At 65.0% G+C, this 115343-nt stretch carries 110 protein-coding genes and 1 pseudogene (1 of these 111 running past the window's edge); 60 read left to right on the top strand and 51 right to left on the bottom strand.

Features of this window, described 5'->3' with window-relative positions; genetic code table 11:
• A protein-coding gene (locus tag IEX78_RS08730; RefSeq protein WP_188828418.1) for a nitroreductase family protein crosses the window boundary here: on the top strand, positions 1–260 show its end. It extends 391 nt beyond the left edge of the window; only the last 260 of its 651 coding nucleotides appear in the window; its start codon lies off the left edge, out of view; the stop codon is at positions 258–260.
• Between the two features lie 58 nt (positions 261–318).
• Here IEX78_RS08730 and manB read toward each other — a convergent pair whose 3' ends face one another.
• The 3 genes from manB to rfbD are packed head-to-tail and all read right to left on the bottom strand — an operon-like array spanning position 319 to position 3199.
• The gene (manB, locus tag IEX78_RS08725; protein WP_188828417.1) at positions 319–1398 is read right to left on the bottom strand and encodes a mannose-1-phosphate guanylyltransferase; all 1080 of its coding nucleotides are present in this window, start codon (positions 1396–1398) and stop codon (positions 319–321) included.
• Between the two features lie 35 nt (positions 1399–1433).
• A complete protein-coding gene (locus IEX78_RS08720; RefSeq protein WP_188828416.1) occupies positions 1434–2330 on the bottom strand; it encodes a glycosyltransferase family 2 protein in 897 nt (298 codons plus the stop codon).
• A gap of 11 nt (positions 2331–2341) precedes the next feature.
• A complete protein-coding gene (gene rfbD, locus IEX78_RS08715) occupies positions 2342–3199 on the bottom strand; it encodes a dTDP-4-dehydrorhamnose reductase (protein ID WP_268240889.1) in 858 nt (285 codons plus the stop codon).
• Positions 3200–3326: 127 nt separating this feature from the next.
• Here rfbD and IEX78_RS08710 point away from each other — a divergent pair, with 127 nt between their 5' ends.
• From IEX78_RS08710 to IEX78_RS08700, 3 genes are all read left to right on the top strand, one after another.
• Positions 3327–4811: an LCP family protein gene (locus IEX78_RS08710; protein ID WP_188828415.1), complete on the top strand. Its 1485-nt coding sequence runs from the start codon at positions 3327–3329 to the stop codon at positions 4809–4811.
• Positions 4812–4814: 3 nt separating this feature from the next.
• On the top strand, positions 4815–5528 hold the full coding sequence (locus IEX78_RS08705) for a TIGR03089 family protein (RefSeq protein WP_188828414.1): 714 nt from the start codon (positions 4815–4817) through the stop codon (positions 5526–5528).
• 124 nt (positions 5529–5652) lie between these two features.
• The gene (locus tag IEX78_RS08700) at positions 5653–6954 is read left to right on the top strand and encodes a cytochrome P450 (RefSeq protein ID WP_188828413.1); all 1302 of its coding nucleotides are present in this window, start codon (positions 5653–5655) and stop codon (positions 6952–6954) included.
• Between the two features lie 143 nt (positions 6955–7097).
• On the opposite strand, the gene IEX78_RS08695 is transcribed toward IEX78_RS08700, so the two are convergent.
• On the bottom strand, positions 7098–7796 hold the full coding sequence (locus tag IEX78_RS08695) for a response regulator (protein WP_188828412.1): 699 nt from the start codon (positions 7794–7796) through the stop codon (positions 7098–7100).
• On the bottom strand, positions 7793–9346 hold the full coding sequence (locus IEX78_RS08690; protein ID WP_188828411.1) for a sensor histidine kinase: 1554 nt from the start codon (positions 9344–9346) through the stop codon (positions 7793–7795). Before IEX78_RS08690 ends, IEX78_RS08695 begins: the two co-directional genes overlap by 4 nt.
• Before the next feature lie 87 nt (positions 9347–9433).
• Here IEX78_RS08690 and IEX78_RS08685 point away from each other — a divergent pair, with 87 nt between their 5' ends.
• Together IEX78_RS08685 and IEX78_RS08680 are read left to right on the top strand one after the other, a co-directional pair.
• A complete protein-coding gene (locus IEX78_RS08685; RefSeq protein WP_188828410.1) occupies positions 9434–10780 on the top strand; it encodes a cation:dicarboxylate symporter family transporter in 1347 nt (448 codons plus the stop codon).
• Positions 10781–10943: 163 nt separating this feature from the next.
• Positions 10944–12419, top strand: a complete 1476-nt coding sequence (locus tag IEX78_RS08680; RefSeq protein WP_188828409.1) for a phytoene desaturase family protein — start codon at positions 10944–10946, stop codon at positions 12417–12419.
• Between the two features lie 6 nt (positions 12420–12425).
• Here IEX78_RS08680 and IEX78_RS08675 read toward each other — a convergent pair whose 3' ends face one another.
• The 8 genes from IEX78_RS08675 to IEX78_RS08640 form a co-directional block, all read right to left on the bottom strand.
• A complete protein-coding gene (locus tag IEX78_RS08675; RefSeq protein WP_188828408.1) occupies positions 12426–13361 on the bottom strand; it encodes a cation diffusion facilitator family transporter in 936 nt (311 codons plus the stop codon).
• 53 nt (positions 13362–13414) lie between these two features.
• Entirely contained in the window at positions 13415–14341 is a 927-nt protein-coding gene (locus IEX78_RS08670; protein ID WP_188828407.1) for a cation diffusion facilitator family transporter, read from the bottom strand.
• 79 nt (positions 14342–14420) lie between these two features.
• On the bottom strand, positions 14421–15644 hold the full coding sequence (gene manA, locus IEX78_RS08665) for a mannose-6-phosphate isomerase, class I (RefSeq protein ID WP_188828406.1): 1224 nt from the start codon (positions 15642–15644) through the stop codon (positions 14421–14423).
• Positions 15644–16861 (bottom strand): tobH protein, encoded by a 1218-nt coding sequence (locus IEX78_RS08660; protein ID WP_188828405.1) that lies wholly within the window; start codon positions 16859–16861, stop codon positions 15644–15646. Before IEX78_RS08660 ends, manA begins: the two co-directional genes overlap by 1 nt.
• 82 nt (positions 16862–16943) lie before the next feature.
• A complete protein-coding gene (locus tag IEX78_RS08655; RefSeq protein ID WP_188828404.1) occupies positions 16944–18323 on the bottom strand; it encodes a phosphomannomutase/phosphoglucomutase in 1380 nt (459 codons plus the stop codon).
• A gap of 31 nt (positions 18324–18354) precedes the next feature.
• Positions 18355–18729 (bottom strand): DUF3499 domain-containing protein, encoded by a 375-nt coding sequence (locus IEX78_RS08650; protein ID WP_188829467.1) that lies wholly within the window; start codon positions 18727–18729, stop codon positions 18355–18357.
• An 86-nt stretch (positions 18730–18815) separates the two neighbouring features.
• On the bottom strand, positions 18816–19304 hold the full coding sequence (locus IEX78_RS08645) for a metallopeptidase family protein (RefSeq protein ID WP_194518598.1): 489 nt from the start codon (positions 19302–19304) through the stop codon (positions 18816–18818).
• A 102-nt stretch (positions 19305–19406) separates the two neighbouring features.
• Positions 19407–19640 (bottom strand): WhiB family transcriptional regulator, encoded by a 234-nt coding sequence (locus tag IEX78_RS08640; RefSeq protein ID WP_188829465.1) that lies wholly within the window; start codon positions 19638–19640, stop codon positions 19407–19409.
• Between the two features lie 461 nt (positions 19641–20101).
• Between IEX78_RS08640 and cofD the strand changes: the two genes are divergently transcribed.
• From cofD to ahcY, 9 genes are all read left to right on the top strand, one after another.
• Positions 20102–21100, top strand: a complete 999-nt coding sequence (gene cofD / locus IEX78_RS08635) for a 2-phospho-L-lactate transferase (protein ID WP_229683818.1) — start codon at positions 20102–20104, stop codon at positions 21098–21100.
• Entirely contained in the window at positions 21097–22443 is a 1347-nt protein-coding gene (locus IEX78_RS08630) for a coenzyme F420-0:L-glutamate ligase (protein WP_188828403.1), read from the top strand. Before cofD ends, IEX78_RS08630 begins: the two co-directional genes overlap by 4 nt.
• On the top strand, positions 22440–22961 hold the full coding sequence (locus tag IEX78_RS08625; RefSeq protein ID WP_188828402.1) for an NUDIX hydrolase: 522 nt from the start codon (positions 22440–22442) through the stop codon (positions 22959–22961). The genes IEX78_RS08630 and IEX78_RS08625 overlap by 4 nt, the downstream gene beginning before the upstream one ends.
• Positions 22962–23184: 223 nt before the next feature.
• Positions 23185–24435, top strand: a complete 1251-nt coding sequence (locus IEX78_RS08620) for an alkane 1-monooxygenase (protein ID WP_229683975.1) — start codon at positions 23185–23187, stop codon at positions 24433–24435.
• Positions 24432–24605, top strand: coding sequence for a rubredoxin (locus IEX78_RS08615; RefSeq protein WP_188828400.1), 174 nt, complete (start codon positions 24432–24434; stop codon positions 24603–24605). Before IEX78_RS08620 ends, IEX78_RS08615 begins: the two co-directional genes overlap by 4 nt.
• Entirely contained in the window at positions 24602–24784 is a 183-nt protein-coding gene (locus tag IEX78_RS08610; protein WP_188828399.1) for a rubredoxin, read from the top strand. The genes IEX78_RS08615 and IEX78_RS08610 overlap by 4 nt, the downstream gene beginning before the upstream one ends.
• A complete protein-coding gene (locus IEX78_RS08605; protein WP_229683817.1) occupies positions 24781–25428 on the top strand; it encodes a TetR/AcrR family transcriptional regulator in 648 nt (215 codons plus the stop codon). Before IEX78_RS08610 ends, IEX78_RS08605 begins: the two co-directional genes overlap by 4 nt.
• 122 nt (positions 25429–25550) lie before the next feature.
• Positions 25551–26708, top strand: coding sequence for an alkane 1-monooxygenase (locus tag IEX78_RS08600; protein WP_188828398.1), 1158 nt, complete (start codon positions 25551–25553; stop codon positions 26706–26708).
• A gap of 24 nt (positions 26709–26732) precedes the next feature.
• Positions 26733–28217, top strand: coding sequence for an adenosylhomocysteinase (gene ahcY, locus IEX78_RS08595; protein WP_188828397.1), 1485 nt, complete (start codon positions 26733–26735; stop codon positions 28215–28217).
• Between the two features lie 58 nt (positions 28218–28275).
• On the opposite strand, the gene IEX78_RS08590 is transcribed toward ahcY, so the two are convergent.
• Positions 28276–28530 carry a hypothetical protein gene (locus tag IEX78_RS08590; RefSeq protein WP_188828396.1) on the bottom strand — a complete coding sequence of 85 codons (255 nt, stop codon included), beginning with the start codon at positions 28528–28530 and terminating at the stop codon, positions 28276–28278.
• A gap of 410 nt (positions 28531–28940) precedes the next feature.
• Here IEX78_RS08590 and IEX78_RS08585 point away from each other — a divergent pair, with 410 nt between their 5' ends.
• The 6 genes from IEX78_RS08585 to hpf all read left to right on the top strand — a co-directional run bounded on the left by IEX78_RS08585 (position 28941) and on the right by hpf (position 35531).
• Positions 28941–29588 (top strand): dTMP kinase, encoded by a 648-nt coding sequence (locus IEX78_RS08585; protein ID WP_188828395.1) that lies wholly within the window; start codon positions 28941–28943, stop codon positions 29586–29588.
• 78 nt (positions 29589–29666) lie between these two features.
• Positions 29667–30344 carry an MtrAB system response regulator MtrA gene (mtrA, locus tag IEX78_RS08580; protein ID WP_188828394.1) on the top strand — a complete coding sequence of 226 codons (678 nt, stop codon included), beginning with the start codon at positions 29667–29669 and terminating at the stop codon, positions 30342–30344.
• A gap of 88 nt (positions 30345–30432) precedes the next feature.
• On the top strand, positions 30433–32064 hold the full coding sequence (mtrB, locus tag IEX78_RS08575) for an MtrAB system histidine kinase MtrB (RefSeq protein ID WP_308426541.1): 1632 nt from the start codon (positions 30433–30435) through the stop codon (positions 32062–32064).
• The gene (gene lpqB, locus IEX78_RS08570; protein ID WP_188828393.1) at positions 32061–33860 is read left to right on the top strand and encodes an MtrAB system accessory lipoprotein LpqB; all 1800 of its coding nucleotides are present in this window, start codon (positions 32061–32063) and stop codon (positions 33858–33860) included. Before mtrB ends, lpqB begins: the two co-directional genes overlap by 4 nt.
• 42 nt (positions 33861–33902) lie before the next feature.
• Positions 33903–34547, top strand: a complete 645-nt coding sequence (locus tag IEX78_RS08565; protein ID WP_188828392.1) for a ComF family protein — start codon at positions 33903–33905, stop codon at positions 34545–34547.
• Between the two features lie 273 nt (positions 34548–34820).
• Entirely contained in the window at positions 34821–35531 is a 711-nt protein-coding gene (hpf, locus tag IEX78_RS08560; protein WP_188828391.1) for a ribosome hibernation-promoting factor, HPF/YfiA family, read from the top strand.
• Here the strand turns inward: hpf and bluB are convergent.
• The 6 genes from bluB to IEX78_RS08530 all read right to left on the bottom strand — a co-directional run bounded on the left by bluB (position 35514) and on the right by IEX78_RS08530 (position 42108).
• Positions 35514–36173 (bottom strand): 5,6-dimethylbenzimidazole synthase, encoded by a 660-nt coding sequence (gene bluB / locus IEX78_RS08555; protein WP_188828390.1) that lies wholly within the window; start codon positions 36171–36173, stop codon positions 35514–35516. The genes hpf and bluB overlap by 18 nt on opposite strands.
• 23 nt (positions 36174–36196) lie before the next feature.
• The gene (locus IEX78_RS08550) at positions 36197–37438 is read right to left on the bottom strand and encodes a fatty acid desaturase family protein (RefSeq protein ID WP_188828389.1); all 1242 of its coding nucleotides are present in this window, start codon (positions 37436–37438) and stop codon (positions 36197–36199) included.
• Between the two features lie 97 nt (positions 37439–37535).
• On the bottom strand, positions 37536–38840 hold the full coding sequence (locus IEX78_RS08545; RefSeq protein ID WP_188828388.1) for a fatty acid desaturase family protein: 1305 nt from the start codon (positions 38838–38840) through the stop codon (positions 37536–37538).
• Between the two features lie 86 nt (positions 38841–38926).
• Positions 38927–40057: a ferredoxin reductase gene (locus IEX78_RS08540; protein WP_188828387.1), complete on the bottom strand. Its 1131-nt coding sequence runs from the start codon at positions 40055–40057 to the stop codon at positions 38927–38929.
• An 82-nt stretch (positions 40058–40139) separates the two neighbouring features.
• Positions 40140–40691: a DUF6912 family protein gene (locus IEX78_RS08535; RefSeq protein ID WP_188829461.1), complete on the bottom strand. Its 552-nt coding sequence runs from the start codon at positions 40689–40691 to the stop codon at positions 40140–40142.
• A 31-nt stretch (positions 40692–40722) separates the two neighbouring features.
• A complete protein-coding gene (locus IEX78_RS08530; RefSeq protein ID WP_188828386.1) occupies positions 40723–42108 on the bottom strand; it encodes a WS/DGAT/MGAT family O-acyltransferase in 1386 nt (461 codons plus the stop codon).
• Between the two features lie 241 nt (positions 42109–42349).
• On the opposite strand from IEX78_RS08530, the gene secA reads away from it, so the two are divergent.
• The 3 genes from secA to IEX78_RS08515 all read left to right on the top strand — a co-directional run bounded on the left by secA (position 42350) and on the right by IEX78_RS08515 (position 45907).
• Positions 42350–45142 (top strand): preprotein translocase subunit SecA, encoded by a 2793-nt coding sequence (secA, locus tag IEX78_RS08525; protein WP_188828385.1) that lies wholly within the window; start codon positions 42350–42352, stop codon positions 45140–45142.
• 94 nt (positions 45143–45236) lie between these two features.
• Positions 45237–45515 (top strand): hypothetical protein, encoded by a 279-nt coding sequence (locus tag IEX78_RS08520; RefSeq protein ID WP_188828384.1) that lies wholly within the window; start codon positions 45237–45239, stop codon positions 45513–45515.
• Positions 45512–45907 (top strand): type II toxin-antitoxin system VapC family toxin, encoded by a 396-nt coding sequence (locus tag IEX78_RS08515; protein ID WP_188828383.1) that lies wholly within the window; start codon positions 45512–45514, stop codon positions 45905–45907. Before IEX78_RS08520 ends, IEX78_RS08515 begins: the two co-directional genes overlap by 4 nt.
• 3 nt (positions 45908–45910) lie before the next feature.
• On the opposite strand, the gene IEX78_RS08510 is transcribed toward IEX78_RS08515, so the two are convergent.
• The 3 genes from IEX78_RS08510 to IEX78_RS08500 are packed head-to-tail and all read right to left on the bottom strand — an operon-like array spanning position 45911 to position 47074.
• On the bottom strand, positions 45911–46450 hold the full coding sequence (locus IEX78_RS08510; RefSeq protein ID WP_188828382.1) for a pentapeptide repeat-containing protein: 540 nt from the start codon (positions 46448–46450) through the stop codon (positions 45911–45913).
• Positions 46451–46475: 25 nt separating this feature from the next.
• Positions 46476–46799: a YlcI/YnfO family protein gene (locus IEX78_RS08505; RefSeq protein ID WP_188828381.1), complete on the bottom strand. Its 324-nt coding sequence runs from the start codon at positions 46797–46799 to the stop codon at positions 46476–46478.
• Positions 46796–47074, bottom strand: coding sequence for a hypothetical protein (locus tag IEX78_RS08500; protein WP_188828380.1), 279 nt, complete (start codon positions 47072–47074; stop codon positions 46796–46798). The genes IEX78_RS08505 and IEX78_RS08500 overlap by 4 nt, the downstream gene beginning before the upstream one ends.
• A 70-nt stretch (positions 47075–47144) precedes the next feature.
• Between IEX78_RS08500 and IEX78_RS08495 the strand changes: the two genes are divergently transcribed.
• Entirely contained in the window at positions 47145–48512 is a 1368-nt protein-coding gene (locus IEX78_RS08495) for a phthiocerol/phthiodiolone dimycocerosyl transferase family protein (protein ID WP_373291590.1), read from the top strand.
• A 34-nt stretch (positions 48513–48546) separates the two neighbouring features.
• Here IEX78_RS08495 and IEX78_RS08490 read toward each other — a convergent pair whose 3' ends face one another.
• The 3 genes from IEX78_RS08490 to IEX78_RS08480 are packed head-to-tail and all read right to left on the bottom strand — an operon-like array spanning position 48547 to position 51094.
• A complete protein-coding gene (locus IEX78_RS08490; RefSeq protein WP_188828378.1) occupies positions 48547–50103 on the bottom strand; it encodes a class I adenylate-forming enzyme family protein in 1557 nt (518 codons plus the stop codon).
• Positions 50100–50861, bottom strand: a complete 762-nt coding sequence (locus tag IEX78_RS08485; protein ID WP_229683815.1) for a glycosyltransferase — start codon at positions 50859–50861, stop codon at positions 50100–50102. Before IEX78_RS08485 ends, IEX78_RS08490 begins: the two co-directional genes overlap by 4 nt.
• Complete coding sequence (locus IEX78_RS08480) at positions 50846–51094, bottom strand: hypothetical protein (protein WP_188828377.1); 249 nt, start codon at positions 51092–51094, stop codon at positions 50846–50848. Before IEX78_RS08480 ends, IEX78_RS08485 begins: the two co-directional genes overlap by 16 nt.
• A 1-nt stretch (position 51095) precedes the next feature.
• Here IEX78_RS08480 and IEX78_RS08475 point away from each other — a divergent pair, with 1 nt between their 5' ends.
• Positions 51096–52385: a cytochrome P450 gene (locus IEX78_RS08475; RefSeq protein ID WP_229683814.1), complete on the top strand. Its 1290-nt coding sequence runs from the start codon at positions 51096–51098 to the stop codon at positions 52383–52385.
• Between the two features lie 20 nt (positions 52386–52405).
• On the opposite strand, the gene IEX78_RS08470 is transcribed toward IEX78_RS08475, so the two are convergent.
• Positions 52406–53107: a DUF8020 domain-containing protein gene (locus IEX78_RS08470; RefSeq protein WP_188828376.1), complete on the bottom strand. Its 702-nt coding sequence runs from the start codon at positions 53105–53107 to the stop codon at positions 52406–52408.
• A 295-nt stretch (positions 53108–53402) separates the two neighbouring features.
• Between IEX78_RS08470 and IEX78_RS08465 the strand changes: the two genes are divergently transcribed.
• Positions 53403–54107 (top strand): type 1 glutamine amidotransferase domain-containing protein, encoded by a 705-nt coding sequence (locus tag IEX78_RS08465; RefSeq protein WP_188828375.1) that lies wholly within the window; start codon positions 53403–53405, stop codon positions 54105–54107.
• Between the two features lie 57 nt (positions 54108–54164).
• Here IEX78_RS08465 and IEX78_RS08460 read toward each other — a convergent pair whose 3' ends face one another.
• Genes IEX78_RS08460 through IEX78_RS08445 form a run of 4 tightly spaced genes read right to left on the bottom strand, consistent with a single transcriptional unit; the run spans position 54165 to position 56214 of the window.
• Positions 54165–54749 (bottom strand): DUF4352 domain-containing protein, encoded by a 585-nt coding sequence (locus tag IEX78_RS08460; RefSeq protein ID WP_229683813.1) that lies wholly within the window; start codon positions 54747–54749, stop codon positions 54165–54167.
• A 35-nt stretch (positions 54750–54784) separates the two neighbouring features.
• On the bottom strand, positions 54785–55156 hold the full coding sequence (locus IEX78_RS08455) for a DUF732 domain-containing protein (RefSeq protein ID WP_188828374.1): 372 nt from the start codon (positions 55154–55156) through the stop codon (positions 54785–54787).
• A 30-nt stretch (positions 55157–55186) separates the two neighbouring features.
• Positions 55187–55639: a hypothetical protein gene (locus IEX78_RS08450; RefSeq protein ID WP_188829617.1), complete on the bottom strand. Its 453-nt coding sequence runs from the start codon at positions 55637–55639 to the stop codon at positions 55187–55189.
• Positions 55636–56214 carry an exonuclease domain-containing protein gene (locus IEX78_RS08445; RefSeq protein ID WP_188828373.1) on the bottom strand — a complete coding sequence of 193 codons (579 nt, stop codon included), beginning with the start codon at positions 56212–56214 and terminating at the stop codon, positions 55636–55638. Before IEX78_RS08445 ends, IEX78_RS08450 begins: the two co-directional genes overlap by 4 nt.
• 354 nt (positions 56215–56568) lie before the next feature.
• On the opposite strand from IEX78_RS08445, the gene IEX78_RS08440 reads away from it, so the two are divergent.
• The 3 genes from IEX78_RS08440 to IEX78_RS08430 all read left to right on the top strand — a co-directional run bounded on the left by IEX78_RS08440 (position 56569) and on the right by IEX78_RS08430 (position 61540).
• The gene (locus tag IEX78_RS08440; protein WP_188828372.1) at positions 56569–58512 is read left to right on the top strand and encodes an N-6 DNA methylase; all 1944 of its coding nucleotides are present in this window, start codon (positions 56569–56571) and stop codon (positions 58510–58512) included.
• 243 nt (positions 58513–58755) lie between these two features.
• Positions 58756–60282 carry a serine/threonine-protein kinase gene (locus IEX78_RS08435; RefSeq protein WP_188828371.1) on the top strand — a complete coding sequence of 509 codons (1527 nt, stop codon included), beginning with the start codon at positions 58756–58758 and terminating at the stop codon, positions 60280–60282.
• 238 nt (positions 60283–60520) lie between these two features.
• The gene (locus tag IEX78_RS08430; RefSeq protein WP_188828370.1) at positions 60521–61540 is read left to right on the top strand and encodes a TIGR04086 family membrane protein; all 1020 of its coding nucleotides are present in this window, start codon (positions 60521–60523) and stop codon (positions 61538–61540) included.
• A gap of 6 nt (positions 61541–61546) precedes the next feature.
• Here the strand turns inward: IEX78_RS08430 and IEX78_RS08425 are convergent, their stop codons facing one another.
• Complete coding sequence (locus tag IEX78_RS08425) at positions 61547–61864, bottom strand: hypothetical protein (protein WP_229683812.1); 318 nt, start codon at positions 61862–61864, stop codon at positions 61547–61549.
• A gap of 212 nt (positions 61865–62076) precedes the next feature.
• On the opposite strand from IEX78_RS08425, the gene IEX78_RS08420 reads away from it, so the two are divergent.
• The gene (locus tag IEX78_RS08420) at positions 62077–62982 is read left to right on the top strand and encodes an Ig-like domain-containing protein (RefSeq protein ID WP_188828368.1); all 906 of its coding nucleotides are present in this window, start codon (positions 62077–62079) and stop codon (positions 62980–62982) included.
• Positions 62983–62985: 3 nt separating this feature from the next.
• Here the strand turns inward: IEX78_RS08420 and rsgA are convergent, their stop codons facing one another.
• Both rsgA and aroA read right to left on the bottom strand, forming a co-directional pair.
• The gene (gene rsgA, locus IEX78_RS08415) at positions 62986–64005 is read right to left on the bottom strand and encodes a ribosome small subunit-dependent GTPase A (RefSeq protein ID WP_229683973.1); all 1020 of its coding nucleotides are present in this window, start codon (positions 64003–64005) and stop codon (positions 62986–62988) included.
• Entirely contained in the window at positions 64002–65306 is a 1305-nt protein-coding gene (aroA, locus tag IEX78_RS08410) for a 3-phosphoshikimate 1-carboxyvinyltransferase (protein WP_188828367.1), read from the bottom strand. The genes rsgA and aroA overlap by 4 nt, the downstream gene beginning before the upstream one ends.
• Before the next feature lie 95 nt (positions 65307–65401).
• On the opposite strand from aroA, the gene IEX78_RS08405 reads away from it, so the two are divergent.
• The gene (locus IEX78_RS08405) at positions 65402–66160 is read left to right on the top strand and encodes an SOS response-associated peptidase (RefSeq protein ID WP_188828366.1); all 759 of its coding nucleotides are present in this window, start codon (positions 65402–65404) and stop codon (positions 66158–66160) included.
• A 38-nt stretch (positions 66161–66198) separates the two neighbouring features.
• Here IEX78_RS08405 and IEX78_RS08400 read toward each other — a convergent pair whose 3' ends face one another.
• Together IEX78_RS08400 and ybaK are read right to left on the bottom strand one after the other, a co-directional pair.
• Positions 66199–66522 carry a hypothetical protein gene (locus tag IEX78_RS08400; protein ID WP_188828365.1) on the bottom strand — a complete coding sequence of 108 codons (324 nt, stop codon included), beginning with the start codon at positions 66520–66522 and terminating at the stop codon, positions 66199–66201.
• Between the two features lie 89 nt (positions 66523–66611).
• Positions 66612–67103 (bottom strand): Cys-tRNA(Pro) deacylase, encoded by a 492-nt coding sequence (gene ybaK, locus IEX78_RS08395; protein WP_188828364.1) that lies wholly within the window; start codon positions 67101–67103, stop codon positions 66612–66614.
• 127 nt (positions 67104–67230) lie between these two features.
• On the opposite strand from ybaK, the gene IEX78_RS08390 reads away from it, so the two are divergent.
• Both IEX78_RS08390 and rsrA read left to right on the top strand, forming a co-directional pair.
• A complete protein-coding gene (locus tag IEX78_RS08390; protein ID WP_444543788.1) occupies positions 67231–67941 on the top strand; it encodes a sigma-70 family RNA polymerase sigma factor in 711 nt (236 codons plus the stop codon).
• A complete protein-coding gene (gene rsrA, locus IEX78_RS08385; RefSeq protein WP_188828362.1) occupies positions 67938–68228 on the top strand; it encodes a mycothiol system anti-sigma-R factor in 291 nt (96 codons plus the stop codon). Before IEX78_RS08390 ends, rsrA begins: the two co-directional genes overlap by 4 nt.
• Before the next feature lie 66 nt (positions 68229–68294).
• Here the strand turns inward: rsrA and IEX78_RS24720 are convergent, their stop codons facing one another.
• A complete protein-coding gene (locus tag IEX78_RS24720) occupies positions 68295–68369 on the bottom strand; it encodes a 50S ribosomal protein bL37 (RefSeq protein ID WP_022597109.1) in 75 nt (24 codons plus the stop codon).
• Positions 68370–68517: 148 nt separating this feature from the next.
• Here IEX78_RS24720 and IEX78_RS08380 point away from each other — a divergent pair, with 148 nt between their 5' ends.
• Positions 68518–68733, top strand: a complete 216-nt coding sequence (locus tag IEX78_RS08380) for a biotin/lipoyl-binding carrier protein (protein WP_188828361.1) — start codon at positions 68518–68520, stop codon at positions 68731–68733.
• 37 nt (positions 68734–68770) lie between these two features.
• Complete coding sequence (locus IEX78_RS08375) at positions 68771–70285, top strand: sensor histidine kinase (RefSeq protein WP_188828360.1); 1515 nt, start codon at positions 68771–68773, stop codon at positions 70283–70285.
• A gap of 121 nt (positions 70286–70406) precedes the next feature.
• Here IEX78_RS08375 and IEX78_RS08370 read toward each other — a convergent pair whose 3' ends face one another.
• On the bottom strand, positions 70407–70661 hold the full coding sequence (locus tag IEX78_RS08370; protein WP_188828359.1) for a WhiB family transcriptional regulator: 255 nt from the start codon (positions 70659–70661) through the stop codon (positions 70407–70409).
• 252 nt (positions 70662–70913) lie between these two features.
• A complete protein-coding gene (locus tag IEX78_RS08365) occupies positions 70914–71858 on the bottom strand; it encodes a diacylglycerol/lipid kinase family protein (RefSeq protein WP_188828358.1) in 945 nt (314 codons plus the stop codon).
• 123 nt (positions 71859–71981) lie between these two features.
• On the opposite strand from IEX78_RS08365, the gene IEX78_RS08360 reads away from it, so the two are divergent.
• Positions 71982–72371 (top strand): hypothetical protein, encoded by a 390-nt coding sequence (locus tag IEX78_RS08360; RefSeq protein ID WP_188829456.1) that lies wholly within the window; start codon positions 71982–71984, stop codon positions 72369–72371.
• Positions 72372–72377: 6 nt separating this feature from the next.
• Here the strand turns inward: IEX78_RS08360 and IEX78_RS08355 are convergent, their stop codons facing one another.
• From IEX78_RS08355 to IEX78_RS08335, 5 genes are read right to left on the bottom strand one after another with little or no spacing between them, the layout of a single operon-like run.
• Positions 72378–73076, bottom strand: coding sequence for an endonuclease V (locus tag IEX78_RS08355; protein WP_188828357.1), 699 nt, complete (start codon positions 73074–73076; stop codon positions 72378–72380).
• Positions 73077–73079: 3 nt separating this feature from the next.
• Positions 73080–73565: a GNAT family N-acetyltransferase gene (locus tag IEX78_RS08350; RefSeq protein WP_188828356.1), complete on the bottom strand. Its 486-nt coding sequence runs from the start codon at positions 73563–73565 to the stop codon at positions 73080–73082.
• Entirely contained in the window at positions 73562–74179 is a 618-nt protein-coding gene (locus IEX78_RS08345) for an acid phosphatase (RefSeq protein WP_188828355.1), read from the bottom strand. Before IEX78_RS08345 ends, IEX78_RS08350 begins: the two co-directional genes overlap by 4 nt.
• Positions 74180–74201: 22 nt before the next feature.
• The gene (locus IEX78_RS08340) at positions 74202–74894 is read right to left on the bottom strand and encodes a ferritin-like fold-containing protein (protein WP_188828354.1); all 693 of its coding nucleotides are present in this window, start codon (positions 74892–74894) and stop codon (positions 74202–74204) included.
• A 53-nt stretch (positions 74895–74947) separates the two neighbouring features.
• Positions 74948–75997 (bottom strand): alpha/beta fold hydrolase, encoded by a 1050-nt coding sequence (locus tag IEX78_RS08335; protein WP_188828353.1) that lies wholly within the window; start codon positions 75995–75997, stop codon positions 74948–74950.
• A 433-nt stretch (positions 75998–76430) separates the two neighbouring features.
• On the opposite strand from IEX78_RS08335, the gene IEX78_RS08330 reads away from it, so the two are divergent.
• The 3 genes from IEX78_RS08330 (at position 76431) to IEX78_RS08320 (ending at position 80013) form a co-directional block, all read left to right on the top strand.
• Positions 76431–78341, top strand: coding sequence for a DEAD/DEAH box helicase (locus tag IEX78_RS08330; protein ID WP_188828352.1), 1911 nt, complete (start codon positions 76431–76433; stop codon positions 78339–78341).
• A gap of 23 nt (positions 78342–78364) precedes the next feature.
• Positions 78365–79600: an Rv3212 family protein gene (locus tag IEX78_RS08325; protein ID WP_188828351.1), complete on the top strand. Its 1236-nt coding sequence runs from the start codon at positions 78365–78367 to the stop codon at positions 79598–79600.
• Between the two features lie 185 nt (positions 79601–79785).
• Complete coding sequence (locus tag IEX78_RS08320) at positions 79786–80013, top strand: DUF3107 domain-containing protein (RefSeq protein ID WP_188828350.1); 228 nt, start codon at positions 79786–79788, stop codon at positions 80011–80013.
• 75 nt (positions 80014–80088) lie between these two features.
• On the opposite strand, the gene fasR is transcribed toward IEX78_RS08320, so the two are convergent.
• The gene (gene fasR, locus IEX78_RS08315; RefSeq protein ID WP_188828349.1) at positions 80089–80751 is read right to left on the bottom strand and encodes an HTH-type transcriptional activator FasR; all 663 of its coding nucleotides are present in this window, start codon (positions 80749–80751) and stop codon (positions 80089–80091) included.
• Positions 80752–80928: 177 nt separating this feature from the next.
• Between fasR and IEX78_RS08310 the strand changes: the two genes are divergently transcribed.
• From IEX78_RS08310 to IEX78_RS08300, 3 genes are all read left to right on the top strand, one after another.
• Positions 80929–81984 (top strand): DUF3152 domain-containing protein, encoded by a 1056-nt coding sequence (locus IEX78_RS08310; protein ID WP_373291547.1) that lies wholly within the window; start codon positions 80929–80931, stop codon positions 81982–81984.
• A gap of 75 nt (positions 81985–82059) precedes the next feature.
• Entirely contained in the window at positions 82060–83235 is a 1176-nt protein-coding gene (gene moeZ, locus IEX78_RS08305) for an adenylyltransferase/sulfurtransferase MoeZ (protein ID WP_373291589.1), read from the top strand.
• Positions 83236–83314: 79 nt separating this feature from the next.
• Positions 83315–84169, top strand: coding sequence for a TIGR02569 family protein (locus tag IEX78_RS08300; RefSeq protein ID WP_229683811.1), 855 nt, complete (start codon positions 83315–83317; stop codon positions 84167–84169).
• A gap of 61 nt (positions 84170–84230) precedes the next feature.
• Here IEX78_RS08300 and IEX78_RS08295 read toward each other — a convergent pair whose 3' ends face one another.
• On the bottom strand, positions 84231–85706 hold the full coding sequence (locus IEX78_RS08295; protein WP_188828346.1) for an MFS transporter: 1476 nt from the start codon (positions 85704–85706) through the stop codon (positions 84231–84233).
• Positions 85707–85841: 135 nt separating this feature from the next.
• Positions 85842–86522, bottom strand: coding sequence for a FadR/GntR family transcriptional regulator (locus tag IEX78_RS08290; protein WP_188828345.1), 681 nt, complete (start codon positions 86520–86522; stop codon positions 85842–85844).
• A 64-nt stretch (positions 86523–86586) separates the two neighbouring features.
• On the opposite strand from IEX78_RS08290, the gene IEX78_RS08285 reads away from it, so the two are divergent.
• The 12 genes from IEX78_RS08285 to IEX78_RS08230 all read left to right on the top strand — a co-directional run bounded on the left by IEX78_RS08285 (position 86587) and on the right by IEX78_RS08230 (position 102818).
• Positions 86587–87843 carry a CynX/NimT family MFS transporter gene (locus IEX78_RS08285; protein ID WP_229683810.1) on the top strand — a complete coding sequence of 419 codons (1257 nt, stop codon included), beginning with the start codon at positions 86587–86589 and terminating at the stop codon, positions 87841–87843.
• Between the two features lie 237 nt (positions 87844–88080).
• On the top strand, positions 88081–89514 hold the full coding sequence (locus tag IEX78_RS08280; RefSeq protein WP_188828343.1) for a nitrate/nitrite transporter: 1434 nt from the start codon (positions 88081–88083) through the stop codon (positions 89512–89514).
• Positions 89515–89545: 31 nt separating this feature from the next.
• On the top strand, positions 89546–92083 hold the full coding sequence (gene nirB, locus IEX78_RS08275; RefSeq protein ID WP_188828342.1) for a nitrite reductase large subunit NirB: 2538 nt from the start codon (positions 89546–89548) through the stop codon (positions 92081–92083).
• Positions 92084–92146: 63 nt separating this feature from the next.
• Positions 92147–92521 (top strand): nitrite reductase small subunit NirD, encoded by a 375-nt coding sequence (gene nirD, locus IEX78_RS08270; protein ID WP_188828341.1) that lies wholly within the window; start codon positions 92147–92149, stop codon positions 92519–92521.
• Positions 92518–93753: a uroporphyrinogen-III synthase gene (locus IEX78_RS08265; RefSeq protein ID WP_188828340.1), complete on the top strand. Its 1236-nt coding sequence runs from the start codon at positions 92518–92520 to the stop codon at positions 93751–93753. Before nirD ends, IEX78_RS08265 begins: the two co-directional genes overlap by 4 nt.
• A gap of 218 nt (positions 93754–93971) precedes the next feature.
• Positions 93972–94694, top strand: a complete 723-nt coding sequence (locus tag IEX78_RS08260; protein WP_188828339.1) for a sirohydrochlorin chelatase — start codon at positions 93972–93974, stop codon at positions 94692–94694.
• 30 nt (positions 94695–94724) lie between these two features.
• Positions 94725–95057: a TfoX/Sxy family protein gene (locus IEX78_RS08255; protein ID WP_188828338.1), complete on the top strand. Its 333-nt coding sequence runs from the start codon at positions 94725–94727 to the stop codon at positions 95055–95057.
• A 191-nt stretch (positions 95058–95248) separates the two neighbouring features.
• On the top strand, positions 95249–96151 hold the full coding sequence (locus IEX78_RS08250; protein WP_188828337.1) for an MHYT domain-containing protein: 903 nt from the start codon (positions 95249–95251) through the stop codon (positions 96149–96151).
• Between the two features lie 97 nt (positions 96152–96248).
• Positions 96249–100574, top strand: a complete 4326-nt coding sequence (locus IEX78_RS08245) for an AMP-binding protein (protein ID WP_188828336.1) — start codon at positions 96249–96251, stop codon at positions 100572–100574.
• A 3-nt stretch (positions 100575–100577) separates the two neighbouring features.
• Positions 100578–101255, top strand: a complete 678-nt coding sequence (locus IEX78_RS08240; protein WP_188828335.1) for a DUF6875 domain-containing protein — start codon at positions 100578–100580, stop codon at positions 101253–101255.
• A gap of 56 nt (positions 101256–101311) precedes the next feature.
• A complete protein-coding gene (locus IEX78_RS08235; RefSeq protein ID WP_188828334.1) occupies positions 101312–102277 on the top strand; it encodes an alpha/beta hydrolase in 966 nt (321 codons plus the stop codon).
• Positions 102278–102359: 82 nt separating this feature from the next.
• A complete protein-coding gene (locus IEX78_RS08230) occupies positions 102360–102818 on the top strand; it encodes a VOC family protein (protein WP_188828333.1) in 459 nt (152 codons plus the stop codon).
• A 58-nt stretch (positions 102819–102876) separates the two neighbouring features.
• On the opposite strand, the gene IEX78_RS08225 is transcribed toward IEX78_RS08230, so the two are convergent.
• Positions 102877–103308, bottom strand: coding sequence for an Ig-like domain-containing protein (locus IEX78_RS08225; RefSeq protein WP_188828332.1), 432 nt, complete (start codon positions 103306–103308; stop codon positions 102877–102879).
• A 182-nt stretch (positions 103309–103490) separates the two neighbouring features.
• Here IEX78_RS08225 and IEX78_RS08220 point away from each other — a divergent pair, with 182 nt between their 5' ends.
• From IEX78_RS08220 to IEX78_RS08205, 4 genes are all read left to right on the top strand, one after another.
• On the top strand, positions 103491–103706 hold the full coding sequence (locus IEX78_RS08220; protein WP_188828331.1) for a DUF8691 family protein: 216 nt from the start codon (positions 103491–103493) through the stop codon (positions 103704–103706).
• Positions 103707–103838: 132 nt separating this feature from the next.
• Complete coding sequence (locus IEX78_RS08215; protein WP_188828330.1) at positions 103839–106358, top strand: winged helix-turn-helix domain-containing protein; 2520 nt, start codon at positions 103839–103841, stop codon at positions 106356–106358.
• Between the two features lie 89 nt (positions 106359–106447).
• Positions 106448–108094, top strand: a complete 1647-nt coding sequence (casG, locus tag IEX78_RS08210; RefSeq protein WP_188828329.1) for a steroid-24-oyl-CoA synthetase — start codon at positions 106448–106450, stop codon at positions 108092–108094.
• A 14-nt stretch (positions 108095–108108) separates the two neighbouring features.
• Positions 108109–109848: an N-acyl-D-amino-acid deacylase family protein gene (locus IEX78_RS08205; protein ID WP_188828328.1), complete on the top strand. Its 1740-nt coding sequence runs from the start codon at positions 108109–108111 to the stop codon at positions 109846–109848.
• 12 nt (positions 109849–109860) lie between these two features.
• On the opposite strand, the gene IEX78_RS08200 is transcribed toward IEX78_RS08205, so the two are convergent.
• From IEX78_RS08200 to IEX78_RS24840, 3 genes and pseudogenes are all read right to left on the bottom strand, one after another.
• Positions 109861–110310: a hypothetical protein gene (locus IEX78_RS08200; RefSeq protein ID WP_188828327.1), complete on the bottom strand. Its 450-nt coding sequence runs from the start codon at positions 110308–110310 to the stop codon at positions 109861–109863.
• Positions 110311–110327: 17 nt separating this feature from the next.
• The gene (locus IEX78_RS08195; protein WP_444543787.1) at positions 110328–110936 is read right to left on the bottom strand and encodes an MmyB family transcriptional regulator; all 609 of its coding nucleotides are present in this window, start codon (positions 110934–110936) and stop codon (positions 110328–110330) included.
• A gap of 21 nt (positions 110937–110957) precedes the next feature.
• A pseudogene (locus IEX78_RS24840) lies at positions 110958–111107 on the bottom strand (helix-turn-helix domain-containing protein); the annotation flags it as partial.
• Between the two features lie 500 nt (positions 111108–111607).
• On the opposite strand from IEX78_RS24840, the gene IEX78_RS08190 reads away from it, so the two are divergent.
• Positions 111608–115300, top strand: coding sequence for a nitrate reductase subunit alpha (locus tag IEX78_RS08190; protein WP_188828326.1), 3693 nt, complete (start codon positions 111608–111610; stop codon positions 115298–115300).
• The last annotated feature ends 43 nt before the right edge of the window (positions 115301–115343 follow it).

Here is a 115343-nt window from a genome sequence, read left to right as displayed (position 1 = left end):
TGCTGCGTGAATACGCCGTGAAGGACGCCATGATCGCCGCGACCTATGTGATGCTGGCGGCCACCGAACTGGGGCTGGCCACCTCGCCGATGAACGGCTGGGACGAGGAGAAGGTGAAGAAGACGATCGGGATCGGCGATCGTGCCGATCTCGCGATCGCGCTGCTCGTGGCGGTCGGTTATCCGGCCGAGCGGCGCGAACATCCGGGTCGCCGGGCCAGGGAGCGCAATGTCTTCCATGAGGTGTACGGGCTGCGGTGAACAGCACAACGCCGGGTCGCCTGCCGAGGGAATCGGCGGGGACCCGGCGTTGTGGGGGTCAGACGTCGGTGGAGAAGCGGATGCCGCCGTCGGGGATTTCCACGCCCGGCCACACCCGCGCACCACGCAGGAGTTCACAGCGAGCGCCGACAACGGCGCCGTCACCGATCACCCCATCGCGAACCAGTGCGCGCGGGCCGATCCGAGCACCGAAGCCGATGATGGAGCGTTCGACCGTCGCGCCCGCTTCGACAACAGCGCCGTCGAAGATCACCGCCCCGTCCAGTCGCGCACCCGCGCCGATCTCGGCACCGCGGCCGACCACCGTGCCGCCGATCAGCAGCGCACCCGGTGCCACCCCGGCACCGGGATGGACCAGCGATTCGCCGCGCTGGCCGGGCAGCGCGGGCGAGGGAGCGATGCCACGGACCAGGTCCGCCGACCCACGCACGAAGTCCTCGGGGGTGCCCATATCGCGCCAGTAGGAGGCGTCGACGTGGCCCTGCACGCGCGCGCCCTCGGCCAGCAGCGCGGGGAACACCTCGCGTTCCACCGACACCGGGCGACCCGTCGGGATCTTTTCGATGTATTCGCGACGGAACACGTAGCAACCGGCGTTGATCTGGTCGGTCGGCGGGTCCTGCGTCTTCTCAAGGAACGCGGTGACGCGACCGTCTTCGTCGGTCGGCACGCAACCGAAGGCGCGCGGGTCGCTGACGCGCACCAGATGCAGCGTGACGTCGGCGAGGGTCTTCTCATGCGTGTCGAGGATCGCGCCGAGGTCGGTGCCGCCGAGCACGTCGCCGTTGAAGACCATCACGTTGTCGGCGCGCAGCTTGGGCAGCACGTTGCGGATGCCGCCGCCGGTGCCGAGCGGTTCGGTCTCGGTGACGTACTCAAGCTCAAGCCCGAGCTCCGAGCCGTCGCCGAAGTGCTCTTCGAAGACCTCGGCCTTAAACGACGTCCCGAGCACAACGTGAGTGATTCCGGCCTCGGCGATGCGGGCCAGCAGGTGCGTCAGGAACGGCAGTCCGGCCGTCGGCAGCATCGGCTTGGGCGCCGAGAGGGTGAGCGGACGCAGCCGCGTGCCCTGTCCGCCGACGAGGATGACCGCGTCGGTGCCTGTATTGCCTGCCATCGAGTTTCCCCTGTTCACATTCGACCGATGTCGGGTTAGACGCCGGCTCGCGCTTGCTCGCGCAGCGCTGATCGAACCGCAATCCGGGAGCGGACCGCAAGTCCGGCCCGCAGCGCGCCCCGCAGCGGGGCCTGCCACCAGTGCGGATGCCGGTCGGCTTGGAAGCGGTAGGCGCTGGCGTGGTGGGCGTTGATCATCCGTTCCGGGTAGCGCGAAACGGAGTGGCTTGTCGCGTGGATCACGGCGGCATCCGGGACGAACACGTTATGCCAGCCAGCCTTGCCGAGGCGGTCGCCAAGGTCGACGTCCTCGAAGAACATGAAATAGCGCGAATCGAAACCGTCGATCGAATCGAACGCTGACCTGCGCACCAGCAGGCAGGACCCGGAAAGCCAGCCGACGACGCGTTCGGTGACAGCCTCGTTTTCCTGCCGATAGCCGCGCGTCCACGGGTTGCTCGGCCAAATTTTGCCGAGGATCGCGTGTCCTGCGCCGTCGGTGATGCCCGGCACGCGTCGCGCTGACGGGTAGAGCTTGCCGTCGGGTTCGCGGACGGCCGGGCCGAGTGCACCCGCGCGCGGCCACCGGCGGGCAGCGTCGATGAGGATGTCGATGGAATCGGTGCCCCACGTGATGTCGGGGTTGGCGATGAGAATGAACTCAATGTCGGGGTCGATCTCGGCGACCGCGCGATTCACCGCGCCGCCGTAACCGAGGTTGCCGCCGGTGTTGAGCAGTCGAACGTGCGCGTTGGCCTCGGCAACCAGCTCGGGAACCCCGTCGGTCGAGCCGTTGTCGGCCAGGATGACTAGCGGCTTCTCGCTGGTCGCTGCCGCGAGGGAGCTGATGAAGTGCTCAAGGTGTTCGCCCGGCGAGTAGGTCACCGTGACGACGGCAAGCCCGGCGCGAGCCTGCGGATTAGCTGCGTTCACGACTGCCGAGACTAGCGTGTCGCAGCCGACAGTGCGTCGGTGAGCGCGGACCGCCAGTGCCGCAACGGGGTCAGGCCAGCGGCGTTCCAGACTGTCGGGGCCAGTACCGAATACGCGGGCCGCGGGGCGGGGCGAGGGAAAGCGCTTGAGTCGCACGGCTGGACGCGGGTGGGGTCGGCACCGAGTTCTTCGAAGACGGCAACGGCGAGGTCGTACCAGGTCGCGGTACCCGCGTTGGTCGTGTGCAAGGTTGACGGGGCGTCCGGGCGGGTAGTCAGTTCGATGAGTGCGGCGGCCAAATCGGCGGCGCTCGTCGGGCTGCCGTGCTGGTCGGCGACGACGGAAATGGTGTCGCGTTCACGTTCAAGTTTGCGCATTGTCGCGACGAAATCGCCGTTAACTCCCGAATACACCCAGGCAGTACGAACAATCTGGGCATTGGGTGCGGCCGCGCGGACCGCCTCTTCGCCCGCGAGCTTGGAACGGCCGTAGACGGTGGCAGGGGCGACGGGGTCAGCCGGTTCATAGGGAGTGTCAGCATCGCCAGCGAAGACGTAGTCGGTGGAGACGTGAATAAGGCGAGCGCCGACGTGGGCTGTCGCGGCGGCCAACACCGCTGGTCCGGTCGTGTTGCCCGCGAAAGCGTTGTCGACGTCGGATTCGGCAGCGTCAACGGCGGTGTAGGCCGCACAATTGAGCACGACGTCGCCAGGCCGCACGAGCGCATCGACGGCGCCGCGGTCGGTGATATCGAGGTCAGCGCGGGTCAACGCGACCGCGTGCGGTGCCAATCGCATGATCTCGCGGCCGAGGAGTCCGCCCGCGCCGGTCACGAGCAGGCGGGTTTTCGGGGCGAAATCGGTGTTCACGCGGCCAGTCTGGCACGCCGGGGCCGTCACAGTTGTCGCCTACTGTGGTAACTGTTGATTAGCCTGATTTCTGAGGCGCATGGGGTGGGGATCTTTTGTCGGTTGCTGAGTCGAGAGGATGCGCGAGATGCGGGAGTCAACCCGGGTGCGAGCCACCACCGCGCCTGCTCAACCGCTGAGCACCGCGAAAATCATCGCCGCGATTTCGGCCGTTCTCGTTTTCACTCTCACCGGGTTCGCGTGGCGCAGCGTCGACAATCTAATCGCGAGTATCGACCGCATCGGCGGCCTTGGCCTCGGCGGCGGTAAGGACGGCGCGGTCGACATTCTGCTTGTCGGCATCGATTCGCGCACCGACGCGCACGGCAACCCACTCACCTCGGCCGAACGGTCGCTGCTGCACGCGGGCGACGAGGTTGGCACCAACACCGACACGATCGTGCTGGTCCGTGTGCCCAACGACGGGCGCTCGGCGACGGCCATCTCCATTCCGCGCGACTCCTACGTCGACGTGGCGGGCGCTGGCAAAGCCAAGATCAACTCGGCCTACGGGTCAACGAAGGAAACGCAGCGGGCGAAGTTGCTCGCGAAAGGTGAATCCGAAGCTGACGCCGAACGCGAATCGACGTTGGCGGGCAGGCAGGCGCTGATTAAGTCGGTCGCGTCGCTCACCGGCATCACCGTCGACCACTACGCCGAGGTCAGTTTGCTTGGGTTTGTGCTGCTCACCGATGCCGTTGGTGGGGTGAACGTGTGTCTGAACCAGCCGGTCGACGAGTGGATGTCGGGCGCGAAGTTCTCGGCGGGCGAGCAGCGTCTCGACGGCCCGAAAGCATTGAGTTTCGTTCGGCAGCGCCATGATTTGCTGCGTGGGGACATCGACCGCATCGTGCGCCAGCAGGTGTTCATGGCGCAGTTGGTCAACCAGATGCTGAACGCGAAAATCCTCGCCAACCCAGCCAAATTGAGTCAGCTCAGCGAAGCGGTTGGGCGCACCGTTGTGCTTGACGAAAACTGGGACGTGCTCGCGTTTTTGCAGCAGCTCAAAGACATGTCGGGCGGCAAGGTGAGCTTCGAGACGATCCCGGTCGAAGACGTGAGCGCGATGACGTCGGCGGGGGAGTCGGTCGTCAAGGTTGATCCAAAGAAGGTGCAGCGCTTCGTAAGTGGGCTTGTTGGAGATGAGCCCGAGGAAGCGCCCGAGCCCGCGAAGGTTGATCCGGCGACGGTCACCGTGAGCGTGTTCAATGCGAGCGGTATCGCGGGACTTGCTGGCAACGTCGCGGATGCGTTGAGCACCAAAGGTTTTCGACAGGGAACGGTTGGGAACTATTCCGGGGGCTCGGTGAGTTCGTCGCGCGTGCTTGCCAGCGACAGCGACAGTCCACGCGCGACTACCGTTGCTAGTGCGCTCGGCATTCCGGTCATTACCGATACGTCGCTGTCGAGCGATACCGTGAATGTGGTTTTGGCGAGCGACTATTCTGGTCCGGGCTCATCTGCTGCCGGTAGCGCCGGCGCTTCCGTTGAACAGGGCACGCTCGCGGCCACGCCCATCCCGCCTTCCCCGCCGATCGACGCAGGACAGAACGGACCGAAATGCGTGAATTAGCCCATGCTTGAATCGAATTTGACGCTCACCGAAGCGCTCATCGACCCCATCCTCGACCGCGACCCCGCCGGTCCGCGCGTCACCTGGTACGACGACGCGACCGGTGCGCGCATCGAACTGTCGGGCCTCACGCTCGCCAACTGGGCGGCCAAGACTGCCAACCTGATTCGCGACGAATTCGCCCTCACTCCCGGCGCGCGGGTCGCGGTGTTGCTGCCCGCGCACTGGCAAACCGCTGCCGTGCTGCTTGGGGCTTGGTGGGCGGGCACCGAGGTCGTTCTGCAACCCGATCCCGATGCTGAGCTGGCGTTTGTGACCCCTGACCGGCTCGATGACGTCGACGGTGTCGCTGAAGTCGCGGTGCTGTCGCTCGATGCGATGGGTACGCCGGTGCGCGACGTGCCGCCTGGCGTCACCGATTTCGCGAGCGCGGTGCGGGTGCACGGCGACCAGTTCCGACCGGGCGGCGTTGGTGCGGCGCTCGATGGGATTGGGGTCGCCGACGTGCTCGCCGCCGCGCGCAAATCGGCGTCGACACAGGGTATTTCGGCTGGCGACCGGGTGATGTCGAGTGGGGAGTGGGGGTCGGTCGACGAACTGGTCGGCGGCCTTATCTCGGTGCTCGCCGTTGGTGGTTCGCTTGTACAGGTGGCAAACCCGGACCCGGCCGCGGCGGATAGGCGTGTTGAGGCGGAGCGCGTCACGGTGCGTCGCTAGCCGATACCTGGGTATAGGTCGCGTATCCGTCCTGAGTACGTGTTTTCTGTCGGTGGGTGCCCGTACCGTTAATCGCGACAACGGAACCCGCGGGCGTTGGCTCGCGATAACCCAGGGTGGGGCGATGAAGCCGAGTTATGTGGTTCGCTGGTTGATCGAGCGTGGCCTGCCGCGTTTCGTGCTCGCGTGGCACGCGCGTAAGCGAGATCCGTTCGCCGAGTTGATCAATGGTGAGGCTGGCCTCGCCGACCCATATCCGATCATCGAAGCGCTGCGCGGCGACGGCGGATTGGTGCGCACGCCACTCACCTACACCACCTTCAGTCATCGCAATGTGCGAGCTATCTTGCGCGACAACAGGTTTGGTGTGCAGCCGCCGATGCCGCAAGACGTGCCGAAGCCGCTGCGCGTGCTGCACGACCGAATTGCCGTGCCGGTCAATCCGGCTGAGCGTCCGTCGATGTTGGTTGTCGACCCACCGCTGCACACCAAGCTGCGGCGGCCCGTCGCGTCGGCGTTCACCCCACGCGCGATTGAGCGGTTGCGTGAACGTGTCGAGGTGGTCACCGAAGAATTGCTGGACGCGATGCCCGCCGAAGGTTCGATCGAACTTGTCAGTACCTTCGCCACGCGCCTGCCGATGATCATCATTTCCGACATGCTCGGCTTTCCGCACGCCGACCGCGAGCGCTTCCTCGCCTGGGGCGATCGCGTCACCCCGCTGCTCGACATCGCCGTGCCCCTGCGGATCTACCTCTCGGCGATGGCCGCGTCCGAAGACCTCAACGCCTATCTCGCCGACCACATCGCGAAGCTGCGCGAAGAGCCCGGCGAAGACATTCTGTCGAGCCTTGTCGTCGCTGGTGAACTCGACATGCATGAGCTGCAAGCAAGCGCGAGCCTGCTGATGGGCGCGGGGTTTGAGACAACGGTCAACCTGATTGGCAACGCGGTCGTCGCGCTGTCGGCGAACCCCGACCAACGCGACCTCGCCATCGCCGAACCCGATCGTTGGGCCGATGTTGTCGAGGAGACATTGCGCTTCGACCCGCCCGTGCAGACAACGGCCCGTCGCGTGTTGACCGACCTCGAAATCGACGGCACGCACCTAGCGGCCGATAAGACCGTCGTGCTGTCACTGGCCGGCGCCAACCGCGACCCGCTCGTTTTCGACGACCCGCACCGCTTCGACATCACCCGCCCGAACGCCAAAGACCACGTGTCGTTCAGCAGCGGAATCCACGCGTGCCTAGGCGCGACACTGGCCCGCATGGAAGCCGAACACGCGCTGCGTGCGCTCTACGGCCGCTACCCAAACCTACGACTAGCGAGCGAACCGAAGCGAAGGCAGCTGTTCACGCTGCGTGGATACGAGCACGTGCCGGTCGAACTGGGCCCAGCGCGCAGGACCGCACCCGCGGTCTGAGGCTGGCGGGCAGACGACTGCGGGCCGTCGCACCGCTTGTGTGACCGGACTCGCAGCGCGGTCGGACTCGGGCGCGCAGCTCGGACCGGCTGCGTGACCAGGCCGGTTGCGCTTTCGGGGTGCGGCGGTCGGGACGGCCCCGACTACGCCGATGCCCGCCAGCGGTATCGCGTCTTCGGGCGACCTGCACGCCCGTAATCGGCGCGGCGTTCCGCCAACCCGTCGTCGGCGAGCTTCTCCAAATACCGCCACGCGGTGATGCGGGAGACGCCAACTACGGCGGCGGCGTCGGTCGCGGTGATGCCACCTTCGGCCGAACGCACCGCGCGCGACACTTCTTCGAGGGTGTGCTGGACGACGCCCTTGGGTGCGCCAGCGCGCTGGTCAGCGGTGCGAAGGGCGCCCAGCGCACGGTCGATGTCGTACTGCGACAGCGCGGCTTCGCCAGCGGGTAGCGCGGTGTCGAAGTCGCGGTAGCGCTCCAACTTTTCGCGGAAAGCGGCGAAGGTGAACGGCTTAAGGAGGTACAGCACAACACCGTGCGCAACCGCGTTGCGGACCATATTCAGCTCGCGCGCCGACGTAATGGCGATCACGTCGGGGCGCGGGGTGAGGCTGTTCAGCGCGGCGGCAACGTCGAGTCCGCTGGTGTCGGGCAGGCCGATGTCCATCAGCACCAGGTGGAACGGTGTTCCGTCGGCGATCGCGTTCGCCGCCATGCGCAGCGCGTCGTTGCCGGTATGGGCGACGCCGCCGGTGACGAAGCCGTCAAGCCGGTCGAGATAGGCACGATGAGCTTGGGCGATCAGCGGTTCGTCCTCGACAATCAGGACGCGGATCATGGGTTCTCCCTCAACGGAATTTCGACGACGACCGCGCTATCAGGGGCCGGCGTTGTGGTGATGATGCCGCAATGTCGGCCGACAAGGCGGTGAACGAGCGCGAGGCCGAGGCCCGCGTGATCGGTTTTGGTGGTGTAGCCGCGTTCGGCGGCGCGCGCGAACAGGTCGGCTGACATGCCTGGCCCACTGTCGGCGACACGCACGCGCAGGTGGTCGTCGCAGTGGTTCACCGACACTTCGACGCGTTTTTCGCGGGTGTTCGCCGCGGCGTCGATGGCGTTGTCGACAAGGTTGCCGACGAGCGTCACGGTTTCCTGCGCGGTCAGCGGCGCGGTTGAGTCCAAGACGGTGTCGTCGGAAATCGACAGGCTCACGCCGCGTTCGGCGGCCTGGTCGACCTTGCCGAGCAGCAACGCGGCGAGCGCGGCGTCGCCGACAGTGGCGAGCAGCCTGTCGATGAGCACCTGCGACAGCTGCAGTTCCGCGGTGGCGAACGCGACCGCCTCCTCAGGTTTGCCCAGCTCAACCATGGTGACGACGGTGTGTAGCTTGTTCGCCGACTCGTGTGCTTGCGCCCGCAGCGACTCGGCGAATTTGCGTACCGAATCGAGTTCGCCGAGCACGTCGCGCAGTTCGGTTTGGTCGCGCACAGTGAGCACAGTGCCGATCGGCTTCCCTTCGAATCGCACGAGGTCCTGGTTCACGAGCAGCACCCGGTCGGTGGTCACATGGGTCTCGTCGCGCACGACACCGGGTGCCATCCTGCGCATTGACGGCGGCAGATCAGCGCGGGTGATCGGCCCATCGGGCAGGTCGAGCAGGGCGCGAGCCTGGTCATTGACCACTTCCGCGGGTCCGGGATTCGGGCCGAATACGACGAGCCCCTCATGCACGGAATGCAAGACCGCATCGTGGTGCTCGTAGAGCGCGCGCAGTTCGTCGGGAGCCAAGCCGTGGGTTTGCCGACGAAGTCGCCGACTGATCACGAACGACGACAGCGCCGCTAAGACCAACCCGGCCGAGGACACCGCGAGAATGAGCGGCACCTGCGACGCGACCTGGCTACCAATGCGTGCCCGCGTGACGCCCGCCGAGACGAGCGCGACAACGCGACCGCTGTCGAAGACCGGCGTGACCGCGCGGATCGATGGCCCGAGCGTGCCGGTGAAGGTTTCGGTGAACGTCTCGCCCGCGAGCGCGCGGTCGATATTGCCGCCGAACGCCTTGCCGATCATGTCGGGGTTGGTGTGGGTGTAGCGGGTCCGGTTGGGGGCCATGACCACAATGAAGTCCATTGAGGTTTCGGTCCGAATGCGTTCGGTCGTTGGCTGCAAAAGCGCGGTTGGGTACTGCGAATGCACCGCGGCGAGCGTGGACGGCGCGTTGGCAACCGTGATCGCGACATCGCGAACCTGCAGCTCAGTGGCCACATCATTGTCGTGTCGGGCGTCGAGCACGGCGAGCGCGGTGCCCATCCCGATCATCATCGCCAGCACGACCAATTGCAGGACAAAAGCCTGTCCAGCAAGCGACAGTCGTCCTCGTCGCATTCTCTGGTCTCCTGAACGTAATTCTTCTTTTCGAACGAAATGCACCAAATGTGATAGCGGTCACAGGTCGACCGCATGCTGTGCAGCATGAGCACAACCACCACAGCGCGGAAACGCGACCATACCCACTGGCTCTACCTGGCGGTGATCGTCGCGGTTTTTGCTGGCATTCTGGTCGGTCGACTCGCTCCGGAGTTCGCCCAGTCTCTCGCGCCGCTTGGCACACTGTTTGTGAACCTTATTAAAATGATGATCGCACCGGTCATCTTTTGCACAATCGTGCTGGGTATTGGTTCAGTGCGCGCCGCCGCCACAGTGGGCAAGGTCGGCGGGCTTGCTATCGGCTACTTCCTCGTCATGTCGACGATCGCGCTCGGGATCGGCCTGGTTGTCGGCAACCTGATCGAGCCCGGTTCGGGGCTTGGTCTCGCCAAGGCGGGCAGCGGCGCGAAATACGCCGATCAGGCGCACAGCGCGGGCGGTACCTGGGACTTTATCCAAAACATCGTACCCACCACTCTGGTTTCGTCGCTGACCGCGGGCAGCGTTCTGCAGGCACTGTTCGTCGCGTTGCTCGTCGGGTTCGCCGTGCAGGCGATGGGATCGGCGGGCGAACCGATCCTGCGCGGAGTCGGTCTGCTGCAGAAGCTCGTGTTCCGCATTCTGTCGATGATCCTGTGGTTGGCGCCCATTGGCGCGTTCGGTGCCATCGCCAACGTTGTCGGGCGCACCGGGTGGAACGCCGTTGTACAGCTGGCGACGCTGATGATCGCGTTCTACCTCACCTGCCTGGTTTTCGTCTTCGGCATTCTCGGTGTTGTGCTGCGACTGGTCTCTGGCCTGTCGATCATGAAGCTGTGCCGCTACCTGGCACGCGAGTACCTGCTGATCGTCGCGACATCGTCGTCGGAGTCAGCGCTGCCACGCCTGATCGCGAAAATGGAACACGCGGGCGTGGAGAAGACGACCGTCGGTGTTGTGGTGCCAACCGGCTACTCGTTCAACCTTGATGGCACCGCGATTTACCTGACGATGGCCTCGATCTTCATCGCCGACGCGATGGGCAAGCCGCTCAGCCTGAGCGAACAGGTTGGCCTGCTGCTGTTCATGATCGTCGCATCGAAGGGCGCCGCGGGCGTGACCGGAGCCGGACTGGCCACGCTCGCGGGCGGGCTCCAAAGCCACCGCCCCGAACTGCTCGACGGTGTTGGCCTGATCGTCGGCATTGACCGCTTCATGTCCGAGGCCCGCGCGCTCACCAACTTCTCGGGCAACGCCGTCGCGACGCTGCTGATCGGCACGTGGACCAAGACCGTCGACGCCGACCGCACCCGCGAGGTGCTCGACGGCAAGGTGCCGTTCGACGAGACGACGATGGTGGACGACGACCACGGTTCGCCGAGCGAGCCGGACCCGAAGCCCGTCGTCGCGTAGTCACGCCTCAGTCGCAGGCCCTGCCGTAGCGCGGGGCCTGCGCTGTGCGTTGGTGAGCCGCCGTCACCGTGTGACAGCGCACATCGAGCGTCAGCGGCGGCAGCACTGTCACACCTACCGCGTAGGTTGGGAACCACAGCGTGGGTGTGAACGGAGGACGACGGTGGCCGATGTCGTAGTGGTCGGGTCCGGGCCGAATGGCCTGGCCGCGGCGGTGATCGCGGCCAGTGCCGGCCTGTCGGTTCGGGTGCTGGAAGCGCAAGATCAACCGGGTGGCGGCTCGCGCACCGCCGAGCTCACCCTTCCCGGCTTTCACCACGACATCTGTGCTGGCGCGCATCCAATGGCGTTGGCGTCGCCCTTCTTTCGCGCGTTCGACCTCGCCGCGCACGGTGTCGACGTACTCGCCCCGACCATCTCCTACGCACACCCACTCGACGGCGGCATCGCGGGCTTAGCCTGGCGCGACCTTGAAGCAACCGTCGCTGACCTCGGTGTCGACGGGCAAGCGTGGCGGTCGATGTTCGCGCCGCTGATCGACCGTTGGCCCAAGGTGGTCGACCTCGCCATGTCGGATCTGCGCACCCCGCCGACCAGTCTGTCGACCGCTTTCGCCTTCGGCATGCGTCTGCTTGAGCAGGGTTCGCCGCTGTGGAATCGCCCATTCCACGGCGAGGTCGCGCCCGCGATGCTCACGGGCGTCGCCGCGCACGCGATCACGCAACCGCGTGCGCTGCCCGCCGTCGGCGCCGCCCTGTTGCTCGGCACGCTCGCGCACGTCGGCGGCTGGGTAATCCCTCGTGGCGGCAGCCAAGCGATTCCCAACGCGCTCATGGCCGAGATCGGCCGACTCGGCGGCGAGATCGTCACCGGACATCGCGTCGACGACTTCGCCGAACTCGCCGACGCCCGCGCGGTCCTCTTCGACACCTCACCCGCCGAATTCCTCCGTATCGCTGGCGACCGACTACCTGAGCGATATCGCAACGCGCTCAAGGACTTTCGCTATGGGGGAGCGGCATGCAAGGTCGACTTCGCGCTCGGCGGCCCCGTTCCGTGGACCGCGCCGGGCGCTGAACTTGCTGGCACCCTGCACCTGGTCGGCACTCGCGCCGAAGCAATGGCAGTCGAAAAGCGCATTGCCGCAGGCAAATTCGCCGATCGACCGTATGTGATCGCGATTCAGCCCGGCGTTGTCGACGACACCCGCGCGCCAGCTGGCAAGCAGACGTTCTACACCTATGCTCACGTCCCGAACGGCTCAACCGTCGACGTCAGTGCCGCGATCGAAGCCCAGGTCGAACGGTTCGCGCCGGGGTTCAAAGACCTGATCCTCGCCAAACACGTGACGCCCGCCGCGTTCATGCCCGACCACAACGCGAACTACGTGGGCGGCGACATCTCGGCGGGCGCAATGACGTTGCGCCAAACGGCTTTTCGACCACTCCCGCGCTGGAACCCGTACTCAACCCCGCTGCCGAGCGCTTACCTATGTTCGTCGTCGACCCCACCTGGCCCAGGCGTCCACGGAATGCCGGGCTTGCACGCGGCACGGCACATGCTGCGCACCCGCTTCGATATCAAAACCGACCCGCTAAAGCTACTCAGCCGAGCAAACGCGACCCGAGTTAAGCAGTAAGACGCGTTAAGCAATAGCCCGAATCATGTCGGGCGAGAACGCGACCGGCTGCAAATAAATCGTGCACGCGTTCTTATTGCCAGCACGAATCCGCGCCTCGGCTTCGTCAAGCGCGGTCCCAATGGCCGCAGCTTCAAGCCCGGGCTCAACCGCTACCCGCGCGGTCACCAAAAGGGTTTCGGGGCCAAGGTATTCAGTCTGAATGCGAACAACAAGGCGAATGCGTTCGTCGTAGGTAATCGCTTCTTTAATGGCAAGCAATTCCGCCGGTGTCGCCCCTTCGCCAATGAGCAGACTCTTGGTTTCAATGATCAGCACAATCGCGTTGAAGCCAAGCAGGAGACCAATCAACAGGGTGCCGACACCGTCCCAGCGTCCGTCGCCGGTGGTGACCGACAGTCCAACGCCGAAGAACGCGAAGACCAGACCAACAAGCGCGCCAGCGTCTTCCAACAGGACCACCGGCAGTTCGGGGTTGCGGGTGTGGCGAATGAAGTACCACCACGACCGATGCCCTTTGAGCGGCTTCGACTGCTTGCGCGCGGTGAGGAAGCTCGATCCTTCAAGCAAAAACGAAACCCCAAGAATCACGAACGCCACCGCTGGCGACTCGATTTCCTCAGGATTGATGATCTTATGAATAGCCTCATTGATCGCGAAAAGGCTGCCGATGGTGAACAGCACGAGCGCGACAACGAAGGAAAAGAAATACCGATTGCGCGCGTATCCGAACGGGTGGGATGGGTCAGCTGGTTGCTCGGCACGATTCTGGCCGACGAGCAACAGCGCCTCGTTGCCGGTGTCGGCGACCGAGTGCACCGCTTCGGCGAGCATCGACGATGAACCGGTAATGAACGCGCCAATGAATTTGGCGATCATGATCCCGGTGTTCGCCGCGAGGGCGGCGAGAATCGCTATCTTGCTTTCTCCACCTTTGGCCATTGCCGAGACGCTACCCGCGCTGGCCTGCGCGGATAGCGCTACACGCCGACGCCTTAGGAGGTGTGCTGCTGCTTGCGGTACAGATCGGGCTCAAGGTAGATCAGGCGCGCCTCGGGCACCGCGTGGCGGACACGGACTTCGGCCGCGTCGATTGCTTCGGCGAGCGTTGCGATGTCGAGTCCGGGCGCGATGGCGATCTTCGCGGCAACCAGCATTTGGTCGGGACCGAGGTATTCGGTCTTGAGATGGATCACCGAGACGATCTTGCTGCTGTCGACGAGTGCGTTGCGAATCGCGGCGTCTTCCTGCGGCGTCGCGCCTTCACCGAGGAGCAGGCTCTTCATTTCGACGATCAACACAATCGCGATCACGCCGAGCAGCAGGCCGATGCAGAGCGTGCCGATGCCGTCGTAGATCGGGTCGTCGGTGACCATCGTGAGCCCGACAGCGCCGAGTGCGAACACGAGGCCGATCAGCGCGCCGGTGTCTTCAAGTAGCACGACTGGCAGTTCGGGGCTGCGCGACGTGCGGATGAACTGCCACCAGGACGCGTTGCCCTTCAACGGCCGCGATTCGCGAACGGCGGTGAGCCAACTGAAGCCTTCTAGCCCGATCGCGACAACCAAAATCACCACGGCGACCATCGGCGACGACAGTTCCTCGGGATGTTGAATCTTGTGAATGCCCTCGTAGATGGCATAAACCGAGCCGAGCGTGAACAACACGAGCGCGACGATAAACGAATAGAAATACCGGTTACGCGCGTACCCGAAGGGGTGCAGCGCGTCGGCTTCTTTGTTTGCCGCGCGCTGTCCGAGCAACAGCAGCGCTTGGTTGGATGTGTCGGCGACCGAGTGCACTCCCTCGGCAAGCATCGACGCCGATCCGGTGATAAACGCACCGATGAACTTCGCCACCGCGATGCCCGCGTTGGCTCCCAACGCCGCGACAATCGCCTTCTTGCTGCCACTAGCCGACATCTGCCCGCCTTTCCGCTTCACTGAATGTGCTTCGACCGCAAAGCCTATGCGGCGAATCGGAAAAAGCTCGCGTCGACGGTCAGTGTTGATGACCGACGCACGCGCAAAACAGTTGTGCGGGCGCGTGGGTGGCGCGCGCTTTGATGCCGTCGTCGGCGGCGGAGATCCAGGCGGCGGCGCCGCGACCGAGCACGAGCTGTTCGCCGTCGCGGGTGAGTTCGATTTCGCCTTCGGTGCACAAGATGATGCCCGGGCCGGAGTTCGGCAGCGAAACCGGAGCCGAGTCGGCGGCGAGATCGAAACGGCGAAGGGCGAATTCGGGTGCGGGTGCGGGATAGACGACCGACCCGTCGCCTTCGGGAATGGGTTCGACAATGGGGAGCGAGATCGGTTCGAAGTCGAGCACGCGCAGCAACTCCGGCACGTCGACATGCTTGGGCGTGAGTCCGCCGCGCAGCACGTTGTCGGAATTGGCCATGATCTCAACGCCAAGCCCGCGCAAATAGGCGTGCAGATTGCCCGCCGCGAGAAATAGTGCTTGACCGGGTTCGAGGGTGAGTCGGTTGAGCAGTAGCGCGGCGAGCACGCCAGCGTCGCCGGGGTAAACCTCGGCCAGTTCGAGCGCGGTACGCACCTCAGGCCCGAACTCGCGCGGCGCGCGCACCGACAAATATCGAACGCAGCCTTCCAACACCGCGGGCAGCAGCGCGGCGAGCGAAGCGGGCGGCAGCGTAATCCAGGTCGTGAACAGCGTGCGCAGACCGCCCGAATCCGGTTGTGCCGCAAGCAGTTCGATGTAACTCGTGAGCGCGGGCACCTCAAGCGCACGCAGCAGTTCGACGGTGCGGTGCGGTTCACGGAAACCGGCGAGCGCTTCGAAGCGATCAAGCGCCACGACCAGCTCCGGCTTGTGGCTGTCGTCGCGGTAATTGCGCATCGGCGATTCGAACGGAACGCCGGTGCGATTCTCGCGTTCGAAGCCCGACCGTGCCTGGGCGCTACTCGGATGCGCTTGCAACGACAGCGGTTCTTCGGCGGCGAGCAGCTTGAGCAGGAACGGGAGTCGTGAACCGAACGTTTCGGTGACAACGTGGCCGAGTTCGCGTTCGGGGTCGGCGGCGACCACCTCGATTAGTGAACGCTTACCGTCAGCCCCCTTGACGAAGGCGGGGTCGGCCGGGTGCGCGCCGAACCACAACTCGGCTTCCGGGTGCGCTGACGGCACGGGGCGACCGCATAACTGAGCGAGCGCGGTGCGCGACCCCCATGCGTATGAACGCAGCGCACCAACGAGTTCCTGCACTAGTAGCGTCCCCCGTCGTCATATCGATCCGGCGTCGCGGCCGGGCTTGCCCCCCGCGACCCTGTGATGGCCAGGTAGGCGGCCGCCATTTCCAGCCGCACCGTGAGCACCGCCAGCTGCTCGATCTCACTTACCGCCCCGCCCCCCGCGGTCGCTTCCGGTGCAGCGGTTGGCACCGCGCCCGGCTCGATGAGGTCGGTTTGCAGCACGTCGACGTCGGCATGCACGAGATCGGCGTCGACAACGCCAGCGTCGGCCCCGCCGAAAACGGCCAACCTGCGCCGCGCGAGCGCGCGATCCCGCGCGACGCTGAACGTGAAGATGCGTACCCGCTCGACCGGGATCGGACCGTCAAGTTCCTCGTCGTGGAACAGCGGATCGAAATCGGGACTTGGGGTGCCAGCGGCAGCGACGAGTCGGCCACGCGAAGCGATGACATCGGAAAGGTCGGCCGCTGTCGCGATCGTGCCCGCTGCCTGCAACAGCACCTCCGCGGCATGTTCGGCCAGCTCAACGGCGGCGAGCGAGTCGCCGGCCAGCACGATCCCGCGACCCTGCATGCGCGTCGCCAGGGTTTTCGCCGGGTTGTGGAAGACCTCGTTCTGCGGACCGTCACGCAGCGCTTCGGCATCGAGGACGTCGGCGAGTTCGGTCAGATCTGGCACATGCGGACCGCTGCGGCCCGCGTCGACAGCAGCGAGCACCGCGACGCCAACGGCCACAAACCGCAGCAGTCGATTGTGTTCGCGCACCGGAACGCGCGGTTCAAGCACAATCGCGCGACCGGCGGCGACCGCGCGCATCGGCCCCTCGTTCGGGACAGCGACAACCACTTCAGCGCCGCGCCGCAACCCGCGATCAACGGCGTCGACGAGGCGCTGATCGCCCGCGTCGTCGCCAGCGACAAGCACGACATCGAGCGGACCAACCCACGGCGGCAGCCCGGTGACGGCGACTACCGGCAGCCCGGCACGCTCGCCAAGGGCGGCGATGAGCAGTTCAGCGGCACGCGGCGCGCGCCCCGAACCGGTGACAACGACGAGGCTGCGTGGCCGCAAATCGCCAAGGCGTTCGGCAAGTCTGGCCTCGGCGACGGCCGCGGCGGTTGCCCGCACCTGCGCCCCCGCCGACGCGGCGCTCCGCAGCAGCGCACCGGTGTCGGCCGCTTCGAGCGAGGCGGCGTCATCGAGGTCGAAGACCGGTGTTCCAGCGATCATCGGCGCGTCCACCTCCCCTCATCGCGATCCGTCGTCTGTGGGTGTCCACTATTCCAGTCGGCACAGACCCCCATCTTCCCAGTCAGGCTCGGACGATGCTCAGGATCTCGGTCACGAGTCCATTTACATCGTCGACGGTGGCCGCTTCGACGTTGAGGCGAAGCAGCGGTTCGGTATTGGACGCGCGCAGGTTGAACCAGCCGCCCCCGATCAGGTCGACGGTGACGCCGTCGAGGCGATCAACCGAGGCTGTGCGGTCGGCGAAGGCGGCGAGCACGGCTTCGGTGCGCTCGGCCGCGTCGGCGACGGTGGAGTTGATTTCGCCGGAGGCGGCGTACACGTCGTAGGCGGCCATCAGTTCCGACACCGTCTGCGTACCTTCGCCCAACGCGGCGAGCACATGCAGCGCGGCGAGCATGCCCGAGTCGGCACCCCAGAAATCGCGGAAGTAGTAGTGCGCGGAGTGCTCGCCACCGAAGACGGCACCGGTCGCTGCCATCTGCTGCTTGATGAACGAGTGACCGACGCGCGTGCGGACGGGCTTGCCGCCCAGCTTCTCGACCAGCTCGGGCACCGCGCGCGAGGTGATGAGGTTGTGGATCACGGTCGCGCCCGGCTCTTTGCCGAGTTCGCGTTCGGCGACAAGCGCCGTGATCGCCGACGGGGAAACCGGCTCGCCGCGCTCGTCGACGACGAAGCAGCGGTCGGCGTCGCCGTCGAAGGCGAGGCCGATGTCGGCACCGCTTTCGCGCACGAGCGCCTGCAAGTCGACCAGGTTCTTCGGGTCGAGCGGGTTGGCCTCGTGGTTGGGGAAGCTGCCGTCGAGTTCGAAGTACAGCGGGACGATCGTCGCCGCGCCCAGCGCGCCCAACACGGCGGGAACGGTGTGGCCGCCCATGCCGTTGCCAGCGTCGACCGCGATTTTGAGCGGGCGGATCTGGTCGAGGTTCACCAGTTCGCGCAGGAAGACCGCGTAATCGTCGAGCAGGTCGGTCGCCGACTCGGTACCGGCGGCACCTTCGTAAGCGGGCACACCGGTGGTGACTTCAGCGGCGATGCGGGCAAGGCCGGTGTCCTGGCCGACCGGAAGCGCGTTCGCGCGACAGAGCTTGATGCCGTTGTATCGGGCGGGATTGTGGCTCGCGGTGAACATCGCGCCGGGGCAGCCGAGCTTGCCGGAGGCGAAATAGAGCTGATCGGTTGAGGCAAGGCCGATGTGCACGACGTCAAGGCCCTGGGCTTGCACACCAGCGGCGAACGCACGCGACAGTTCGGGGGAGGATTCACGCATGTCGTGTCCGATGACCACGCGAGTGGCACCTTCTTCCCGCATCAACCGGGCGAAGGCGGCACCGACGTCGGTGACAAAGGCAGCGTCGATCTGTTCGCCCACCACCCCGCGGACGTCATAAGCCTTGATCACGGCATTCACGAGTTCGCCTGCGCGCGCGAGGGTCGTCATGAGATTCACCCTAGTAGGCCCGTGGCGAAAGTTACGGGTCGGGCAGTACACGCAGATGGCCGCGACGACCGGTCCGTGGGGCGCGCGCGGTGGCGGGACGCTCTTCACGCGGGCCGAGGCGTTCCGATTCCGCGGGCCGCCGACGCAGGCCAGCCTCACGGACCGCTTCCGCGAGCGCGGTGAGATCGTCTTCATCGGGATTGCCGGACGCGAACCCACCTTCGTGGCGAACGAGTTCCCAGCCTTTGGGGGCGGTGATGCGGCAGGCGTGGGTTTCGCACAGGTCCCAGGAATGCGGTTCGGCGACGGTGGCCAACGGGCCGACAACGGCGGTTGAATCGGAGTACACATACGTCAGCGTCGCTACGGCCGGGTTCTTGCAGCCGGGTCGACAGCAACGACGCATGGGGATCACGACGTCGAGATTAGCCCGCTCGCCGGTAAAAGTGGATACGGACACGCTGCGATAACCGCCGGTTATCGACCGAGAAGCTATTCGGGCTCGGGATCAATCAAGTCAGGATCGACGCCAAGATAGGTCGCGATCTGCTGCACAAGCACCTCACGAAGTAATTCGACCAGGTCGTCGGGATCGGCGGCGCGCAGTTCAAGTGGCTTGCGGAACAACACAACTCGCGCGCGCGTCGAAACACCGTGGCGGTCAACGCCAGCGGGGATGAGTCGCGAGAGGGGAACGGGACCGTCGGCGACGACCTCATCGGGCCAGGTGACTGAATCTGGGTGCAGCGGACGGATTTTCGGCACATCATCAACCGCGATGTCGAGTTTGGTGAGCCGATCGTGCCAGCGGGTGTCTAACGGGGCGAACGCCTCAAGCACCAACCGATCGAATTTTTGACCCCTGGTCCGCCAAGCGGGCACCGTTGGGGGAAGCATTGGTCCGCGGACGCCGCGGCCGCGACGGGTGACCGAACGAGCGGTCGGGGCGTGCGGTGAGCGCTGTCGCCGGGAACGTGCCATGGAATTGTCCTCGAGTTCTCGGGCGTTTGCCCGGAGACACCGACGTACTGCGCCTGCGTGGCTCCGGGCCTGGCCCCGAGAGTCTAACGATCGAGCATTCGCTTAACTGATACCGCGCTTGAGCCTGCGACGCTCTCGCTCGGAGAGTCCGCCCCAGATTCCGAACCTTTCATCATGTGCCAGTGCGTATTCCAAGCACTGGTCACGTACCTCGCACCCCAAGCAAATGCGCTTGGCTTCACGCGTGGAGCCGCCCTTCTCCGGGAAGAACGCCTCAGGGTCTGTTTGAGCGCAAAGCGCGCGCTCTTGCCACTGCTCTTCGATGGTTTCAAACATCTCATCGAAGCCGGTTACGACCAGACTCAGTCGAGGTTGGGTGACTTCGCTGACCACGTCCGGTTCCGACCAGCTCGTTTCAGCGCAGACAGCGTGAGCTGCGCCTGCTGTGGAATCGGTGGGCGCGACCATCGAGATTGCTTCGGTCATCGTTCCGCCTCCTCACTGTGTGTTAGCGCAGAATGATTTCTTCACAACACCGCGACGTGGTCCCGCGGACTCGAGTGAGCATGTCTTCCCCGCAAACACCCCCGCGCATTGCCTGACCGCGGTGGCCGGAACGACATGCCTGTGATTAGACACGCCGCACTTGCGCGTGGTCAACCCGCCGTCACCCTTCCGTTACACTCCCGCCCAGCCATTCGTTTTGATCTTGTTATCTCTTGTGGCTAATGATCAGCAACTTCTTTCGGGTTCGGTGCTTTAAAGGGCTTTTACCGACACCGCATAGGGTGAGTGTCGTGACAGCACAAAACGCGGCAACGGCTTCGGCGGGGCCTAAAATCGCCGTCCTCGTCGGCGGCGTCGGCGGTGCCCGATTCCTGCAAGGACTCAAGGCGCTCCTGCCCGACGATGCCGAGATCAGCGCCATCGTCAACGTGGGCGACGACGTGTGGATGCACGGCCTTCGCATCTGTCCCGACCTCGATACCTGCATGTACACCCTCGGCGGCGGCATCGACCCCGAACGCGGATGGGGGCACGCGAACGAGACGTGGAACGCCAAGGAAGAGCTCGCAGCCTACGGCGCCAAGCCCGATTGGTTCGGTTTGGGCGACCGCGACATCGCAACGCACCTGATTCGCTCGGAAATGCTGCGCGCTGGCTACCCGCTTTCGGCGGTCACTGAGGCGCTGAGCAACCGGTGGCAGCCGGGCGTGCGCCTGATCCCCGCCACCGACGATCGGTGCGAAACCCACGTGGTGATCAGCGATCCCGACAATCCTGGCGAACGTCGCGCGATCCACTTCCAAGAGTGGTGGGTGCGCTACCGCGCGGCCGTCGAAACCCACTCATTCGCGTCAATTGGGGCCGAAACCGCCACTCCCGCACCAAATGTGACCGAAATCATAGCCGAGGCTGACGCGGTGCTTCTTGCCCCGTCGAACCCCGTCGTGAGCATTGGCGCGATCCTGTCGGTCCCTGGCATACGCGGCGCGTTGCGCACAACGAAAGCCAAGGTCATCGGGCTGTCGCCGGTGATTGACGGAAAACCGTTGCGCGGCATGGCCGATGAGTGCCTTTCGGTGATTGGCGTCGAGACCAGCGCCGAAGCGGTCGGGCGACATTACGGCGCGCGTTCGGCGACCGGCATTCTCGACGGCTGGCTCGTGCACTCAACCGACACCGCCGACGTGCCCGGCGTCGAGGTGCGCGGCGTTCCGCTATTGATGACCGATCCCGACGCGACAGCCGAAATGGCGCGTGCCGCACTGGAATTGGCGGGGGTCAAGCCGTGACGGACTTAGGCGACCACGCCGCCGCCGAACTGCGCATCCTCCCGATTCAGGGGCTGCCGGAGTTTCGTCCCGGCGACGACATCGCGAAAGCAATTGCCGCACAAGCACCTTGGCTCGTCGACGGCGACGTACTCGTCGTCACGAGCAAGATCGTGTCGAAGGCCGAAGGGCGCATCGTCGCCGCGCCGACCGACCCCGAGGAACGCGACGCCGCGCGCCGCGAGCTCGTCACTGCCGAAGCCGTCCGCGTGCTCGCGCGCAAGGGCCGCACGCTCATCACCGAGAATCGCCTTGGCATCGTGCAGGCCGCATCCGGTGTCGACGGGTCCAATGTCGCCGAAGGTGAACTCGTGCTGCTGCCGGTCGACCCCGATGCGAGCGCCAAAGCGCTGCGCGCCGCGATTGCTGAACGACTCGGCGTCGACGTGGCTGTCGTCATCACCGACACGATGGGTCGCGCATGGCGCAACGGGCAGATCGACGCCGCGATCGGCTCGGCTGGCCTTCGCGTGCTGCATGACTACGCGGGCGAGGTCGACGGGCAGGGCAACGAGCTTCAGGTCACCCAGGTAGCGATTGCCGACGAACTCGCCGCCGCCGCCGACCTCGTGAAGGGCAAGCTCGGCGGACTGCCCGTCGCGGTGGTGCGCGGGCTGCAAACTGACGACGACGGCTCGACCGCAAAAGCGTTGCTGCGCGGCGGAATTGACGATCTGTTCTGGCTCGGCACCGCCGAAGCGCTTGAGCAGGGCCGCAAAGAGGCTGTGCCGCTTCGTCGTTCGGTGCGCGCGTTCCGCGACGAACCCGTCGACCCTGAGCGCATCCGCGCCGCCGTCGCGTCAGCGCTCACCGCGCCCGCGCCGCACCACACTCGACCGGTGCGTTTCGTGTGGGTGCGCAAGCCCAAGCTGCGCGCGCAGTTGCTCGCGCAGATGGCCGACGCGTGGCGTGCCGACCTGCGCGCCGACGGACTCAGCGACGAACGCATCGAAGCGCGAATCGCGCGCGGCGACATTCTCGTCAACGCGCCTGAGGTGATCATCCCGTTCTGCGTGCCCGACGGCGCGCACGATTACCCCGATGCCCGTAGGCAGGCGGCCGAGCAGACCATGTTCACGGTCGCGGTTGGTGCTGCCGTGCAAGGGCTGCTCGTTTCGCTCGCCGTCGACGGGATCGGCAGTTGCTGGATCGGGTCGACGATCTTCGCGCCCGAGGTGGCACGGGAAGTGCTGGGGCTTGACGACGAATGGATGCCGTTGGGCGCCATCGCGATTGGCTACCCCGCCGACGAACTTGCCCCGCGCACAGTGGGTTCGCCCGGTGCCGGACTGGTTGAGCTGTGAGCGCGGAATCGCTGCACGCGTCGGCGACGGATCTGCTGACCGCATGGCAGCCGACCGAAGCTGGCGATCGTGCGCTGCGCGAAGCGATGCTCGCGTTCCTCGGTTCCGCGCCGAAGGGCTGTCTGCGTGAACACGCGCCCGGCCACATCACCGCGTCGTCGATCGTGTTTTCCCACGACCGGTCCGAAGTGCTGCTGACGCTTCATCCCCGCGTTGGTCGGTGGATCCAGCTCGGCGGGCACTGCGAGGCAACCGACGCGACCGTCGCCGACGCCGCGTTGCGCGAGGCGCGCGAAGAGTCGGGCATCGCTGACCTGGTGCTCACGCCAGGGTTGTACGGCGCGCAAGCACACCCGATCACCTGCTCGCTTGGTGTGCCGACACGGCATCTCGACCTGCTGTTCGAAGTGGTCGCACCCGAGGGCGCGGTACCGGTGCGCAGTGCCGAGTCGACGGATTTGCGCTGGTGGCCAGTCGATGCGCTACCGGTCGACGCGGATGTCGCGCTCGTGCGGTAAGGCCCCTATACGGCGGTATGGACACCGCCGGAAAAGTATCTGCGACGGCCGTTCCCAGGTAGGGGCGGCCGTCGCTGTTTGTTACCGGTCGTTCCACCTAGGTCGCGACTTTACAAATCTCGAAATTTGTCTAGACGAGGGGCAGAAAACAGGCATATCGTCTGAAACAGCGAGTAACGCACATCACAAGTGTGAGATGTGCCTCACCACCTGGGAGACGATGATGTCGGCCGAAACCAACCCAGCCAAGCCACCGGATAGCGCGGCGGCAGCGATCGAGCCCGTGTGGCGCGATTCCAAGCGTTACCTCTGGTTGTGGGGCCTGTTCGCCCCAACCGGGGTCTTCACGATCGCGATCCCGTTGATGATCGGCCTCAACGCGCTCGGCTGGCATCGCCTCGCCGAAGTGCCGTTCTGGCTCGGGCCTGTTCTTGTCTACATCGTCATCCCGCTCGCCGACCTGTTCTTCGGTCCCGACGGCAACAATCCGCCCGACGAAGTGATGGAGTACCTGGAAAACGACAAGTACTACCGGTACCTCACGTATCTGTATCTGCCGTTCCAGTACGCGTCGCTGATTTTCGCGTGCTACATCATCGCCGCGCCGAACCTGCACTGGCTCGGCTTCGAAGGTGGCGCGAATGTCATTGACAAGATTGGTATTTCGATCAGCGTCGGCATGATCGGCGGCATCGGCATCAACACCGCGCACGAGCTCGGGCACAAGAAGGTCAGCCTTGAGCGGTGGCTCGCCCGCATCGCGCTCGCGCAGACCTTCTACGGGCACTTCTACATCGAGCACAATCGCGGTCACCACGTTCGCGTCGCGACGCCAGAAGACCCGGCATCAGCTCGACTCGGGGAAAGTTTCTGGGCATTCCTGCCGCGCACGGTGTGGGGGAGCCTGCGCTCGGCATGGCATTTGGAGGCCGAGCGGTTGCGTCGCCTCGATCGCGGACCGTGGACGCTGAACAACGACGTGCTCAACGCATGGGCGATGACGGTGGTGCTGTGGCTTGGCCTCATCGCGTTCTTCGGTCCACAGGTGTTGCCGTACTTGATCTTGCAAGCGGTCGTCGGCGCGAGCCTGCTCGAATCGGTGAATTACCTTGAGCACTACGGACTCGTGCGTAACAAGACCGCGAGCGGGCGCTACGAGCGGCCAGCGCCGGAACACAGCTGGAACAGCGACCACATCGTCACCAACATCTTCCTCTACCACCTGCAGCGCCACAGCGACCATCACGCGTACCCAACGCGGCGCTATCAAACGCTGCGCAGTTGGGACGGTGCGCCCAACCTGCCAAGCGGCTACGCCTCGATGATCTTGATTGGCTACTTCCCGCCGATCTGGCGTCGCATCATGGACAAGCGCGTCCTCGCCCACTACGGCGGCGACGTGACCAAAGCCAACATCCAGCCAGCGAAACGGGCAAAAGTGTTGGCGCAGTACGGATCGGAGGCCGACCAGTGAGTGCGTACAAATGTCCCGTCTGTGATTATGTCTACGACGAAGCACGCGGCGCGCCCCGGGAAGGATTTCCCCCTGGGACGGCCTGGGCGGCGGTCCCTGACGATTGGTGCTGTCCGGATTGCGGCGTGCGGGAAAAGGTCGATTTTGAAGGGCTAGGAGTCTCGCAGTGAACGATTACCGGCTGTACCAGTGCATTCAGTGTGGCTTCGAATATGACGAAGCCAAGGGCTGGCCCGAAGACAACATCGCGCCTGGTACGCGCTGGGACGACATTCCCGATCACTGGACGTGCCCCGACTGTGGCGCGGCCAAAGCCGATTTCTTCATGGTCGAAATCGAACGTTCGTGAGTGTGGCGGGTAATCCCCGCACCACGGGTCGCCTCCCGTATCAGGAGGCGGCTCGCGAACTGCTGCGCAGCACTGTCTTAGATGCGATGCGCGATCTGCTCACCGAGCGTGACTGGTCCAAGATCACGCTCGGCGACGTTGCGACTCAGGCCGGGGTGAGTCGCCAAACCCTTTACAACGAGTTCGGTTCGCGCGCTGGGCTTTCGCAGGCGTACGCGTTGCGCCTTGCCGATCAGCTCGTTGACCACGTCGCTGACGCGGTCGCCAGCAATGTTGGCGACGCCGCGACGGCCGTTCGCGTCGGCATGACCGACTTCTTCGTTTCGGCGTCACTCGACCCGCTTGTCCAGTCCTTGCTCGCTGGTGAGATGAAGCCGGACCTGCTTCGCCTGATTACCCTCGACGCCGGGCCTTTGCTTGTACATGCAACTACCCGGCTGGCGCAGGTTTTCGTCGACAGTTGGGTCGACGCGACTCCCGCCGAAGCTGACATCCTCGCGCACGCGCTAGTGCGCATCGCGCTGAGTTACATCCCGAATCCGCCGGTTGCCGAACGGGACGCGCCAGCCGAGATGAGCGCGTTGCTGAGCCCGTATATCGACCTGATTGTCAGTCGCGGTGACGGAGTTCACGCAGGCGGTTAGGCGGCTCTAATTCGCCACAGTGTAACCATGGCCACGTTTACGGACGTAACCCTGTGTAACGTGCGCGCGGTCTGCCAGTATTCACACCAGTCGGTGGTTGGTCTTTTTATAGCGGAGTTGGTGTGCAAACGGTTGGCAAACCGGGGGGGTTTCGTGATCCCAAACGGTATCTCTGGGCTCTTGGCCTGATCGCTCCAGCCTGCGCGCTGTTGCCCTCCCAACTCGTTTATCGCACGGGCGCACCGGTGTTTTGGTGGATCGGCCCGGTCATTGTGTTGATCGCGATCCCAGTGCTCGACTGGATTGTTGGTGATGATGGCAACAATCCGCGCGAAGAGGACTACGCCGCCCTGTCGGCCGACCGGTACTACCGCTGGTGCACCTACCTGTTTCTGCCCATCCAATTCCTGAGTTTGGGCATCGCCTGCTTCATGTGGGCGGGCAGTGAACTGACCTTCATCGACAAGCTTGGGCTGGCGACCACGGTTGGTTTCGTCAGCGGCATTGGCATCAACGCCGCGCATGAACTCGGGCATCGCGTCGAGAGTGCTGAGCGGTTGCTGTCGAAGATCGCGCTCGCGCAGTCGGCGTACGGCCACTTCTTCGTCGAGCACAATCGCGGTCATCACGCACGGGTGGCCACTCCCGAAGACCCGGCGAGCGCGCGGCTCGGTGAATCGCTCTGGCAGTTCTTGCCGCGCAGCATCATCGGCGGATTCCGCTCGGCGATCGAACTCGAACGCGCCCGGCTTGCCCGTCAAGAGCGACCGTGGCTGACCTGGCACAACAACATTTTGCAAGCATGGGCGATGACGGTCGTGCTTTTCGGTTCGCTCATGATCGCGTTTGGTCCGTCGATCCTGCCGTGGTTGCTTTTGCAGGCAGTTATCGGTTTTGGGCTGCTTGAGACCGTGAACTACGTCGAGCACTACGGGCTGTTGCGCGCACGCAAACCCAATGGTCGGTACGAACGTTGCTCGCCACGTGACAGCTGGAATTCCGACCGTTTGGTCACCAATATCTTCCTGTTCCACCTACAGCGGCACAGCGACCATCACGCCAATCCTGGTCGCCGGTACCAAACCTTGCGCAGTTCCGAAGAGTCGCCACAACTGCCCGCCGGCTACGCGACGATGCTGCTGCTTGCCGCCGTGCCACCGCTGTGGCGTGCGGTGATGGACCCGCGCGTGCTCGCCCACTACATCGGCGACCTGTCGCTGGCGAATGTCGCACCGGCCAAACGACAACGGCTGCTGGCCCGATACCGCGCGGCAGCCTAGGTTTCTAGCGGTAGCCTTGGGTACGTGACGACCTCTGAAGCACCCGCACGCACCGAACTCAAAGCCGACGTTCGCAACGGCATCGACTACAAGGTGGCCGACCTCGCGCTGGCCGATTTCGGTCGGAAGGAAATCCGGCTGGCCGAGCACGAAATGCCGGGTCTGATGGCACTTCGCCGCGAATACCACGATGTACAGCCGCTCAAGGGCGCGCGGATCTCCGGCTCGCTGCACATGACCGTGCAGACCGCTGTGTTGATCGAAACCCTTGTCGCGCTTGGTGCCGAGGTGCGCTGGGCGTCGTGCAACATTTTCTCCACCCAGGACCACGCGGCCGCCGCGATCGTCGTCGGCCCGAACGGCACCGTCGACGAGCCAAAGGGCACCCCGGTTTTTGCTTGGAAGGGCGAGACGCTGGAGGAGTACTGGTGGGCCGCTGAGCAGATGCTCACTTGGCCGGGCGAGCCCGCCAACATGATTCTTGACGACGGTGGCGACGCGACCATGCTCGTGCTGCGCGGCGCGCAGTTCGAAAAGGCTGGCGTTGTTCCGCCCGAGGACGACGACCACTCGGCCGAGTACAAGGTGTTTTTGAACCTGCTGCGCGAGTCGCTTGAGGCCGACAAGAACAAGTGGTCGACCATCGCCGACTCGGTACAGGGCGTCACCGAAGAGACCACGACCGGTGTGCTTCGCCTCTACCAGTTCGCCGCCGCGGGCGAGTTGGTTTTCCCGGCGATCAACGTCAACGACTCGGTCACCAAGTCGAAGTTCGACAACAAGTACGGCACCCGTCACTCGCTCATCGACGGCATCAACCGTGGCACCGACGTGCTCATCGGTGGCAAAAAGGTGCTGATCTGCGGTTACGGCGACGTCGGCAAAGGCTGCGCGGAGTCGCTGGCTGGTCAGGGCGCGCGCGTGCAGGTCACCGAGATCGACCCCATCAACGCGCTGCAGGCACTGATGGACGGCTTCGACGTTGTCACCGTTGAGCAGGCGATCGGCGATGCCGACATCGTCATCACCTCAACCGGCAACAAGGACATCATCACCCTCGATCACATGAAGGCGATGAAGGAACAGGCCATCCTCGGCAACATCGGCCACTTCGACAACGAGATCGACATGGCCGCGCTTGAGCGTTCGGGCGCGACGCGCCTTGAGATCAAGCCGCAGGTCGACCTGTGGACGTTCCCCGACACCGGCCGTTCGTTCATCGTGCTGTCGGAAGGTCGTCTGCTCAACCTCGGCAACGCGACCGGCCACCCGTCGTTCGTGATGAGCAACAGCTTCTCGAACCAGGTCATCGCGCAGATCGAGCTGTGGACCAAGCCCGAGCAGTACGACAACGAGGTCTACCGCCTCCCGAAGCACCTCGACGAGAAGGTCGCCAAGATCCACGTTGAGGCCCTCGGCGGCACGCTCACCAAGCTGAGCAAGGACCAGGCTGAATACATCGGCGTCGACGTGGAAGGCCCGTACAAGCCGGAGCACTACCGCTACTAGGTCGTGAAGTGACGAAACGGGTCCGGCGAGTACCGCCGGACCCGTTTCGCGTTTCGCGTCAGCGGGACAGCCACGAGCTGCCGAGCGCGATGCAGTCCACGTCGTAGTGCACGCACATCAGCGGCAGGATGATCGGAATCAGTAGCGCACCAGTTGCGCTACTGAGGACGACTATCGCGTCGTTAGACCCGGTGTTGACCACCGTCGCGGCGGGCGCGCCCACCGGGAGCGGCTGCGCCTGCGCTACGCCGCTCGCGCCGACGGTTGCGATCGTGCCCGCGGCGATGGTCGCGCAGATAAATTTGTTCATCATGAGTCTCGTTCTCGGGATTTCAGTTGGCCAGGGGCACAGAATGGTCGACTCCGCACGTGTCGGAGCAGGTTAAAAATTCCGGGAGATTGCTCACGAGAATGCCAAGGAGCGATGCGGTCAGCGACGAGCTACCGGAACCGGCGACCGGCATAGCTGCCGGGGCGGTCGGAACGGCGGCCGTCGCGGGACCGCAGGTTAGCGCTGCGATGGCGGCGAAAGCGCCGACTGTGATGGCAAGTCTGCGTGTGTTCATTTTGCTGCCGTTCGATCGAAGTATGAGAGATGCGGTGCTCATCCTGTCGCGGCGTGAATGACCGGTGCGAGCCCAGAAAAGTCTGGGCTTCTGAAATATGTATGACTCACATATGCTGTGTCATTGGGGCGAGTCGCCGACGGGTAATCTGCTGCGCATGGGCGTACTGATCGCGATTGAGGGGCTCGACGGGGCGGGCAAACGCACACTCATCGACGGGCTCGTCGACGAACTCAGTGGCAAAGGCTTAAGCGTTGGGCGACTTGCCTTTCCGCAATACGGGCAGTCAACCCCCGCTGACCTCGCCGCCGAAGCATTGCGCGGCAACCACGGCGACCTCGCCGATTCGATCAACGCGATGGCGATCCTTTTCGCGCTCGATCGCGCCGAGGCAAGCGTCGAAATCGCGAACCTGTTGACCGCCAACGACATCGTGATCCTTGACCGCTGGGTCGCGTCCAACGCCGCCTACTCGGCCGCGCGCGCCAACCAGGATGCCGACGGCGAAATCGTCGCGTGGGTGGGCGATCTGGAGTTTGACCGGCTGAAATTGCCGACGCCGCAGCTCACGGTCCTGCTCGACATCGACGCCGACGTCGCCGCCGAACGCGCCCGTCGCCGTGGCGAACTCGACGCCACCCGTGCCCTCGACGCCTACGAACGCGACGGCGGTCTGCAACACCGCACGGGCGAGGTCTATCGTGAACTCGCTGACCGCGATTGGTTCGGCCGGTGGACTACCTACCGCTCCGATACCGACCGCCCCGCTTTACTCACGCTCTGTACCGAAATCTTTGCTGGATAAGGTCGGCCAAAACGCCATGTTCACACCATTAATGGCGTGGCGGCCCGATCCTGGCCTGGGAGATGACAACATAGGACTATGAAGCCCAAGATTCTGGTCGTCGACGACGATATGGCGCTCGCTGAGATGCTGACCATCGTCTTGCGCGGGGAAGGGTTCGACCCGCATGTGGTCGGCGACGGCACGCAGGCCCTGTCGGCGGTGCGGGAAATCCGCCCCGACCTGGTTTTGCTGGACCTGATGCTGCCCGGCATGAACGGCATCGACGTATGCCGGGTGCTGCGGGCCGATTCCGGCGTACCGATCGTCATGCTCACCGCCAAGACCGACACTGTCGATGTGGTGCTCGGACTTGAGTCCGGCGCCGACGATTACATCGTCAAGCCGTTCAAGCCGAAGGAACTCGTCGCACGCGTGCGAGCCCGGCTGCGGCGCACTGAGGACGAGCCCGCCGAGATGCTGTCGATCGCCGACATCGTCATCGACGTGCCCGCTCACAAGGTCACCCGTGGCGGCACGCAGATCTCGCTCACCCCGCTCGAATTCGACCTGCTTGTCGCGCTCGCGCGTAAGCCGCGTCAGGTTTTCACGCGCGAGGTGCTGCTCGAACAGGTCTGGGGCTACCGGCACGCGGCGGATACGCGGCTCGTGAACGTCCACGTTCAGCGCCTGCGCGCCAAGGTCGAGAAAGACCCGGAAAATCCCGAGATCGTGCTGACCGTGCGCGGTGTCGGCTACAAGGCCGGACCGCCGTGATCGGTCGCTGCGAGGCGCCGCGGTGATCGACGGCGCCATCGCGCGGTTGCGACGATGGGCGGCCCCCATCCTGGCTTGGTTCCAGTCCATGGGCGCCGCACTCGGCCACCTTTGGCGGAGGTCGTTGCAGCTGCGGGTCATCGTTTCGACGTTGACCCTGTCCCTCATTGTCATCACGATCCTGGGGGTCGTGCTCACCGGTCAGATCACTGACCGACTCCTCGAAGCCAAGATCAACGCGGCGGTCGAGGAAATGGATCGTGCGCGCGCGACGATCGAAGCGAAGATGTCAGGCGCCCACGACACGACAAGCCAATCCGAGGAACTCGCCGAAGCGCGTTCGGCGCTGTCGAGTCGCGGTGGCACTGGTCAGTCCAGCGGTGCCGCTGGCAGTTTCGACTCCGCGTTGGCGATGATCGGTGGCGTTCCGCCGCATGAAATCACGGTCGGCCCGATCAACGAGGTGCCGCCGGAACTGCGTCGGTTCGTCCAACGCAACCAGGTGTCGTACCAGTTCACCACGGTTTCCGACCCTGACGGCTATCGCGGGCGCGCGCTGATTATCGGCAGCCCGAGCGCCGAGGTCGCGACGTTGGAGATCTATCTGATCTTCCCGCTGGCCAGCGAGGAATCCAGCCTCGCGCTGATGCGCGGCACGATGTTCATCGGCGGCGTTGTGCTGCTCGTTTTGCTTGCCGCGATCACCGCGCTCGTCACGCGACAAGTCGTTTTGCCGATTCGGTCAGCAGCACGGATCGCTGGTCGTTTCGCCGACGGTCGACTCAAAGAGCGCATGCTCGTGCGCGGCGAAGACGACATGGCACGGCTCGCGCAAGCGTTCAACGAGATGGCCGAAAGTCTGTCGAATCAGATCACCCAGCTTGAGGAATTCGGCAACCTGCAAAAGCGGTTTACCTCCGATGTCAGCCACGAGCTGCGCACCCCGTTGACCACGGTTCGCATGGCAGCCGACCTCATTCACGGCGCGAGCGACGACCTGCAGCCCGCGCTCGCGCGCAGTTCCGAACTGCTCGTCAATGAACTCGACCGCTTCGAAGGGCTGCTCAACGACCTGCTCGAAGTGTCACGTCACGACGCGGGTGTCGCTGAGCTGCAAGTGGAATCGCTCGACATGCGGATGTGCGCGCGAGCGGCGATTTCGACCGTGCGGCATTTGGCGACCGAGGCTGGCGTTGAAGTGATTATCGATCTGCCCGATGAACCGGTGATCGCCGAAGTCGATCCACGTCGCGTCGAACGCGTGCTGCGCAACCTGCTCGCCAACGCGATCGACCACAGCGAAGGCAAGCCCGTGCTTATTCGCATGCGTGGCGATGCCGACGCGAACGCGGTCGCGACCGTCGTGCGCGACCAGGGCATCGGCCTGCGACCGGGCGAGGAGAAGCTGGTATTCAACCGGTTTTGGCGCTCGGACCCATCGCGGGTGCGGCGCTCGGGCGGAACGGGACTCGGCCTGTCGATCAGTGTCGAAGACGCCAACCTGCACGAGGGCAAACTCGAAGCGTGGGGCGAACCCGGCGTCGGCGCGAGTTTCCGACTACTCGTCCCGATGACGCGGGGTCGAAAACTGGGCGCGAGCCCGCTTGCGTTGGAACCGATGTTGCGCAAGGTCAACTCGTTGCCCGAAGCGGAACTGCCGCCGGACCCCGCACCTGATGACGAACCTGAGTCCACCGACAACGGAGACCGACAACAATGACGATCGCGCGCAGCTTGTCCCGGCGGTTGGCCGTGTTGCTCGCGCTGTGCTTGGCCGGAATGTTTGTCGCCGGCTGCGCGAGTCTGCCGGAATCGTCAGCGCCGCAAGCGCTCGGGACGATCAACCGAGTACCCACCTCGGTCGGGCCACCGCCGCCAACCCCAGGTCGCGACCCGGATTTGTTGCTGAGCGACTTCCTTATCGCCAGTGCCGATCCCGCCGAACACCACGCTGCCGCACGCCAGTACATGGCACCGGATACGGCCGCGAACTGGGACGACGAGGCGAGCGCGATGATCGTCGACCGGCCCGACACCTTGCGCGAGTCACGCAGCGGCGACCACGCGACGTATGTGATTCGCGCGCGCAAAGTCGGTGACCTCGCGCTCGACGGTGCTTACCACGCTTCCGAAGGCACGCTGGAAAACAAGATCGAAATGCGTCGCGTCAACGGGGAATGGCGCATCACCGAGCTGCCGCCCGGCGTCGTGATGGAAGCGAGCGCGTTCAACAAGTCCTATCACCGCTCGGTCCTGTACTACGTCGACCCCGCCACGTCGGTACTCGTGCCTGATCCGCGTTGGCTTTCGGTCCCGCGTTCGCGGCTCACCGATCGGCTGATCGAAGTGCTCCAACACGGTCCGCAGGCCGCGATCGCGCCGGTGGTGCGCAATCCGATCGGCGGACCGGTCACCCTGCACAGTCCGATTACGAAGGCGAACAACGAACCCGGCGACGTCGGCATCGGCATCGGCGGCGTTCGCGTCGACCTCGCCGGGGTATCGCCGAACCAGCATGATCGCGAACTGCTTGCCGCGCAGATCGTCACGACGCTGGCCAGTTCCGACGTGCTCGGCCCGTACATCCTGTTGGCCGACGGCAAGCCGCTCGACGACCGGTTCCCGAACGGCTGGGCGATCACCGACGTCGAACAGTTCACCGCGCCCGCGCCCGGGCAGGGCAGAGCGGGCTTGCACGCGGTGCGCAACGGTGCGCTTGTCAACGTCACGCCCGAGGGGCCGATCGCGCCCGCTGGGTCGTTCGGTGAGGCGAACAACCTCGTTTCGGCTGGTATCTCGGGTGATGGTCAGTCGGTCGCCGCCGTCGCTGACACCGGTCGACCAGCGCCGGAACCGCGTCGCACGCTGCTGCTCGGCAGCTACGGCGGCAAGGCGTTCCCGGTCGCCGAAGGTGCGTCGATCACTACGCCGTCGTGGACGGCCGACGGCAGTTCGGCGTGGGTCGTTATCGACGGCGAGCGCGTGACAAGGGCGGTAATCGACCGCGCGACCGGCAATGTGTCGACCCAGGATGTCGACACGACGCCCATGTTCTCCGCCCCTGCGGCCCCGCGCGGACCGCTCGGTCAGTTGACCGTTTCGCGCACCGGCGTGCGTGCCGCGGTGATCGCCGACGGGAAGGTCTATGTCGCGGTGATCGAGCGACGCCCCGACGGGAAGTTCGCGCTCACCTCACCAACGCCGGTCGCGCTTGGGTTGAGCACACGGGCGGTTTCGGTGAGCTGGGTTACCGGCGACACGCTGATGGTCGCGCGCGAGGGCACGGTTGACCCGGTGTTCACCGTCTCGATCGACGGTTCACTCATGACTCCGCTGACCTCGCAGAACCTCACCCCGCCGGTGCGCGCGGTGGCGTCGACGCCGTCGGCGCAGTACGTTGCCGACTCGCGGGCGGTGCTGCAACTACAGACGGCCGACCCGACGCGCAACGACCGGTACTGGCGTGAGGTACCCGGCTTGACCGGCGAACAGGTCGTCCCCGTTCTGCCCGGCTGACGCACCCGAACTTGTCGGTGACCCAGGTCATACTCCTGGGCTATGCGCACTCTCCTCGATCTGCTTCTCCCCGCCCAATGCGGCGGTTGCGCGCGAGCGGGCCAACTGTGGTGCGAGCACTGCGCCGCCGTCCTCGCTCGCCCACCAACGCGCGTTCGGCCACGTGCCGACCCCGGCGTGCCGTGCTGGACGCTCGGGTCCTATCGCGGACCTGCGCGACGCGCGGTGCTCGCCGCGAAGGAACATGGTCGCCGTGACCTGGCGCATCCGCTCGGCTTCGCGCTCGCGGTCGCGCTCGACCGGTTACGCGCGTCCGATCGCCCGCTGCTGCTCGTGCCAGCGCCCACCCGGGCGTCAGCCGCGCGACGGCGTGGCGGCGACCCGGTTGGGCGTGCGAGCTGCACCGCGACCGGGTGGCTAGCCGATAGCCATAGTGTCGCGATGCTGCGTGCTGGTCGGGGAGTGCGCGACTCGGTCGGGCTCAGCGTCGCCCAGCGCGCCGCGAATCTGCGCGGGCGAATCGACGTCGATCCGCGCGGTCTGGCACGGCTGCGCACATTGCCAAATGCCGAGGTAGTGCTGATCGACGACGTGCTCACCACGGGTGCGACGGCATGCGAATCGGTGCGCGTGTTGCGCGACGTCGGCGTGGCGGCTAGGGCGCTTGTCACGGTCTGCGCGGCGTGATTAGGGAAAATTTGCGTGAACAGTGGCGCGCGAGTCAGTTGCGTACTAGCGTCGCGGACACACACCGAATTTCTCGCCTCAGCCAGGCAGGGTCGGCGGCGTTTCGCCAAAGTGCGTTCGCCCGGTCGGCTCGGGTAGTGGGCAAGGCAATTCGGCATATCGCACGAGCTTCGGAGGTGGTGCCTCGACAACTAGTGCCGAGCGAATCCGGTCGGCATTGCCACACCCGCCGCTTCCGTGCGATGCGGACGCGGCCGATACCGGGAGGTACGCGTGACGACTTCTTCACGGGCTTCAGTGCGAGACGCTGGCCCATCGGCATTTACCGACGATGCCGCGACCGAAACTCCAATTCCCGGCACAGCCGCCGAGGTGGTGGTATCGGGTCGAAATGTCGAAGTTCCCGACCACTATCGAATTTATGTCGCCGAAAAACTAGCGCGACTCGAGCGCTTCGATCCGTCGATCTTCCTTTTCGACGTGGAACTGTTCCACGAACGTAATCGACGTCAGCGCAAAAATTGCCAGCGAGTAGAGATCACCGCGCGTGGTCGTGGACCGGTTGTGCGCGCCGAAGCGTGCGCCGACAGTTTCTACGCCGCGCTTGAGTCGGCTACTCAAAAGCTCGAATCCCGTCTCCGCAGGTCAAAGGACAAGCGGCGCGTAGTCCACTACGGCGACAAGACGCCAGTCTCGGTGGCTGAGGCCACCGCGGACCTCATCGACGACGCGCTCTTCCACCCACCGTCACCAAATGGTTCTTCCGCCCCCGCTGTGGTGGAAGAAGTCGAAGAAGAAACCGGGCCGGGCCATATTGTGCGCACCAAGGTGCACTCGGCCATTCCGATGTCAGTCGACGACGCGCTTTATCAAATGGAACTCGTCGGCCACGATTTCTTTTTGTTCCTCGACAAAGAAACTGACCGCCCGTCGGTGGTATATCGACGGCACGCGTTTGATTACGGCCTAATTCGGCTCGCCTGAGTCGGTATTAGCACCGAACCGCTCGTGGTGGATTGCCGCCGCGAGCGGTCGACCGCTGCGCCAACCAAATCGTTCCAAGTCGGGCACTTCTTGAAAATGGTCGACCGGACCAACACATAACCAAGCGATCGGTTTAATTCCGGCGGGCAAACCGACTAGTTCGCGCAAAATCTCTGGGTCGTAAAACGAAACCCAGCCAACGCCAACCTGTTCCGCTGTCGCGGCAAGCCAGAGATTTTGAATCGCGAGCACGGTCGAATACACGCCCGTCTCGGGTACGCTCGCCCGGCCGAGTACCTGCGGCCCACCGCGACTGTCATCGTGAGTCACCACGATGCCTGTCCCGCTTTCGACTATGCCTTCGATCTTGATCGGGTCGAAGGTGGCGGCGCGGTCGGCGGGCAGGCTTTCGCGAAATGCCACGCGCATGTCGGCCACGTGGTCGGCGAAGCGGCGCAACGTGTCCGGTTCGCGCACGATCACGAAGTCCCAGGGTTGCGAATTACCGACGCTCGGTGCCTGATGCGCCGCGGTGAGCAGGCGCATGAGTGTTTCATCGTCGATGACCTCGCCGGTGAATTCGGCGCGCACATCACGACGTTGACGGATGGCCTCGTAGACGCTCAACTGGTCGGCACTCACGCCGACCAGTGAACCCCAACGTCTTAGGCCGTCGCGCGTCGGGCCAACTTGGTGCGGCCAGCAGCCAGCGCGGTGCGCAGGCCACGACGAGCACCGGTGATCGGGTCGGTACTTGGCGCACCACCAAAAGCCTTCTCCGACTTGGTTTCTGGTGCATCGTCGGTAGTCGCGCGCAGGTACTTATTCGGCAACGACAGTTTGGCGATGGTGCGCCACGACTTGAAGTACTGCACCGGCATCGACCCGGTGGTGTACGGCAGGTCGTACTTGTCGCACAGTTCGCGCACCCGCACCGCGATCGACGCGAGCCGGTTGCTCGGCAGGTCGGGGAACAGGTGGTGCTCGATTTGGTGGCTCAGGTTGCCGGTCATGAAGTGCAGCACCGGGCCGCCGGAGATGTTGGCGCTGCCAAGCATCTGCCGCAGATACCACTCGCCCTGGGTTTCGTTGACGATGTCGTCCTTGGTGAACTTCTCGGCACCGTCGGGGAAGTGCCCGCAGAAAATGACCGCGTTGGTCCACACGTTGCGCACCACGTTGGCGGCGAGGTTGGCGGTGAGCGTGGTGAAGAACGACGGACCGGTGAGCAGCGGGAAGATCAGGTAATCCTTGGCCGCCTGCTTGCCGATCTTCTTCAAAACCAGATTGCGGTCGGCAACGAACTGCTGCCATTCCGGCGAATCCTTCGCCCACTTCTTCTTGGCGACCTTGCCCAGTTCCAAATGCTGAATGGCGACGCCATATTCGAACAGCGCTTGCAGCAGCGCGTTGTAGATGGGGTTGCCAAGGTAGAACGGGATCCAGCGCTGGTCGCGCGTGACGCGCAGCAGACCGTAGCCGATGTCGTCGTCCATGCCGAGCACGTTGGTGTACTTGTGGTGCAGGAAGTTGTGGGTGATCTTCCAGTGCGCTGATGGGCCCGCGTTGTCCCACTCCCACGAGGTGGAGTGGATTTCCGGATCATTCATCCAGTCCCACTGCCCGTGCATGACGTTGTGGCCGATCTCCATGTTCTCGATGATCTTGGCCGTGCCGAGCAGTGCTACGCCCGCCAACCAGGCGGGCGGCAGGAAACTAGCGAAAAGCACAGTGCGCCCACTGATTTCGAGCGCGCGTTGTAGCCGGATGACATTGCGGATGTACCGAGCGTCTTTTGCCCCACGAGAAGATTCGATTTCGCGGCGGATCGCGTCGAATTCAGCTCCGAGAGCTTCGACATCCGCCGCGGTGAGGTGCGCGTATTCCTTGACATCCGAGATCGCCATGCGGGTTACAGTACCGTAGGTTACGACTCCGTAGGTTAAGGATTTTGCGGCCTAAATGTGTGAATCGTCCTATTGTGGCGGCGATCACTGCGGTGTATTAGCCACGCCTACGCGCGCGGCGCAATTTCAGGGCAGCCTTAGCCTCACGCAGCACTTCTTTCTCGTGGCGCGCCTTGATTTCCAGCGACACCTTCGCGTCGTGCAATGCCGACCGCAGCCCGAACCGCTTGCCCGTCGCCGGGTCAACGCGCAGCGCCTCCGGCAGCGAGATGCCAGCGAACTTGCGCTCCGACGACGTCTCGGGCGCATCGTCGGCCGTGCGCTTGAGGAACCGGTCGGGCAGCGCCAGCTTGTGGATGGTGCGGAACGCGAGCAGGTACTGCTTGCCAAGCGAACCGGTGGTGTAGGGCAGGTCGTACTTCTCGCACAGCTCGCGCACGCGAACCGCGACGTCGGCGTAGCGGTTGCTCGGCAGGTCGGGGAACAGGTGGTGCTCGATCTGGTAGCAGAGGTTGCCGCTCATGAACGCCATCGTGGGCCCGGCTTCGAAGTTGGCACTGCCGAGCATCTGGCGCAGGTACCACTCGCCCTGGGTCTCGCCATCGAGCTGCTCGACGGTGAACTTCTCGCAGCCGTCGGGGAAGTGCCCGCAGAAGATCACGGCGTAGGCCCACAGGTTGCGAACGAGGTTGGCCGTCGCGTTGGCCTTGAGCGTTGACTTCCACGCCGGGCCCGTGAGCGCCGGATAAACGACGAAGTCCTTGGTGACCTGACGGCCGACCTTGCGCGCGAATTCGCGGTTAGGTGCCGAAGCGAATTCCTTCGAATTCACGCCAGCGATCTGCTTTTCGATACTGAGGTCGTGCAGCGCGATGCCCCACTCGAAGGTGGCGGCCAGGACCAAATTGGCGATGGGCTGCACGAGGTGCTTGGGGTGCCACGCCTCGTCGCGGGTCATGCGCAAGATGCCGAAGCCGAGGTCTTCGTCTTTGCCGAGCACGTTCGTGTAGGTGTGGTGGGAATAGTTGTGCGCGCGCCGCCACTGCGCCGACGGGCCGGTCATGTCCCATTCCCACGAGGTGGAGTGGATTTCCGGATCGTTCATCCAGTCCCATTGGCCGTGGCTGACGTTGTGGCCAAGTTCCATGTTCTCGATGATCTTGGCGACCGAAAGCAGGGCAGTGCCGCTCACCCAGGCCCACCGCTTGCGGCTGCCGAAAAGCAGCGCGCGAGCGGCGACCTCGAGGCAGCGCTGAGCGGCGATGGTGCGACGGATGTAGCGGGCATCGCGCTCGCCACGCGAGGTTTCTACCTCCCGCTTAATCGAGTCGAGCTCTTTGCCCAGAGTGTCGATGTCGGCGGCCGTGAGGTGGGCGAATGCCTGGATATCGGTGATGGCCACTGGCGACCGGCTCCTTAGCTTCGGCGCGCAAGGTTTGCGCAGGTCTTAACCCCCAGCGTACCCGTTATCAGAAAGTGATGGCGTCGTCAGATATCTAGCGTACAGTCGCCTGCCGCCGCTGAGATGCAGGTTTGCACCTTGTCGCCAGCTTGTCGCTGTTCGCCATTGCGCAGGTCGCGGGCATGTCCCTCGGCGAGGGTCACCACGCAGGTCTGGCAGATGCCCATGCGGCAGCCGAAGGGCAGTTGCACGCCGACCGATTCGCCAGCTTCGAGCAGGCTCGTCGCGCCGTCGGCTTCGACGGAGCGACCGGTGGTGCCGAAGGTGACGACGCCGCCCTCGCCGACGGCGCTGCGCTCGATTTCGAACCGCTCAACATGGAGTTGGTCAGCGATTCCCGCCGCCTTCCAATGCCCCTCGATCGCGTCGAGCATCGGCGCCGGGCCGCACGCCCACGTCTCGCGTTCGCGCCAATCCGGGTACAGCTCGTCGAGGCTGGACAGGGCGAACAGCCCGGCCGAATCGGTGAGTTGCAGGTGCGAGACAAAACCGGGGCGACGGTCGTGGAGATCGCGCAACTCGGCACCGAACATCACGTCGGCCTCGGTCGGCGCGGAATGCACGTGGACAACATCGGTGACCTGGTCGCGACGGTCCATCGCGCGCAGCATTGAAACCACCGGCGTAATGCCCGAGCCGGCGGTAATGAACAGCACCTTCTTCGGCACCGGCGACGGGAGCACGAACCCGCCCTGCGGCGCGGCAAGACGCACGATGGTGCCAGCGTCGACCCCGTTGACGAGGTGGCTCGACAGCTTGCCCTCGGGCATGGCCTTGACCGCGATGGAAATGACGCGCTTGCCGCCTTCGTCGGTCCAATCCGGCGGGCAGGTAAGCGAATAGGAACGCCAGTTCCAGCGGCCGTCGATCAGGATGCCGATGCCGATGTACTGGCCAGGCTGGTATTTGAAGTCGAAACCCCAGCCCGGCTTGATGACGATCGTCGCCGAATCGGCGGTCTCGGGCTGCACGTCGACGATGCGGCCACGCAGCTCACGCGCCGACCACAATGGGTTGGCGAGGTGCAGATAGTCGTCGGGCAGCAGGGGAGTGGTCATCCGGGCAACCGCGCCGCGCAGCACGTTGAGTTTGCCGCCGCGCTCGCTGACGTGGGCGGCGGGGGCTTCGAGCCATTCCCGGAACTTGTTCAGTGCCATGCTGGGCGAATTCTCCTGGTGGTAAGCGTGCGGCAGGTGCCGCCCGCACCAGGTTACGGCATCGTAGGTTCGCCCGGGCTAGTCACAAAAGATCAAGCAGGAATGGCAATTCTTGGGTGGCGTACCAAGCGAGCTGATGATCTTCGGCGTCGCCAAGCACGAATTCGGCGTCGGGGTCACCAAGATCGGCGGCGTCGATCACGTCGACGGCCTTGGCGACCTGCGGTTCGGCGTCGGAAAGGTCGACGTGCACCGAAGCGACCTCTTTGAAGCTGATCGGGCCTGCCAGTTTCACCACGGCATCGTCGAGGTCGGGGCGCAGCTTCGCGCCCGTGACGTCGGCGGCGATCACCGCGCGGCGGTAGATCGGGCTGCCGGGATTCGCCGCTTCGTCGGGCGCGGTCGCGTCGTCGTCGGCGTCGTCATCTCCGTCGCGCTCGGCGGCGAGCAGCCGCAACGACGCGCGCGCGGCCTCGTTCATCGCGACGTCGGCGAGCTCTTCTTCGTCGCCAGCGGCGTACGCCTCACGCAATGCGGGCGTGACGGCGAACGCGGTTGCCCCGAGCGGGAAGAACTCACGCTCGTCGACGAGCTGTCGCAGGATCGGAATGGTGGCGGGAATGTAGACGCGCAACTTGCCCTGGGCGGGCCCTGCGGGGTCTGAGTCAGATACAGGCACCGAGCAACTCCTCCATTGATTCGTGCACCGACGCGACTAGCACGTCGATATCGGCCATGGCGTCGCGGTCGGCGTTGAGTCCGTAAAAAACCTGACCGTCATAGGAAGTGAGTCCAAAACTCAACGTCTGATTGCGCAGGAGCGGCGACACCGGATACATCTCAAGCATGCGCGCGCCGCCGATGTACATCGCGGTCTGCGGTCCCGGCGCGTTGGTAATCACCAGGTTAAACGTGTTATCGGCGAAGGTACTCGCCGCGCGCACACTCATCGCGTGCAGGCTCGCTGGCGCGAAACCGGCGAGGTGGACGAGCGTGCGCGCCCGAACACCTCTGCGTTGTTGACCGGCCGCTTTGGTCGCGTGTGCCAGATGCGAAAGCCGCATCACCGGGTTGGGTTCGCCGACGGGCAGGTCGATGAGCAGCGATGACACCTCGCTCGCTGGCGTGAGCGCGTCGGTGCCGTCGACATAGACCGACATCGGAACGACCGCGCGCAACGTCGTTGATTCGATCAGCGCTTCGTTGCGTGACAGCAGCCAGTTGCGCAGCGCGCCGGTGACAACGGCGAGCACCGAATCGTTGATCGAGCAGTCGAAATGTCGACGGATCGTGCGGTAATCCTCAAGTTTGGTGCTGACGACAGCGAAGCGGCGACTACGCGAAGTGCGCGCGTTGAGCGGGCTATCGGGCGTGCCCGCGGCGGCGACGCGGACCGCGTTCGCTGCCGCCTTCACCGCCATTCGGGTGCCACGAACCACGCTGAACGCGTTCGAACCGACATCGCGCAGGACTTCGTAGGTGTCGCGCGGTTGGGCGGCCAAATGCGAAAGCGCGCCGCCGAGCAACTCGACGTCGGTTGGCTCGCGCGGTGCACGCCAGGCATCGTCGGCGAATTCGCGCGGCTGCGGATTGTTGTCGAGGATCACGTGCCCGATTTCGAGCGCGGTGTCGCCGTCGACGAGCGCGGAATGCGATTTGGTGAACACCGCACAGCGCCCGCCGCTGAGCCCTTCGATCAGATACATCTCCCACAACGGCCGAGCCTGGTCGAGTGGACGCGACGCGAGCCGCGCGACGAGTTCATAGAGCTGCTCGTCGGTGCCGGGAGCGGGCAGCGCGGACTGGCGAATGTGATAGCTGATGTCGAAGGTGGCGTCTTCAACCCAGACTGGCCGACCGAGGGCGAACGGGATCTCGCGAACTTTGCGTCGGTAGCGCGGCACGAGCGGCAGGCGCGAACGAACGAGCTCAAGCAAGCGGTGGTAGTCGAGCGCCGGGTCGAGGATCGCGAGAGAGCCGATGTGAATCGGATTACTGCTCGATTCGAGCCGGTAGAACGACGCGTCCTGCGGCGTCAATCTCGTGATCACGCGCTCAGCCACTCCTTCCGGTGCCGCGCGACGCGCAGATCGGGCACGCGCTACATCCTACGTCAGGACCGCGCGAATACTACTGACTGGCAACGTCGCTCGACCGGTGCTTCTGACCTGGTCGGATGCCTATGCCGGTACGACGGGCAGCCCGTCGTATGGACGGGTACGGTGGTTGCCGGACTTACCCGCACTACGATCGCCGATAAACCCCACCCCGACCAGAGGACTGACGAGACCCGTGCCTGCGCTGACACTGACGAGGTTGCTACGGATTGGTGAAGGCCGCATGGTCAAGCGGCTGTCGAACCTCGCCGATGAGGTCATCGCGTATGGCGACGAGATCGAGGCGCTGACCGACGAGCAGTTGCGCGCCAAAACCGACGAGTTCCGCCAACGCTACGCCGATGGCGAAACCCTTGATGACCTGCTGCTTGAGGCGTTCGCGGTGGCCCGCGAAGCATCGTGGCGCGTGCTGAACCAGAAGCACTACAAGGTTCAGATCATGGGTGGCGCTTCGCTGCACCTTGGCAACATCTCGGAGATGAAGACCGGTGAGGGCAAGACGCTCACCTGTGTGCTTCCCGCCTACCTCAACGCCATTTCCGGCGATGGCGTGCACGTCGTCACCGTCAACGACTACCTAGCCAAGCGCGACGCGGAGTGGATGGGCCGTGTGCACCGCTTCCTCGGGCTTGAGGTCGGCGTGATCCTCGGCGGCATGACGCCCGCCGAGCGGCGTACCGCTTACGCCGCCGACATCACCTACGGCACGAACAACGAGTTCGGCTTCGATTACCTGCGCGACAACATGACTCACTCGCTCGACGATCTCGTCCAGCGTGGGCATAACTTCGCCGTGGTCGATGAGGTCGACTCGATCCTCATCGACGAGGCGCGCACCCCGCTCATCATCTCGGGGCCCGCTGACGCGTCGTCGAAGTGGTACGCCGAATTCGCGCGCATCGCACCGTTGCTCAAGCCCGACCTGCACTACGAGGTCGACATCAAGAAGCGCACCATCGGTGTGCACGAGGCTGGTGTCGAGTTCGTTGAGGATCAGCTCGGCATCGACAACCTTTACGAGGCAGCCAACTCGCCGCTGGTCAGCTACCTGAACAACGCCATCAAGGCCAAGGAGCTTTACCAGCGCGACAAGGATTACATCGTCCGCGACGGCGAAGTGATCATCGTCGACGAGTTCACCGGCCGCATCCTTGTTGGTCGCCGCTACAACGAGGGCATGCACCAGGCGATCGAGGCCAAGGAAAAGGTCGAGATCCAGCCGGAGAACCAGACGCTGGCAACGATCACCCTGCAGAACTACTTCCGCTTGTACAACAAGCTGTCGGGCATGACCGGTACCGCCGAAACCGAAGCGGCCGAACTGCATTCGATTTACAACCTCGGTGTTGTGCCGATCCCGACCAACAAGCCGCTGATCCGCAAGGATCAGGCCGACCTCATCTACAAGTCGGAGGAGGCCAAGTTCAACGCGGTCGTCGACGACGTCGTTGAGCGGCACGAGAAGGGTCAGCCGGTCCTGATCGGTACCACCAGCGTTGAGCGCTCGGAGTACCTGTCCAAGCAGTTCACCAAACGCGGTGTGCCGCATAGCGTTTTGAACGCGAAGTTCCATGAGCAGGAAGCGCAGATCATCGCCGAGGCCGGTCGGCCGGGCGCGGTGACCGTCGCGACCAACATGGCCGGTCGTGGTACCGACATCGTGCTTGGCGGCAACGCCGACATCATCACCGACATCCTGCTCCGCAAGCAGGGCCTCGACCCGGTCAATACTCCCGACGAGTACGAGGCCGCGTGGCATTCGGCGCTTGAGCAGGTCAAGGCGCAGACCAAGGCCGACGCCGAAACGGTGTGCGAGGCGGGCGGGCTTTACGTGCTCGGCACCGAGCGCCACGAGTCGCGTCGTATCGACAACCAGTTGCGTGGTCGTTCGGGTCGTCAGGGCGACCCCGGCGAGTCGCGGTTCTACCTGTCGCTTGGTGACGAACTGATGCGTCGCTTCAACGGTGCCGCGCTTGAGGCAATCATGAACCGCCTCAACCTGCCCGACGATGTGCCGATCGAAGCCAAGATGGTTTCGAAGGCCATCAAGAGCGCCCAGACCCAGGTCGAGCAGCAGAACTTCGAAATCCGCAAGAACGTCCTCAAGTACGACGAGGTCATGAACCAGCAGCGCACCGTGATCTACGGCGAGCGCAACCGGATCCTGCGTGGCGAGGACATGGAGGGTCAGGTTCAGAACATGATCTCCGACGTCGTCACCGCCTACGTCGACGGCGCGACGGCCGAGGGATACGTTGAGGACTGGGACCTCGACAAGCTGTGGACAGCGCTCAAGACGCTGTACCCGGTGAGCCTTGACGCCAAGGAACTCGCTGGTGAAACGGCTACCGGCGAGGCCGGCGAACTCAGCCGCGAAGAGCTGGGCCGCGCGCTGCTCGACGACGCGCACACCGCGTACGAGAAGCGCGAGCAGAACATCGACGGGCTCGCTGGCGAGGGCGCGATGCGCAACCTCGAACGCCAGGTGCTGTTGTCGGTCCTCGACCGCAAGTGGCGTGAGCACCTCTACGAGATGGATTACCTCAAGGAGGGCATCGGCCTGCGCGCGATGGCGCAGCGCGACCCGCTCGTTGAGTACCAGCGTGAGGGCTTCGACATGTTCACCGCGATGCTTGAGGGGTTGAAGGAGGAGTCGGTCGGCTTCCTGTTCAACCTGCAGGTTGAGGTGCAGCAGCCTGAGCCCGCTGGCATTTCGGTCGACCCGACCCTGCGTAGCCCGGTCGGTGCTCCGGTGGCACCGTTGGAGAAGCAGGCTCCACCCGCCCTGCGCGCCAAAGGGATTGACGAGTCGTCCCCGCGCGGCCTGAACTACTCGGGCCCCGCTGAAGACGGTCGCGCCGAATCCCATTCCGACGCACAGGAATACGGCGGCCGCCAGCAGTCAGGTACCCGCAAGGAGCGTCGTGAGGCGGCGCGCGGTGATGCGAAGGGTAAGCGTCGCCGCTAAGACTTCACCTTTGAAGGCGCCCTCCCGGTTCGTTCCGGGAGGGCGCCTTTTTCGCTATTGACAACAAGTCGCGAGTGCATGCACTATTGCATGTATGGTTGCCTTGCAGATTCGAGACGTTCCCGAACCCTTGCGCGATCAGCTGGTCGCGCTGGCTAAACAGCGCGGTCAGTCCCTGCAGGCGTTCCTGTACGAGCTCGTTCGCGACGAGGTTCGTCGGAACGACAACATCGCGGTGCTAAAGAAGTTCAGCCCGGTCACGTGGGATCTCGCGTTCGCTGATCGGGAAATCGTCGTTGCTCTCGATGCTGAACGCGGCGAGCGTGATGCGGCAATCGACGAGGCGTTTACTCGTCCGGGTGTTGAAAGGTGATCGTCGTCGATGCGTCCGTCTTCGCGCACGCGCTGCTCAACCCTGGCGAACTGGGCGAGCGATGTCGCAGCGCGCTTGAGGCAGACGACCGGTGGATCGCCCCGCAGCACTGGACGGTCGAAGTCTTGTCGGTCATTCGCCGCTTCGCCCGCGCTGGCACGATCAGCGCGGCCCAGGCCGCGCAGGCGGTCACGGCGGTCGCGAACCTCGACCCCGAGGTTCCGCTCACCCGGGTACTCGTCCCGAGGATGTGGGAACTACACGACAACCTCACCGCATACGACGCGGCTTACGTGGCGGCGGCCGAAGCGTATGAGTGTGAATTGCTCACTGCTGACGCAAGATTGGCGAATGCTCCGGGGGTGATGTGCAAGGTGCGGGTGCTTGAATAACCATCAAACCGAGGCCATCTCAAATAGCGCACCTTGGAAGTCCGCGCCTTCGGTCCGGCAGTAGTGCATTTTCGCGCCGCGGAAATCGGCGTCGACGAAAGTGCCGTGGCGTAAGTCGGCTCCGGTGAGGTCGGCGTCGCGGAAGTCAGCGCCGCGGAAATCGGCTCGCATCAATCGGGCGCCGCGTAAAACCGTGCCGCGCAATACGGTTTCGCAGGCTTGGACTTTGCCGAGGTCGGCTCCGGTGAGGTCGGCGCCCGAGAGGTCGGTGTCGAGCATCCACGCCCGGTACAGGTCGGTGTCGACCATGCGCACGCCGGTCGCGACTGCCTGACCCAATTCGGCGCCGGCAAGATCAAGACCAGACAGGTCGCCGCCGCGTAAGTCCAAACCCCAACCGTTGAACTCCATTTCGGAGGTGCGGCTCACCGTCGGATCGGCGGGCAGTGCGGCGAGGTACGCGCGCAGCGCTGCGGCAGCGTCGGGACAGGTTGGCCACATCGGGACTTCGGGGATGGGCGTTCTGCGGCGCCAGAACTTCATAGAAGTGTTTTACACCCCGGTGGAATTAACTCGCACGGTGAATGGGATGTACGCGCGAAAGTGCGCGCTTGGCTTCGGCGAGGGAGATCATTTGGTCTTCGTCGTCGATCTCGGCGACAGCCGCCTCCGCCCATTCGCGCAACAGTGTCGACACCCCTATTCGGCGTTCGTCGGCCAAGCTTTTGAGGCGCGAATGCAATCCGAGCGGTAGGCGAATGGAGGTGGTGACCATGATGTCCTCGTTCGCGGGCAACCTTGGCGGCACGTCGGCGGGCGCGTCGGTAAAGTTCAGCCGGTCCATGAAGTCGGCGAGCTCTTGTTTTGTTGACGGGTAGTCATTCTCGCTCATGGCCGCTGCTCACTTTCCCACTGCTCGAATTGCGCCAGTTCATCGGCGCGCATCGCCCGTGCGCCGATGATCACCCACGTCCAGTCTTCGCGCTGTCGCATGACGACGATCAACGCGCGACCGGCTGTGGTGCGCCCCCACAGCGACAAAACGGCGAGGTGACCATCGCCCGCGGGACGCGGCCACCGATGCTTCGCTGCGAGGACCTGCCGAACCTCGCGGGGTTCGATACCGATCAGGTGAGCGATCGCCCAATCAGGCCACTCGAAACCCATAAGTCCATAATACGCACGTAGTAAGTGGCTGAGAAAGTGTCCTGAGTTATTCGTTACGCTCGGCCGGGTGATGACCGAATCCGAGCGGCCGCTTTCGCCCGCTGAACGTTGGTTTTGGCTCATCGACCAGTTGTCGCCCGCGAATTCGGTGGTGCGGGTGCGCGTGCATGGGCCCATCGGCCCGTATCGACTCGAAGACGCCGCCGACGCGCTCGTCGCCCAATTCCCGCTGTTGCGCGCGGTTGTCGTTGACGGCCCGGTGCTCACGCGCTCACTTGACCCACACCTGCCCGTGTTGCACCGCATCGCTGAGCGGCCGGACGAGTGGCGGACGTTGTTTGACGAGGAATTAGCGACGCCGGTCGATTTGGCGACTGCCCCAGGGAGATTGATCGACCTGGTGTGGCGGCCGGGCACCGCTGATGAACACCACGACTTGATCTTGACGCTGTCGCACGTGCTGCTCGACGGTCGTTCGGTTGCGACGTTGGGAATGGGGTTGCTCGCGCTGGCGCTTGCGACGCCTGCGCCGAGCGTCAGTGACCTGACATCGGAGCGCGCGCTGGATACGAGGGCCGACTCGGTCATGGACCAGCTGGACATTACGGGGTCCACTTCCGCGCCATGCGGTGACGTTTCGCGCCCACCGGTTCCGCCCGCCGACGACCTCATCCCGCGCGCCCAGGCTCGGTTCCTTCGGGCGATGTGGGTCAGTGCGGCAAGTCAACTCACCGCGTTCGTCCGTCGCACGAAACGGCTGCCCGGCACCCTCCCGCCGATGGGAATTCGCCGCACCCGCACGGTGATTCGCACAGTCGACCCGATCGACACCGCCGCTCTCCGCGCGAAAGCCCGGCGCGCGAACGTGACGGTGAACGCCGCGCTAGCTGGCGCGCTCGCCCATGCGGTCGGCGACATCGCCGCCCCGCGCGGGGTCGGCATCGCGGGTATCGGCATCCCTATCGACCTTCGTCCACGCCTCACGCCGCCCGTTGCCTTCGACGAGCCGGGCATGTACACCGCTGTTGTCCCGGCATTCATTCCGTTCGGGCGTACGCGCTCGCTATGGCAGTCGGCACGGTGGGCGAAACGCGAACTCGCCCACCGTCTTTCGCGCAAGCACGACCTGACGGCCCTCGCCGCAATTCGCTACGGTTGCCCATCGGGCATGGACCGCGCCCGCATCGACTTCATCGACCGCCGCGCTCCCTGCAACGTGACGTTGAGCAACTTGGGTCCAATCCCCAATCCCGTTGCTCCCGACCGAGTTTCGAGCCTGATCGCCGCCGGAACCAACCCGTGCGCGAGCGCCCTCACCGTCGTTGCCGCGACGATGAACAACCGCATGACCCTCACGTTCTGCTACGTCGAAACCATGCTGACGCGAGGTGAAATCGAGTCATTGGCCGACCACATGATCCGCGCGTTGACCCGCTGAACCCCGGACTCCCTCACACCCGATTGCCCAGGGCTCAGGAACTCACCATCTTGCGCAGCGCATCTCGATCCGGCTTGTTCGTCCGACCGCTTGTCGGGATCGCGTCGACCAACACGATGTCGTCCGGCAGGGCCGTCACGTCGATCAGCGAAGGTAGCCGCGCTCGTAGTGAAGCGACTAATCCAGCCCCATCACCGTCGGCGACAACCGCCAAAATGATGCGTTCATCGCCCATTTCGTCAGGTACGCCAACCATGATCGCCGCGCGCACCCCGTCTAGCGCGTTGATCGCGGGCTCGTATAGGCCCGGGTAGATGTTGGTTTTGCCACGAATCATCATGTCTTTTTTGCGGCCGGTGAGGACGAGTGCTTCGCCGTCGAAGCGGGCTAAATCGCCGGTGCGCACCTCGGTCAACGGCTCGTTCCCCAGATATCCGCGACACAGGTTGGGGCCGCTGAGCACCAATTCGCCGTCGTCAGCGATTCGCGCGACGACCCCGCGCACCGGTTTGCCGAGCAGGTCTCCGTTATGCGCCAGCTTCGCCGACCCGCTCGTCACCGCGACGGGCAGAATCTCCGTCATCCCGTAAATCGCGAGAAACTCCGTGTGCGGCAACACCTTTCGTGCCCGAAGCAACAACGCGGTCGTCACCGGCGCACCGCCGAGCATCACCTCGCGCAGGTACGGCGGCGCATCCACCTGCCCCGCGGTGATCGCATCGAGGGCAACAGCCAGATCAGCGGGCGTGTAAAACGCGTGCGTCGCCGCCCCCATCCCGCGCGTGAACGCGACGGGGTCAATATGCGTGCCGAAGCGCGGATACCGCGGCATCGCCCACTGCGCCCCGGCGAGCAGCGCGGGCAACCCCATCATCAGTTGCTCGGTATGCAAGAACGCGCCGGGCCCGAGCGTGGTCTCGCCACTAATCGCGGCCAACCCGGCGGTCAACGAACCACGGGTGTGCACAACACCTTTCGGCTCATCGGTGGTTCCAGAGGTAAACACCACGAGCGCTTCACGACCTGGATGAGCGGGTAGTGCATCCGACAGCTCGCCAACATCCCCACCCGCGCGCAACCCCCGAACCGCACGAGGAAACCGACCCTCACCCAACAACGCACTCAATGGGATCGACCCCATCGGCGTCCCCGGCAACCACGCCCCACTGTGAATATGTCGCACCGGCAACGACCCAAAGCACGGCAACGCCAACCCACGCAACCGACCAACCCGACGCAATGGCCCGCTCACCGCGTACAACAGCGATTCCGTTGCGGCCCAAGTAGGTTCGAGCAAGGCCACGCGCCGCGCGAACAGCGAAGGCCCCACCCCAGGGTCAATAAACGCGATCGTGCCGCCCGCCCCGATCGTCCCCAAAATCAGCACCACCGACGACACGCTCGGGCGAATCGAAAACAGCATCCGGTCGCCCGGCGTGAACCCCGCCGCCCGCAAGTTCTCCGCCACAACGCGCACCCGCGCTGCCAGTTCCCCGTAACTCAGCGACGGCTCACCAACGTGCCCAATCGCGGGGGCATCCGGCGTTCGCCGCGCGTGGTCAAGGAGCAGCGAAAGGAAGTCCTCGCTCATCGGATATCAACAATCTCGGGCCGGTACCGGTGGTCGGCGTACCACGCGAGCGTCTTGCGAATGCCCCACGCGCGCACCCGCCGATTCGACGCGTGTACCCGCATTTGCCGCCGCAACCCGTAGTCGGTCGTCACCATCCGCACCGCGTTGACCAGCGCGCGGTCTTCGTGGACGTCCTCGATCGCGGTGCGCGGAAACCCGCCTGCGAGCTCATACAGTTCGGCGGTGATCGCCATATTGCATCCCGGCGTCATCACATACGGCCCCAAATAGCGCGGGTCGCGATTGCCGGGGCGCAGCTTCCCGAATTCGGACGCGACCTCAAGCGCGACGCGAATGACCGTGCGATCGAACCAGGAAACGTCTTCGTCGGTGCGCGGCAACAATTGCCCGCTGACCAGCCGTAACCCGCTCGCGAACCCCGCCCGCAACTGGGTAATCCAATCCGCTGCGGGCAGGCAGTCGGCATCGGTGCGGGCAAGCAGCGTCGCACCCTGGGCGATGGCGTACCGCATCCCGGTGTCGGCCGCCGCGCCAGTGCCCTTCTGCGCCTCGGCAATGACCTCAAGACGAGGAACCGGGTGGGCATCGGCAAAGGAGCGCACTAGCTCGACGGTCCGATCCGTCGACCCGTTGTCGACGACAACAACCGTGAAATCGACGTCGTCCTGGCAGGCAAGCGCCGCGAGCGTACCGGCGATCCCGCGCTCCTCATTGAGCGCCGGAATAACAACCCACAGCGTCACAGAGTTTTCCACCAGGTCGCACCGAAGAGCATGGTCATCGCAACGACCCGACCAAGCGGAACTCCGGGTCCCGCAGCCCGACGCGCCGCCGGAATTTGCGCGGCGTGCACCCCGACGCTGAGCACGACGTCGATCCAGAAAACCAACCGCAACGGCACCGAAAGCGCACGGACCGGACGCAGTAGCCCGAAGCCGATGAAGAGCCAGCCCAGAATGGGAATGGTCCGCAGCACGACCGGATTCACGGTGGATTTTCCTCGATTCCTCGCGCGCACAGACCTATTCGACGTCGCGCGACTAGATTGTGGTGGGGTGTGGAGCAAAGCCCGACGCCACGAACTCACCCTACTAGCAGCAGGCCAGCCCTGGCTGCCCGTTTTGCTACTTTTGGGCAGGTTCGCGCGGCCGATTCGCAAGGTCCCGAAACTCGGCTGGTTCGTCGCTGACCCGTTGGTCGCGCGGCAGATCTACAACGACAGCACCCACTTCTCCATCGTTGCCGAAGGCGCGGCAGGGCATTGGTGGGGTCAGGTGATTGGCGAGTGGGTCCAAGACCTGTTCGAAGGCCCCGGCCACACCAAGCTCAGAACCACCGTGCGCGACCTGTTCGTCCAGTCGCACACCGACGCGCTTGTCGACCGCGTGATCGGCCCCGAACTCGCCGACATCACCGCCCGACTCAACGCGGGCGAAACCGTCGACATCGCCGAACGCGCCCGCGTGCTTGTCGGCCGCAGCGTTTCCGACCTCGTCGGCATGACCCGCGACGACATCGCCGCCGCCTTCCCCGGCGACCACACCGACGACGAGCTGTTCGGCAAACTGTTCGACCACGTCGAAGAACTGGTCAACCTGGGTTTCGGCACAATGGCGTCGACGACGCTCGACCCGGCCGCCGTCGCGCGCGCCCGCGAACTGGCAACCCAGCTGGCCGCCAACGTCCCGGTCGCCTACGAAACCGCCGCCGCCAACACCACCCTCGGCCGCTGCCGCGAACTCGGCCTCGACGTCGAACACGCGTCGGGCCTGGCGATCTTGATGGCGGCCGCGGGCACTGACACCATGGCGAGCGCGATGTCGCGGATGATCGCCCTGCTCATCGACACCGGCGAGCAAGACGTGCTGCGCGCGAACCCCGACCGTGTGCCCGACGCCGTGCGCGAAGCGCTGCGGGTCACCAGCCCCGCGTACCTGGTCGGCCGATCGGTAGTCGCCGACACCACCGTCGCTGGCCGCGACCTCCGCGCGGGCGAGCACGTCAAAATTCTCACCTGGACCATCGACAATGCCGTCGGTGAATTCAGCGTCTCGCGCGACTACGTCCCCGAGACCAGGCAGCTGTGGTTCGGCGGCGGTCGCCACCTGTGCCTGGGCGCGCAGCTCGTCCATTCCGAACTCGCCGCCCTGCTCACCGCGCTGCTCGCGACCAACCAACGCTGGCACATCGTCGAACGACGTTATCGCCCGAAGGTATTCATCCCGACCTACGAGAAGCTTCGCATAAAAAGCGAAAGCCCTACTCCCATAAGGGAATAGGGCTTTCGCGAGAGAACTACTTACGCGGCGTTGATGCGGTTGTAGGTGTTGATGCCGATGATGATCGCGGCGGGAACGCCGGTCAGCACGAGGCCGGTGGCAGCACCGATGCCGATGCCGACAGCAGCGCCAGCGATGCAACCCGCGATGCTGGTCGCGCCGAAGCCGGCCAGGATCGGGATGCCGAGCACGGTGCCGCCGACAGCGCCGATCGCGCAGCCCGCGACGCCACCGACGAGGGTGCCGATCAGGGTGCCGATGGAGGTGGCGAGGCCGAACTGGGTGGCAGCGGCGCCGATGGCGTCGTCGATGTCGCCCTGGCTGGCGACCGGGGTAACGGCGGCAGCGGCAGGACGGGCCTCGAGCGGGTTGGTGCTGGGGGTGAGCACGGCGCGATTGCCGTCGATCGCGGCGGCGATCGGGAACTCAAGGCCGTCGAGCGAGTAGGCGAGCGGAAGTGCGGTGACGATGTTGCCCTGGCCGTCGCGGACCTGGAACTGGCCGTTTTCGTTGGTGAGCGAACCCGCGGTGGTCGAAACGACGACAGCGCCGTTCTCGATGCTGGTGTTCCAGCCGATGCCAGGAAGAACCTGGTTCACACCCTGGCCGACGCCGTCAAGGAAGGCGGGGATCGGCGCGGGAGCCGCGTGCGAGGTGCCGGTGGCGATACCGAGCGCGGCGATGACAAGAGCGGAGGTTGCGGCAACCTTGCTGAGCTTCATGAGATGTGGTCTTTCCCTCAGTGGCTGGCCCCTTGCGGAGCCGTAGTCCTCGATCGAGCACCCGAGACATAGTCTCCAAGGATTTGTTGCTGAAAAGTAACTTAAAATTGCATAAGTGTTCAAAACGGACATCGATGCGCTCGTGTCGACCATCGATCCCGTTCGCGCTCAACCGCATTGGGACCCCAAAATTCCTTTTGTGATCTAGGGCACGTCAGGTCGGCCGAAGGGCTCTCACCTGTCGTTATGCTCGATAGGACAGTCCGAGCTGAGACTCTTCCCCTGGAGGCGTTTGATGGCCCAGATCTTGTTCGTGATGACCGCCGCCGACTACTACACGCTCAAGGACGGAACCAAGCATCCAAGCGGGTTCTGGGGCGACGAGTTCACCAAGCCGTTCGAAGTGTTCACCCACGCTGGCCACGCGGTCACCGTCGCGACGCCCGGTGGTGTCGTGCCAACCGTCGACAAGGGCAGCCTCACGCCCGAGGCCAATGGTGGCGCTGAGCTGGCCGCCGACGTCGCCCAAGCCATCGAACACAACGTGCCGCTGCACAACCCGATCCGCCTCGAAGACGTCAAAGCCGAAGACTGGGACGCCGTTTTCTATCCCGGCGGCCACGGCCCGATGGAAGACCTGTCCACCAACGCCGACTCCGCCGCGCTGCTCGTCGCGACGCTCAAATCGGGCAAGCCGCTCGGTCTGGTCTGTCACGGCCCAGCCGCGCTGCTCGCGACCGCTGGCCCCGACGGCAAGTCGCCGTTTACCGGCGCGCGACTCACCGCGTTCAGCGATATGGAAGAAGAGATGGTCGGGCTCGCCGCGAAGTCGCCGTGGCTGCTCGAAGACCGACTCATCGACATGGGGTGCGCGTACCGCAGCGGTCAGCCGTTCACGCCGTTCATCATCACCGACGACAACCTCTACACCGGCCAAAACCCGGCGTCAGCGGGCCCGACCGCAGAAGAAATGATCAAGGGCCTCGCATTGCCGAGGTGAGAAACGACAAACGCCGGGTTGGACTGTGGAAGTCCAACCCGGCGTTGTGTTGTTGAGCTAGTTCACCGCGACCCGCGCGCCGTTCGAAAACGCCGAATCGTGGAACTCGATCGCGGCGGGCGTCGTGCCAGCCGGGACGTCGAAGACCAGGATCACCGACACCTTGTTGCCCGGGTTGATCGTTCCGATCACCGAAGAATCGTTCACGTTCAACTCAGCGGCGGTGTCGTTCTTGAACTCGCGACCCTGGGTGTCGATGAGCTTCTGGTCCGAGCCGAAGTAGGTCTGCGCGACATTCGACGTGTTGGCGATGTCGACATGCACCTGAATGAACTCGCCCTGCGCGGTCTTCTGCAGGAACTGGTTGGTGCCGACCGTCGCGACCGGCGCGTCAACGCCCGTCACCGTGAAGCCGAACTTGCCGTCGCGCACCTCGGTGCCCGCCGGTGCTGCCGACGACCGCGCCGCCGCCTCCTTGCTGACCTCGTTGGCCGCGCTGCCGAACAGGGCGGCGCACCCGGCGAACATCAGGAGAAAAACCAGCGCGATGGACCCAAGCACCCAGGGCCACACCTTCCGTTTCTTCGGCGGCTGCTGGGGGTAGTAGGGCTGCTGCGGGACGCTCTGCTGCGGGTAAGACATGGCTTGCTCCTTGAAAGTTAATGGGGGGAAGGGAATTAGCGGCGGTTCCACGGGCAGTACGCGTCGATGGCCGCCGAGAGGAACAGGTAGGGGTAGGTGATGGCACCGCGACTTTCCTCGGCCAAATAGATCCGGTTGCGCGCGGTGTTGCCATTGGTGTCGAGGTAGTCGCACTGGGTGTGCGCGAGGCTGATCACGGCGTCCTGGAGCTTGACGCTTGAGTCGTCGTAATCGGTCGCGCGCAGGAACTGGTAGTCCGCAGCGCTGCGGGCGGGTTCCGACGACGACGAGCCCGAACCCGAGCCCGAACCGGTGTCGGGCGCGGCGGTGGCGGTGGTCGCGCTGCCGAGAGTGAGAGCGCTAGCGGCGGCGACGGTGGCAATGGCGATGCTGAAACGACGAATCATCAGGTACTCCTAGGTCTTTCGAAAAATCTGTTAGTCGTTGTTGAGCGCGTCGATGATGGCGATGATCACCCACACCGGCAGCCACAAACCGCACGTCAGCACGGTGAGCAGCAGGTGAAGGCCATGGTTGACGCCATGCCGGACGACGATGGTGTGCGTCGGACCTTGCGTCACCGACACCACCGGATAACCGGGCGCCGCGTACGGCTGCTGCGGATACCCCGGGAACTGCCCTTGTTGCGGGTACTGCGGAGGCTGGACCGGGTAGCCGCCCTGCGAATACGGGTTCGTCGGCATCGGCTGGGGCGGATACGGTGGGTACGGGTCCTCGTTGAACGGCTGCGCGGCGGGGACGTTGGTTGACTGCGGGTCGACCGGCTGCGGCGGGACGCTGGTATTCGCGGGCAGGTTCAACGTCGGGTCCCACGCGACCTCAGCGGGCTGGTTCTTGTCCAACCACTCGTTGTTGCCAGGCGTGCTCATGACCGCACCCCCGCCAACGCCATCAGCCGGCCACCATTCGCCCTGGCCAGCCCATGCAAATCGCCAGCACCGGCAAGTCGAGCGAGCCCAACGGCGATGTCAGCGGCGGCTGCGGCGTCGGCACCCGCCTCATGGTGGTTGTGCAGCGCAACCCCGAGCGCGGCGGCGACCTGGTTGAGCTTGTACCCGCCGAGGTCGAGCTGGCGACGCGCCCAGTCGAGCGTGCAGCCGTACTGCCACTCCGGCACGCGCACGCCGCTGAATTGGCAGGCCCGCGTCATGTTGTCCATGTCGAAGCTGGCGTTATGCGCGACAACCGGCAGGTCACCGACGGCGGCGATCACCTCGACAAGTCGCTGAGCGAACTCCGGCTGACCAGCCACGGTGGCGGGCGTGATCTTGTGGACGCGCACATTCCACGGCGAAAACTCGCTGGCGGCGGCGGGCGGTTTGCACAACCACGAGTGCGTTTGAGTGCGCACCCCGTCGAGCACGATCGACACGCCGATCGAGCAGATGCTGCCGCGCCTCGGGTTGGCCGTCTCTACGTCGAAGGCGGCGAAGCTGAGCGTCATCGGTGATCACCGACCTGAAAAGCGGGGGTCGTCGACATGGAACGGGTCCCTTCTTGGCTGGAGGCGGGCACGCGGCGGCCGACCCCCATCGCTAGGGGATAGCCATACGGTGCTTGGAGTGCGGAAGGCGCACGAAAACTATTGGGCGACAACTAGTTTGGCGCTGGATTGCGTCGTTGCCGCTGTCGTTGATAAGGACGCTACACCGCTCGCAAGAGAACGTCAACAGGAGAACTTTGTTTTCACTGAATCCGATTGTAAATCCGTTAACGCTTAACAGAAATGTCAACTCTGGCATGTAAGGTTTGACCTTGACGACCTGGTCAGCAAGGCTGGGGAGTCGAGAGGAGAGTTATGCCAGACTCGACGCCCACCGTCGCCGCCGCCGAGATCTCCCGGCTGGCTGGCGTTACCCGCGCCACTGTGAGCAATTGGCGCCGCCGACATCCCGATTTTCCCGCGCCCGTGCCTGGAGGATCGGAATCTCGTCCCCTTTTCAACCTGCGCGAGGTGCAGGAGTGGCTGCGCGGCCACGGCGTTACCACCGCCGACTCGCCGGTGCAGCGCCTGCGCACCTTGCTGCGTTCGGAGGTCGAGCCCGATGAGGTCGTCGAGCTCATGAACTTCGTGGCGACGCCGAAGGTCGCCGCGAAAGGTCCAGTACAGCAAGCGGTGCGCGACGCGATCGCCGCGACCAGCGTCCGCGACACCCTCACGGTGCTTGCCGAGCGCGGATTAGACGGCCCGAGTACCGGCATCTATCCGACCGACGAACCGGTTGCCGCGCTGATGGCCGACGTGCTCGCCGCGTCCACATCGCCAGCCCCGAACTCGGTGCTCGACCCGTCGTGCGGCGGTGGCGCATTGCTGCTGGAAGCCGCGCGTATTGGCGCCAAACAGCTTGCGGGCCAAGATATTCTGCCCGTGCAGGCAAGTCGGACAAGCGCGTTGCTTGCCACGGCCGCGCCCAAAGCGAAAACCGACATCCACGCGGCCGACGCCCTGCTCGCCGACGCGTTCGAAGATGTCGAGTTCGACGCGGTGCTCGCCAATCCGCCCTATTCCCAACGTGATTGGGGTGCCGACGAACTCGCGCTCGACCCACGCTGGGTGTATTCGGTCCCGCCACGCGGCGAATCGGAACTCGCGTGGGTGCAGCACGCGCTCGCCCACCTTGTCCCTGGTGGCACAGCGGTTTTGCTACTGCCACCGGCCGTCGCGGCACGGTCGTCGGGCAGACGCATACGCATGGAGTTGTTGCGCGCGGGCGCTTTACGCGCGGTGATCGCGTTGCCAGCGGGCGCGTCGACACCGCGCCAGGTTGGCCTCCAACTGTGGGTGTTGCGTAAGCCGGGCGTCGCCCCGCCCGCCGACACCATCCTCTTCGTCGACACAACGCGGATGCCGACACACGGTGCGGACCAACCAGATTGGCCGCAACTCGCCGAGCAAGTCGTCGACGCGTGGCGCGCGTTCGACAAGGGCGACATCGACACCGCGACCGTCGCCGACATCACCGCCGTCGTGCGCGTCATGGACCTCCTCGATGACGATGTCGATCTCACCCCGGCGCGCCAGGTGCGCGCCGCGATCGACCCGGAAAACGCGTCGTCGTTGGCGCGGGCGGCGATTGTGATGCTCGACGAGCACCTGAGCGGGCTACATGAAGTTTCCGACGCCGTTCGCGAATGGGACCCCGCGCCTGGCGCGCCGTGGCGGTACGTCGCGGTGGGAAACCTAATCGCGGGCAAAGCCGTTCGCATCGTTACCGGCACTGAAAACATTGACAACGGGGCGCAGCGCGCGGTCCTGACCGGACACGACCTCCTCGCGAGCCGCAGCCCGTCTGGGTTAAGCGCGCCCGGTGCCGCGGTGGGCGAGGTGATCGAGGCAGGCGACGTCCTTGTTTCCCGCATCCGCGACGACCACGGCGCTGCCCAGGGCGCGCGCGTCGCCGAAGGTGCCGACGTCGGCGCGGTCGCTGCCCCCGGCGTGCTTGTCTTCCGCACCGACCCCGACCGCCTAGACCCGTGGTTCTTCGCCGGGTTCATCGGCAGCCCCGACAACGCGGCGGCCATGTACGGCACGACAACCATCCGCCTTGACCCAACGCGCCTGCGTATCCCGCTGCTGCCCCCGTCTGAGCAACAGCGCTATGGCGAGGCGTTCCGCCGCCTACACCAGCTGCGCGTGGCCGCCCGAACTGCGGCCGACGCGGCCCGAACAGCGGCCGACCTCATCGGAACGGGCTTAACCGCAGGAGCGTTGCAACCGGTACGCGAGGGCGTGAATGCGTAGCAGCGGTGTCTCGCTTGCGGTAGCGGGTCGCGGGGACCAGCGCGAACACGGCGAGCGGACGCTGGCCGTTGACGGCGCGTTCGGCATCCTGCGTGGTGCGCCACGGGTTGGTCGATCGCGGTGGCCCGCGCCGTAACATCATTCGCGCAGGGGTTCGCCCGATGCGTAACCCTGGCGGCGCGCCACTAGCAGTGCGATGGCGCGGCGCGGTGGTCGAGCGAAAGCGGGCATAGCGTGCGGGAAGTGCTTGATGGGCGGTACGAGATCACTCGCGCCATCGGCGCCGGTGGGATGGGGCAGGTGTTGCTCGGATACGACACCGTGCTCGACCGCGAAGTTGCCGTGAAGCGAATCGCGGTGCGGCCCTTCGCAACCGCGCCCGACCTCGTCGACGAGTTCACCGCGCGCTTCCGCCGCGAAGCGCGCGTCACCGCCCGCATTCGCCATCACGGCGTCCCACAGGTGTACGACGCGGTGCTCGACGCCGACGCGACCAGCGTCTACCTGGTCATGGAACGCATCGACGGCATCACGTTGCGCGACTTCCTCGCGATTGGTCCGCCGCCGATTGCGACAGGCGTCGCCATCGCGGCCCAAATCGCGACGGTGCTTTCGCACGCCCATGTACTGCCCGTCGTGCATCGAGACCTCAAGCCCGCCAACGTGATTGTGGCCGCCGACGGCACGGTGAAGGTGATCGACTTCGGCATCGCCGCCCTGCTCGACGACAGCGCGAGCCGCATCACCCGCACCGGGTCGGTGCTCGGCACGGCAGCGTACATGTCGCCGGAATTGGCCAACGGGCAGCCGGTTGGCCCACGTGCCGACCTGTACGCGCTCGGCTGCATCATGCACGAAATCTTCACTGGCTCAACGGTTTTCCACGCGCGTGGGGAGTACGCGACGCACCGTCAGCACAGCTACGACGCGCCAACCCCGTTGCGCGCCATGCGCCCCGACGTGCCAGCGCCAATCGAAGCGCTCGTCCTTGAGCTGCTCGCCAAAACCCCCGGCGACCGTCCCGCATCGGCTGCCGTCGTCTACGAGCGCCTGCTCCCGTTCCTGCCGCCGCCCGGCGCACCCGAGCCGCCCGCGCTTGCCGGTTACCCCGATCCCACACTGGTGTTCCGTCGCCCGAACCCACCGGCGACGCCACCCGACGTGACTCAGACTGGCACCCGACCACGTGCGCGCGTGCACGCTGAATCACCGCCCGACACAGCACGTTTCGTTGAAGCTGCCGCCGAATATCGACGCCTGTTCGACCTCGGCCGCTTCGCCCAAGCCGCCGAAGCGCTACTGAGTATCGCCGACGAGGCGGCGGCGCGCTTTGGCGCAGACAGCGCCGAAGTCGCGGAATTGCATCACGACATCGCCCTTGCCTTCGCCAACGGTGGGGAGCAACGCAAAGCGCTTGGTCAGTGGGAATTGGCCGAGGCGGTCGCGGTCCGGGGGAGTGGAACCGAGTATCGGCGTCGCGCGAACCTCGGTGCGATCAAAGCCCGTGCGGCACTTGGTGATTTAACCGCGAGCGCCGCGGTTGACGAGTTGTACAGCCTGTTCGGCGACCTGCGCGGCACGGACGAGGAATTCGGTGACGAGGCTATCGATGTGCGGTTGGCGATTGCCGAATTGCTCCCTGCGACAGGCGATCACGCGCGCGCGGAACGCTTCGTCAGCCAACTCGTCGACGACCTCGCGATCCTGCGCGCCCCCGACGATGCTGGTCGTCGCCTGGCCGAGCAGATCGCGGCGGAACTACGAGGCTGATCGCGGGTGGCGTGTCGCCACGCCGAATCCGCCGAAACCATTGGCATTTTCATGCACGTTCGCGCCCAAGCCGCGACAAAAGCTGCCTTACCTCGCGTAACCGCACGAAAATGCCACATGGTCGTTCGCGCGTAGCCGGCAGCGATGCGCCCGGTAGTAAACTCCGAGCATCCGCCGATGGGGGTGTGCCAGCGGGGCGCGTCGCAGGCGATGGTGCGCGACAAGTGGAGGATGTGCGGTGGTGCTGCGGTGGCTTGCCAAGCTCGGCTGGCTAGTTGGATTGCTTTTCGGGCTCTTCATGGTGATGGTCGCTATCACCGGCTACTTCATGGGGATCGATCACTCGGACAACGGCGAGATCGGCTTAGCGGTAGCACTTTTCGTGCTCTTCGGTTCGCTCTCCGGCATCTCGATCTGGCGGCTGGCGGCAAGCGACAAACGCAAGCGCTATCAACGCGGCTACCAGTTCTCCCAACCCAATAGCGACGTATTCGCTCACCAACCAGTGCTTCCGCTCTCGTATCCGTCGCTTCCTAGCTACCCGCACCCACAATCGCCCTTCCCGGCGAATCCGCCGTCGCAGCCCGACCTTTGGCAAGTGGCGCCCGCTCAGCCGCAGACTCCACCCCCAGCACCAATCATCGCGACGGTCGCGCAAACCCCCGACCACATCACCGCAACACGCAGCACCAACCACTGGCTCCCAACCGGCATCCCCTACGTGACCGCCCCGTCCAGCGTCCTCGGCTCACCCGCCGACCTCGACCGTGACACCTCGTCAACCCGCCCAACCCGGGTGCGCGAAGCGGTACGCGAAACCATCGCCATCGAAGGCCCGATCGAGCAACAGCAACTCGTCGCGCGCGTAGCGGCGCGGTTCGGCGTTGTCGAACCATCACCGAAGCAGCGCATCGCGGTGCTGAGTCAGGTGCCCGAAACCCTCACGCGCGCAACGCCATTCGGAGTTTTCGTCTGGCCATCCGATATCGAACCAGCGAATTGGATCGGGTTCCGCTTCACCTCACCCGGCATCACCCGCCCGCTCGACACGATCAGCGGCGAGGAAATCGTCAACACCATTACCCACCTCGCGGCGGGCCGAGGCCACACCTTCGATGACCTCGTCTGGGCCACGCTCAACCAGTTCGCGCACCAGCGCACGACAGCGGCAGAAGCGCGCATCGAAGCGTGTCTGGAACTCGCGGTGCGGCGCGGTCGACTCGTTCGCGGCGGCGACGGTCGGTATCGAGCCCGCTAGGGTGAGTTAGACGGTGATGGCGGGAAGCGTCCGCGCGTAAGTGGTTTCGGGGGAGACGGTCACTATCTCGCACACCGCAAGCAGTGAATCGGGCACGTCGTCGCCAAGGTGAGCGAGGTTGGGCACAACAACGGCAACGGCTTCGCTTGTCGCGACCACGTCGATGAGTCGCCCGAGCGGGTTTTCGGTGCGGTTGCTGAAGACAACGGTTTTGGTGAAGCGGTAGCCGAGTCGTTCAGCTAGGGAGCGGATCTGCGTTTCGTCCCATGATTGCGCGACACCTGAGATGTCGCGCCGCAGGTACCCGATCGCCGGTGGCTTCATGGGCACGAACCTATACCCAGACAGTGGCGACACTGGGGGAGGCGAACGAACGTGAGTCGAACTTGTGATGTGACTGCCGAGTATCTGACGCAAGGATGTTTCGGAATTTGCTCCGCGGGTATGGCCGCCCATGATCTACTCCCAGCCACACGAGGCGAGCGCGGCGCGACGCATAACGCGACCGGGACGCCCAGAGATAGCTGGAGATGGAAATGGTGAACATTCAAGTGCGGCGCGCGAGTAGCGCGCTCGCGGCGTTCGCGGTGGCAGCGGGGTTCGCGGTGTCGGCTGGCGTCGGCACCGCATCGGCAGCGCCGGGCACCATCACGTGGCAAGACGGCAGCAGCAAGTTCACCAGGACCATCTCCAACGTGAACCCCACGGTTAACGACATCATCACCGTGACGACGAAGTGGGAACGTACCGGCATCCCGGTCGAATACATCTACAACGTCAAGGATCTGCACCCCGCGTGCCTGACGCCCGTTGCCGGTTCGGCGAAGATGAGCGGCGACCCCATCACCAACCTCGACACGTCATCGTCGGACTGGGTCCGCGCCGAATTCGGCCTCCTCAAGTACCCGGTGTTCCCGAACATCAGCCCCAAGTCGCAGACCTTCGAAGTTCAGTACAAGGTGGGCGTCGACTGTGCGCGCAACGTCGCGCTGCCCACGTCGATGCACTACGGGGGCTCGCTTGGCGACGGCATCTACCAGGCGAAGGGCCCGGCGATCACCGTTTCGGCCGATGCGGTGTCGACGACCGCCCTCACCTCCGTCAGCGGCGCGACGGTGAACAAGCCCGTCACCTTGCAAGCCACCGTGAACCCGGCTGGTGTCGGCGGGACGGTGCAATTCAAGGCGGGCGACAACGTGCTCGGCGACATCCCGATCGGCGCTGACGGCAAGGCGACCATCTCCTGGACGCCTGGCGCGGCAGGGAATTACACGATCGGTGCCACCTACTCGGGGCGCCCGGGTGTCGCGAGCTCGTCGACCAGCCAGGTCGTCAGCGTCGCCGACGTGCCGACCGACCCGGGTGGCGGCGGCACTCCCGGTGGTGGCGGCACCCCGGGCGGCGGCGGCACGCCGGGCGTGAGCACGGGCTCGTTCGGGTAATCCCTACTCGGACCGGTGCTGCTGCCACGCGTCATTCGAATTGAGCGCGGTCAGCAGCACCCGGATCGCCGCGACCCGGCGTTCCGCACCAGGCAGCAGGTCTAGCGCGCATTCGGGGTCTGCGGGTGGCCCCAAATGCGTGCAGCCGCGCGGACAGTCGTCGATGGCGTCGGCGAGGTCGGTGAACGAGGCGATCACATCGTCGGGCGTGATGTGGGCGAGGCCGAACGACCGCACACCGGGGGTGTCGATGACCCAACCCCCTTGTGGCAGCGGCAAAGCCACCGATTGCGTCGACGTGTGCTTGCCCTTGCCAACGCCGGAAACCTCGCCAACGGCCCGGTAAGCATCGGGCACAAGTCGATTCACCAACGTCGACTTGCCCACGCCCGAATGGCCGATGAGCGCGGTGAGCCGATTGCGCAGGATTTCGATCACCGGTTCGATCGGGTCATCAACACCCGCGTACAGGATCTCCAGATCCAATCCGTCGAAGGCAGAGGCGAATTCGGATTCGGCGACGAGGTCGCGCTTGGTGAGCACCAGAATCGGTTGCAGCCCACCGGCATACGCGGCGACCATCGCGCGTTCAACGAAACCCGTCCGCGGTGGTGGATCAGCAAGGGCGACAACGATAAACAGCTGTTGGGCATTGGCGACAACGACGCGTTCGAACGGGTCGGTGTCGTCGGCAGTGCGCCGCAACACCGTTGACCGTTCCGCGACACGCACGATGCGCGACAGCGTGTCGGGTTTGCCCGACAGGTCGCCGACAAGGTCGACCTGATCGCCAACAACGATCGGCGTGCGACCGAGCTCGCGTGCGCGCATCGCGACTACCCGGCGATCAGGGTCGTTGTCGAGCACACAACCCCAGCGACCACGGTCGACCGCGACAACCATCGCCGCTTCGGCATCGTTGTGCTGCGGTCGCGTTTTCGTGCGTGGACGCGAGTTCTTACCCGGGCGAACCCGCACATCGGATTCGTCGTAGCTGGCGGCGGACCGACCCTGGCGCGTCAGCTGTGCGCTCCCTCAACTGACGGTGCGAGCATGTCTTCCCACAGGGTGACGAACGTGGGCAGCGTTTTCGCGGTGGTGCCGATGTCTTCGATTTCAATGCCGGGCACGCGCAGGCCGAGGATCGCGCCAGCGGTGGCCATCCGGTGGTCGGCGTAGGTGCGCCACTGGCCGCCATGCAGGGGAGCGGGCACGATTTCCAGGCCGTCCGCGGTCTCGGCGACGTTGCCGCCGAGCCGGTTGATTTCGGTGGAAAGCGCTGCGAGACGGTCGGTTTCGTGACCACGTAGGTGCGCGATGCCGCGCAGGTGCGAAGGCGAGTCGGCGAGCGCGGCAAGCGCGGCGACAGTGGGGGTGAGTTCGCCGACGTCATGCAGGTCGATGTCGATGCCAGCCAACTGCTCGGGCCCGCGCACGGTGAGCACGCCGTCGAAGGTGCGCGCTTCCGCGCCCATGCGCACGAGGATTTCGCGAATCACGTCGCCGGGCTGCGTGGTGCCACGCGGCCACATCGGCACGCTCACCTCGCCACCGGTGACCGCGGCCGCGGCAAGGAACGGCGTCGCGTTCGACAGGTCAGGTTCGATTTCCCAGTCAACAGCGCGAATCGGGCCAGGGTGCACCGTCCAGGTTTGGGCGCTGAGCGAATCGGCTGGCGTGTCGACAGTCACGTCGGCGCGGCGCAGCATTTCGACCGTCATCTCGATGTGCGGCATCGACGGCAGTGCTTTCCCGTCGTGGTGCACGGTGATGCCCTGCTCAAACAGGGCGGCCGACAGCAGCAGCCCGGAGACGAACTGCGACGAACCCGACGCGTCGATGGTGACCGTGCCGCCACGGACCGCGCCCGTGCCATGCACGACGAACGGCAGCGCGTCGCCGTCGATGTCGACGCCGATGCTGCGCAGCGCGTCAAGAATGGTCGACAGCGGCCGGTGGGCGGCTTCGGCGTCGCCGAAGAACGCGACGTCGCCAAAGGCGAGCGCGGCCGTTGGCGGCAGGAACCGCATGATCGTGCCCGCGAGCCCGCAGTCGACCGCGCCGCTGGAGAGACGGGCGGGACGGATGTCGAGGGTGGTGTCGTCACCGGTGATCTCGGTGCCAAGCCCACGCAACGCCTGAATCATCAGGTCGGTGTCGCGGCTGCGCAGGGCACCGGTGATGGTGGAAGGACCGTCGGCGAGCGCGGACAGGATCAGTGCCCGGTTAGTGATGGACTTCGAACCGGGCAGGGTGACCGTCGCGTTGACGGGAACCTCGATGTAGGGCGCAGGCCAGAAACTCACGTCCCTATCTTTCCCCATGTGCGCCGCCGACACACCTACGGTGCGGATTTCGGCGTGGTTGACTGTTCGCGCGGCAACGGAATGTGTCGGTGGTCACGACTATCCTGGCGACTATGTGTGGGAGATACGCAACGACCACCAACCCGGCCCGGCTCGCGGCGGCACTCGATGCCATCGACGAAACCGGCGTCGCTGATCCGGCCGCGACAGTGAGTTACAACGTCGCGCCAACATCGAGCGTGCTCACCGTCGTCGACCGCCACGATCGCGATCATCCCGACGAAGAGGCGTCGCGGCGCATTCGGCAGATGCGCTGGGGTTTGATCCCGAACTGGACCAAGGCGGCTGAGCCAGGCGTGCCGGTCAAAGGCAAGCCGCTGTTCAACGCGCGTGCCGACAAAGCGGCCACCACGCCCGCGTTCCGCGACGCGACCAAACACCGCCGGTGCCTGGTTCCGATGGACGGTTGGTACGAGTGGATCGTCGAGGAAGACCCGACTGGCTCGGGCAAGGGCAAAGCGGTGAAGAAGCCGTTCTTCCTGTCCCATGCCGATGGAAGCCCGCTTTACATGGCTGGGCTGTGGTCGTCGTGGCGCGACCGGAGCCAGGAGGATGCCGCGCCGCTGCTGTCGTGCACGATCCTCACTACCGACGCGGTGGGTGCTGCCGCCGATGTGCACGACCGCATGCCGCTGGCATTGCCGGAACAGTATTGGGACGCGTGGCTTAATCCCGACCAACCGGCTCCGGAAGAGTTCCTCGCCGGTGTCGATCCGGCCGAAGCTGCCGCGATCGTCGCGCGTCCGGTGTCAATGCGGGTGAACAACGTTCGCAATAACGACCCGGATTTGCTTGTGCCAGAAGCGGTGTGAGGCCCACGCCGTAGTCGGGCTCGGCGTGGGCACTGGGGTTAAAGCGAGCAGGGCACCGAATCGGTCGCCAAGTTCAAGCCGCACTTAATGATGCCGGTCACCAAATCAATCACCTCGGTCGCAACACCGCCGCCGAGTTTCTCCACTTTCTCCGACTGCCTATTACCAGCACCCGGCTGCTGCTGTGGGGTATTACGTTGTGTCCCTTGGCTATTCAGCGGGTAGTCGCCCGGCGCGGCGGGGGCCGACGGGGCGACGGGCGGAACGGGAGCGGCGAGAGCAGTGGGAGCCGCGGTGAGTCCAGCCCCAACCGAGATGAGCACCGCGCCCGAGACCGTGACAATGATTGAACGTGCGGACATGTCGCATCACATCCTTTTGCGAGTAGAGGAATGTGGCTAGCGCAAACGCGTGTCGAAGATACCGCGCACTCGCGGCGAAAAGCGGCAGATCAGGCGGTAATTGCCGCGATTCGCGCATCGGTCGCGGCAGCGAGATCGGAAGGGGCCAGTTCGATTTCCAACCCGCGTTTGCCCGCGCTGCACAGCACGCGATCCCACTCAAGCGCCGACGCGTCGAGCACCGTTGGCAGTCGCTTGCGTTGCCCAAGCGGCGAAACTCCGCCAAGTACATAGCCGGTCGTGCGTTGCGCGAGCGTCTTGTCGGCCATCGTCGCCTTGGGTGCGCCGAGCGCGGCAGCCGCCGCCTTCAACGACAGTTTCGCGGGCACCGGCAATACCGCTACCGCAAGCGATCCGGTCGACAGTTCGATCACGAGCGTTTTGAAAATCTGCTCAGCGACAACGCCGAGTTTGCCTGCCAACGCGTCGACGGCTTCGTCGCCAAAGGATTCCGCGCGTGCGTCGTGGGAGTAGGCGTGGACGGAGTGGGCGATCTTGGCTGTCGTGAGGACCTTGATCGCGGGAGTTGCTGCGGCGGCCATCACGCCACGATAACTGGCGGGAACAGAGCACGACGATCCCCTGTTGCACCCCGATGAGAGACACGACAATGCGTGCGCGGAGAAGGTGGGAGTAATAGTGGCTGTCTTGCTTGAAGAGCGCCCGCGATTGCCGCTGAAACTAGTCGTGCCGGTAGATTCGGTTGCTACGGCGATCGAAGGGATAGGTGTGACGAGCGACGATGACGCGGCGCACGAGGTAGACGCGGTTTCTTCCTCAGCGTCTGGTCCGGTCGACGTAGCGGAGCTGACGGCCCGGTTTGAGCGCGACGCGCTCCCGATGATCGATCAGCTCTACGGTGCGGCGCTGCGCATGACGCGCAACCCGGCCGACGCGGAAGATCTGGTGCAGGAAACCTACGTTAAGGCCTACCAGGGCTTTAAGTCCTTCCGAGAGGGCACCAACCTGCGTGCCTGGCTCTATCGCATCCTGACTAACACCTACATCAACTCCTATCGCAAGAAGCAGCGTCAGCCCGCGCAGTATCCGACCGACGAGATCACCGACTGGCAGCTTGCCGCCACGGCCGAACACACGTCGACTGGCTTGCGTTCGGCCGAGGTTGAGGCACTCGACGCGCTGCCCGACGACGAAATCAAGTCGGCGCTACAGCAGCTGCCCGAGGAGTTTCGGATGGCGGTGTATTACGCCGACGTCGAAGGCTTTCCGTATAAGGAAATCGCCGACATCATGGGCACGCCGATCGGTACGGTGATGTCTCGCCTGCACCGCGGTCGCAAGCAGCTCAAGGGGCTCTTGGCCGAGGTCGCGCGTGAACGTGGATTTGATCGTGGGGAACGCCAGGAGGTAGCGAAATGAGCGATCCAGATATGGAGATGGATTGCACCGCTGTCCTCGCCGACGTGTGGCTGATGCTCGACGGCGAGTGCGACCAGGCAACGCGCCAGCGTCTCCAAGAGCACATGGACCATTGCAGCCCGTGCATCGAGGCCTACGGCATCGAGGAAAAGATCAAGGGTTTGCTCAGCCGCAAGTGCGGTGGCGACCAGGCACCCGACGGTCTGCGTGAGCGGCTGCGCATCGAAATTCACCGCTGCATAACCGTGTCGACCACGGTCACCGAAGTGGTCGAAACCGACCGGTAAAACCGCAGGTAGACATAAGAAAAGGGGCACCCGAGCGGGTGCCCCTTTTCGCGTCTTGAGCGCCTATCAGGCGTTGGGACGCTTGCCGTGGTTCGCGGCATTGCCCTTGCGGCTGCGCTTCTTACGTCCACGCTTACCCATGGGTAGCTCCCTTCTGTGGGTCCTCCTCGCCAGCGCGGGGAGCACAATCTGATCGACAGCCATTGTTTCATGTGTGATTGGCTGTAGCTTCGGCGGATACTGCCACCGTCTCCGGCGGCGGTGGTCAACGACTAGTGGATGGGGTGTCATGGCGGAAGAAGTGCGGGCGGAAATGGTGTCGACGGTGCTCGCTGTCGAGGTCGCCGTCGGTGAGCATGTGCGCGTGGATCAGACTCTCGTGCTGCTTGAGTCGATGAAAATGGAGATCCCCGTCCTCACCGAAATCGAGGGCGACATCACCTCGGTCGACGTGACGCCCGGTCAGGTTTTGCAGGCAGGCGACCTCATCGCCACGATCGCCTAGGTCGAGCTCAACCGCGAGACGGATAGCGTAGATCCACGTGTCAACACTCAGTGAGCTGCTCGCCGATCACACCGACCTGCCTGGACAGGCCGTCGACCACCTCCAACGAGTGGTTGGGGATTGGCAATTGCTCGCCGATCTCTCCTTCTCCGACCTGCTGTTGTGGGTGGGCGCTGGTCCGGTCGCCGACGGTTCCGACGTGGTGTGCGTCGCCCAGATCCGACCAACGACGGCCCCAACGGTCCATCTCGAAGACAAGGTGGGCACCACCGCGTCACGCGAGGACTTCCCGCAGGTCTTCGATGCCCTGCTCACCGGCGCGACCGTGCGCACCGACACCGAGGTCGAGGTGAGCGGGGTTTATCACCCGAGCCCCGCGCACGCGATTCGCGAAGCGATCCCGGTGCGCTGCGGCGACCACGTGATCGCGGTGCTCAGTCGCGATTCCGATCTCATGCGTTCGCGCGTGCGGTCGACGTTGGAAACGGCCTACGTCGCCTGCGCCAACGACCTGTGCCAGATGATCGCCGACGGCAGTTTTCCCACGCCCGAGGATCGCGCGGCAACGCATTCCTCGCCACGCGCCGGCGACGGCTTCATCCGCCTCGACACCAACGGACTCGTCGAATACGCGAGCCCGAACGCGCTGTCGGCGTATCACCGCATGGGCATGCAGTCCGACCTCATCGGCCAGGACCTCGCGGTCGTCACCCGGTCGCTCATCACCGACCCCTTCGACGCGCAAGAGGTGGTCGCCGATATCCAGGCCGCGCTCGCGGGCCGTACTGGCCGTCGGATGGAAGTGGAGGCACGGGGTGCCACCGTGTTGCTGCGAACGCTCGTACTGCGGCCAGGCGGCGAACTAGCCGGTCCCGCGGTGCTCGTCCGCGACGTCACCGAGGTCAAGCGACGCGACCGCGCCCTGCTCAGCAAGGACGCGACCATTCGCGAGATTCACCATCGGGTGAAGAACAACTTGCAGACCGTCGCCGCGCTGCTGCGTTTGCAGGCCCGTCGCACGGAGAATCCCGAAGCTCAGGTCGCGCTCACCGAGTCGGTTCGCCGCGTCACGTCGATCGCGTCGGTGCACGAGATGCTGTCGATGTCGGTTGACGAGGAAGTCGACTTGGACGAGGTCGTCGACCGGTTGCTGCCGATCATGGCCGACGTCGCGACGGTCCACACCGCGCGCATCAAGGTGCGCCGGGCTGGTTCGCTCGGGGTGTTTTCCGCCGAACGCGCGACACCGCTGGTGATGGTGTTGACCGAACTGGTCCAAAACGCGATCGAGCACGCCTTCGACGCGGGTGCCGACGGGACAGTGACGATTCGGTCGGAGCGGTCGGCCCGTTGGCTCGACGTGATCATCAGCGATGACGGCCGTGGGCTACCGGCAGGGTTCTCGCTGGAGAATTCCGATCGACTTGGCCTGCAAATCGTACGCACCCTGGTGACCTCGGAACTCGGCGGTTCCATCGGGTTGCACCCGGGTGCTGAAGTGGGCACCGACGCGGTCTTGCGCGTTCCGCTAGGTCGGCGGGCGGGGCGATAAGCCCTGCTCGGTGGCCTGCTAGGGCAACAATAAACCCGGCACCGAAAGGGTGCCGGGTTCTCACATCCGGTGCCGGGCTAGAATATGCGTTAGCCCGGCAACGTCTATTTGTCCGTCGAAATTAGACGGAGGTACGCGTACGAGTACGCGCGTTGCGACGCTTCAGCGCGCGACGCTCGTCTTCACTCATTCCACCCCACACGCCCGCGTCCTGACCGGACTTCAGGGCCCAAGACAGGCAGTCGGCGGTGACGGGGCAGCGAGCGCAGACCAGCTTGGCATCAGCGATCTGAGCGAGCGCCGGACCACTGTTACCCACCGGGAAGAACAGTTCAGGGTCCTCGTCGCGACAGATGGCATTGTGGCGCCAGTCCATTCCTCTGCTCCTTTGCGCAGGCACCCTAAAGGGCACCTCTGGTTAGTGGATCGTTCACTTGTGCGACTCGAATGTTTCCGCACGGTTGCTTGTGAATGCTTTCACGATCACCGTAGATGTCAATAGGTCTGCGGCGCACCGTGGGGGAGATCACGCTCTAGTGGGCACCGCTTGGGCACCCGCCCGGTCCTTTGTACTCGCGTCGGACAGTTCGCGCAGCGCAACGGGGAGATTTTTCTTCGCAAGCAGTGTTTAAGCGGGCTTGGGAGCAACCACATCCAGGGCATCCGGCACCGATGTGAAATGCACCATCTTGCGTTTTCCGATGAAATCCCCATCGATTTGTAAACCGATCTCATCGTCGCATTCGATGCGTACCGAACCGACGTCGTCGGCGCGAAAAAGCATGTCTGACTTAGGGTTTCCGTTGGGGTCCAGCAACTGCCTAGCAAGCAGCAGGGTGCGAGTCACGCTCATCGACCGGACGGCGAAAACTCCCAAACCGGATTCGAAGGTCGTGCCCGGATTAGTGCGAATCGGACGATCTTCTAGATAGGTCCAGGGGCTCGCATTCGTCACAAACGTGTAATGAACATCCTCTACGGAATCATGTCCTGGGGTCTCGACAGTGACGTGCGGCGCATTTGATCGCGCATGAAAGAACTGTCGAATCGTTGTGGCGAGATAACGAAGCGGAGTCGCCTTGTGGCCTTTCGCGCGAGCGGCGTCGATGGCCTCGCAGACATCGGCATCGAGGCCAACGCCAGCGCTAAAGGTGAACCAGCGATCGTCGGCGAGGCCAAGACCGATGCGGCGGTCGGCGTCGCGGGCGAGCAGGTCGATGAGCTGGTTGGTCGCGGTCACCGGATCGGGCGAGATGCCGAGCGCGCGGGCGAACACATTCGCCGAACCGCCGGGGATGATGCCGAGCCGGGGACGCCACATTTGCTCGTCACCCACTTGGGGCACCGGAAGGAACCCGTTGATGGTCTCGTTGACCGTCCCATCGCCACCGTGCACGACGATCAGGTCCATCTCCTGGTTCGCCGCCCACAGGGCAAGCTCGGCCGCGTGACCGCGATGCTGGGTGTGGGCGACGGTGAGCTGCGTGCGGCTCTCCAGCGCATGCGCGAGCAGATCCCGGGTGGCCGGGGTGGTCGAAGTGGCGTTGGGATTGACAATCAGCAGAGTCCGCACGTGATCGAGGGTATCTGTGCGGCGGTCATTAGGCTGGCGGGCGTGGTTGACCCCGAAGACGCCGTGAACGTGAACCCTGATGCGAACCCCGACAACGCCGCCGCTAGCGAGAGCCCTAGTGGCATCCCGCTGACCTTGCGGGTCGCCGGTGGGCTTGTCGCGCTCGAAGGTGCGGCTGGCGTCGTGACCGCGATCGTGCTCGTCATTCGGGCGTTCACCGGCCACGACCAGTCGGTTGCGAGCGGCGTCGGCACCGCGCTGTGGTTCGGGATTCTCTTCGGCGGCGTGCTCGCCGCGGGCGTCGCGCTCGGGTTCGGCAAGCGCTGGGGTCGCGCGATCGCCGTGATCGCACAGGTGCTTTTCCTGCCGGTTGCGTGGTCGTTGCTCACCGATTCGCATCAGCCGGTGTGGGGCACGCTCCTCGCGGCGCTTTCCGTCGGCACGTTGGCCGCGCTGTTCGCGCCCGCGTCGAGCGCGTACATGGCCCGCGATTACGCCGCCGACGCTGACTAGCCCTTATTAGGCTGACGCGGCCTTAGTCGCCTCCCGCAGCGCGGCGCGACACCGTCGATCCGCCTGCCGCGTTGTTTCGGGCTGGCGGAATCCGGCGGTGAGCTTGAGTACCCACTCGCACGCGGTATCCAGGTCGATGAGGTGACCGACCGAGACGAAAAGGGGTTTGACGTCGTCGCGGGTGCGTACCGCGCGACCAACCACTTCGCCGTCGATGGTCACGTCGCTCATGTCGCCGCGTGCTCGACCGGGGTCGCGGTAGTCGCCCCACACCGACTTCGCGACGCCGATCGTTGGCACTTGTGTCAACAGTCCGACGTGACAGGCGAGCCCGAACCGACGCGGGTGCGCGCGACCTTGCGCGTCGCACACGAGCAGGTCGGGTTCGCCCGACAGTTTCGCCAAAGCGGCTACGGTGGCGGGCAATTCGCGAAAAGCGAGCAGCCCCGGCACATATGGAAAATGCGAAACCCCGTGTGCCACCGCGCTTTCGGTGACTTCGAGCGTCTCGGCATCGAGAATCACCGCAGCCGTTGCGACAGTGCCGTCGTCGGCATAGGCGGAATCAATTCCAGCAACTTTCGAAAACTGGGGTGCGCCACCGTTTTTGGGATTGTGTGAGCGAACACAATCGCGCAATTGATTCTGTAGTGCTACAGCCTCGTCGGCGGTTGTGGGCCACGAGTCGGGGACATCAACGCGCATCGATCAGTACGCCCCCGCGCCAAGCTCTTTGAGCGCGACGCCGGAAAGGCGGTAGCCGATCCACTCGTCTTGCGGGTCAGCGCCCAACGACTCGTAAAACTCGATCGCTGGCTTATTCCACGTGAGCACCGACCACGACACTCTGCTGTAGCCCTTCGCGAGCGCCTCGGCGGCCAGTGCGGCAACCAGGTCGCGGCCAAGGCCGAGCCCGCGCGCCTGCGGACGCACGTAGAGGTCTTCGAGGTAAATGCCGTTTACGCCGTCCCACGTTGAGAAATTCAAGAACCAAATCGCGGTCCCGACGACAACGCCGTCCTGCTCAGCGACATGGGCGAACACCGAAGGGGCGTCGCCGAAGAGCGCGGTTGCGAGTTGGGCGTCGGTGAGTGTGCACTCGCGCGGCGCTTTCTCGTAGGCGGCGAGGTCGTGGACAAGCCCGACCATCGCGGGCACGTCGGCGGGAATTGCGCGGCGGACCATAGTGCTCATAGGGCGATCTCCTCGACAGGTTCGGTACGTGCGGTGAGGTTGTGCGCCCAAAGGGTGTGCGCGCCGTGGTCGAAACCAAGCACGCTCACCGCGCCAGTATGCATCGCGAAGCGCCGACCTTCGATGACGGCGAGTTCAAGCCACCGCGCGATGAGCACGCGGGAGAAATGGCCGTGGCCGACCAAGATCACGTCGCGGTCGGTGAGGACCGGGGTGACGTCGGCGAGGATGCGGTCGGCGCGCACCCTGACCTGTTCGGCGGTTTCGCCGCCCGGCGTTGGATGGGTCCAGACGGTCCAGCCTGGCACCGAATCGCGGATTTTGGCTGTCGTCTCGCCCTCGTAGTCGCCGTAATCCCATTCGGCCAGGTCGTCATCGACTTTGCCGTGCGGCAACCCAGCAAGCTCGGCCGTGTGCTTGGCACGCGTGCGCGGGCTGGTGAGCACAAGGGGGTCGCGCAAGTCCAGCGACGCGATCACCGCGGCAGCGCCGATCGCCTGCGCTTCGCCAGCTTCGGTCAACGGCAGATCCGTGCGGCCAGTGTGGCGCCGCTGCTTCGACCAAGTGGTCTCGCCGTGCCGTAACAACACAATTCGTGGGTCCGCGTCAGCCATGAACCCATCATTACAGGATCGCCTAAAGGCCCAGTTCCGCCATGCGGGCGGCGTGCCGTTCCTGCATCCGATCGAACAGTGTCGCGATGCCGTTCAGGTCGCCGGTTGCCGCGAGGACCAGTTCCGCGAGTTCGTCGCGCTGGGCCATAACGTACTGCGCCTGGGTGATGGCTTCGCCAAGCAGACGACGACCCCACAGCGTGAGCCGGTCGCGCTCCGACCGCGACAGGGCGACCGCCGTACGCACCTCATCGACGACGAACTGCGAGTGGTTTGTTTCGGCGAGCACGTCGCGCACGGTGTCGGCGACCTCGGTCGGCAGCGCGCCCGCGATCTCGAGGTAGAAATCGGCGGCGAGCCCGTCGCCGACGTAGAACTTCACCATCGACTCAAGCCACGTCGACGGGTCCGTCGAACGGTGGTAGGAGTCGAGCGCGCCCTCGTAGGCGGCCATCGCGCCCTCGGGATCAGCACCGCGATCGGCAAGCGCCGCCTCAAGGGTTTCGAAGTGCGCGAGTTCGGCGGCAGCCATCTTGGCGACGGCAACGCGCCCGCGCAGCGAAGGCGCGAGCGCGGCCTCTTCGGCCAACCGGTAGAACGCGGAAATCTCGCCGTAGGCGAGCACCGCGAACAGCTCGGTGATACCCGGGTGGTCGGCAGCGAGTGGCTGCGCGGGCGAAAGTTCCGACGTCGGTGCGATGGTCTGGGCTCCCATGCTCATCAACAGTAGTCGCGTTGTGAGCTCTGTCGCGTTCGGCTACCGCTGAGTTAGCGGTCGCCGAGGAATTTGTCCAGGTAAACCCAGGTGGTGTCGCGCGCGGTTTCGCCAGCGAGGATGCCGAGGTGGCTGCCTGGCGCAACCTCGTAGGTCACCGACGGCGAGCCCGTGAGGGTCTTGAGACCGGCTTCGACGGCCTTCTTGGGCGTGATGACGTCGGTGGTTCCGCCGACAAGCAGGACCGGGACACGCACCTCGTCGAGGTGAATGCGCTGGTCACGCAGTTGCAAGAAGCCGTTGCGCAGGTCGTTGGCGAGGATCAGTCGACCCCACACCTGCCCGTAGAACCGACCGGGGTAGCCGGGCATCGCGGCCATGAACCGGTCGATCGACTCCATTTTCGCCAGCGTTTCGGTCTTGGCGATGTTGCTCGCGACAAACCACGGGCGGCTGAGTTCGCGGTCGAACGCGGTGACGCGGTAGGCGAAGCGGGTGAGCGGCGCGGGGATGCCGCCGATCGCGCGGACCGCGGCCGTGACCGCCTTGCCGCCGGTGAGGCTCGCGACCGCGCGCACCTGCGGCATGCCGACCATGTGGTTGTAGTCCAGCGGAACGCCAAGGGCGGTGACCGAGCGAATCGGCAGCGTCGGATTGGCGGCGGCGGTCAGCAGCGAGAACAGGCCGCCGATCGACCAGCCGATCAGGTCGACGGGCGCGCCGCCACGATCGGCGCTCGCGCGCAGGATGGCCTCGGGCAGGATGTCGTTGACCCAGTCTTCGAAGCCCATCGCGCGGTCGGCGAAGGTGATGTCGCCGTAGTCGACGAGGTAGGGCGCGTGGCCGGTGTTCACCAGGTGACGGGCCAAACTCTGGTCGGGGCGAAGGTCGAAACACGTCGCGGGAGCAGCGAGCGGCGGAACTAGCAGAACCGCGGAATCGCTTGTGACACAGTCATTGTCGACGTCGTAGCGGCGCAGCAGGCGATGCGGCTCGTCGAAGAGAACGGTCGACGGCGTCGGCTCGACAGGCTCGATGCCCTCGCCGAAGCTCAGCGCCCACGCGTTGCGCGCGGCAGTGGTGACAGTCTGTGTGATGCTCACCGCACCAATGTCTCATATCTGGTACTCGCGGTACCAGGTGAGGTTGGTTACTCGACACGCCGATAGTCATTGTGTGCGTGCGAAATTCCGCCACGCTAAGCCGGGCAACTGAATTCGCTCGGAATTCGCTAGGCCCGGAATTCGGGTTGCGAACAATATCACGCTACAATCACCTTGGACAACGATTAGTTTCGCGGCAGCTGAGTTTTCCTGCCCGCGCCGCGGCTCGTTCATCGAGCGCGCAAGCGCCCCGGCAAACGGTCACGTCGCTGTCTGAAGACGAATATGTGCGCGCACTACTCCGCATCGCCGATGTGCCGCGCCGAAAGCGCCCCTACCGGCGCACACGGCGCGAGTTCCGGCGAGCATCACAGGCGGAGATGTGGTCGTCGCGGGCCGACCGGCCCGCCCCACCTCGTGCGTGCGTTATGCGATGACGAGGAAGGCACGAACCCTGAGCAAGATCACTGTCGAACCCGAACCCGGATTGGCCGACACACTGTTGACCGCCGAACTCGACGACACTCACATCCCGCCCAGTTTCGCTGAGCTGGGAGTTCGCGACGAAATCGTTCGCGCCCTTGGCGAAATCGGAATCGAACGCACTTTCGCGATTCAAGAACTCACGCTGCCGCTCGCGCTCGCAGGCGAAGACCTCATCGGTCAGGCGCGTACCGGCATGGGCAAAACCTTCGGTTTCGGTGTGCCGCTGCTGCACCGCGTCGCTTCCGCCGACACTGGTACCACCCCGCTCGACGGCACCCCGCGCGCGCTGATCATCGTGCCAACGCGTGAGCTGTGCATCCAGGTTTCCAAGGACCTGGAAAACGCGAGCAAGTACCTCACCAACCACCAGGGCCCGCTCAAGGTCGCCGCGATTTACGGTGGTCGTCCCTACGAAGCGCAGATCGCCGCGTTGCGTGAAGGCGTCGACGTTGTCGTTGGCACCCCCGGTCGACTACTCGACCTCGCGCAGCAGAACCACCTGATCCTGGGCAAGGTCGGCGTGCTCGTGCTCGACGAGGCCGACGAAATGCTCGACCTCGGCTTCCTGCCCGACATCGAACGCATCCTCACGATGGTCCCCGATGCCCGGCAGACCATGCTGTTCTCGGCGACGATGCCCGGCCCGATCATCACCCTTGCCCGCACGTTCCTCACGCGCCCCACCCACATTCGCGCCGAGCTCGCCAACGATTCGGCCGTGCACGACCGCACCAAGCAGTTCGTGTACCGGGCGCATGCGCTCGACAAGTCCGAGCTGGTCGCGCGCGTTTTGCAGGCCGAGTCGCGCGGCGCGACGATGATCTTCACGCGCACCAAGCGCACCGCGCAGAAGGTGGCCGACGATCTCGAAGAGCGCGGTTTCGCCGTTGGTGCCGTGCACGGCGACCTCGGCCAGATCGCCCGCGAAAAGGCGCTCAAGAAGTTCCGTGACGGCAAGATCGACGTGCTCGTCGCCACCGACGTCGCCGCCCGCGGCATCGACATCGACGACGTCACCCACGTCATCAATTACCAGTGCCCCGAAGACGAGAAGACCTACGTGCACCGCATCGGCCGCACGGGTCGCGCTGGCCGCACGGGTGTCGCGATCACGCTCATCGACTGGGACGAACTGCACCGCTGGGCCGCGATCGACAAGGCGTTGTCGCTTGGCATGGCCGAGCCTGCCGAAACGTACTCGCGCTCGCCGCACCTGTACGCCGACCTGGGGATTCCCGAGGGCGTCACCGGTCAGGTGCGCAAGGCTGTCGCGCCGCGCCGTGAGGCGGGCGACGAGGTTGTTGAGCGTGGCGAGCGTACGAAGAGCAGCCGGTCGCGTCGTCGGACGCGGGGCGGGAAGGTCGACGCTGAGGGTCAGCCGGTCGTTTCCGATGAAGCATCGGGCGCTGATACTGACGCAGGCGCTGGCGACGAAGCGGCTGGTGGTCGTACGCGGCGTCGTCGCACGCGTGGGGCGGCCAGCGGTGCCGCTGCCGACGTGAGCGCTGTTGAGGCTGATAGCGCTGCCGATTCCGCTGACGCCGAGAAGCCAGCTCGTCGTCGGCGTTCGCGCGGTGCGAGGAACGCTGAAGCGGTTGCCGACGTGGTCGTCGCTGAGTTGGCCGCAGATGAGGCACAGGCAGAAAAGCCGCGCACGCGTCAGGCTAAGCCGCTCGACGCCGACGCGGCTCCTGCTGAGGGCGAGGAAGCGCCGAAGCGCCGCCGTCGTCGGAAGCCTGCCGAAACCGAAGGTGCTGCCAGCACCGAGTCGGCAAGCAGCGAGGGCGAAGCCGAAGCCAAGCCCGCGCGCACCCGCCGCCGTCGCAAGCCTGCCGCGGACTCAAGCGCCGAGGCGTAGGCGCGGCAACTACACTCGCCTGCGTGCTCGCACCGGAGCGGCGGACGCGCGCCGATATTCTCATCGCCATCACGATCGCCGTCACTGTCCTAGTGGCGGCGATCGTCGTGTGGGCGCGTGCTGATGCCACTGGCACCGATTCAGTTGTTGCCGCCCAAGCCGCGCCCGCGGTTGCTGCCGCTACCGCGCTGCCGACGGCGTTGCGGGAGCGGTGGCATGTGCCAGACGGGGCCAGTTCGCGGGCGTTGACCGGCGGGAATCTGGTCATCACGGCCGACAACGGCACCGTCAGCGGGCGCGATCCGATCAGTGGGGAGCAGCGGTGGTGGTATCGGCGCGACATGCCACTGTGCGGGGTGGAGGCGCAGTACTCGATGGTCATCGCGACCTATCGCGATAAGCGCGGGTGCAGCCAGACCACCATGCTTTCCGCCGACACCGGCCAGCGCTACACCGCGCGCAGCAGCTACATGGACGACACCATTCGGCTCACCGGCGACGGCACCTACCTACTCGCACTGGGCCATGACCGGCTGGAAGTGTGGCGGTCCGACCTGGTTCGCACGCTCGAATACGGCTATGTCGACGCCCCGGTTAATCCAAATACGCAGCCGCGCAAGGGGTGTGCGCTGCTGTCGGCCGCGTCGAGCTCGGCGCGACTGAGCGTGCTCGAACGCTGCCCCCAAGACGCGGGCGCGCGCCTGACCGTCCTCAACCCGGCCCCGAAAGACGCGACGACGCCGGAACAGTACGGCTCGCATGTGCTGACCCTGCCGGGGAGCGACAGCCCCGAGGCGCGCGTAATGGCGGTGTCGGACAACAAGACTGGCGTTTACCTTCCCCCCACTCCGGACACCGCAACCGCCCCCGGCCTGCCAGCCCGCCTCGCGGTTTTCGACGGAACAGGCAACGAACTCGCGACCTACCCCCTGTCAGCCCCGTTCACCGATAAGGGCGTCGGTATCCGAATCGGTAGCACCCCTTACCTTTTCACCGGCAACCAGCTACTCGCACTGAATTCACAAACGCTGCAACCAGTTTGGGCGATCTCCGATGCGCTCGGCACGCCAGCGATGATGGCGGGAAAACTCCTTCTCCCGACCCCGGACACCCTCACGCTGATCGACCCGACAACCGGAACCCCGTTGTCCCAGTTGGGAATTGCGCGCACGGATTACCACGGCGAGCCAATCAGCTTGGCAGTAATCGGCAACACCATCCTGGAACACCGAACCGGCCAACTGTTCGCCCTCACATAATTCCGGCCCGCCGCAACCGCAACTCTTTCGCCGCGTGGGGCAAGTTCCACGCGTTTGTTTCGCGACCCTCATCGAAGGGCACTCACGAAGTTCGCTCACAGCGCAGCAAGGTGCGGTCACCGCCGGTCGCGACCTGCACTAGCCTGGACCCGACAGCAGAAGGACTCAACGTTCGGAGGTTGGCCGTGGAGGTCAAGATCGGTATTTCGGATAGCCCGCGCGAACTCATCATCAACAGCGCGCAGACCCCCGACGAGATCGAGGCGTTGGTGTCCGGCGCGCTGAGCGGGGCGGGTGGCGTTGTGTCCCTCACCGACGAGAAGGGCCGCAAGTTCCTGATCCAGGCGGCGAAGGTCGCCTACGTGGAAATCGGTTCGCCCGCCACCGGTCGAGTGGGCTTCGCCAGCATCTAGACCGCACCAACAGCGAGGGCGCGGTGCTCCGGCTTTTGCCGTGATGCACCGCGCCCTCGCTGTTGCGCTAGTGAACTACTGCTGGTTCTGCAACGGCACGTGCGCCAAGCCGCCCCACGCCAGCGCGACGGTGGTGTCGACGGCCTCATCCTTCGGGATCGGACGGTCGGCTTCCAGCCAGTAGCGGGCGGTGAACTGGCTCGTGCCAACAAGGCCGACAGCGAGGATGCGCGCGCGGTACGGGTCGAGGCCCGAATCGTGGGCGACCAGGTCGTATACGGCGTCGACGCACGCTTCGGTTGCCTGCTCAACGCGACGCTGCACCTGCGGCTCGCTGGTGAGGTCGGATTCGAAGACGAGGCGGAAACCCTGCTGCTCGTTGTCGACGAAATCGTAGAAGGCGGCAACTGCCGCACGCACGCGCTGCTTGTTGTCGGTGGTGGAGCGCAACGCCTGGCGCACACTCGAAACGAGGGTGTCGACGTAGCTCTGCAACACCGCGACGTACAGCTCAAGCTTGCTGGTGAAGTGCTGGTACAGGACCGGCTTGGAAACCCCGGCTACCTGCGAAATCTCGTCCATGCCCGCCGCGTGATAGCCGCGCTGCACAAACACTTCGCTTGCCGCGGCAAGCAACTGCTGGCGGCGTTCGTCGCGAGGCAGGCGGGTGCCGCGTTTGCCGGGGACCGGCTCGGGCACCGATCGGCGCGAGGTCATGCGGTCCACGAGGTCAGTCATCTCGGCTCTCTTTTGATGTTGCGCGCCTGGTATCTGGGCAACGATACCCGCACGCACTTCGACGCGGGTTTTCCCTATAGCTGTCCTACCACCGGAGGCGAGTTCGCCGGGCCGTAACCGGACCACCAATTCTCCCCGCCCCGGCGAGTCGGTTCGCGAGTGTGGGAATCTGGTGTAGTGACCGATCGCGCGGAACGGCAGACAGACGGCGAAGGAGATGCCGTCGGCGACGGGCGTACCGGGGGGCGCGAACTGCAGGTGCTTGGCCCCCTTGAGCCGCCCGCTGATCTCTCGAGGCAGCCGCTTCGAGCACCGTGGAACCCACTCGACGACACCGAAGATGGCCGTCAACGCAGCCCAGAACGGCCAACGAAGAAGCAGAGCGCCGTCGGCCGGTTCGTCCGCACTTACGGTTGGCGCGCGTACGCGCTGCCTGTGCTGCTGATCATCACCGTTGTCGTCGGCGTCGACGCCATGCGCGCTGGCCCAACCCCGCTGCTTGACAATCCTGGTTTCGGCGCGCTCAACCCCAAGATCAAGCAGTCCGGCGTTATCGGTGCCCCGCCCGGCGACGGCAAGTTCCCCGCCGACCTACCGCTAGGCGCGCTCCCGCAGGGCGGCGAGTACGCCGAAACGGGCGCTGGCACCTGGCACATCGTTCCCGGTGGCACCCCACAGGTCGGCCAGGGCACCCAGCGCGTGTTCCGCTACACCGTCGAAATCGAAGATGGGGTCGACACGTCCTCGTTCGGTGGCGACGCCGCTGTCGTGAAAATGGTCGAGACCACCCTCGGCAATCCCAAGAGTTGGACGCACGACCCGCGTTTCGCGTTCCAGCGCGTCGACAACGGCGTCCCCGATTTCCGCCTTTCGCTTACTTCCCGCGACACCACCCGCAAGTCGTGCGGCTTCGAAATCCCCATCGACTCGTCGTGCTACAACGCTGACCTCGATCGCGTCGTACTGTCGGAGGTGCGCTGGGTGCGTGGCGCGCTCGCCTTCGACGGCGATATCGGCTCGTATCGGCAGTACCAAATCAATCACGAAGTTGGGCACGCGATCGGCTATCACAGCCACCAGCCGTGTGAGAACGACGGCGGCCTCGCGCCGGTCATGATGCAGCAGACTTTCGGCACGCGAAACAACGACATCGCCGCGCTCGACCCGCACGGCGTCGTCGCGCCGGACGGCAAGAACTGCCGCTTCAACCCGTGGCCGTACCCTCGCGGGTGAGTGGAAGAAACCGCTCGACGACATCGTTAGCACTAGGGAATCAGCTCTTACACGAACAGGAGTTCTAGCGTGTCTTTGACCGGGACGTTGCCCCCGTTGGTCGAGCCAGCCGCTGAGCTGACCAAAGACGAGATCGCCCGCTACAGCAGGCACCTGCTCATCCCCGACCTCGGCGTCGAAGGACAGAAGCGGCTCAAAAACGCCAAGGTGCTAGTGATCGGGGCTGGCGGTCTCGGTTCGCCAACGCTGTTGTATTTGGCCGCGGCTGGGGTCGGCACGCTCGGCATTGTCGAATTCGATGAGGTCGACGCGTCGAATTTGCAGCGCCAAATCATTCATGGCGAATCGGATATCGGCAGGTCGAAGGCCGAGTCGGCGCGCGATTCGATTCATGAGATCAATTCGGGAATCGACGTGCGACTGCACAAGATTCGCCTCGAACCCGACAACGCCGTCGAACTGTTTCGCGAATACGACCTCATCGTCGATGGCACCGACAATTTCGCGACGCGCTATCTGGTGAACGACGCCGCGGTGCTTGCGGGCAAGCCGTACGTATGGGGTTCGATTTACCGCTTCGAAGGCCAAGTTTCGGTCTTCTGGGAAGACGCGCCCGACGGCCGTGGCATCAACTACCGCGACCTTTACCCCGAAGCGCCGCCCGCTGGCATGGTCCCGTCGTGCGCCGAAGGTGGCGTGCTTGGCGTGCTGTGCGGGTCGATCGGGTCGATCATGGTCACCGAAGCGCTCAAGCTGCTCACCGGCATGGGCGAGACGCTGCTTGGCCGTCTGATGGTTTATGACGCGCTCGACATGAATTACCGCACGATCAAATTGCGGCGCGATCCAGAACGTCAGCCGATCACCGAACTCATCGACTACGACGCGTTTTGCGGCGTTGTTTCCGAAGAGGGCGCACTCGCCGCCGTTGGGTCAACCATTACCGCCGCCGAGCTCAAGGATTTGCTCGACGACGACAAGGTCGAACTCATCGACGTACGCGAACCGGTCGAGTGGGATATCGCCAATATCGACGGCGCGACCTTGATTCCGAAGGACAAAATCCTTTCGGGCGAAGCACTTTCGGGCCTGCCGCAGCACAAGCCGATCGTGCTGTATTGCAAGACCGGAATTCGCTCAGCTGAAGCGCTCGCCGCCCTGAAAAACGCCGGTTTCGCCGACGCGACGCACCTGCAAGGCGGAATCGCGGCATGGACGAAACAGGTTGATCCATCGCTGCCGGTGTACTGAATAGGGCTCGGTCGCAATGTGGTAAAACCCCAGCGTGGCTTCGGTCGTCGGAATGTAAGCCGGGGTTACGGTACGGCTCGTGACCACCGTCATCGAACCTCCCGAGCACGTCCGAGCCACGTTCGGTCTTCGTGAAGTCACCCCGGTCTCGCTTGGCGACTGGGACGGTGGCTGGCGGCTAGGCGACGTGGTACTCAGTCCGGTTGCCGACCACGCGCGCGCCGCGTGGTCGGCGAAGGTGCGTGAGACCCTCGCCGTCGACGGGGTGCGCCTCGCCCGTCCCGTTCGCGCCACCGACGGCCGTTACGTCGTTTCCGGTTGGCGCGCCGACACCTTCGTCGACGGTGCCCCCGAACCCCGGCATGACGAGGTGGTCTCGGTGTCGCTGCGCCTGCATCAGTCGACCGCGCAACTCGAACGTCCGCGCTTCCTCGTCCAGCCTCCGGTCGCGCCGTGGGTCGATGTCGACGTTTTCGTCGCGGCCGACCGCGCGGCATGGGAGTCGGTGCCGTTGCGCACTCTGCGCGCGGGTGGCGTGCAGACGGGCGCGACCCCCGACGCGCAACGGAGTCTGGAGCTGATCGCCCAACTGGCGACGTTGCGCAAACCGGTTCGCAGCCCCGACCAGTTAGTCCACGGCGACCTGTTCGGCACGGTCTTATTCGCGGGCGCCCACACCCCGGGGCTCACCGACATCACCCCGTACTGGCGACCAGCGGTCTGGGCGGCGGGCGTTGTCGTCGTCGACGCGCTGGCATGGGGCGGTGGCGACGACGGACTGCTTGAACGCTGGTCGACGTTGCCCGAGTGGCCGCAAATGTTGTTGCGCGCGTTGATCTTTCGACTAGCCGTCCACGCGCTACATCCGCGCTCGACGCCAGAAGCGTTCCCGGGGTTGGCTCGGACCGCCGACATGGTTCGGTTGGCGCTGTAATAACGAAAGCCGCGCCCGGGGAGGGAAACCCGGGCGCGGCTTTCGTATTCAGTTGCGGGACTTAGACACTCGCGTAAGCGAGGGACTGTGCGCGATCAGTCGCGAAGTTGGTGCGCAGGTAGAACCACCACGTAACCGCGGCCATCACGAGGAACACCACCGCGTACGCCCAGAAGGCGGGGACCATCGTCTTGAGGTGCACGTTCGACAAGCGCAGTGCCTGCTGGACGATGAAGCCGCCCGCCGCGCCGATCGCACCGATCACACCGATCGCCGCGCCAGCTTGGCGCTTTGCCGAGATGGCAGCCTCAGTCAGGTCGAGACCGTGCTCGGAGGCGTGCTTCTTGGCGGTCGCGTTGAAGATCGACGGGATCATCCGGTAGGTCGAGCCGTTGCCGACACCGGCCGCGACGAACAGTCCGAGGAACGAGATGAGGTAGAGCGGGAAGCTCTTCAGGCTCACCGCGAGGACGATGAACGCCACCGCGACCGACATCGCACCGAAGACATACACGGTGACCTTGGCGCCGCCGCCGATCTTGTCCGAAACCCAGCCACCGAACGGACGGCTGAACGAACCGACAAGCGCGCCGAGGAAGGCGAGGTTACCGAGGGTCGTGATCCAGCCGATCTTGGCAAGGTCAGGGAAGTTGGCCTTGATCAGGGTCGGGAAGGCGAAGGAGAAGCCGATGAACGAACCGAAGGTGCCGATGTAGAGGAACGACATGACCCAGGTGTGCCGGTTGGTCAGCGCCAACTTGTAGGACTTGCCGTCGGACTTGGCGTCAGCGATCGAGTCCATGTAGCGCAGTGCGCCGAAGGTCGCGATCAGGATGAACGGCAGCCAGAACGCAACGGCGAGCGTGATACCGAAGCGGTAGCCCGCGGCGTCCTTGGCCATGATCACCGTGCCGAGAGTGATCAGCAGCGGCACGATGAGCTGGGTTTGCGCGACGCCGAGGTTACCGCCTGCGGCGTTGAGACCGAGCGCGGCGCCCTTCTTTCCTTCGGGGAAGAAGAACGAGATGTTGCTCATCGACGACGAGAAGTTGCCGCCACCGAAACCGGCGAGCGAGGCAAGCAGCAGGAACACCCACATGGGCGTCGTCGGCTGGTTGATGAAGTACATGATGCCGAGCGTGGGGATGAACAGCATCGCGGCGCTGAACGCGGTGAACGCGCGCCCACCGAAGCGGGGCACGGCGAAGGTGTAGGGCACGCGCAGGGTCGCGCCGACCAGCGTGGGGATCGAGGTGAGCAGCAGGGCGTTGCTCACCGCGTTCGGGTTGGCCTTGGCCATGAAGGCGAAGCCTGCCAGCCCCATCACGGTGACGATGCTGCCCCAGATAACCCAAATGCTAAAGCCGAGGTTCTCCGCGAATACGGACCAGTACAGATTCTTTTTCGCGGTCTTCGCGCCGCCATTCTCCCAGAATTCTGGGTTATCGGGATTCCAGAAAGTAAGCCAGCGGCCTTTCTTCTGATATTCGAACGACGGGGTTTCTGTCGCATTGCCGGTGGCGGCGATCGCGGTCATCGGCTTCCTCTCGATCGGGCTCGAAGCTGGGTTCGGGCTCAAATCTAGAAGGAACTTGTTGCGTGAGCATGCCAACAGGTGACGGTTACGACAACACGCACTCACCATCGCGAATCCGGCGCGGTGACCTGCTGGTTACGTGGTTTTACGATCGGGGTATTCGGCGATCAACGAGCCGAGGAAACAGTGCGTGGCGCGCATGGCTTTGTCGGCGTCACCGTCGATGACGGCTTGGACGAGTTCGGCGTGTTCGGTGTCGTAAGAATCGTCAGATTTCGCGGTGCGCGCGTGAATGACCTGTTCGATCGCGGGCAGCAGGGAATCGTAGAACTCAAGGTAGACGGCATTGTGGCTGGCGACAACGATCGCGCGATGAAGTTCCACGTCGGCGGCGATCATCGCCGGGTCAGCGTTGGCCCAGCCACCTTCGCCGCGTTCGGCGAGGAGGCGGCGCAACGTGGCGATATCGGCGTCGTCGCGGCGTTGGGCGGCCAAGCCCGCCGCGGTGGTGTCGAGGGCTAGACGCAGCTCAAGGACGTCGCGTTCCTGCGCGTCGGCGAAGTATTTGGCGAGGGTGCCACCGACTTCCGACGTCGCGATCACATACGTGCCCGAGCCTTGCCGGCGTTCGAGCATGCCCGCGTGGACGAGCGCTTGGACGGCTTCGCGCACGGTATTGCGGCCGGTGCCGGTGAGTTCGGTGAGTTCGGGTTCGGTGGGAATGCGCTGGCCAACGGGCCATCGGCCTTCGCGGATTTCGGCCCGCAGCGCTTCGGTGACCTGGGCGATGAGGCTGGTACGCCGGACTGGTTGCACGGCCCTAGGGTACCGCTGCTCACAAATCATTGCCCCGATCATCGGGTCATCCTATGATTTGCGAGTGACCGCGACCCTGACCCCACCTGTCTCCAGCCCAACGATCAGCCCAAAACAACGCCGCCTGGCGCTCGTCGAGGGTCGCCTTCTCGTACTCGCCGCCATTATTTTGTCGGCGTTCACCCTGCGTTCCGCCGTCACGGCCTTCTCGCCGCTATCCGAGCGCATCGGTGCCGACGTTGGTTACGGCACCGCGACCGTCGGTGTTTTCGGCATGCTGCCAACCGCTATGTTTGCCCTCGCCGGCCTTGTCGCGCCGCTGCTCGTCCGTCGCTTCGGACTTGAGCGCAGCGTGTGCGCGGCGATGTTGCTCGCTGGCACCGGTTCGCTGATCCGCGTCTTCATGTCCGATACCGCTGGGCTGCTTGCCTTTTCGGGCCTCGCGCTCATGGGGATGGGCATCGGCAACGTCGTGATCCCGCCATTGGTTAAGCGGTATTTCGCCGACCAGCTCGCCTCGGTCAGCTCGCTCTACATCGTCATGGTTCAGCTCTCCACCGTGCTGCCCGCGTTCGTCGCGGTGCCGCTCGCGCAGTCGCACGGCTGGCGGATCTCGATGGGCGTGTGGGCGATCGTCGGCTTCGCTGCCGCGATTCCGTGGCTCGCCGTACTGCGCGACCGGCGTGGACATGACGTTGTCGACAAGACCGCGGTCAACGCCGTCCCGCAAGCACCCGCGGGCAAGGTGTGGCGTTCGCCGCTCGCGTGGGGCATGGCCGCGATGTTCGGCATGACCTCGCTCACCACGTACGCGATGTTCGCGTGGCTGCCGAAAATCCTGTCCGACGCCGGTGCGAGCGCCGAATTCGGCGGCAGCATGGTCGGGCTGTTCGCGTTGATTGGCCTGATTCCCGCGTTCGCCGCGCCGGTGATCGTCGCGAAGATGCGCAACCCGTTCCCCGTTGTTGTCGGGTGCCTCGTGCTGTTCGGCATCGCGTTCGTCGGGCTGCTTGTCGCGCCGATGAGCGTGCCGCTGCTGTGGGTGGTGTTCCTTGGCCTTGGTCCGAGCACGTTCCCGATGGCGCTGACCCTCATCAACGCGCGTACCCGCACCGCTCAGGGTTCGGCGGCGCTGTCGGGGTTCACCCAAGGCGTCGGTTATGGCATCGCCTGCGTCGGTCCGCTGCTATTCGGCGTGCTGCATAGCGCCACCGGCGGCTGGGGCGCGCCGTTCGCACTACTCGGTGTCGCCCTCGTCATTTTGCTCATTGGCGCGTGGCAAGCGTGCAAACCGCGCATGCTCGAAGACACCTGGAATTAAAATTCTCACCGCAGCGATTGCGCGATTGTGCGGTGCCCGTGATGATAGTCAGATCACACACTCACGGGCCCGCTCGCGCCTTTCTTGCCGCTTGCTAACCTGCGGAAACGGTCACGTCACACGCTTGAAACAAATGCACTAATCTCACCCTGCCGAATTCCCACACGTGAGAAACCGTTGATTCTCGCGACATTTCCCGCAGCATTTCGGCAATACCCGTTTCCTACCGTTGGGGTCATGCGGAAGCGAAGCCACAACATCGAGAACTGGGACGCCGAAGACGTCGTCGCCTGGGAGGCGGGCGGCAAGGATATTGCCAAGCGCAATCTGGTGTGGTCGGTCATCGCCGAGCACGTCGGTTTCTCGGTGTGGTCGATCTGGTCGGTCATGGTCTTGTTCATGCCGTTCGACAAGTTCGGCATCGACCCGGCAGGCAAGTTCTTCCTCGTCGCGGTGCCCACGCTGTTCGGCGCGTTCCTGCGCATCCCCTACACCGTCGCGACGGCGAAGTTCGGCGGCCGCAACTGGACGATCTTCTCCGCGCTGCTGCTGCTCGTTCCGCTGCTGCTCACGCTCTATTTCGTGACTCAGCCGGGCACTTCGTACACGACGTTTTTGATCGTCGCGGCCTTCGCTGGCGTCGGTGGCGGCAACTTCGCCTCCTCGATGACCAACATCAACGCGTTCTACCCGCAGCGACTCAAGGGCTGGGCGCTCGGCATGAACGCGGGCGGCGGCAACATCGGCGTTCCCGTGATTCAGCTGCTCGGCCTGCTCGTGCTCGCCACCCTCGGCCCCGATCACGCGTCGGTGATTTGCGCGATCTACCTGGTGTTTGTCGCCCTTACCGCGCTCGGCGCCGCGCTGTTCATGGACAACCTCACCAACCAGCGCGCCGACCTTTCGTCGATGCGTGACGCGCTTCGGATACCGCAGTCCTGGGCCATCGCGTTTCTTTACATCGGCACGTTCGGGTCGTTCATTGGCTACAGCTTCGCCTTCGGCCAGATCTTGCAGATCACCTTCAAAGCCAACGGCGACACCGCCGCTCAGGCCGCCGTGCACGCCGCGTCGATCGCGTTCATCGGCCCGCTGCTCGGTTCGCTTGCCCGTCCTTACGGCGGCAAGGTCGCTGACCGCGTCGGTGGCGCGAAGGTGTCGATCGCTTCGTTCTTCGGCCTGATGATCGCGACGTCGATCGTTGTTGTCGCGAGCAGTCGCGCTGACGCCGCGCATGGCGTCGCCCAAGGCGCGACGATGACCGCGCTCGTCACCGGCTTCATCGCCCTGTTCCTTGTTTCCGGTTTCGCCAACGGCGCGGTCACCAAGATCATCCCGTCGGTGTTCGACGCCAAGTCGAAGTCGCGTCCCGGTACCGCCGATGAGCAGGCAAGTTGGTCGCAGAACAGCGCGGGCGCGCTCATCGGTTTCGTCGGCGCGATCGGTGCGCTCGGCGGCGTCGGCATCAACCTCGCGCTTCGCACCTCGTATGCGACGACGAACTCCGCGACGACGGCGTTCCTGATCTTCCTCGGCTTCTACGTCGCGTGCGCCGGGGTTACCTGGGCGGTCTTCCTACGCAGGCCAAGCACCTCTCTCATCGACTCCGATGTGGTTGTCGAAGCCGAAAACCTGGTCCGCGCAGCGGAATCCGCTACTACTCGCCGCTGACCGGCGACCACTTCTCTAGGAGGACATCCTCATGAACACTCAGCGCAAAACTGTGGTCGTCGTCGGACACGGCATGGTTGGACACCGTTTCGTTGAAGCTCTGCGCTCGCGTGACGAAGCCGGTCAGTGGCAGATCATCGTGCTTTCCGAAGAAGCACTTCCCGCTTACGACCGCGTTGGTCTTTCGTACTACGTCGGCAACTGGAATCCCGACGATCTAGCGCTGCCAGGCAATACCTACGAAGGCGACGAACTCGTCGACCTGCGACTCGGCCAGCGCGGCGAGTCGATCGACCTGGCCGCCAAGACCGTCACCAGCACCGACGGCACCGTCATCGCCTACGACGCGCTTGTCATGGCGACCGGCTCGTACCCGTTCGTGCCGCCGGTTCCCGGCCACGACCTGCCCGAATGCTTCGTCTACCGCACAATCGACGACCTCGACGGCATCCGCGCCGCCGCCGAAGCAGCCGGTCCGGGCGCGCACGGTGTCGTCGTCGGTGGCGGTTTGCTCGGTCTCGAAGCCGCGAACGCGCTTCGCCTGCTCGGCATGGTCCCGCACGTCATCGAGTACAACAACCGGCTGATGCCAGCCCAGGTCGACGCCGGTGGTGGTGCGATTCTGGAGAAGCTGGTCACCGATATCGGCCTTAACGTGCACACGGGTGTTGGCACGGCGAAGATTGTTTCGATCGACGAAACCGGTTCGGACAAGGTGACTATCCATCTGTCCGATGAGAGTGAGATCAAGGCGTCGCTCGTCGTTTTCTCGGCAGGCGTTCGCCCGCAAGACGCGCTCGCGAAGGCATCCGGCCTCGAAATCGGTGCTCGCGGAGGCATTCTCACCGACCTCGCGCTGCAGACCTCCGACCCGTCGGTGTACGCGATCGGTGAATGCGCCGCGATCGAAGGCGTTTGCTACGGCCTCGTCGCCCCCGGTTACACCACCGCCGAAATCGTCGCTGACCGCATCCTCGGCGGCGAAGGCACCTTCCCCGGCGCTGACATGTCGACCAAGCTCAAGTTGATGGGCGTCGACGTCGCCTCCTTCGGTGACGCGCACGCCACGTCCGAGGGCGCGCTTGAGGTCGTCCTGCATGACGCTGCGAAGGGCACCTACGCCAAGCTCGTCGTTTCCGACGACGCCAAGACCCTGCTCGGAGGCATCCTCGTTGGTGACGCGTCGCAGTACGCGGCGCTGCGCCCGCTCGTCGGCCGCCCGTTGCCCGCCGACGCTGCCGCGCTCATCTCGCCCGCCGGTGCCGAACTCGGTGCCGACGCGCTGCCCGACGACGCCCAGATCTGCTCGTGTAACAACGTGTCGAAGGGCGCGATCTGCGGCGCGATCGCCGACGGTGCCTGCGACATTCCCGCGGTCAAGAGCTGCACCAACGCGGGCACGTCCTGCGGTGGTTGCGTCCCGATGATCAAGAAGCTGCTTGAGCAGAGCGGCGTCGCGCTGTCGAAGGCGCTGTGCGAGCACTTCGGGCAGTCGCGTGCCGAGCTGTTCGACATCATCGCCGTCACCGGCATTCGCACGTTCTCCGAGCTCATCGCCCGCTACGGCAAAGGCACCGGCTGCGACATCTGCAAGCCGACCGTCGCGTCGATCCTGGCGTCCACCTCAAGCGACCACATCCTCGAAGGCGAGCAGGCCGCGCTCCAAGACACCAACGACCACTTCCTCGCGAATCTGCAGAAGAACGGCACCTACTCGGTTGTTCCGCGCATGCCCGGTGGTGAGGTCACCGCTGACCAGCTGATCGTGATTGGCGAGGTCGCGAAGGAATTCGGCCTCTACGTCAAGGTCACCGGTGGTCAGCGCATCGACCTGTTCGGCGCGCGCGTCGAACAGTTGCCGCTGATCTGGAAGCGCCTCGTTGACGTCGGCATGGAGTCGGGTCACGCCTACGGCAAGTCGCTGCGCACGGTGAAGAGCTGCGTCGGTTCGACGTGGTGCCGCTACGGCCAGCAGGACTCGGTCGGCATGGCCGTGTTGCTGGAAAAGCGCTACCGGGGTCTGCGCTCGCCGCACAAGATCAAGCTCGCCGTCTCCGGCTGCGCCCGCGAATGCGCGGAAGCGCGCGGCAAAGACGTCGGCGTGATCGCGACCGAACACGGCTGGAACCTCTACGTCGGCGGCAACGGCGGCCTCACACCCAAGCACGCGGTGCTACTCGCCGGTGACCTCGACGACGAAACGCTGATCCGCTACATCGACCGCTACCTGATGTTCTACGTCCGCACCGCCGACCGCCTGCAGCGCACCGCGCCCTGGCAGGAGGCGCTCGAAGGCGGCATAGACTATCTGAAGGCCGTCGTATGCGACGACAGCCTTGGCATCGCCGCCGACCTGGAAGCGGCGATGGACCGTCACGTCGACGGCTACAAGGACGAATGGGCCGCGGTACTGGAGGACGAGAACAAGCTTTCGCGCTTTGTCTCGTTCGTCAACGCCCCTGACGAGGCCGATTCGACCATCTCATTCGATGACAGTGGTGACCGCAAGGTGCCTGTGCTTTTGGGGCTCCCGAGTGTGCCCGTCGGCACAGCAGTGTCCGGGAAATAGACACTTAACCCTGCGGAAACAGGGTGCCTGTACCAATAGGTAAGGCGCTCGGAGGAGGAACCGATGACCGTTATCGACACACCAACGACCACAACCGGCACGCTCACCTGGACTCAGGCTTGCAAGCTGGACTTCCTAATCCCAGGTCGCGGCGTCGCGGTCTTGCTGAGCGGCGGAGCACAGGCCGCGCTGTTCCTACTCGCCGACGGCACCCTCGCCGCGGTGGGCAACATTGATCCGTTCGGTCGGGCAGCGGTGATGTCGCGTGGTCTCGTCGGTGATCGTGGTGGCGTTCCCGTCGTCGCGTCGCCGCTGCTCAAGCAGGCTTTCTCGCTGCTCGACGGCCGCTGTCTCGACGACGACACCAAGTCGCTGCCGGTGTACGCCGTGCGTCTCGACGCTGGTGTCGTCACTGTTTCGAATGAGCCGGTTTCATGACATCGCTTCCCGACGCTGGTCCTGGACTGGCCGGTTTCACCATCGGCATCACCGCCGCCCGCCGCGCCGAGGAGTTCGCCACGCTCCTCGCGCGCAAGGGCGCGAGCGTGGTTTCGGCCCCGGCCATCCGCATCATCCCCCTCGCCGACGACACGGAATTGCTTCGCGTCACCGAGGGCATCATCGCTGATCCGCCGCAGCTCACCGTCGCGACGACGGGCATTGGGTTCCGTGGGTGGATGGAAGCCGCCGAAGGCTGGGGGCTTGCCGAAACGTTGCGCGACACCCTCGCCTCCACCCGCATGCTCGCGCGCGGACCCAAGGCCAAGGGTGCGATTCGGGCCGCTGAGCTGCGCGAAGAGTGGTCGCCCGCGTCGGAATCCTCAGCTGAGGTGCTTGATCACCTGCTTGCCGAAGGTGTCGAAGGCGTGCGGATCGCGGTGCAGTTGCATGGCGCGACCACCGAGTGGGAGCCCGTCCCCGACTTCTGCGAGGTCCTGCGCTGCGCGGGTGCCGACGTTGTCCCGGTGCCGGTGTATCGCTGGGAACCGCCAACCGACCGTGGTCCGATGGATTCGATGATCGAAGCCATCGTCGCCGGTTCGCTCGACTGCGTCACGTTCACGAGCGCGCCCGCTGTTGCGTCAATGTTGATGCGCGCCAAGGAAACTGGGCTCATCGACGCGTTGCTTTTCGCGTTGCGTGGGCGCGTCCTCGCCGCGTGCGTTGGGCCGATTACCGCCGCGCCACTGGAAGAGCTTGGGGTGCCGACAACGATGCCCGCGCGCGCTCGCCTCGGTGCGCTTGCTCGCCACGTCGCGGAGGAACTGCCGCGTCGCGCTGGTCGCATTTACGCTGCGGGACATTTGATTTCGGTGCGCGGTGGGTGCGTTGTCGTCGACGGTCAGGTGCGCCAATTGGCTCCTGCCCCAATGGCTTTGATGCGTTCGCTGGCACGTCAGCCGGGCCGCGTTGTTTCTCGCGAAGACCTGCTGTCGGCACTGCCCGGCGGTGGCGACGACACGCACGCTGTTGAGACGGCGATCGCCCGTCTGCGCGCGGGTCTTGGCACGCCGAAGGCGATTCAGACGGTGGTGAAGCGCGGTTACCGCTTGGCCCTCGACGCCGCGGATTGCGACCCGCCAGCCCGCGCGGTCGCGGCCCCGCACGCGGCCGGAATCGGCCACCCCACCCGCTCCCCACGCCCCCCGCAGCCGATCGGCGCTTGGTAATGGTTCGCCAGTGTGGCCCGGCCGTGCACGGTGGGCGACGGTCCGCACTGGGTGCCGCAGGTCGCGGCGGGGTGGCAGTTTTCGCCGCTGATTCATTGGGCTGAGTCGCCACGGTGAGGCGAGGGGGTGCTGTCTCGCCGAGCGGTTGTTTGGCCGGTTCGCCATAGCAGGCGAGCGGGTTGTGGGAAATCTTGTTAGCCGATTGGGGCGTGAGCTGAATGTCTGAACCTGCACTAATTCTCGTCGCGCACGGCACTCGGAATGCTCGTGGGGTTGAGCTCATCGCGACGCTCGCAGACGCGGTCGCGGTCGAGCTCGGCGTGGATGCCACGGTGGCCGAACCTAATTCGGCGTTGCGTACGGCGTTCGTCGACGTGCTTGGGCCGACGCCGTCGGAAGTTTTGCGCGATCTTGCCCAGCCCGCGGTGCTAGTCCCCGCGTTCCTCGCGTCGGGGTATCACGTGTACCAGGACGTGCCGCGCGAAGTTGCCGAGAGCGGGCACGCATCGGTTGCGGTCACACCGGCGATGGGGCCTGACCCGGCGTTGGCGAACGTGATGGCGTTGCGGTTGCGGGAAGCTGGGTGGCAGTCGGGCGACGCGGTGGTCTTCGCGGCTGCCGGTTCGTCGGATGAGCGTGCGCTGCACGATGTTTCGCGTGCTGCCAAAATGTTGTCGGCTGCGATCGAGACCCCGGTTGAGGTCGCGTACGTGGCCACAGGGACGCCGCGCGTGCCGGAAGTTGTTGCGGGCCTACGTGCTTCAGGTGCCGCACGCGTTTTCATCGCGAGCTACCTACTTGCCCCTGGTTTGTTCCACAACCGCCTGCACGAAGCGGGTGCGGACGGCGTGGCCGAACCCATCGGCGTCCACCCGGCAGTCGTGCGCCTCATCGCCGACCGCTACCGGACGGCCGCGCGCGAATTGGAGCGCGTCGCTTAGGTTGTCGGCCCTCGGGCGCACACTGGTCGCATGGCTTACGACGAAGAGCTTGCCGAGCGCATTCGGGAAATCCTTTACCCGGTCACCGAGCCCATCGAAAAGCGGGCTTTTGGTGGACTCGCTTTCCTGATCAACGGGAACATGGCCGTCGCGGCTAGCGGTAAAGGTGGGCTTTTGGTGCGGGTTGAGCGCGGTTCGGAGGAATCGCTGCTTGACGGCGAAACCGTGACGCCGATGGTGATGAGCGGGCGTGAGGTTCGCGGGTGGTTGCGTGTCACGGCGGCGGCAGTCGACGATGACGACGCGCTGCGGGAGTGGGTTGAGCGGGGAGTGCGTGTCGCGCGGAGTTTGCCGCCGAAATAGGTGGCATTTTCGTGCAGGTTCGCCGGGTTAGGGTCGATTTTCGGCCCGTGCTCGTCGTAAGTGCACGTTTATGCCAGGTCAGCCGACCCTAAGTCTTGCATCCCGGGCGTGTCGCGGCGCGATCGGCGGTGAACGCCACGTCGGGATAGGGTCGCGGGGTTGGTTTTCCACGCTAGGAGAGTTGTTAAGCGATGTCAGGCCCGCACAACCCGTTGACCGACGGCGAACTCACGGCATACCCGCCCGACAATTTGCCCCCCTCGCATTCGGCGGTCCCCCTTGGCGCGCCCGCGCTGCCCCCGCCGCCGCTCCAAGTCCCGCACGCTGCGCCAACGCCGAGCGTGCCGAACCCACCGCAAGGCGGCGACCTGTACGCGGGCGCGATTCCGCAACCTCCCGCATCGCCGAACTCGTTCGCCCCGGCGCAAGGCGAGAATCTTTACGGGGCCCACATTCCGCAACCGCCGGCAACGCCGAACGCGCCCAGCCCTGCGCAGGGCGGCAATCCCTATGCCAGCCAACTCCCGCATCCGACGGGCTTCCCAACTCAGCCACCGACTGGCCCGTACCCCTACCCGTCACCGCAGCTCGGCTACGCCCCGCCCGCCAAGCCCGAACCACCGTCAACCGTGCGAAACGCGTTCAAGCTCATGCTCGCTGGTGCGGGCGTGACCCTGCTCAGCGGCATCCAATTCGCCGACATCGACACCATCCGCCGGAACTACCAAATCCACGACATGCCGGTCTCGCCCGATGCCGTCGACGCCATCAACTACGTCCTCCTCGCCTTTTCCCTGGTCACGCTGGTGGTCTACGCGGGCCTGTGGACGTGGATGGCGTTCGCGAATCGCGCCGGGCACAACTGGGCTCGCATCACCGCGACCGTCTTCTACGGCATCTACGTCTGCTCAACGCTCTTCACGGCGGTCTCCGCCGCGGTGCTGGAAACTGATCTGCTGCAACCGATTACGCTCATTTTCAGTGTCGCGGAACTCCTCATCGGTACCGCGGCGATGGTGCTGCTGTGGCACCGCGACTCGCGTTCCTTCTTCACCACACCACGTTTCGTCCCGCCGCCCGGTTACCCCCGCTAATCGACACCGGCCCCATGCGCACCGGCGAAAGCCGGTCGATGCCGTAGGTTTGCCGCAACGGTTCGTCAAACACAGCGCGTGATGTCCGGGAGGCCCGGTGCGGCAAAGCGAGGTTGGACTCGACGTGGCGCGTGTCGTCGAAAAAGACGACGCGCGCCTAATCGCATTGTCGGAGAACCAAATTCGATGGTGGGTCGCCGCCCAGATGGCCACCGACGTACCGGCGACAATCGCGATGTACCTCGACCTCACCGGCGAGGTCGACGCTCATCGACTCTCAACGGCGGCGGCAAGCGCGGGGGAGTGCCTCGGTTCGCCACGGGTACGGTTGCGCATCGTCGACGGTCGCCCGTTCCAATTCCAAGACCCCGCCGCGTTCACGCACTGCCCGGAAGTCGACCTCACCGCCGAAACCGACCCGGTAGCCGAGGCGTTGCGGCGCATGGAAATCGACCGCCTGTCGCCACTCGACCTCACCACCGACGCGCTCACCGTCGCGACCCTGTTCCGCGTCGCCGGAGACCGTGCCCTGCTTTACCTGCGCAGCCACCACCTTGTCCTCGACGGCGTCGGCGCGGCAGTCCTCCTGCGCGAAACAGCCCGAAGGTACAGCGAGACAACGACTTCCGACAAAGCGAAGCCTCTCACTATTGCCGAACTCGCCGCCGACGAAGCGCACTACCTCACGTCGCCGCGCGCCGCGAAGGACCGCGAATATTGGCAGCGCGAGGTCGCTGACCTGCCCGAACCTGTCGGCTTATCCGGCCTGCCCGCGCCCGCGTCGACGCGCACGCACCAAACAAGCGCGAACCTCGACGCCCGCACCGTCGACCTCCTCGCCCGCGCCCGCGAACGCTACGACGCGACCTTCCCCGAACTCGCCGCCGCCGCCTTCATCGCGTTCCTCGCGCGCATGTCTGGCACCGATGACGTGGTGATTTCGTTGCCTGTGGCCGCCCGGCCCACCGCCGCGCTGCGTCGCTCCGCCGGTTCGGTGAGCAACGTGCTTCCGCTTCGTCTGCGCGGGCTCAGCGGCCACACGGTCGCCGACCTCATCGCCGCCGTCCGGGTCCGCGTGATCGCGGCGCTGCGCCACCAACGCTTCAACTACGCCGACATCCAAGCTTGCCGAGGTGAAACCCAAGTCTTGCGTGGGGGATTCGGCCCTGTGCTGAACCTGCTCGGCGCGGGTGACCCAATCCGCTTGGGCGACAAGGCAACTGGACAAGCGCACCTCCTTTCCCTCGGCCCGGTCGAAGACCTCCTGGTCAACGGCTACCAACTGGGCGAAACCACCACCATCGACTTCCATGCGAACCCGGCGCGCTACGATCCGGCGACGCTGTCGTGGTACCACCGCCTCTTCCTAACGTGGTTCGCCGACTTCCTCGCTGCCGCACCATCTTCCACGCTCGACCAAATCGCTGGTGCCGACGAAATCGACCGCCAGCGCGCCGCATGGCAACACACCCGCGCCGGTGGTCTGCCGCTGAACGACCTGCTCGCCGGTTCGCCGCTCGAAAGCGGCATGAGCGACGTGATCCGCGCCGACCGTGAGGTCAGTGCCCGGTTGGGCACGAGTCGCGGAGGCGGCCGCGCCCCGACGCCACCGTGGGAACGCGCGCGCATGTCGTCGCCGCAACGGTCGACGGTGGTGCGCACCCTTGCTGACCTGCTCGGTAAGACAACGAACCCGTACGCGGTCGCGGTGGTCGACGCCACCGACCGCAACCAGCTCACCTACCGCGAACTGGACGAACTCACCATCCGCCTCGCCCGCCTCCTACTCGCGACCGGCGTGACCCCGGGCAGCCCGGTCCTGATGGCGATCCCGCGCAGCGCCGAATCCGTCCTCGCCACCCGCGCGATAGCGACGGCAGGCGCGTGCCTAACCCCCATCGACGTGACGGACCCACCCGACCGAATCGCCCGCATCACCCAAACCTTGCGTGGCACAACAGGTTCGACCCCACTAATTGGCCTAACAACAATGGCGGCGCGCCCAGGCGGCGTTCGCCCGCTCGCCGACCCGCGAGTCGCGCGCCCCGAAAGTGCCAGCTCCGCACCTGCAAGCGATGGCTGGCAAGACGCGCATTCCGACGACTTCGCCGCCGACAATCCGCGCACCGCATGGTTCGCGACGCCGCCCGACATCGACGCAGCGCAAGTCGTGACCTCGCCCGATATCAACTGGCTCGTCATCGACGATCCCGGCTTCCCCGAAGTTCTCGCCCGCTTCCCCGCAACGCCGCTGACCGAAGCTGACCGCCGCATCCACCCCGACCTGCCCGCCTACCTCATCCACACCTCGGGCACGACGGGCAAGCCGAAGGGCGTTGCGGTCACCCATCGCGGGCTGGGTGCGCTCACCGATCACCTTGTGCAGCGCTACGACGCTACCCCGAATTCTGTTGTCCTCCACCTGCATTCACCCGCGTTCGACGCCCACCTGCTCGAACTGCTCACCGCCTTCGCCTCGGGCGCGCGTCTCGTCGTCGCACCGGCGACAACGCAAGCCAGCGCCGACCTCGCCAAACTCATCACCGACCACGGCGTCACCCACCTGCTCACCACCCCGGCCGTGCTCAACACCGTCGACCCCGCCGACGTGCCGAGTCTCGACGTTGTCGTTGTCGGCGGCGAAGCCTGCCCCGCGCACCTCGTCGCGCGCTGGGCGCCGCACGTGCGACTCCACAATGGTTACGGCCCAACGGAATCCACGATCATGGTCACCCAGTCGCTCCCGCTGCGCCCGACGGAACCGGTCACCATCGGCCAACCTCTGCCGGAAGTGCGTGCGACACTACTCAATTCGCGACTCAACGCCGTCCCGACCGGTGCGCGCGGCGAGCTATACCTCGGCGGCCCGGGCGTCGCGATGGGTTACCTCGGCGACCCTGGCACCACCGCGACGCGCTTCGTCGCCGACCCGACTGGTGGCGGCGTGCGCGTGTACCGCACCGGCGACGCGGTCGGCCCGCGCGCTGACGGCGCCTACCAGTTCCTCGGCCGACTCGACAGCCAACTCGCACTTCGTGGCCGTCGCGTTGAACCCGCCGAGGTCGAAGCCGCATTACGCGCCGATCCGGCCATCACCGACGCCGTTGTCGACCTCGCCGACGCGGGCACCCCGACCGCGCGTCTCGTCGGCTACTACGTCGCCGCAATGCCGCTCGCCCTCGACGAATTGCGTTCCCGCCTGCGCACGAGCCTGCCCGCCGCGCTGGTCCCCGCCGTCTTAGTTCCGGTCGACGAGCTGCCGCGAACAACCAACGGCAAACTCGACCGCGCCGCCCTGCCATCCCCGCCGACGCGCAGTTACCGCCCGCCCGAGACGCCGTTACAGCAGCTCGTCGCCGACCATTTCGCCGCGACCTGCGAAACACAATCCGTCGGCGCGGATGACGACTTCTTCGCCATCGGCGGTAATTCGCTTCTCGGCGTTGCTGTTTCGGCGGAACTTGCCCATGCGACGGGACTGCCGATCACGGTCCGTTGGCTCTACACCGCATCCACGGTCGCTGAGCTGGCCGCCCGCATCGCCGAATACCGCGCCGACGAAGATCCGGGGGTTGACGCGTTGGCGACGGTACTTCCGTTGCGCCCCAACGGAACTCAGCCACCGCTATTCTGCGTCCATTCCGCAGTCCCGCTCGCCTGGTGCTACGCGGGCCTGACTCGTCACGTGACCGATCGTCCGGTGTACGGACTGCAAGCCCCGATGTTGACCGAAATTGGTGTCGCACAAGAGTTTTCGGTGAAGCTGCTCGCCGACATTTACGCCCAGGAGATCATCACCAAGCAGCCGACAGGGCCGATTCACCTGCTCGGCTGGTCGCTCGGCGGACAGCTCGCGCACGCGGTCGCGGTTGCCCTCGCCGAACGTGGTCGCACTGTCGCGACACTCGCGATGCTCGACAGCGTGGTCATCGGCGACGGTGCCGACGAACCCCCGCGCCCCCGCATGCGCGACCTACTGACCCACCTTTTAGGCGACGAGCCCGACGACGCCGACAACCTTCCCGACGTGACCGCTGAGGAGGCTGCGAAGGAATTGGCAACGGCCGCAGCGAATCTGGGCACGGGTCTCACCGCTGAGCAGTTGACGAACCTGCACGAGGCGTACATCGCGGGCGTTCGCATGTCACACGAGTACCGCCCGGAGGTCTACCACGGCGACCTCCTGTACTTCTCGGCAACCGAGGGCATCACGTCCTTCGTCGACGGCCGCCTGTGGCGCCCATACGTAACCGGCCGCATCATCGAACACCCGGTAGCAACCACCCACGCCCAGTTAACGAACCCCGACGTCCTGGCCCACATCGGCCCGATTCTCTCGTCCCACCTGTCAGCAACCGACGCCGCCCACGGAACGTCAGCCGCGCCAGCCGCCGCCGCGCCCACCGACCACGAGCACCCCTAACCCATGCGCACCTGGACCGGCCCAACAACCAACGCCACCTGGTCGTGCGTCTACGACGACCCCGCCCGCTGGATCGTCGACCACCCGCACGCCAGCGCGGTCGTCGCCTGGTTCGCCGACTCCCTCATGCGCCCCGACCCGCAACAAGGCAGACCCGGCCCCGTCTGCCCGTTCATGAAACCCGCTGCCGCACAACACCGTATCTGGATCGCCGAGGTGGAAGACGCCTCGCACAAACTAGCGAACACCATCGATGACGCCTTTACCCTCTACCGCTCGCTCCCCACGGACCGCCCACCCACGGTCGTCACGGTCTTCCCCGACCTCACCGACACCGCCGAAATCGACCAAGCGCACGCGGAAGCGAAAGATCACATCGTCGCCCAAGGCGCCATGCTCGGCCAGTTCTACCCGGGCTGCCCGGTCGCGGGCCTGTTTAACGCCGACTTCCGCCCACTCAACGCGCCCACCCCGATGCTCGTTATCCGGCCAATGATGAACACCGACTTCCCTTTTCTCGTCGGCCGCCGCGAATGGCTCGTCGCCTACCTCGCCAAACACGCGCCGGGACTACCCCGAAAGCTTCGGGGGCAGATAGCCGAGCGGATGCACGTCGCCGAGCCGAGCCCCGACGCGATACCAGAATTGCGCGCACATTTCGCCGATGAACACGCACAATAGGGACACCTTCGCGCAGATGCCAGACATTGTCCGTGCCGTAGTGCACACTCGTGCGCATGCGTCGGCTCATGAGCTGTGTGCTCGCCCTCTTTGGTTGCGTCCTGCTCGCTTCACCAACGGCAAGTGCCGAGTCGGGCATCCTTGATGTTCGCCCGCTAGGTGGCCGCCAATTCGAAGTTGTCGTCTTCTCGGCGGCGATGAATAAGCCGGTCACGCTGTGGCTTTCGCATCCCGGTGCCGGTGCGCCCGCGCTGTATCTGCTCAACGCCGTCGACGGCGGCGAAACCGGTGGCCCGTGGATGGCACGCACTGACATCGTCAGCTTTTTCGCCGACAAGCACGTCAACGTGGTCGTTCCCATCGGCGGTCGCGCCAGCATGTACACCGACTGGCAACGCGACGACCCCGCCCTCGGCCGCAACAAATGGACCACCTTCCTCACCAACGAACTGCCCCCACTGCTCGACGCGCGTTTCGGCATGACCGGCGCGAACGCGATCGCTGGCCTGTCGATGTCGGCAACGTCGGCGCTCAACTTGGCCATCGCGGCACCGGGCCGCTACCGCGCGGTCGGCGCGTACAGCGGCTGCACGCAAACAAGCAACGCGACGGCCGAAGCGCTCATTCGCTCGGAACTCGCGACCTTCGGCGCCGACGCGACCAACATGTGGGGCCTGCCCGGCGACCCGGCATGGGCGGCACACGACCCGACGCTCAACGCCGACCGGCTGCGCGGCACCGCGATCTACCTGTCATCAGGCAACGGCGCACCCGGCCCGCATGAAGCGCTCAATGACCCGAGCATCAACAACAACGTGGGCGTCCTCGTCGATCGACTGCTCGTCGGCGGCACGATGGAAGCCATCATTGGCAGCTGCTCAGCCCCGCTCGCCGGTCGACTCGCCCAGCTCGGCATCCCCGCTGACGTGCGGTTTCGTCCTGCGGGCACGCACGCGTGGCCGTACTGGCAAGACGATGTGCACGACTCGTGGCCGATGATGGCGGCCGCGTTGGGAATTTAGAAAAAAACTTTTGCGAGATGCGTCGAGAACCGTCGCGCGGCTCCGACCTACGGGTGAACCACTTCAATCAAAGGAGCATCCGATGAGCATCAACACTTTCTTCTGGTACGACAGCGACGCCGAAGCGGCCGCCGAGCTGTACGCGCGCGTGCTACCCAATTCGCGCATCGTCGACATCACTCGGCAAGGCGACGGGAGCGCGTTCATCGTGACCCTCGACCTCGACGGCCAAGCGGTCACCCTGATGAACGGCGGCCCCGACCACCCGCTCACCGACGCGGCATCGTTGCAGGTCATCGTCGATGACCAGGCCGAAGTCGACCGACTCTGGGATGAACTCACCGCCAACGGCGGCAAGCCCGGCCCGTGCGGCTGGCTCACCGACCCGTACGGCCTGTCGTGGCAGATCGTCCCGAAGCGCCTGCCCGAACTGCTGAACGGCGACAACCCGGCGAAGACCATCGCCGTTGGCACCAAGCTGCGCACGATGTCCAAGCTCGACATCGACGCGCTCGAAGCGGCGTACAACGAAGCAGGCTAGACAACACGAAACCGGCCCCCGCGCAACAACATTCGCGGGGGCCGGTTTCGTTGGTTAATTAACCAGCCGAGCCGGTGAGCAGCCCGCCGAGGTCGCCTGAGCCGCTGTCAGCGCCGCCGCCACCGGGGATGGTCGGCTTCGCGGCAACGTCAATGGTGACGGTCTTGGCCGAAATCAGTTCCTGCACGGCCTTGATCTCGTGGGCACCGGCGGTGGTCGGGGTCCAGGTGATGGTCGCCTTGCCGTTCGACACCGCGACGGGCTCGCCGATCTGGGTGCCGTTGTCGGTGAAGGTCACCTTGAACAGGAACGACGTCGCGGTCACGTCGGCGGTCACGGTGTAGGGCGTGCCAACGTAGTGGGTGGTGCCGCTCACGGCGATGGACTGGACGAGCGCCGACGCCTGCGGGGCGACGAGCACCGCTGCGGCGGTGATCGCACCAAACGCCGTCAGACCGAAGCCGGCCCGCTTGATCCCGAAGCTGCTCATGTGGGGTTCTCCTGATTCGCAATGGCCCACAAAAATGGGTCCGCGCGAGATTAGCGAGCGGCAACCGCAGCTGTCCGGAAAACTGAAATAAACGCGTTTAAATCGCTGTGAATGGGGAAAGTGCTGGTGTTCACCCTGCGCGGGTGAGGTCACGCGCCCGGGCAACCACCAAACTGATGGACATGCCCGAACCGGTTCGCTACCAGTTCGTCGTAGACGGTGATCTCACCGAGCGGGCCATCGCGGCCTTCCCGGAACTCACGCGCAGCGATCGATCGGCTGCGGGGACGACCACGCTCTACGGCACCGTCGCCGACGCGACGGCCATGCGCGGCGTGCTCGCCCGACTCGACGACCTCGGGCTTACCTTGCTCGGCATGTCGCAGTTGCCTGACTAACCGCAGCCTGACTAAACGCGGAAGCGCGTCGATCACATAACGCTCGGCACCGGCACCCGGTCACGAGCAAACTCCCAGCGTCGCGATCGCCTAGCGTCGGAGATCCCAAGACGAGCAAGGTGGGAGTTGGCGATGTCGGACAACGTGATCCCCGAACTGTCGTTCACGCCGCTGCCCTGCGCGGCAACGCGGAAATTCGATCAGGCCCGCGCGGGGCAAACCGTGCTGCTCTGCGCGCCCGCGGGAACAGGAAAGACTGTCGCCGCCGTCGCCTACGCGCGCAAGGTGCAGCGCAAATCCGATGCAACCGTTGGCTGGGTGACCGTCACCGAATCCGCATTCGACCTGGTCACCGCGCTAGCCGACGCGCTCGGCCACGACCTGCCACGCGCCGGACTGTGCGCGCCAACCGAACGCGCCGCTGACGTCATCGCCGCCATGACAACGCCAACGGTGCTGATCATCGACGACGCTCACAAACTCACCGACCCCCTTCACCTCGCCGCACTGGAATTCGTCCTCACGCACCTGCCCGACAACGCGACCGTGCTGCTCGCAGGCCGTTTCGCGCCGCCACTGCGCTGGCACACCATCGACCTTGCCGGGCGACTCACCCGCATCGGCACCACCGACCTCGCCCTTTCGCCCGAACGCATCATTCAACTGTTCGCCCAGCATGGCTGCGCGCTCGCGCCGACCGAGGCCGCGCAGGTCAACGAGCTAACCCAGGGCTGGGCCGCGCTCGTTCGCATCGCCGCGCTCTATCTGGCAACCAACCCCGACGACCACGCGACCGCCTTCGCCGCGCTGGCGCGTCCGTCGCACGCGGTTGCGGATTTCCTCGTCGCCGAACTGGTTGACGCGCTCTCCCCGGACACCCTCGCGTTCCTCCTCGCGACCGCTGTCCCGACCGAATTCTGCCTCCCGCTCGCCGAATATCTCGCCGGACCAGGCACTGCGCGCATCATCGACGACCTCCTTCGCGCGAATTTCCCCATCGCGACCCGCGTCCACGACGGCGAACTCTGGCACAGCTATCACCCCATGTTGCGCGCGTATTTGCTTGCCGAACTGGCCCATTCGCACCCCGACGACCTGCCCGGCGCGCATCGGCGCGCTGCCGACTGGTTCGGCATGGCCGGGCTGCCCGCTCGCGCGCTCGATCACGTGCTCGCCGAACCGGGTGCGCCGGGACTTGGCGAATTCGTCAGCAGGTGGGGGATGCGTATGGTGCTCGCCGGGTCAGGGCAGGAATTGCTGGACGCGCTCGACCACGTGCCCGACCTCGCCGCCGACAGTTTCGTTCGACTCCTGCGCGCGGCCGTTGCCGTTGATACCGGTGATGTCGCCGCCGCCGAGGTGTATCTCGAAGCGGCACATGTGAATTCGGATAGCCCGTCGAAACTAGTTGCGCAGGAATGGCATTCGACGCTGGATCAGGCGATTAGCGCGGGCGTCGCGGTGCTTGTTGGCGACGCGGCCTCGCTGCATTGGCCGACCCCGATGTCAACAACGCACGCCGACCTCGACTGCTACGCGGCATTGCATTGTGGCGCGGCCGCGGTGTTTGGTGGCGAACCCGACGCCGGTGCCGTCGCGGTGCGACGCGCGCTCGTGCACGCCGAACAGGCTGGTCTCGACCGCGTTGTCGTCCGCGCCGCGACGGTTCTCGCCTTCGCCGCCGGGCTCGCCGGGAAGGTCGGCGAGATGGCCGCGATGGCCGACTACGCCATCGACCACGCGCTCACGCCGAGCGCACGCGCGAGCGTCGCGACTGAGGAAGCGCGGGTGCTCGCCGCCTACGCCGCCCACCTGCGCGGGGCGTCCATCGACGCGGGCGCGTTGCCGATGCCGACGGTTCGCCCGTCCGATAGCGCGCCCGACCGCTACGCCGAGCTGATGACGGGCCTGCTCACCCTGGATAACGCCCCCGACCGCGCCCTGGCTGCGACCGCTCTGGCTCGCACGTTAGAACGGCTCATCGCCGAAGCGCCGCTGCCGTACACCACCGGCGCGCTCGTCGTCGACCTCACTGGTCACCTGCTGCGGCTGCACCTGGTCGACGTCGCCAAGCATCTGGTTGACCTCGCGCAACGCGAACTTGAGCCCAGCGTTGAGCTGACGATCGCCGAAGCGTCGCTGGCCTTGCACGGTCAGCGCGCCGCCGGCGCGCTCGCGTTGCTTGAGCCGTTGGGGCCTGAGAGTGTCGGCAAACATCCGGTGTCGGCGGTGACGGTCGCGTTGCTGACCGGGGTCGCCGCCGACCGGCTCGATCGCGCGCGACTCGTTGAGGAGTCATTCGAACGTGCCCTGCTGTTAGCAACCGCCGAGCAACTCATTCGACCGTTCCTTGATGTCGTTGGCGTGAGCGACATCGTCGACCGGTTCGGTGGACGATGCGGACAGTACGACAGTTTCGTCGACCGCATCCGCGCCGCTCGGCCGTCGACGCCCGGTGCGCCCCAGCTCACCGGCACGGAACTTGTCGTGCTGCGCCATCTTCCTTCGGGGCTGACCGCGTCGAAGATCGCCACTGACATGGGCGTTTCGGTGAACACCGTCAAGACGCACATGCGCGGGATCTATCAAAAGCTCGGGGTCAACGCAAGGGGTGAGGCCATTGTGCGGGCGAGAGGTGTCGGTCTTCTTTAGCCGGTCCGAAACCGAACTTATGACGCGAGCTAAGCGCCTACTCTGACGTCGTGCCAGCCCGGCTGGCAGCTGATGAGCTAGGAGAGCTGATGACCGACCCCCGTGTTTTTATCGCGCAGGTAGCGGCGGGTCTGACCGCCCCTGGCGCACCGTTTGAGCAGGTCAGCGAGCCGGTGCTCGGGGTTTCGATACCGGTGATGGCCAAGCGATACAAGAGCCTGCCCGAGCTGTTGACCGCGTCGGAGCAGTGGGGCGAGCGCGATTACCTCGTCACCGAGGACCGTCGCGTTTCCTTCGTTGAGCACGCAGCGGCGGCGAGAGCGGTGGCTTCCGTGCTCGCCGATCGCTATGGCGTGAAGCAGGGCGACCGCGTCGGTATCTTCGCCGCGAACGGCCCCGATTGGGTGATCGCGTTTTGGGCGACGCAGCTGTTGGGCGCGGTGGCGGTTGGGTACAACGCGTGGTGGGCACCACCGGAGATCGCGTACGGGGTTGAGCACACGTCGCCCGTTGTGGTTTTCGCTGATGCGAAACGCGGTGCGGTGCTTGCGAAGTCGGGTGTCGCCGTCCCGACTGTTTCGTTCGAAAACGACCTACCGGCCATGATCACCGACGCGACGACCGCCGTTCTCCCTGCTGTCTCCATCGCCGAAGACGACCCCGCTGTCATCCTCTACTCCTCGGGAACCAGCGGAAAACCCAAGGGCGTCACCGCATCTCATCGCAACCTCATCGCCGTCAGCGATTATCACCGCTTCACCGACGCCATGATGGCCGCGTTCACCGGCCAAACCATCGACGGCCCAAGCGAACGCCGCTACCTCGTGACCGCGCCGCTCTTCCACATCGCGAGCCTGCACAACCTCGTCATCCCGCGCCTCGCGACCGGCGCGACCGTCGTTTTCGCGCCCGGCGCGTTCGACGCGGAACGCGTGCTGCGGGTGATCGCCAAAGAGCGCGTCACGAACTGGGCGGCCGTTCCGACGATGGCGGCGCGGTTGCTTGCGCTTGACCTCACCAGTTTCGACCTGTCGTCCCTCGGCGCGCTGTCGCTCAATTCCGCGCCGTCGTCGGAACGGCTGTTACAGGAGGTCGCGGCTGGTCTCGCTGGCACGGGCGCGCAGGTCGCGCTCACCACGAGCTACGGCCTTACCGAAAGTGGCACTGCCGCAACGGTTGCCACGCCGCTCGACCTTGCCGCCGACCCCACTTCGGTCGGTGGTCCGATCATCGGGGTCGCGGTGGAGATTCGCGACGCGGACGGGCGCGTTGTCGACGACGGCGAGGAAGGTGAGGTCTGTATCCGCAGCCCGTACGTGATGCTTGGCTATTGGGCCGACGAAGCGGCGACCAAAGCTGCGATCGACAACGAGAGATGGCTGCGCACAGGTGATTTCGGCACGTTGGCCGATGGCAGGCTCCGGCTCAGCGGGCGACGCTCCGACCTCATCCTGCGCGGCGGCGAGAACGTGTACCCCGTCGAGGTCGAGCACGCACTCGACGCGCACCCTGCCGTCATCGAATCGGCGGTGATCGGCGTCGACCACCCTGACCTTGGGCAAGAGGTGGCGGCGATTGTCGTTGTTGCGGACGAGCCCGTCGACGAGGCAGCGCTGCGCGACTTCCTCGCCGACCGCATCGCCGCCTTCAAAATTCCGTCGCGCTGGCGAATTTCGCAGGAGTCGCTGCCGCGCAACGCAACCGGTAAAGTCACGCGTCGCTCGCTTGCGTTATGAGGAGACCTAACTACATGTTCGACAGCATCATCTCCGGTGGCCGCCACTTCGACGGCACCGGCGCACCAGCTGCGGTGCGCCACTTGGGAATTCGCGACGGACGTGTGGTCGCGGTCTCGGAAACTCCGCTCGACGAGACTGACTGCCCCCGCGTGATCGACGCCACCGACAAGTGGGTCATCCCCGGCATCATCGACATTCACACCCACTACGACATTGAAGTGCTGCTCGACCCGACGCTGTCGGAATCGGTGCGCCACGGTGTTACGACGGTGCTGGTTGGCTCGTGCTCGTTGTCGACCGTGCACGTCGATGGCGAGACGGCGGGCGACCTGTTCGGTCGCGTTGAAGCGATCCCGCGCGAGTACGTGGTGAGCGCGGTCAACGAACTCAAGTCGTGGTCTTCGGCTGCCGAATACGCAGCAGCCCTGGACGCACTGCCGCTCGGTCCGAATATCGCTGGCTTCGTTGGTCATTCGGACATTCGCGCCGCGGTGCTCGGCCTCGATCGGGCGACGCGCGACGAGGTGAAGCCGTCGAAGGAAGAGTTGGCCGAGATCGAGGCGAAGCTGGTTGAGGCGCTCGACGCCGGCTTCGTTGGCATGTCGTCGCAGCAGTTGATGTTCGACAAGCTCGACGGCGAAGTGTGCCGGTCGCGGACGTTGCCGTCGACATATGCCGCGCGCAAAGAGCGCCGTCGGCTTAACGCGATCCTGCGCAAGCGTGGTCGCGCGTTGCAGGGCGGCCCCGACATCGCCGACCCGACGAGCCTGGTTGGCATGGCGGCGTCGAGCATTGGCCTGTTCCGTAAGGGCCTCAAGGTGAGCCTGCTTTCGGCAGCCGACATCAAGGCGATTCCGGGCGCGTCGAAGATGTTCCCGCTGGTCGGCAAGATCATCAACGGGCTTGGTGGCAACTTCCGTTGGCAGCATTTGCCGGTCCCGTTCGAGGTGTACTCCGACGGCATCGCGCTGCCCGTTTTCGAGGAATTCGGTTCGGGTGCGGCGGCTTTGCACCTGTCAAACCAGATCGAAGAGCAGCGTCACCTTTTGCAAGACGAGGAGTACCGTCGCTCGTTCCGTAAGGATTACGACAACAAGTACGGCCCGCGCGCATGGCACCGCGACTTCTTCGACGCCGATATCGTCGCGTGCCCGGACGAGTCGGTGATCGGCAAAACCTTCGGCCAGGTTGGTGTTGAGCGCGGGGGAGTGCACCCGGTCGACGCTTTCCTCGACTTGGTTGTCGAGCACGGCGACAAGATTCGTTGGCGCACAACGATTTCCAACCACCGTCCCGATGTTGCTGACGTGCTGTCCGCCGATCCTTCAGTGCAGCTTGGTTTTTCGGATGCGGGCGCGCATTTGCGCAACATGGCGTTCTACAACTTCGGCTTACGCTTGCTGCGTCGCGTGAAGGACGCACAGTCGAAGGAAAACCCGTTTATGACGGTAGAACGCGCCGTCCACCGCCTGACCGGCGAACTGGCCGATTGGTACGGCATCGACGCGGGACACCTACGCGAGGGCGACCGCGCGGACGTGGTGGTCATCGACCCCGCGCACCTAGACGACTCGCTGAACGCCTACGCGGAGCACCCCATCGAGGTCTTCGGCAACTTGTCCCGAATGGTGAACCGCAACGACGAGACAGTGACGGCAGTTTTGATCAACGGCAACTACGTCTTCGGCAACGGCGAGCGCTCGGAGGCTTTGGGAACGACAAGAAACGGCCGCTTCCTCCCAGCGAAGTAGCGGAATTCAAGATCACCAGGCTCTCCGGGATTTCCCTTCTCGGCGTTTGTTTACCTGAGAGCCTGTTGATCTTGGTCGTACTCTAGGGGTCCAGTGGAGGCGGCCGAAGGCGTAGCACCAGTCGAGGGCCGGGTTGTCTTGTGCCACTTCGATAATCAGCGCCAAGCCGCCCATTGCGGCGGTGCAAGCTAGCGTCACCTCGTCGTCTACCGGCTCGCTCAAGGTGAGGCGCAATGTCGCCGCGGGCAGGCCAGCGTCGGTGCGTGCCCGCGCGGCCAACCCGATCGCGCGACCCGCAGCCGCCATCGTCGCGGCCTGCGCATCACCGCGCGGGTGGTCGGTGTCGGCGTCAAGAAAGGGGCCGTACCAGATCGCGCGACCTTCGTCGTCGCATACCGAAAAGGTGGCCGACACGCTATCGCCCGCCGCGGCCAACGTTATGTCATCTTCAAATACCCTCATCAGTTTGCCTCTTTACGTTAAACAGCGGCCTGATTGCGGACCCCGAGGTAGTACTGAATTCGACCGGGGTAAGCGATGGAATCGAGGCGGAAAAGTCCAACTTCCACGGTGTAATTTTCGCCAGTTTCGATGTCGCGCAACAGCATCGCTGTCTGTTCGCGACCATAGACGGTGTCGCCGTCGTCCCAAATACGTCGGAAGTCGGGGTAGGCGGCCAGTTCGGCAAGCAGTTCGGTGGCCCACGCACCGCTGCCTTGCTGGCCAATCAGCCCGCGCAACCACTGCACGGTGAGCGCCGATTCGCGTTCCCATTCCACCATCACCTGCCGCGAAAGCGGGTTACGGAAGAACCACCGCAGAATGTTGACGTCTTCAAGCAGCCCGGGAAACGCCCGCGCGTAAACCTGGTTGGCGGCCAACACATTCCAGCGCGTGTCGATATAGGCCGCCAGATTCGGTTCCTGCAAGGTGAGCGACCGCCGCATATCGACGGTCAATTCCCCACGCAGATCAGCGATGGTCGGATTGTCGACGGCCACGATTCCGGCAAGGTCGAACAGGTGTCGACGCTCGTCGGAGCTAATCGGCGAAATCTCGTCGAGATAGCGCATGAGCGCCTCAAGCACCGTCCTAGTCGGCCGATCCCGATCTCCGCTTTCCAGATGCGTGATGTAACTCGCGCTAACCCCAGCGGCAAATGCTAGTTTTTCGCGGGAGATGCGCCGGTCATCGCGGAGTTTTCGCAGCAATCCACCGAGCGTGGGCACTCGGGGCACTTCAACTAGCTCGTCTTGCATCGGCTTCGGTAGCACGGCAACCCTCCCTGTCTGCACGAACCCATCCTGGATGACGGCAGACGAACCGGCCTAGGTCAATAACGAAAAGTTGCTGTTTCTTTATCTCAATCGGAAACATCGTCGGATGGTTAATCGGCAGCAAATCGGGATGGTGCAAGCGCCCGCGACCTGGGCGCACGCGAGGTGACGCGGCCGACAACACGCCGTAGGACGCTATGTAAACAAATGTAAAGCGTCGGAGAAGCGAGCGTTTCCGAAGCTTCACGAACGGTAGGGGCGCGGTCGGGGACCAACGACGAAACACCCAACCAAACCAGGGTCACTCCTGGTCACGCGACGAAACCGCCAACCCAACCCAAAAACCCGCGTGACCACGACATTTCCCCGCCCTCACAGCTCACCGACCCCCACAGCGGGTTGTGAAAAGTTCGTTTTGTCCCGTCGTTTCCGCTCCCTACAGTTGGCCCCAATAGCCCGATTCACAAGCTCAAGGGGGCGTCGTGGTTTCCACCGTTTCATCCGCCGACGCAGGCGACGCCTTGCTCAAGCTCGGCAAATACTTTCAGCGCGGCGAGATTTCGGCCGACAGCCGTTCGATCTACAAAGTCGGCGGACGCCAAGCTGACGAGTTCTACCGCGACCGTTGGTCACACGACAAGGTGGTCCGCTCCACCCACGGCGTGAACTGTACCGGCTCGTGCTCGTGGAAGATCTACGTCAAAGATGGCGTGATCACCTGGGAGTCGCAGCAGACCGACTACCCGAGCGTCGGCTCCGACAAGCCCGAGTACGAACCGCGCGGCTGCCCGCGTGGCGCTTCGTTCTCCTGGTACACGTATTCGCCTGCGCGCGTTCGTTATCCGTACGTGCGTGGCACTTTGCTTGAGCTCTACCGCGAAGCGAAGGCCAAGCTCAAAGACCCCGTGCTGGCGTGGGAGTCGATCGTTGAAGATCCCGCCAAGGCGAAGAAGTACAAGCGCGCTCGCGGCAAGGGCGGCTTCGTCCGTGCCGAGTGGTGGGAAGCCGCTGAAATCGCCGCTGCCGCACAGGTTTACACGATCAAGCAGTACGGGCCTGACCGCGTCGCTGGCTTCTCGCCGATCCCGGCGATGTCGATGGTCAGCCATGCCACCGGCGCGCGGTTCATCTCGCTGATCGGCGGCTACATGCTGTCGTTCTACGACTGGTACGCCGACCTGCCGGTCGCATCGCCGCAGGTGTTTGGCGACCAAACCGACGTGCCCGAATCGGCCGACTGGTTCGACGCCGGTTACCTGATCATGTGGGGCTCGAACGTCCCGGTCACTCGCACGCCGGACGCGCATTACATGACCGAGGCGCGCTATCGCGGCCAAAAGGTCGTCGTCGTTTCGCCCGACTACGCCGACAACACCAAGTTCGCCGACGAATGGCTGCCCGCGCGACCGGGCACCGACGCGGCGTTGGCGATGTCGATGGGCCACGTCGTGCTCAAGGAGTTCTTCCTTGACAAGCAGACCCCGATGTTCACCGATTACGTGAAGTCCTTCACCGACCTGCCGTACCTCATCTGCCTCGACGATGACGGCGACAAGGTGACTCCCGGCAAGTTCCTCACTGCCGCTGACCTCGGCCAATCCGGCGAGAGCGTCGAACACAAGCCGGTCCTGCTCGACCAGGCGGGCAACCCGGTCGTCCCCAACGGTTCGCTCGGTCACCGCTTCGGCGAGGGTAACGCGGGTAAGTGGAACCTCGACCTCGACGGCGTCGACCCCCTGCTCACCCTGCTCGGCCACACCGCCGACACACCCGCCGAGATCGCGCTGCCCCGCTTTGACGGCGACACCGCGGCCACGATCCGACGTGGCGTCCCAACGAAAATCGTTGCGGGCAAACGGGTTACGACGGTCTTCGACCTGCTGCTCGCACAGTACGGCGTTGGTCGCGACAATCTGCCCGGCGAATGGCCAACCGGCTACGACGACGCCGAATCCCCGTACACCCCGGCCTGGCAGGAACGCATCACCGGCGTCCCGGCCGTGCAGGCGGCGCGCATCGGTCGCGAATTCGCCGACAACGCCGAACGCTCCAACGGTCGCTCGATGATCCTCATGGGCGCGGGCACCAACCACTGGTTCCACTCCGACCAGATCTACCGCGCGTTCTTCACCCTCACCCTGCTCACCGGCTGCCAGGGCAAAAACGGCGGCGGCTGGGCGCATTACGTCGGCCAGGAGAAGTGCCGCCCGGTGACCGGGTGGGCCACGCTCGCCAGCGCGAGCGACTGGCAGCGCCCGCCACGTCAGATGCAGGGCACCGTGTTCTGGTACCTCACCAACGACCAGTGGCGCTACGACCCGTTCACCTCCGACTCCTTCGCGTCACCGCTGGCCAAGGGCAAATTCGCTGGTCGAACGGCTGCCGACAACATCGCGCTCGCCAGCCGCCTCGGCTGGATGCCGAGCTACCCAACCTTCAACCGCAACCCACTCGACCTCGCCGATGAGGCTGCCGAAGCGGGCAAGACACCGGGCGAACACGTCGTTGACCAGCTCAAATCCGGCGATCTGCGCTTCGCATGCGAAGACCCCGACGCGCCCGAAAACTTCCCGCGCGTGCTGACGGTGTGGCGCGCGAACCTGCTCGGCAGCTCCGGCAAGGGCAACGAGTACTTCCAAAAGCACCTGCTCGGCTGCGGCTCGAACCTGCAAACCACCGACGCGACCGGCGTGCGTCCGCAGGAACTCGAATGGCGTGAAGAAGGCGCGGAAGGCAAGCTCGACCTGCTGCTCGCGCTCGATTTCCGCATGACGAGCACCACGCTGTTCGCCGACATCGTGCTGCCCGCCGCGACCTGGTACGAAAAGCACGACCTGTCGTCGACCGACATGCACCCGTTCGTCCACGCGTTCTCGCCCGCGATTTCGCCGCCATGGGAAGCGAAGACCGACTTCGAAGCGTTCCACCGCATCGCCCGTGGGTTCTCGTGGTTGGCCGAAAAGCATTTGGGCACAAGGAAAGACATCGTCGCTGTCCCGTTGCAGCATGACTCGCCCGACGCGCTCGCCCAGGCCGGTGGCAAGGTGCTCGACTGGAAAGCCGGTGAGTGCGAACCGATTCCGGGCAAAACGATGCCCAAGATCGTCGAGATTGAACGCGACTACACCGCTATCGCCGACAAGCTCGCGGCGCTTGGCCCGCTTGTCGAAAAGCTTGGCCTGACGACCAAGGGCATCACCACCTACCCCGAGGCCGAGGTCGAGTACCTCGCCGGGCAGAACGGCACGATCGTTTCCGGCGTCGCGGCGGGTCGCCCTTCGCTCGCCAAGGACACCCACGCTGCCGAAGCCATCCTGTCGCTGTCGGGAACGACCAACGGTCGACTCGCGGTCGAGGGCTTCGAAGCGCTTGAACGTCGCACCGGCACTGAACTCGCCGATCTCGCGAAAGAGGCTGAGGGTAAACGGATTACGTTCGCCGACACCCAGGCGCGGCCGGTTCCGGTGATCACGTCGCCGGAGTGGTCGGGCAGCGAATCGGGCGGTCGCCGGTACAGCCCGTTCACGATCAACGTCGAACGCAACAAGCCGTGGCACACCCTGACCGGGCGTCAGCACTTCTACCTTGACCACGACTGGATGATCGAACTGGGCGAGCAGCTCCCGATCTTCCGACCACCGCTCGACATGACCGCGTTGTTCGCCGAACCCGGCATCGGCAACGTGAGCGGCGGCGGGCTGACCGTGCGGTATTTGACCCCGCACTCGAAGTGGTCGATCCACTCGGCTTACCAGGACAACCTGCACATGCTGACGCTGTCGCGTGGTGGGCAGACGATCTGGATGTCGGACCGCGACGCCGCGAAAATCGGCGTGGCAGACAATGATTGGATCGAAGCGACCAACCGCAACGGCATCGTCGTCGCCCGCGCGATCGTGTCGCACCGCATGCCCGAAGGCACGGTTTTCATGTACCACGCCCAGGACCGCGCGGTCGACGTGCCGCGCATCGAAGGCACCGAAACAACAACCGAAGAAGCGAAGGGCAAGCGCGGTGGCATCCACAACGCGCTCACCCGCGTGCTGATCAAGCCTTCACACCTGATCGGCGGGTACGCCCAGCAGTCCTTCGCCTTGAACTATCACGGCCCGACCGGCAACCAGCGCGATGAGGTAACAACGATCCGTCGCCGATCGCAAGAAGTGGAGTACTGACGTGCGACGAGGTCACAACGCTGTATCCGATGGCCGATCGCAA

Source organism: Nocardia camponoti, assembly GCF_014646135.1.
In the GTDB taxonomy this organism is placed as follows: Bacteria; Actinomycetota; Actinomycetes; order Mycobacteriales; family Mycobacteriaceae; genus Nocardia; species Nocardia camponoti.
Note: the sequence above shows the minus strand (reverse complement) of the source record. Positions and strands in the feature narration are given on the sequence as shown.

Bases quoted from the DNA above. Each gene is read 5' to 3' on its own strand.
- IEX78_RS08695 (WP_188828412.1), bottom strand. From the start codon at position 7,796: ATGATCCGCGTCCTGATTGTCGAGGACGAACCGCTGATCGCCCAAGCT.
- IEX78_RS08400 (WP_188828365.1), bottom strand. From the start codon at position 66,522: ATGTCCGCACGTTCAATCATTGTCACGGTCTCGGGCGCGGTGCTCATC.
- mtrA (WP_188828394.1), top strand. From the start codon at position 29,667: ATGAAGCCCAAGATTCTGGTCGTCGACGACGATATGGCGCTCGCTGAG.
- IEX78_RS08520 (WP_188828384.1), top strand. From the start codon at position 45,237: ATGGTTGCCTTGCAGATTCGAGACGTTCCCGAACCCTTGCGCGATCAG.
- IEX78_RS08655 (WP_188828404.1), bottom strand. From the start codon at position 18,323: ATGACGACCCTCGCGCGCGCAGGCGAACTCGTGAATGCCGTGATCAAG.
- IEX78_RS08230 (WP_188828333.1), top strand. From the start codon at position 102,360: ATGAGCATCAACACTTTCTTCTGGTACGACAGCGACGCCGAAGCGGCC.
- IEX78_RS08710 (WP_188828415.1), top strand. From the start codon at position 3,327: ATGCGGGAGTCAACCCGGGTGCGAGCCACCACCGCGCCTGCTCAACCG.
- IEX78_RS08215 (WP_188828330.1), top strand. From the start codon at position 103,839: ATGTCGGACAACGTGATCCCCGAACTGTCGTTCACGCCGCTGCCCTGC.
- IEX78_RS08440 (WP_188828372.1), top strand. From the start codon at position 56,569: ATGCCAGACTCGACGCCCACCGTCGCCGCCGCCGAGATCTCCCGGCTG.
- IEX78_RS08510 (WP_188828382.1), bottom strand. From the start codon at position 46,450: ATGAAGTTCTGGCGCCGCAGAACGCCCATCCCCGAAGTCCCGATGTGG.
- IEX78_RS08645 (WP_194518598.1), bottom strand. From the start codon at position 19,304: ATGGCACGTTCCCGGCGACAGCGCTCACCGCACGCCCCGACCGCTCGT.
- IEX78_RS08355 (WP_188828357.1), bottom strand. From the start codon at position 73,076: ATGCGCGTTGATGTCCCCGACTCGTGGCCCACAACCGCCGACGAGGCT.
- mtrB (WP_308426541.1), top strand. From the start codon at position 30,433: ATGGGCGCCGCACTCGGCCACCTTTGGCGGAGGTCGTTGCAGCTGCGG.
- IEX78_RS08690 (WP_188828411.1), bottom strand. From the start codon at position 9,346: ATGCGACGAGGACGACTGTCGCTTGCTGGACAGGCTTTTGTCCTGCAA.
- aroA (WP_188828367.1), bottom strand. From the start codon at position 65,306: ATGGGGAAAGATAGGGACGTGAGTTTCTGGCCTGCGCCCTACATCGAG.
- IEX78_RS08265 (WP_188828340.1), top strand. From the start codon at position 92,518: ATGACATCGCTTCCCGACGCTGGTCCTGGACTGGCCGGTTTCACCATC.
- lpqB (WP_188828393.1), top strand. From the start codon at position 32,061: ATGACGATCGCGCGCAGCTTGTCCCGGCGGTTGGCCGTGTTGCTCGCG.
- IEX78_RS08465 (WP_188828375.1), top strand. From the start codon at position 53,403: ATGGCCCAGATCTTGTTCGTGATGACCGCCGCCGACTACTACACGCTC.
- IEX78_RS08470 (WP_188828376.1), bottom strand. From the start codon at position 53,107: ATGAAGCTCAGCAAGGTTGCCGCAACCTCCGCTCTTGTCATCGCCGCG.
- IEX78_RS08340 (WP_188828354.1), bottom strand. From the start codon at position 74,894: ATGGGAGCCCAGACCATCGCACCGACGTCGGAACTTTCGCCCGCGCAG.
- IEX78_RS08500 (WP_188828380.1), bottom strand. From the start codon at position 47,074: ATGGGTTTCGAGTGGCCTGATTGGGCGATCGCTCACCTGATCGGTATC.
- IEX78_RS08660 (WP_188828405.1), bottom strand. From the start codon at position 16,861: ATGATCGCTGGAACACCGGTCTTCGACCTCGATGACGCCGCCTCGCTC.
- IEX78_RS08420 (WP_188828368.1), top strand. From the start codon at position 62,077: ATGGTGAACATTCAAGTGCGGCGCGCGAGTAGCGCGCTCGCGGCGTTC.
- IEX78_RS08370 (WP_188828359.1), bottom strand. From the start codon at position 70,661: ATGGACTGGCGCCACAATGCCATCTGTCGCGACGAGGACCCTGAACTG.
- nirD (WP_188828341.1), top strand. From the start codon at position 92,147: ATGACCGTTATCGACACACCAACGACCACAACCGGCACGCTCACCTGG.
- IEX78_RS08450 (WP_188829617.1), bottom strand. From the start codon at position 55,639: ATGAGCACGCCTGGCAACAACGAGTGGTTGGACAAGAACCAGCCCGCT.
- IEX78_RS08295 (WP_188828346.1), bottom strand. From the start codon at position 85,706: ATGACCGCGATCGCCGCCACCGGCAATGCGACAGAAACCCCGTCGTTC.
- IEX78_RS08540 (WP_188828387.1), bottom strand. From the start codon at position 40,057: ATGGCACTGAACAAGTTCCGGGAATGGCTCGAAGCCCCCGCCGCCCAC.
- IEX78_RS08620 (WP_229683975.1), top strand. From the start codon at position 23,185: ATGTCGGCCGAAACCAACCCAGCCAAGCCACCGGATAGCGCGGCGGCA.
- IEX78_RS08640 (WP_188829465.1), bottom strand. From the start codon at position 19,640: ATGTTTGAAACCATCGAAGAGCAGTGGCAAGAGCGCGCGCTTTGCGCT.
- IEX78_RS08330 (WP_188828352.1), top strand. From the start codon at position 76,431: ATGACGAGGAAGGCACGAACCCTGAGCAAGATCACTGTCGAACCCGAA.
- nirB (WP_188828342.1), top strand. From the start codon at position 89,546: ATGAACACTCAGCGCAAAACTGTGGTCGTCGTCGGACACGGCATGGTT.
- IEX78_RS08345 (WP_188828355.1), bottom strand. From the start codon at position 74,179: ATGGCTGACGCGGACCCACGAATTGTGTTGTTACGGCACGGCGAGACC.
- IEX78_RS08700 (WP_188828413.1), top strand. From the start codon at position 5,653: ATGAAGCCGAGTTATGTGGTTCGCTGGTTGATCGAGCGTGGCCTGCCG.
- IEX78_RS08455 (WP_188828374.1), bottom strand. From the start codon at position 55,156: ATGATTCGTCGTTTCAGCATCGCCATTGCCACCGTCGCCGCCGCTAGC.
- IEX78_RS08405 (WP_188828366.1), top strand. From the start codon at position 65,402: ATGTGTGGGAGATACGCAACGACCACCAACCCGGCCCGGCTCGCGGCG.
- IEX78_RS08585 (WP_188828395.1), top strand. From the start codon at position 28,941: ATGGGCGTACTGATCGCGATTGAGGGGCTCGACGGGGCGGGCAAACGC.
- IEX78_RS08235 (WP_188828334.1), top strand. From the start codon at position 101,312: ATGCGTCGGCTCATGAGCTGTGTGCTCGCCCTCTTTGGTTGCGTCCTG.
- rsrA (WP_188828362.1), top strand. From the start codon at position 67,938: ATGAGCGATCCAGATATGGAGATGGATTGCACCGCTGTCCTCGCCGAC.
- IEX78_RS08250 (WP_188828337.1), top strand. From the start codon at position 95,249: ATGTCAGGCCCGCACAACCCGTTGACCGACGGCGAACTCACGGCATAC.
- IEX78_RS08350 (WP_188828356.1), bottom strand. From the start codon at position 73,565: ATGAGCACTATGGTCCGCCGCGCAATTCCCGCCGACGTGCCCGCGATG.
- IEX78_RS08685 (WP_188828410.1), top strand. From the start codon at position 9,434: ATGAGCACAACCACCACAGCGCGGAAACGCGACCATACCCACTGGCTC.
- IEX78_RS08565 (WP_188828392.1), top strand. From the start codon at position 33,903: ATGCGCACTCTCCTCGATCTGCTTCTCCCCGCCCAATGCGGCGGTTGC.
- IEX78_RS08445 (WP_188828373.1), bottom strand. From the start codon at position 56,214: ATGACGCTCAGCTTCGCCGCCTTCGACGTAGAGACGGCCAACCCGAGG.
- ybaK (WP_188828364.1), bottom strand. From the start codon at position 67,103: ATGGCCGCCGCAGCAACTCCCGCGATCAAGGTCCTCACGACAGCCAAG.
- IEX78_RS08380 (WP_188828361.1), top strand. From the start codon at position 68,518: ATGGCGGAAGAAGTGCGGGCGGAAATGGTGTCGACGGTGCTCGCTGTC.
- IEX78_RS08590 (WP_188828396.1), bottom strand. From the start codon at position 28,530: ATGATGAACAAATTTATCTGCGCGACCATCGCCGCGGGCACGATCGCA.
- IEX78_RS08260 (WP_188828339.1), top strand. From the start codon at position 93,972: ATGTCTGAACCTGCACTAATTCTCGTCGCGCACGGCACTCGGAATGCT.
- IEX78_RS08205 (WP_188828328.1), top strand. From the start codon at position 108,109: ATGTTCGACAGCATCATCTCCGGTGGCCGCCACTTCGACGGCACCGGC.
- IEX78_RS08460 (WP_229683813.1), bottom strand. From the start codon at position 54,749: ATGTCTTACCCGCAGCAGAGCGTCCCGCAGCAGCCCTACTACCCCCAG.
- IEX78_RS08255 (WP_188828338.1), top strand. From the start codon at position 94,725: ATGGCTTACGACGAAGAGCTTGCCGAGCGCATTCGGGAAATCCTTTAC.
- IEX78_RS08280 (WP_188828343.1), top strand. From the start codon at position 88,081: ATGCGGAAGCGAAGCCACAACATCGAGAACTGGGACGCCGAAGACGTC.
- IEX78_RS08650 (WP_188829467.1), bottom strand. From the start codon at position 18,729: ATGCGTCGTTGCTGTCGACCCGGCTGCAAGAACCCGGCCGTAGCGACG.
- IEX78_RS08225 (WP_188828332.1), bottom strand. From the start codon at position 103,308: ATGAGCAGCTTCGGGATCAAGCGGGCCGGCTTCGGTCTGACGGCGTTT.
- IEX78_RS08240 (WP_188828335.1), top strand. From the start codon at position 100,578: ATGCGCACCTGGACCGGCCCAACAACCAACGCCACCTGGTCGTGCGTC.
- casG (WP_188828329.1), top strand. From the start codon at position 106,448: ATGACCGACCCCCGTGTTTTTATCGCGCAGGTAGCGGCGGGTCTGACC.
- IEX78_RS08670 (WP_188828407.1), bottom strand. From the start codon at position 14,341: ATGTCGGCTAGTGGCAGCAAGAAGGCGATTGTCGCGGCGTTGGGAGCC.
- IEX78_RS08200 (WP_188828327.1), bottom strand. From the start codon at position 110,310: ATGAGGGTATTTGAAGATGACATAACGTTGGCCGCGGCGGGCGATAGC.
- IEX78_RS08550 (WP_188828389.1), bottom strand. From the start codon at position 37,438: ATGGCGATCTCGGATGTCAAGGAATACGCGCACCTCACCGCGGCGGAT.
- IEX78_RS08220 (WP_188828331.1), top strand. From the start codon at position 103,491: ATGCCCGAACCGGTTCGCTACCAGTTCGTCGTAGACGGTGATCTCACC.
- IEX78_RS08705 (WP_188828414.1), top strand. From the start codon at position 4,815: ATGCTTGAATCGAATTTGACGCTCACCGAAGCGCTCATCGACCCCATC.
- IEX78_RS08675 (WP_188828408.1), bottom strand. From the start codon at position 13,361: ATGGCCAAAGGTGGAGAAAGCAAGATAGCGATTCTCGCCGCCCTCGCG.
- fasR (WP_188828349.1), bottom strand. From the start codon at position 80,751: ATGACTGACCTCGTGGACCGCATGACCTCGCGCCGATCGGTGCCCGAG.
- manB (WP_188828417.1), bottom strand. From the start codon at position 1,398: ATGGCAGGCAATACAGGCACCGACGCGGTCATCCTCGTCGGCGGACAG.
- IEX78_RS08490 (WP_188828378.1), bottom strand. From the start codon at position 50,103: ATGAGCGAGGACTTCCTTTCGCTGCTCCTTGACCACGCGCGGCGAACG.
- IEX78_RS08495 (WP_373291590.1), top strand. From the start codon at position 47,145: ATGACCGAATCCGAGCGGCCGCTTTCGCCCGCTGAACGTTGGTTTTGG.
- IEX78_RS08425 (WP_229683812.1), bottom strand. From the start codon at position 61,864: ATGAAGCCACCGGCGATCGGGTACCTGCGGCGCGACATCTCAGGTGTC.
- IEX78_RS08505 (WP_188828381.1), bottom strand. From the start codon at position 46,799: ATGAGCGAGAATGACTACCCGTCAACAAAACAAGAGCTCGCCGACTTC.